Genomic DNA, 114,685 nt, shown 5'->3' with positions numbered 1-114,685 from the left:
TGAACTTCTTAATAGCTCTTACGATGTGTCGCGGGAGCTGTTTGTCGCCCTGAATGCTCCCTTCGTTAAACAGTGGGATGCCAGCCATCCCGGCGATCCACTGACCATTAAGATGTCGCACGCCGGTTCATCGAAGCAGGCGCTGGCTATCCTGCAGGGACTGCGCGCGGATGTCGTCACGTACAATCAGGTTACGGATGTGCAGGTGCTGCACGATAAAGGCAACCTGATTGCCGCAGACTGGAAAAGCCGTCTGCCGAATAACAGCTCGCCTTTCTACTCCACCATGGCGTTTCTGGTGCGTAAAGGGAATCCAAAACAGATTCACGACTGGTCAGATTTGACCCGCAGTGATGTGAAGCTGATTTTCCCGAATCCGAAAACCTCCGGGAATGGTCGCTATACCTATCTGGCCGCCTGGGGCGCAGCGGATAAAGCGGACGGGGGCGATCAGCCCAAAACCCGTGCCTTTATGACGCAATTCCTGAAAAACGTTGAAGTGTTCGACACCGGCGGTCGCGGTGCGACCACGACCTTTGCTGAGCGTGGCCTGGGCGACGTATTAATTAGCTTTGAGTCCGAAGTGAATAACATCCGCAACCAGTACGGCAAAGATGAGTATGAAGTGGTGGTGCCGAAAACCAACATTCTGGCGGAGTTTCCGGTGGCATGTGTGGATAAAAACGTCGCCACCAATAAAACCGCTGATGCGGCCAGCGCTTATCTGAACTATCTCTATACACCTGAAGCGCAGAATATTATTACTCACTACTACTATCGCGTGAACAATGCACAGTTGATGGCGGAGCAGAAAGATCGCTTCCCGCAGACCAACCTGTTCCGGGTGGAAGAGGCGTTTGGCGGCTGGGATAAGGTGATGAAGACGCACTTCGTCAGCGGCGGTGAGCTCGATAAGTTGTTAGCGGCGGGGCGCGGATAATGTTTGCAGCCAGCCAGAAACGCGTGTTGCCCGGCTTTGGTCTCAGCCTCGGCACCAGCCTGCTCTTTACCTGTCTGATTCTGCTGCTGCCTATCAGCGCGGTGATCATGCAACTGTCGCAGATGACGCTGCAACAGTACTGGGATGTGGTGACCAATCCGCAGCTGATTGCCGCCTATAAAGTAACGCTGCTCTCTGCAGGCGTCGCCTCACTGTTTAATGCGGTGTTCGGCATGCTGATGGCATGGATCCTGACCCGTTACCGTTTTCCGGGCCGGACGCTGCTGGATGGCCTGATGGATCTGCCGTTTGCACTGCCTACGGCGGTGGCGGGTCTGACCCTGGCCGGACTCTTTTCGGTCAACGGCTGGTATGGACAGTGGTTCGCTCAGTTCGACATCAAAATCTCTTACACCTGGATTGGTATCGCCATCGCCATGGCCTTTACCAGCATTCCGTTTGTGGTGCGTACCGTACAGCCGGTGCTGGAAGAGTTAGGCCCGGAGTATGAAGAGGCGGCCGAAACGCTGGGTGCCACGCCGTGGCAGAGCTTCCGCCGCGTCGTGTTGCCGGAAGTGGCACCGGCGCTGTTGGCCGGAACGGCGCTCTCCTTTACCCGCAGCCTGGGTGAATTTGGTGCGGTGATCTTTATTGCCGGTAACATCGCCTGGAAAACGGAAGTCACCTCGCTGATGATTTTTGTCCGGCTGCAGGAGTTCGACTATCCGGCGGCCAGCGCCATCGCCTCGGTGATCCTGGCGGCATCGCTGATTCTGTTATTTGCGATTAACACATTACAGAGCCGCTTTGGCCGTCGTCTGGGAGGTCACTAATGGCTGAGGTTTCACAAATTAATCACGCTGCTCGTCAGCCAGTGAACTGGGGCAAGTGGCTGCTGATTAGTATCGGCGCGCTGATCTCGATTCTGCTGCTGGTGGTGCCGATGGCCTCCATCTTCTGGGAAGCGCTGAATCAGGGGCTCATTGTCGCCCTCAGCAATCTGGCGGATCCGGACATGCTGCACGCCATCTGGCTGACCGTAATGGTGGCGTTGATCACCGTACCGGTTAACCTGGTGTTCGGCACGCTGCTCGCCTGGCTGGTGACGCGCTTTACCTTTCCGGGGCGTCAGTTGCTGCTGACCCTGTTTGATATTCCTTTTGCCGTGTCGCCGGTCGTGGCCGGTCTGATGTATCTGCTGTTCTGGGGCGTTAATGGCCCGGCAGGCGGCTGGCTGGATGCGCATAACATCCAGATTATGTTTGCCTGGCCTGGCATGGTGCTGGCGACGGTGTTTGTGACCTGTCCGTTTGTGGTGCGCGAACTGGTGCCGGTGATGCTGAGTCAGGGCAGTCACGAAGATGAAGCGGCGGTGCTGCTGGGCGCCTCTGGCTGGCAGATGTTCCGCCGCGTAACGCTGCCGAACATTCGCTGGGCGCTGCTGTATGGCATCGTGCTGACCAACGCCCGTGCGATTGGTGAATTTGGTGCGGTCTCGGTGGTATCGGGATCGATTCGCGGTGAGACCTACACGTTACCGCTTCAGGTTGAATTATTGCATCAGGATTACAACACCGTTGGCGCGTTCACCGCGGCCGCCCTGTTAACCCTGATGGCAATTGTGACGCTGTTTCTGAAAAGTATTGTGCAGTGGCGTTTAGAGCAACAGCACAAACGCCTGCAACAGGAGGGAAATCATGAGCATTGAGATTAACAAGATCAACAAATCCTTTGGTCGCACATCGGTGCTGAACGATATCTCTCTGGATATTGCCTCGGGTGAAATGGTGGCGCTGCTTGGCCCATCAGGCTCGGGTAAAACCACGCTGCTGCGCATCATTGCCGGGCTGGAGCATCAGAACAGCGGTCACATCCGTTTTCATGGCAACGATGTCAGCCGCCTGCATGCGCGCGATCGTCAGGTCGGTTTTGTCTTCCAGCACTACGCGCTGTTCCGTCATATGACGGTATTCGACAACATCGCCTTTGGCCTGACCGTGCTGCCACGTCGTGAGCGTCCTTCAACGGCGGAGATCAAACAGCGTGTTACCCGTCTGCTGGAGATGGTGCAGCTGGCTCATCTGGCGAATCGCTTCCCGGCACAGCTGTCGGGCGGCCAGAAACAGCGTGTGGCGCTGGCGCGTGCGTTAGCGGTTGAACCGCAGATTCTGCTGCTGGATGAACCCTTTGGTGCGCTGGATGCTCAGGTGCGTAAAGAGCTGCGCCGCTGGCTGCGTCAGCTGCATGAAGAGCTGAAATTCACCAGCGTGTTTGTCACCCATGACCAGGAAGAGGCGATGGAAGTGGCGGATCGCGTGGTGGTGATGAGCCAGGGCAACATTGAACAGGTCGGCACGCCAGATGATGTGTGGCGCGATCCGGCGACCCGTTTTGTGCTGGAATTCCTGGGTGAAGTGAACCGCTTTGATGGTGAGATTCAGGGATCACAGTTCCATGTTGGCGCGCACCACTGGCCGCTGGGCTATACCTCGGCACATCAGGGTGCGGTTGAGCTGTTCCTGCGTCCGTGGGAAATCGACGTGTCACGCCGCAGCAGTCTGGAAACCCCGCTGCCGGTACAGGTACTGGAAGTGAGCCCGCGTGGACACTTCTGGCAGCTGGTCGTCCAGCCTGTCGGCTGGCAGAGCGAGCCGGTTTCGGTGGTGTTTGAAGGTGAGCAGACAGCGCCGATTCGCGGCGAGCGTCTGTTTGTTGGCTTACAGCAGGCGCGTCTCTATAAGGGCGATACGCCACTGCGCGCAGTTGCCTTTGCACAAAGCGCCTGATATTTTCTCTTCAACACCGGGCGGGAGTGTCACTCCCGCCTTTTTTTCGCATCTGGTTTGTAAGATGCCAGGAACCGCACCGTGACGACTCTCGAAAATACCATCGGCAATACCCCGCTGATCAAGTTGCAGCGCCTGACGCCCGCCAACGGCAGCGAGGTCTGGCTCAAGCTGGAAGGCAATAATCCGGCAGGTTCGGTAAAAGATCGCGCGGCCTGGTCGATGATCAATCAGGCGGAGCTGCGTGGTGATATTGCACCTGGCGATCAGCTGATTGAAGCTACCAGCGGCAACACCGGGATTGCGCTGGCGATGATCGCGGCGATGAAAGGCTACCGACTTCGCCTGCTGATGCCCGACAACATGAGTCAGGAGCGGCAGGACGCGATGCGCGCCTATGGCGCAGAGTTAATTCTGGTGCCCCGTGAACAGGGCATGGAGGGCGCACGCGATCTGGCGCAGGCGATGGCGGCGCGCGGTGAAGGCCGGGTGCTGGACCAGTTTAATAATCCCGATAATCCGCTGGGCCACTATCAGACCACTGGCCCGGAATTGTGGCAGCAGTCGAACCAGCGCATGACTCATTTTGTCTCCAGCATGGGCACCACCGGCACCATTACCGGCGTGGGGCGTTATCTAAAAGAGCTTAATACGGGCGTGCAGGTGATCGGTTTGCAGCCCAGCGAAGGCAGCAGTATTCCGGGTATTCGTCGCTGGCCGCTGGCCTATCTGCCGGGGATCTATCGTCCCGATCTGGTGGATGATGTGATGGATATGACGCAAAAGGAAGCGGAAGAGACGATGCGCGCGCTGGCACGCCGTGAAGGCATTTTCTGTGGCGTCAGTTCAGGCGGCGCGGTGGCGGGTGCGCTGCGCATTGCGCAGGCTAATCCTGGCAGCGTGGTGGTGGCGATCGCCTGCGATCGCGGTGATCGTTATCTCTCTACCGGACTCTACCATCAGTAACCTCTGCCGATGCGGAATCAGGCCTGTGCGAGCATTTACTGCCCACAGGCCTTTTTTTTAACCCCAATTTTCGGTGCCAGATAGACTGAATCTGTAAGGATCGCGTAAATCAGGCTGCGCGAATGTTCAGCACAGGACAAAATAGCGGCAATTCTCCAGAGAGATAACCATGAAAATTTTGCTTGTTGATGATGATGTTGAATTAGGCACGATGTTAAGCCAGTACCTGATCGGGGAAGGGTTTGATGCTCAGCTGGTTCTGACCGGCAGCGCCGGCGTGCAGGGCGCGTTATCGGGAGAGTTCACCGCCATGATTCTGGACATTATGCTGCCCGACATGAGCGGCATTGATGTGTTGCGTCAGGTGCGCCAGAACAGCCGGATACCGGTGATTATGCTGACCGCCAAAGGCGATAATATTGATCGCGTGATCGGTCTGGAGATGGGCGCGGATGACTATATGCCCAAGCCCTGCTATCCCCGTGAACTGGTGGCGCGTCTGCGCGCCGTATTGCGCCGTTTCGAAGAGCAGGCGCCACAGCCAGACGCCAGAGAGCCGCTGCGCTGGGGAGAGCTGATGCTTAATCCCGCCACCCGCATCAGCGAATGGCAGGGTAAAACCTTTGATCTGACGGCGTCGGAATTTAATCTGCTGGATCTGCTGCTGCGTGCGCCGGACAGAGTGGTGTCAAAAGATGAGCTCTCCGAAAAGGGACTCGGTCGTCCGCGTGAAGCCTATGACCGCAGCGTCGATGTGCATATCAGTAACATTCGTCAGAAGCTCAGTGCATTAACCGCTGACAGCATCAACATCGAAACCGTTCGCAGCATCGGCTACCGTATTCGATGAAGCAGAGTTACCGTGGACGCATGTTCTGGAAGATCTTTATCGGCTTCTGGATCGTTTTCGTCATTATGAGCCAGCTTATCTGGCTCGGCTTTACGCTCTCCGGTAAACGGCATGAACCGCCTGAACTCGTGGCTATCCGTCGTATTGTGGATCTGCAGATGACCTCCGCCGCGTCAGTGCTGGAGCGGGGCGGGCCTGATGCGCTGAATGCGATGCTCTCGGACTGGGATAACAGCGACCGGCAGTTCTTCCACGTCACCCAACAGACAAAACCGTCACAATCAGAAAACAGCGGCAACCTGGATATCAGAGGGCGCTTTCCTGAAGAGGTGGTGCGCTGGGTACGCGGTGCGGATGGCAAAGCCTATCAGCTGCGCTATGACCTGGATGGCATGCGTAAAGACAGCACGCTGAACATGATGCCGCGCAAATTTCTGAATATTCCTGAGCCGATGTTCGTCTTCGCCGGCTCGGTGGGATTGCTGTTCAGTCTGCTGCTGGCCTGGAATCTGACGCGACCTATGCGTCAGCTGCGGGAAGGATTTTCCCGCGTGGCTGAGGGCGATTTAAGCGTGCGGCTGTTTCCGATCATGCGTAAGCGCCACGACGAGATCTCAAACGTCGCTGAAGCCTTTGACGCCATGGTCGAGCGGCTCGATACCCTGGTGCGCGCCCGTGAAGAACTGTTGCATGATATCTCACATGAGCTCCGTTCACCGCTGGCCCGACTGCAGCTGGCGACCGGGCTGGCCAGACAGACGCCAGAAAGTGTGAACAGTTCGCTTGATCGCATTGATGAAGAGGCGCGTCGGCTGGACAAGATGATCGGTGAACTGCTGACACTGTCGCGGGCTGAGCATGAAAGCATCCCGGATGAGCAATATTTTGATCTGACCGGCTTACTTCAGGCGGTTATTACCGATGTCCGTTATGAAGCGCAGATCCCAGGCGTGCAGGTAGAGTTGCAGGTCGATGAGCGGGCCGATTACACCGTGCGGGGCAATGCAGAGCTGATACGGCGCGGAGCAGAGAATGTATTACGCAATGCGCTGCGCTTCTCTCAGCCAGGGCAGCGGATTGATGTTCATCTGCGCGCAGAACAGCAGTGGCTGGTGATTCAGGTGTGCGATCAGGGGCCGGGTGTCGATGAGGATAAACTCTCCAGCATCTTTGACCCGTTTGTGCGGGTGAATTCGCCGCTGATGGGCAAAGGTTATGGGCTGGGACTGGCTATCGTGCGCAAGGTGGTGCTGGCGCATCATGGTGAGGTCGAGGCAAGAAACCGGCCAGAAGGCGGACTGGAACTGACGCTGCGTCTGCCGCACTGGCAGCCCTGAACAGGCATACAGCAGAAACGATAACGGCACCCGCGGGTGCCGTTATGTTATGAACGAATGCTTACTTTCTGATGCGAATCACCGGCGTTTCGCCGACGGTGACCTGGCCAGTCAGCTTAATCAATTCCTTGATTTCATCCATGTTGGAGATGACAACTGGTGTCAGGGTTGATTTCGCTTTCTCTTCCAGCAACGGCAGGTCAAACTCGATAACCACGTCGCCTTTTTTGACCTTCTGGCCTTCTTCAGCGATGCGTTTGAAGCCTTCACCTTTCAGTTCTACCGTATCGATACCGAAGTGGACGAACAGCTCAATGCCATTGTCTGATTCGATCGAAAAAGCGTGATTGGTTTCAAAAATCTTACCGATAGTGCCATCAACAGGAGCAACCATTTTGTTGCCGCTGGGCTTGATCGCAATACCGTCGCCCACGATTTTTTCTGCAAACACCACATCTGGTACGTCTTCAATGTTCACGATTTCGCCTGACAGAGGCGCTACGATGTCAATTGTCCCAGCGCTATCCGTTTTTTCGCCAAAAAGTTTAGAAAACAAACCCATGATCTTCTCCTAAGCAGTAATTTGGGGCCAGCATCATGCGGATTAGCAGAGCGTTTTTTCCTTAATGAACTTGTTTACCAGGTTCATTAAATCTTCCGCTGTCGGTTGAGCCAGTGCCTGCTCCGCCAATGCCTTCGCATCTTCAAAATTAGTATTACGAATGATTTTCTTGATGCCAGGGATAGAAATGGCACTCATGCTGAACTCGTCCAGCCCCATTCCCAGTAACAGTAGTGTAGCACGTTCATCACCTGCCAGCTCACCACACATGCCGGTCCATTTACCTTCAGCGTGAGATGCATCAATGACTTGCTTGATTAAGTTAAGCACAGACGGCGCCATTGGGTTGTACAGGTGCGAGATCAAATCATTACCACGATCGACCGCCAGAGTATACTGCGTCAGATCGTTTGTCCCAATACTGAAGAAGTCGACTTCCTTCGCCAGATGATGAGCAATCACGGCTGAAGCCGGGGTTTCCACCATGATGCCGACTTCGATGCTCTCATCAAAGGCTTTACCTTCTTCACGCAACTGCGCTTTCAGCAGTTCCAGTTCCGCTTTCAGGCTGCGTACTTCTTCAACCGAAATAATCATCGGGAACATGATGCGCAGTTTACCGAAAGAGGAGGCGCGCAGAATGGCACGCAGCTGCGCATGCAGAATCTCTTTGCGGTCCATGGCGATACGGATAGCGCGCCAGCCGAGGAACGGGTTCTCTTCTTTTGGCAGGTTCATGTAAGGCAGGTCTTTGTCGCCGCCGATGTCCATGGTACGCACGATAACGGCCTGTGAACCCATAGCTTCAGCGACGGCTTTATACGCCTGGAACTGCTCTTCTTCGCTTGGCAGTGAGTCACGATCCATAAACAGGAATTCGGTGCGGTAGAGACCCACGCCTTCAGCGCCGTTACGTTCAGCACCGGCGATATCGCGCACAGTACCGATGTTGGCGCAGACTTCAACCTGATGACCATCCAGCGTAACGGCTGGCAGATCTTTCAGCTTAGCTAATTCATGTTTTTCCGACAGATACTGGTTCTGTACGGCTTTCAGCTCTTCCTGAATCGCTTCTGAAGGATTGACGTGAATCGCATTGTTAACGCCATCCAGAATCAGGAAATCGCCATTTTTAACCGTGACGGTCACATTGCCGGTACCGACAATGGCTGGGATCTCCAGCGAGCGCGCCATGATTGAGGTATGTGAGGTACGGCCACCCAGATCGGTGATAAAGCCCAGCACCTTCTTCAGGTTCAGCTGTGCGGTTTCTGACGGCGTTAAATCTTTTGCCACCAGAATGGATTCGTCCGGAATAGCGCTCAGGTCAACGATATGCAGACCGAGGATGTTTTGCAGCAGACGCTTACCGATGTCACGTACGTCAGCCGCACGCTCTTTCAGATATTCGTCATCTAACTCCTCCAGTGCTTTCGCCTGGCCATCGATGACCGAGTAAGCAGCAGCATCGGCAGAAGCGTGATCTTTTTTGATCAGGTCGATGATTTCCTGCTCCAGCTCTTCATCTTCCAGCAACATAATGTGGCCTTCGAAGATTGCTGCTTTCTCTTCACCGAGGGTTTCACCCGCTTTGACGCGAATCGCTTCCAGTTGTAATGCCGCTTTGCTGCGGCCATCGAGGAAGCGCTGAACTTCCTGCTCAACCTGGTCATCAGAAATTTTCTTGCGGTTGATGACGATCTCGTCTTCTTTCAGCAGCAGTGCTTTGCCGAAAGCGATACCTGGTGATGCTAAAATGCCTGAAATCATAACGCTACCTTTTAATCACGATGGCTGATGGGACTCTGTGCGGTGCCATTGTCGCGGGACACGTACTCTACGAAAGCAATAACGCGGACAGGTTGTCCGCGATCAAGATGTTTGCACTCAATGGCGCAGAGGAGTCGATTTGCTGGAGAGCTGAGCGGAGATTACTCCAGTTCAGCCATCAGTTTGACCAGATGCTCAACTGCTTTCTGCTCGTCTTCACCTTCCGCGGAAAGGGTCACAACCGTTCCCTGGGTTAAACCCAGTGTCTGCAGCTTGAACAGGCTCTTCGCGCTCGCTGATTTACCGTTAGAGGTCACGGTAATTTCTGACTGGAAAGCTTTGGCTTCTTTAACGAATTGCGCAGCTGGGCGAGTGTGCAGACCGTTTGGTGCAGTAATGGTAACTTCTTGCTGGAACATTCTATTTCCCCAACGTTATCAGGATGAGTGTTATGGATCTAAAGTCTAGCCTGGAGCCTTTACTTTAGCCTGTGTAGGTGCGCGGGTATAGCTTCATGCTGACCAAAGACGCGCATGCGTCAAATCTACAGTCCGTTGCGTCTCAAAACCGATTCTACACGTCACCGGTTAATTATGCCGTGATTCGCCGTTTCACTGAATCCGTAAATCGATTCAGCTTGATCCACTTCAAACGCGGATTAATTTCAGGCATCGAAATAATTGGCAGTCTAAATACCAGAGCGGCGTCACTGAAATCAATCTGCCGGGTGATGAAAGTGAGATCTGCACCACAAAAAAGCACCCGATTGGGTGCTTTTTTCTCCATTTTCGGACTATCGGCCTCTGCTACTGAAGCTCTTTTTCAGTGAAGAGATCGGCAAACAAGGCGGTACTCAGATAGCGTTCACCGGAGGAGGGGAGGATCACCACAATATTTTTGTTGGCGAAGGCTTCATCTTCCTGCAGCTTCAGCGCCGCGGCAACGGCAGCACCGGATGAGATACCGGCCAGAATACCTTCCTCTTCCATCAGCCGACGCGCCGTACTGATCGCCTCTTCATTGGTGATGGCCACGACGCGGTCCACCAGATTCAGCTCAAGGTTGCCCGGGATAAAGCCTGCGCCGATACCCTGAATTTTGTGTGGGCCGGGCTTGATCTCATCGCCCGCCAGCGCCTGAGCAATCACCGGGGAATCGGTCGGCTCAACCGCGACGGTAATCAGATCTTTTTTGCCTTTGGTGTTTTTGATGTAGCGGCTGACGCCGGTCAGCGTACCGCCAGTGCCGACACCGGCAATAAAGACATCCACTTCGCCGTCCGTGTCTTCCCAGATTTCCGGGCCGGTGGTCTTTTCATGGATTTCCGGGTTGGCCGGGTTGCTGAACTGCTGCAGCAGCACATATTTATCCGGATTGCTGGCAACAACCTCTTCAGCTTTGCTGATGGCACCTTTCATGCCTTTGGTGCCTTCGGTCAGTATCAGCGTCGCGCCCAGCGCCTTCAGCAATTTACGGCGCTCAACTGACATGGTTTCTGGCATCGTCAGCGTTAATTTATAACCGCGCGCTGCGGCGACATAGGCCAGAGCAATACCGGTGTTGCCGCTGGTCGGTTCAACCAGTTCAACACCCGGTTTCAGAATACCGCGTTTTTCTGCGTCCCAAATCATATTGGCACCGATACGGCATTTTACGCTGAAGCTCGGGTTACGGGATTCAACTTTCGCAAGGATGCGGCCGTTACCGATGCGGTTCAGTCGAACCAATGGCGTATGACCAATTGTCAAAGAGTTGTCTTCATAGATCTTACTCATAGCCTGTCCTTAACTGTATGAATTATTGGGAACCCTATGAGCATACCTTTTCTGCCTGGTGGCGGAAGGAAAGAAATCGTATATCTATATGTCGCCCGGCAATAAGCCCTGCTAAAAAGAGCATAAGGCGCGCTGATGAATTTAACGCAACTCATGACGTGCCAGCGTTGACCGGTAGCGATCGACCCACATGGCGGTGGCACCGCAGACGGCAACCGGCATGATCACCAGGTTCAGAACCGGGATCATGGTGAACAGACTGATTAGCGCGCCAAACTGCATATTGGCCGTTTTGTGCTGACGCAGGGCGTTGCGCATCTGCTGAAACGGCACTTTGTGGTTATCGAACGGATAGTCGCAATACTGGATGGACAACATCCAGGCGCTGAACAGGAACCACAGCACCGGCGCAACGGTCTGGCCAAAGCCAGGAATAAAGTAGAGCAGCAGCAGTCCCAGCGCGCGGGGCAGGTAATAACCCAGTTTTTGCAGCTCGCGCTTCATAATGCGCGACACATCCTTGATCATTCCAGCCCAGCCGCTGTCCGGCAGGGGCTTGCCTGTCAGGCGGCCTTCCAGTTGCTCGGCCAGCAGGCCGCAAAACGGAGCGGCAATTAAGTTTGCCAGGGTCGAAAAGAAGTAGCTAAACACCAGCACAATCGCAATCACTGACAGCGGCCATAACAGATAGCTCAGCCACTGCAGCCAGTCCGGAATATGGGCCATCAGCCGCGGGATCCAGTCACCGAGACGATAGAACAGCCAGATGAAAGCGCCACCCAGCATCACGATATTGATCAGCAACGGCATCACTACAAAGCGGCGAATGCCAGGCAGACGTACCAGTTTCCAGCCCTGGCTAAAGTAGTGCATGCCGTTAAAATTTGAGACGGAATTCTCAATGGCCATAAAGCCAGTTCTCCTGATGATGTTAAGGCGCGCCCACTATAACCTGGCTTTTTCTCCAGGCCAGGTGCCGTTTGGGTAAAAAAACAGCGAAAAAGCGTGGGTTGCCTATCTTATTTGTCAGAAAATAGTGCACAGACTTGCACTTGTGTAGCAGGGCAAATACAGTTAGAGGATAAAGTTTGCCGCGGTGGCAAGGTATTGGAACAACAGAGAATACAATGATGCAGGATTTGCGTCTGATATTAATCGTTGTTGGCGCGATCGCCATTATAGCGCTCCTTCTTCACGGGCTGTGGACCAGCCGTAAAGAGCGTTCGTCAGTGTTCCGCGATCGCCCGCACAAACGTCTAAAACAACGTGATGAAAATGATGAGCAGGACCTGATTGACGACGAGGATGATGGCGTCGGCGAGGTTCGCGTTCGTTCTGATCGCAACGTACATCAGGAACCGCGTTTCGATGAGATTCGCGAGCCACAGCCAGAAGCGCCGCGTAAGCCTGCGCCCGCTGAGCCTGTGCGTCAGCCTGCGCCACGACCCGCACCGCAACCCGAACCTGAAAGCGACCCGCTTTTTAACACGGCACCGCAGCCTGCTCCGCAGTCGCGCCCTGAACCGGTTCGTCAGCAGCCCGCACCCACCTTTGTCGCGCCGCCCGTTCAGGCCGACCCACTGCTGGATCTCGACCCGCTGGAATCTGTACAGCCAGCACCGCAGTACCAGGCAGAACCTGAGCCGCAGCCTGAAGTGACACCGGCGCCCGCGCCAGCACAGCCTGCTGCTAAAGCGCCAGCGGAAAAACCGAAAGAAGCGGTACTGGTGCTGCATGTTGCCGCACACTCGGGCGGTGAACTGAACGGTGAGGCACTACTGCAGGGTATTCTCCAGGCGGGCTTCCAGTTTGGTGAAATGAACATTTTCCATCGTCATCTCAGTCCGGCTGGCAGCGGCCCGGTATTGTTCAGTCTGGCCAATATGGTTAAGCCGGGCTCATTCAATCCTGACCTGATGACCGATTTCAGCACGCCTGGCATCTCTATCTTTATGATGGTGCCTTCTTATGGCGATGCGAATCAGAACTTCAAGCTGATGCTGCAGTCGGCTCAGCGTATCGCTGATGATGTAGGTGGCGTGGTGCTGGATGATGAGCGTCGCATGATGACGCCACAGAAGCTGGAAACTTACAAAGCGCGTATCCGCGATGTGGTTGGCGTCTGAGACCTGCGCTAAACGCTATCTGAATTGTTAAAAACAAACCCCCGCCTGTCGGGGGTTTTTTATCTGATGGGGCTTTATGAAATCCGTCCAGGATCACATCACCGAACTGCGCACCACGTTGCGCCATCATGAATATCTCTATCACGTTATGGATGCGCCGGAAGTGCCGGATGCTGAATACGATCGTCTGATGCGTGAACTGCGTCAGCTGGAGGAGGAGCACCCGGATCTCATTACGCCAGACTCGCCGACACAACGCGTGGGTGCCGCGCCGCTGACGGTCTTCGAGCAGGTGCGCCATGAAGTCCCGATGCTGTCGCTTGATAACGCCTTTGATGAAGCCACGTTTATGGCTTTCAACAAGCGGGTGCAGGATCGCCTGAAAAGCAGTGACGACATAACCTACTGCTGTGAACTCAAGTTCGATGGCGCTGCGGTCAGCCTGATGTATGAAAATGGTCTGCTGGTCCAGGCCGCAACGCGCGGTGACGGCACAACCGGCGAGAACATTACCGCCAATGTCCGCACCATTCGCGCTATCCCGCTGCGGCTTAAAGGCGACAACATTCCGGCACGGCTGGAAGTGCGTGGCGAAATATTTATGACGCAGCGCGGCTTTGAAAAGCTGAATGAGGAAGCACGCCGGACTGATGGCAAAGTCTTTGCTAATCCGCGCAATGCAGCAGCCGGTTCTCTGCGTCAGCTGGATCCGCGCATTACCGCCAAACGTCCGCTGACCTTCTTCTGCTACGGTTTTGGCCTGCTGGAAGGCGGTGAGATGCCGCACAGTCACATGGAGCGTCTGCAACAGTTTAAAGCCTGGGGCCTGCCGGTCAGCGACCGCATTAAGCTGGTGCACAACGCAGAAGAAGCCCTGGCCTTCTATCGTGATATTGAGCAACAGCGTCCGAATCTGGGTTTTGATATTGATGGCGTGGTGATCAAAGTCGATTCACAGGAACTGCAGGAAAAACTGGGCTTTGTGGCGCGCGCGCCGCGCTGGGCGATTGCCTTTAAATTCCCGGCACAGGAACAACTGACCTGGGTGCGGGACGTCGAATTTCAGGTTGGCCGCACCGGGGCTATCACACCGGTGGCTCGCCTTGAGCCGGTGCAGGTCGCGGGCGTTATCGTCAGCAATGCCACGCTGCATAACGCGGATGAAATCGAGCGGCTGGGATTACGCATCGGGGATCGGGTCGTTATTCGCCGCGCCGGTGATGTGATCCCGCAGGTGGTCAACGTGGTGCTCGCCGAGCGCCCTGAACAGACGCGTGAAGTCCTGTTCCCGGCACACTGTCCGGTTTGTGGTTCCGAGGTTGAACGGGTCGAAGGGGAATCGGTCACGCGCTGCACGGGCGGTTTAATCTGCGGTGCTCAGCGCAAAGAGGCGCTGAAGCATTTTGTCTCGCGCCGGGCACTGGATGTTGATGGCATGGGCGATAAGATTATCGACCAGCTGGTGGAGAAAGAGTACGTCAACACACCTGCGGATCTGTTCCGTCTCACGGCGGGCAAACTGACCGGACTGGATCGCATGGGGCCGAAATCGGCGCAAAACGTTGTCGACGCGCTGGAGAAAGCGAAATCGACTACGCTGGCGCGTTTCCTCTATGCACTGGGCATTCGTGAAGTGGGTGAAGCCACCGCTGCCAATCTGGCTAACCATTTTGGTGAGTTGCAGAAGGTCATGGATGCCGATCTTGAGGCGCTGATTGCAGTGCCGGATGTCGGCAAAGTCGTTGCGGCACACGTGCGCAACTTCATGGAAGAGGAGAGCAACCGTGAGGTTATCCGCCAGCTGGTCGAGGATATCGGTATTCACTGGCCGCAGGTGGTGGTGGTGAGAGCCGAAGAGATCGACAGTCCGTTCGCGGGTAAAACGGTGGTGCTGACTGGCTCACTGTCGCAGATGAACCGCGATGATGCCAAAGCGCAGCTGATCGCGCTGGGCGCAAAAGTCAGCGGCAGTGTCTCGAAGAAAACTGATTTGCTGATTGCCGGTGAAGCGGCCGGTTCAAAGCTGGCGAAAGCAGCGGAGCTTGGCATTGAAGTGATTGATGAAGCGGAAATGATCCGCCTGCTGGGAGCCTCAGATGGATGAACATCAGCTGGTGGCGATAGCCAATACGCCTATGCCGTTTGGCAAATATAAGGGGCGGATGCTGATCGATCTGCCTGAGCCTTATCTGCTGTGGTTTGCCCGCAGTGGGGACTTTCCGTCTGGTCTGCTGGGTGATCTCATGCAACTCACCCTGACAATAAAAATTGAGGGTCTGGAAGGGTTAGTTAAACCGCTTCAGACCCGTAAGTAACGCTGCCCGCACTGGCGGGCAGCCGATCTATTTCTGAGACTCCATTACCGAATCCTTGACCTGCACAGCCTGCTGCTGCTTCTCATTGGTCTTCTTATAACGTCCGGCAATAAATGAGCAGACCATCAGCTGTACCTGATGGAAAATCATCAGCGGCAGCACAATAATCCCCACGGTACTGGCCGGGAACAGGATATTCGCCATCGGCACGCCATTCGCCAGACTCTTCTTCGAACCACAAAACAGCACCACAATCTCATCGGCGCGTTTAAAGCGGAACAGACGCGAGGCCAGCAGGTTGATAATCAGCACGGCGGTCAGCAGAATGATTGAGCCTGCCACAATCCACAGCAGCGTAATCAACCCAACGCGATGCCAGATGCCATTAACCACCGCTTCACTGAAGGCGGAGTAGACCACCAGCAGAATCGAGGTCTGGTCGGTTTTGCCAATCAGGCTGCGGTGCTTCTCAACCCAGCCACCGATCCAGCGCCGTGAGAGGTGTCCCAGTACGAAAGGCACCATCAGTTGCAGCATAATCTTCCCGATCTGCTCCAGTCCATCGCTGGGCGCGCTGCTGTGAATATCCATCACCAGGTTCACCAGCAACGGCGAAATAAACACACCCAGCAGGCTTGATGCAGAGGCGCTGCATACCGCTGCCGCAACGTTACCGCCCGCCATGGAGGTAAACGCGATAGCGGATTGCACGGTCGCAGGCAGGATACAGAGGTAGATAAAGCCGGTATAAATTTCCGGGCCGACATTAACCGGATGCCACCAGACCAGCAACAGACCCAGCACCGGAAACAGCACAAAGGTGCTGAACATAATCCACAGATGCAACCGCCAGTGACTGCTGCCTGAGATGATCTTTTCACGCGACAGCTTGGCACCATGCATAAAGAACAGCAGTGCTATCGCTGCCGTCGCGAGATAGCTGAATATATCAACGTAGATCCCTCTGGCTGGCAGAAAAGAGGCCAGCAGCACGGTGATGATGAGTTTAATCATCATCGGATCGAGTTTTAAAAATCCCATTGTTAAATTCCGGTAAATTTTTCAATAGCGCGATTGTGCGTGAAACCTGTTTAGAAATAAAATTGATTTATTGAATTAATCTATGAGCAGAATCGATGAATTACACCCTGCGTCAGTTACGAACCTTTATTGCGGTGGCTCACTATGGCGGATTCAGCCAGGCGGGGCAGGCGATAGGTCTGAGTCAGTCGGCGGTCAGCCACAGTATTAAAGAGCTGGAAGCGGAAACCGGCGTGCGATTGCTGGATCGAACCACCCGGGAGGTGATGCTGACTGAAGCGGGAAAACAGCTGGCGTCACGCATGGAGCGCCTGCTGGAGGAGATTCATACCACGCTGCTGGATATCCGCAGTTTTGGCGAACAGCGCAGTGGTACCGTCAGGGTGGCAGCCAGCCAGACCATTTCCGCTCATCTGATGCCGCAATGTCTGGCTGCCAGCCAGCAACACTTTCCTGACATCAAAGTGATACTGCACGATCGCGCCCAGCAGTGGGTGCTGCAAAGTGTGCGTAACGCCGAAGTCGATTTCGGGATTGTGATTGGGCCACTCAGCGACAGCGATTTTGACAGCATCGCGATTCTTGATGAGCCTTTCCTGCTGCTATGCCGTGATGATGATCCGCTGGCGCAGGTGGAAAGGGCAGAATGGTCAATGCTGGATGGCCGCACCATGGTGCTTCAGGACTACGCTTCGGGCAGTCGGGTCCTCATTGATGCGGCGATGCAGCAGCAGAATATCAGGGCTGAAGTCGTTCAGGAGATTGGTCATCCCGCTACGCTGTTTCCGATGGTACAGGTGGGGATCGGCATCAGTATTCTGCCCGCGCTGGCGTTACCGTTGCCGGCGGATCGCGCATTAACCGTGCGGCGTCTATATCCGGAAATCAATCGCAGCCTTACGCTGATCAAGCGTAAAAACCGTTCGCTGACGCCTGCTTCCGAAGCAATCTGGCAAGAGGTGCGCCAGCAGGCGACGCTGCTGGCGCAACAACGCGAGGCCAGGCCCGCATTTTAGATGTAGACATCAATTTTATTGGTGTCGGTAGGGCGGTTAATCCCGTCTGCTTTGCTCTCACTGACGGACGAGCTGTCACTCTTTGGCTGATCCTGCTCGGCCTGCTTCTGTTCCAGCTGAGCAATCTGTGCCTGCAGCATGGTGATTTGTGACTGATACATCTGCTGCATTTCAGACTTCTGTTCGTCAGTCAGTTCTTTGTTGTCGGCCAGCTCTTTGACTTGCGTTAAGACGTTCTGAATCTGTTTATTCAGCGCCGCGACCTGAGAGGCAACACTGCCGCCACCGCTGTCACCGCCACTGACTGCACTGCTTAGAATTCCGGAAATTGAAGACATCATTTTTCTCCCTGTAAGTTGTCAAATACGTTATCGGCACGCTGTGAAACGACTTGAGAGCTGAAATTGTTAAGGTTGCGAAAAGGTGAGAGCTTATCTGTTAAGCCAATGTCAGTGCAGCAGAAAAAAAACAGGCACCAAAAAGGGCTAAAAGACAGCAGATAAACTTAAAGCGAGGGGATCACAGGCCTGTAGCAAAGCATCGCGGGACAGGGACAAAAACGCCGGGAGCGTTTTTGAACAACGCAAAGCGTTGGCCCGTCTGCGGGCGCACCTCAGGGATGAGGTGCGTAATCGCCCGCGCTGAGCCTGCCATGGATGGCGATTTTGCGTCTTTGCGAAAGGCCTGTGCTCCCTGAGCCAGCACTTTGTTTAAAGTCTGAAATAGCTGGAAAAAGCAGTTCCACTCTGAAGCGCAGGAAATCTCTCAATAGCAGAAACGAAAAAAGCGCCTTAAAGGCGCTTTATTCTGAATTGGTGGGTCGTGCAGGATAGCCTCGGCCCGTCGTGGGCCTCGCCCTGCGGGTGATGCTGTCGCATCAGCCTGACTCGCTCCCTGCGATTCAGTCGAACCTGCAGCAGGTTCTCATCCTGCACGGTAAAGTCCGTGCCCCGGAAACGAAAAAAGCGCCTTAAAGGCGCTTTATTCTGAATTGGTGGGTCGTGCAGGATTCGAACCTGCGACCAATTGATTAAAAGTCAACTGCTCTACCAACTGAGCTAACGACCCGAAGTGGTGGGTGATGACGGGTTCGAACCGCCGACCCCCTCCTTGTAAGGGAGATGCTCTACCAACTGAGCTAATCACCCACTTCGTACTTCAGTACTACTAACAGGCAAGATATGGTGGGTGATGACGGGTTCGAACCGCCGACCCCCTCCTTGTAAGGGAGATGCTCTACCAACTGAGCTAATCACCCATATCTTCATACCTGTTCACTGCGGGCCACGCTGTTAAGAGTGGTGGGTGATGACGGGTTCGAACCGCCGACCCCCTCCTTGTAAGGGAGATGCTCTACCAACTGAGCTAATCACCCCCGCTGTGTGGAGTCGCATTATAGGGATAGTTGATTTTGAGTCAACGCTTTTTAAAACATAAATGTGCGTTCGGTTTATTTTTAAACACCCTGTCGCGCTTTTAGCCAATGTGCTGGTTTTACTGGCAGAAAAGCCCCTTTTCCCGGGCGGCAACTGGCGGGCATGCATTGAGGATTCACCGTCAGATGCTAGAATGTGCCCACTGTTTTTTCGCGTCTAACCTGTTTTTTGTCATCCAGACAGAGAACCCGCGCATCTAAGGCAATACTCAATGAAAATCAAAACACGCTTCGCGCCCAGCCCGACTGGCTATCTGCATGTAGGTGGCGCCCGTACCGCACTTTACTCCTGGCTCTTTGCCCGTCACAACCAGGGCGAGTTCGTGCTGCGCATTGAAGATACCGATCTGGAGCGCTCCACGCCGGAAGCTATCGAAGCCATCATGGATGGCATGAACTGGCTGAGCCTCGACTGGAATGAAGGCCCTTACTACCAGACAAAACGTTTTGATCGTTACAACGCGGTCATTGATGAAATGCTGGAAGCGGGTACAGCCTATAAATGCTACTGCTCTAAAGAACGTCTGGAAGCGCTGCGTGAAGAGCAGATGGCCAACAACGAAAAGCCGCGTTACGACGGCCGCTGCCGTGACAGCCATGAACATCATGCAGATGATGAGCCGTGCGTTGTGCGTTTCCGCAATCCGCAGGAAGGTTCGGTCATCTTTGACGACCAGATCCGTGGCCCGATTGAGTTCAGCAACCAGGAGCTGGATGATCTGATCATCCGCCGCACCGATGGTTCGCCAACCTACAACTTCTGCGTCGTCGTGGATGACTGGGATATGGGCATCACCCATGTGATTCGCGGTGAAGACCACATTAACAACACGCCACGTCAGATCAACATTCTCAAAGCAATTGGCGCGCAGGTTCCGGTGTATGCCCACGTCTCAATGATCCTGGGCGATGACGGCAAAAAGCTCTCCAAGCGTCATGGCGCGGTAGGGGTGATGCAGTATCGTGATGATGGCTACCTGCCAGAAGCGCTGCTCAACTACCTGGTTCGTCTGGGCTGGTCACATGGCGATCAGGAAATCTTCAGCGTGGCCGAAATGGCTGAGCTCTTTACCCTGGATGCGGTCAGTAAGTCTGCCAGTGCGTTCAACACTGAGAAACTGCAGTGGCTGAACCATCACTACATCAATACGCTGCCGCCAGAATATGTGGCGACACACCTGCAGTGGCATATTGAAGAGCAGAAAATTGATACCCGCACGGGGCCGGAACTGGCGAAGCTGGTTGGTCTGTTAGGCGAGCGCTGCAAAACATTGAAAGAGATGGCTGCATCCTGCCGCTACTTCTATGAAGACTTTGCAGAATTTGATGCCGATGCCGCGAAGAAACATCTTCGTCCGGTAGCGCGTCAGCCGCTGGAAGTGGTACGCGATAAGCTGGCCGCGATCGAAGAGTGGACGGCTGAAAACGTACATCAGGCTATTCAGAGCACCGCAGATGAGCTGGAAGTCGGGATGGGGAAAGTGGGCATGCCGCTGCGCGTGGCCGTAACCGGTGCCGGTCAGTCACCCGGACTGGATGTCACCGTGGAAGCGATAGGCCGCAGCCGCAGCGTTGCACGTATTGAGCAGGCGCTGGCCTTTATCAGTGAGCGGGAAGCGCAGGCTTAATAAACAGAACCGGAAGCTTCGCGCTTCCGGTTTTTACTCTTCAGTAATATCCAGACGCTGCAACATGCCTTTAATACCTATCCGTAATATCAGCGCTGACAGCTGCTCCTGTTCAGCCTGACTCATTTGTGGAACCGCATTCACCAACAGTGCCGTCAGTGAATCTGCCGGAACCCTGTACATTGCGGCGGGTTCGTGCAGGCTACGCGTCGAATGGATAAATTTTTCTACGCGATCATCGACATGAATCAATCGCGCCTTGCCGCCCTGAATGCCGGGTCTGGGCAGGGTGGTCCAGTTTTCGCGCTTAATCCATTTGTTCACTGTCTGTCGGCTCAGGCCCGTCTCTGAGGCGAGTTCTTCGGGTGTTAACCATTCCTTTTTCATCATACCTTCCCTGATAAATACACCTTACTCTTCGCTGATTCCCAGTCGCTGCAAAACGCCCTTGATACCTTCGCGTAAGATTAGTGCAGTGAATTGATCCTGCTCGTCCTGAGTCATTTGCTGGACGGAACTTATTAATAACGCAGGTAATGAATTAGACGGAGTGCCATAAGTTGCCGTCGGCTCGTTAAGGTTACGGGTCGACTGAATAAAACTTTTCACGCGCTCATCAATGTGAATCAATCGGGCTTTACCGCCTTGCACACCGGGCTTCGGCGTGGTCGTCCAGTTTTCCCGCTTGATCCATTTATTCACCGTTTGCCGACTGTAACCCGTCTCTGCAGCCAGCTCTTCGGGGGTAAGCCATTCCTTTTTCACGATGCAGTCCCTGATTAATACATTAGCAGGACATATTACAGCAAAACGTAACGGGTGAAAGTAACTGAAGCTGAAATTGCCTTTTGTCTCTCGACAAAAGGCAAAACATCATTACTGAGGATTACTGGCGGGTTCAGCGGCAGGGCGGAATGCAAGGAAATAGGCCAGACCAACGAACACGGCACCACCCACGGCATTGCCTGAGAAGACGGCAATAAAATTAGGGAAGTACTCTGCCCAGCTCATCTGACCGGCAAAAATGGCGGCCGGAATAATAAACATGTTAGCGACAACGTGCTGGAAGCCAATGGCCACAAATGCCATCACCGGGAACCACATGCCGAAGATCTTGCCGACCACATCTTTACTGGCAAAGGCCAGCCATACCGCCAGGCAAACCAGCCAGTTACAGCCGATACCGGAAATAAAGGCGTGCAGGAAATCAGCGTGGACTTTTGCAGAAGCGATAGCAACGGTCTTCTTCAGGTAATCGCCCTCGGTCATACCCAGCATGTGACCAAAGAACCAGGCGACAGCCACGCTGCCGAGAAAGTTAGCCAGGGTAACCCAGAACCAGTTGCGCGCCACGCTCATAAAGCTGATGCGACGGGCGAACCAGGCCACCGGTAATGTCATCATATTACCGGTCAGCAGTTCACCACCCGCCAGCACGGTCATGATGATCCCCACCGGGAAGACCGCGGCACCTAACAGGCCACCAAAAGAGCCCCATTCAGCGGGAAGGGTGTTGATCACGTGAAGATCCAGCAGGAAGCCGGTCGCAATAAATGCGCCCGCCATAAAGCCGAGAATCAGAAGGATGCTGACAGGTGCACGGCTTTTAGCCACGCCTGACTGGATCGCCAGTTGTGCGATTTCTTTAGGTGTATGCAGCGACATAGTATCTCAGTAGTTTTTTTATGATTAATGGGACGATAACGCCTGGTGGACGCGTGGTGCGCGGGAGAGGGTCCCGGGTACCACTAAATTAGCGGGCTAAGTTTTGCATGCGAAAAAGCCGAAGACAAGAAAATTCCTATAACATATTTAACCGTGAATTAACCTGACGGCAGACTGAATAACAGTTAAAAAACGGTCCTGTGTGAACAGACACGATTTTCCCCTGCAGCATGCTGCTGAAACTTCGCAGGTTGCCGCCTTTTTCAGCGATCAAACAGAGAATGTCATTTTGCCGTTGACACCCCGGAGGGGGTTTCATATTATGCCGTCCGTCGCTTAACGCGACAGTTTTTCGGTTCGGGGCTATAGCTCAGCTGGGAGAGCGCCTGCATGGCATGCAGGAGGTCAGCGGTTCGATCCCGCTTAGCTCCACCAAACTTCTTCCCAAAAGTTTGGCACTGAAAAACGATTCCAGATGTGGGGGTATAGCTCAGCTGGGAGAGCGCTTGCATGGCATGCAAGAGGTCAGCGGTTCGATCCCGCTTATCTCCACCATTTTCTGACACGCCGTTGTCAAAATCCTTTCTGATTAATCTCTTATTCGCCAGTTGCTGCGGATCCCAACGCTATTGCTTTGCCATTCACGCTGCTGCGCACGCTTAATTGCGTTATTAACCGGCATAACCTGTCATGACATCCGATGCTGTTTGCAGGACGTTGTGCCGCCTCTCGTGCACGATCTGAATGCAGATGTGACATGTGCAATGAAAGAGGTAACGCGGGAAAGGGGAATCAGCGGGAAGCAGAGCAAGGATAGAGCAGAAAGAGAAGGGCGAGACCTGCTCGCCCTTTGATGCTTAGAGTAGTGCGCAGAACCGTGCTTAGAACGCCAGAACCAGACCGGCGATAGCGGCGGAAAGCACGCTGACCAGCGTAGAGCCGTACAGCAGCTTCAGACCAAAGCGGGAAACCACGTTACCCTGTTCTTCGTTCAGACCTTTAATCGCACCGGCCACGATGCCGATAGAAGAGAAGTTAGCGAACGAGACCAGGAACACAGAAAGAATACCTTCTGAATGTGGCGACAGCTGACCCGCGATTTTCTGCAGATCCATCATGGCAACAAACTCATTCGACACCAGCTTGGTCGCCATAATACTGCCGACCTGCAACGCTTCGCCAGCAGGCACGCCCATCACCCAGGCAAACGGATAGAAGACAAAGCCGAGAACGCCCTGGAAGGAGATGCCGAAGATCAGATCAAACAGCGCATTCAGACCTGAAATCAGCGCGATAAAACCAATCAGCATGGCGGCAACGATAATCGCGACGCGGAAACCGGCCAGGATATACTCGCCCAGCATCTCAAAGAAGCTCTGGCCTTTGTGCAGATCCTGCAACTGCAGATCTTCTTCGTTCTCAACGCGATAAGGGTTGATCAGCGACAGCACGATAAAGGTGCTGAACATGTTGAGCACCAGCGCGGCGACCACATATTTCGGCTGCAGCATGGTCATGTAGGCGCCGACGATCGACATCGATACGGTCGACATCGCGGTCGCGGCCATGGTGTACATGCGGCGCTGTGACATTTGGCCCAGGATATCTTTATAGGCGATGAAGTTTTCTGATTGTCCCAGTATCAGAGAACTTACGGCGTTGAAAGATTCCAGTTTTCCCATGCCATTCACTTTCGACAGTACGGTACCAATACCGCGAATCACCCATGGCAGGATACGGAAATGCTGCAGAATACCGATCAGCGCAGAGATAAAGACGATAGGGCACAATACGTTAAGGAAGAAGAAGGCCAGACCTTTGTCGCTCATGTTGCCAAAGACGAAGTTAGTACCCTCAGCGGCATACTTCAGCAGATGGTCAAAGAAGCCCGCGAATCCTTTGACGAAACCGAGTCCCGCTTCTGAGTTCAGGAAGAACCAGGCGAGCACAATTTCAATCACCAGTAGCTGTATAATGTAGCGAATGCGAATGCTTTTACGATCGTGACTAACCAGCAAGGCGAGTATCCCGACCACCACCAGTGCTAAAAGAAATTGCAAAATATGGGACATGGTTGCTCCAAATTTGAGGAGGGTTGTATTTTGTTGCGTATTCTATGTAACGCGTTACTTAAAAACGAGATCTGAACCACAATATAAGTATTCGCTATCGTTATATTTTCCAGAAAAGTTCCAGAGATCACGTCCTGTTTACAAATACTTCACTTCAGATAACCACATAATTATTGTCTGAATTTTACACCGGGCGTAAAGTGACACTATTGCTCACATTTTTAGCAATCACATCCTTTACTGTAATGTATAGCAATGGCTATACTTTATAGCAGCATCTATTACACCGATAACAACAAACGAATTTCACTTGCACCTGCTAACCCCTAAGCTGCCGGGGCAGGCAAATGTTCAGACAGGGTACCGGATATGTTTGAAAGTCGTACCGCCGAGCGCGCCGCTCGCGGAGTCAGAAAAGTCAAACTCGCACTACTGGGGCCCGCTTTTATCGCCGCTATCGGCTATATCGATCCGGGCAACTTTGCGACCAACATTCAGGCGGGCGCTGCTTACGGCTACAAATTGCTGTGGGTGGTGGTATGGGCCAACATCATGGCCATGCTGATTCAGCTGATGTCAGCCAAGCTGGGTATCGCTACCGGCAAAAACCTCGCTGAACACATCCGCGATCGTTTTCCCCGGCCTGCCGTCTGGTTTTACTGGGTGCAGGCGGAAATTATCGCCATGGCCACTGACCTGGCGGAATTTATCGGTGCCGCGCTGGGGTTCAAACTGCTGCTCGGCATTTCATTGATGCAGGGCGCGGTGCTGACAGGCATCGCCACGTTCCTGATATTGATGTTACAGAGCCGGGGGCAAAAGCCGCTGGAGCTGGTGATTGGCGGACTTCTGCTGTTTGTGGCGGCGGCCTATATCGTCGAACTCTTTTTCTCCCAGCCCAGTGTCAAAGAGCTGGTGATCGGCATGGCGCTGCCCGCGTTACCAACGTCGGATGCCGTATTCCTGGCGGCGGGTGTGCTGGGTGCGACCATTATGCCGCACGTGATTTACCTGCACTCCGCGCTGACGCAGGGCAAAAGTGAGGACAGCAAAGGTCAGCGGTACTCCTCAACTAAACTGGATGTGGCGATTGCCATGACCATCGCCGGATTTGTTAACCTGGCGATGATGGCGACTGCCGCAGCGGCGTTTCACTTCAGCGGCCACAGTAAAATCGCTGAACTCGATCAGGCCTATCTGACGCTGCAACCGCTGTTAGGTCAGGCGGCGGCGACGGTGTTTGGTCTGAGCCTGGTGGCCGCCGGATTATCTTCAACGGTGGTCGGTACGCTGGCGGGGCAGGTGGTGATGCAGGGCTTTATCCACTTCCATATTCCCCTGTGGGTGCGCCGAACCGTCACCATGCTGCCCTCCTTTATTGTCATCTGGGCAGGCTGGGACCCGACAAGGGTGCTGGTGATGAGTCAGGTGCTGCTGAGTTTTGGTATTGCGCTGGCGTTGATTCCGCTGCTCTCCTTTACCGGCAACCGCGAGCTGATGGGCGATGATATGGTTAACTCGCGTCTGATGCAGAATACCGGGCGACTGATCGTGCTGCTGGTGATTACGCTGAATCTTTACCTGCTGGTGGGTGAAGCGCTGGGGCTGTAGCGGTTATGGTAAACAAGAAAACGCCCGGTTCTGCCGGGCGTTTTCTTGTTGGCAACGTCTGGCCAGGTTCGCAGTGATACCGAGCCAGCGCAGGAAACACGGTCAGATCAGAAAGACGCAAAATCCGTCATCCATGACATGCTCGGCCCGCGCGATTACGCACCTCATCCCTGAGGTGCGCCCGTAGCCGGGCCAACGCGTTGCGTTGTTCAAAAACGCTCCCGGCGTTTTTGTCCATGGCGCGGGACGCTTTCCTCTTCTGACCGTGTTCCCTGCGCGTTGAGTTTATGCGTTGCGGCCAGAATCACACTGATTGAAGTCTTTGTGTTGTCTGAAACGCCCGGTTCTGCCGGGCGTTTTTATTAATGGCGATCGTGTCCGTGATGGTCTGGACCGCGATGGTCAGGACCACGACGGTCATGATGATCCCAGCCACGATCACGATCGCGGCGATACTGATGTTCCCAGCGACGCTCACGGTCGCGCTCATGCCAGCGGCGTTCGCGCTCCCACTGCTGCTGACGACGCCACTCTTCGTGTCGCCACCAGCGGCGTTCGTTGTAAGAATAGCGGTCGTTCCACCAGCGCGGTTCACGCCAGCGGCCACCATCCCAGTAATAGCCACGGCGATCGCGATCGCCAAGATTCAGGGTGACGCCGGGGGCCAGAGTAATAGAGGCACTGGAGGCCTGGGCTGTGTGGTGTGCCAGCGGCGACAACAGGGCCAGCAGGGCAGCAAAAATAAGGGCTCTTTTCATTTTCTTCTCCTCATCAACAGTCTGACGCTGTTGCGGCGCAGCGATTATGCCTGCGTATTACTGTTGTTACCGCATCATTGTGTCGGAAGATTGTGAGGAAATTGGGGAGAGAAAGGGGTTTGAGACTATTCTGGCGCAGAAAACGCCCGGCCTCAGCCGGGCGCTAAAACCGTTACAGCAGCGCCGCGTCAATCGCAGCTAACTCGCTGTCGCTGAACTGACGGCGAGCGAGCATCGCCACCGCGTCATCGATCTGGGCTGTTTTGCTGGCTCCGATCAGTACTGAAGTCACACGCTCATCGCGCAGCACCCACGCCAGCGCCATCTGCGCCAGCTTCTGTTCGCGCTGCTGCGCAATAGCATTAAGCTTGCGGACTTTCTCCATCTTCTCATCCGTCAGCTGGTTCTCATTCAGGAACTTGCTGCCGCTGGCCGCGCGCGAATCTTCAGGAATGCCCTGCAGATAGCGATCGGTGAGCACGCCGCCTGCCAGCGGAGAGAAGGCGATACAGCCGACGCCCGCATCGCCCAGCGTCTGAATCAATCCCTGCTCAGGTGTGCGTTCAAACATCGAATAGCGCGGCTGGTGAATCAGACAAGGGGTGCCGAGATCGCGCAGGATAGCTATCGCTTCGGCGGCGAGATCGGCCGGATAGTTAGAAAGGGCAGCGTAAAGCGCTTTGCCCTGGCGCACCACATGATCCAGCGCGCGCATCGTCTCTTCCAGCGGGGTTTCCGGATCGGGACGGTGATGATAGAAAATATCCACATACTCCAGCCCCATTCGCTTCAGGCTCTGATCCAGACTGGCGACCAGATATTTACGCGAACCCCAATCCCCATAAGGCCCCTGCCACATGGTATAGCCCGCTTTAGTGGAGATGATCAGCTCATCACGATGGGCACGAAAATCTTCCCGCAGAATACGCCCGAAGTTCTCTTCGGATGAGCCAGGGGGTGGACCGTAATTGTTGGCTAAGTCGAAGTGCGTGATGCCAAGGTCAAACGCATGACGCAGCAGCTCACGGCTGTTATCGACCCGGGTACTGTCACCAAAGTTATGCCACAGTCCCAGCGAAATGGCGGGCAGTTTAATGCCGCTGCGGCCGCTGCGGCGATATTCCATCTGTTGATAGCGATCGGGGTGAGGGAAAAGGGACATTCAGCGCTCCTGGGTAAAAACGGGGATATGTGCCAAAAGTCTATCAGTGTATACGGTTACACTTAGTGACAGCGCGCTGCAATTCGCATTTTTACAGAATATTCCGCCAGCGTAACGTCGCCTTTCCAGCCATTGCGGCTGGCTAAAATAGCGGCACGCCTCGCTAATTTCATCCTGTGTCAGATACTTAACCCGACTCTTCCCTGAAAGGAATGCGCGATGTCCACGTTCACTGTTGGAGATTACCTGCTGACCCGTCTGCAGGAGATTGGTGTAAAGCATCTGTTTGGCGTGCCGGGCGACTATAACCTGCAATTTCTTGACCACGTCATCGCCCATCCGGCCATCAGCTGGGTAGGCTGCGCTAATGAGCTTAACGCAGCCTATGCGGCAGACGGTTATGCACGCTGCAACGGCGCAGGAGCGCTATTGACCACGTTTGGTGTGGGCGAGCTCAGCGCGATTAATGGCATTGCAGGCAGTTATGCCGAGTATCTGCCGGTGATCCATATCGTTGGCGCGCCTGCGACGCAGGCCCAGTTGCAGGGGGATTGTGTTCATCATTCGCTGGGCGATGGCGATTTCCAGCATTTTATTCGCATGGCCACAGAAGTCAGTGCGGCAACGGCACAGCTTACCGCCGACAACGCCACGGCTGAGATTGATCGGGTGATCGTCTGTGCGCTGCAGGCCCGCCGTCCCGGCTATTTATCGCTGGCCGTCGACGTGGCGGCCATGGAGGTGCAGCCACCCGCGCAGCCCCTGAACAGTCATCAATCCTCTTCGCCCGCTGCGCGTCGCGCTTTCAGCGACGCGGCGGAACGTTTGCTGGCACCGGCGCAGCGGGTTTCACTCCTGGCCGATTTTCTTGCGCTGCGCTGGCAGCAGCAGTCCGCACTGGCCGCGCTGCGTGAACAGTGTGCGATTCCCTGTGCCAGCCTGCTGATGGGCAAGGGGGTTCTGGATGAACAGCAGCCGGGTTACGTCGGTACCTATGCCGGTGAGGCCAGTGCAGGGCAGGTGTGCGAACAGATCGAGCAGGTGGATGTGGCGATCTGCGTCGGGGTGCGATTTACCGACACCATTACTGCAGGCTTCACGCAGCAGTTTAACCCTGAGCGACTGATTGATCTGCAGCCCTCCAGCGCCAGCGTGGGCGGTGAAAATTTTGCGCCGCTGTCGATGGCGGATGCGCTGAGCGAACTGCTGCCGCTGTTTAAACGCTATGGCCAGCAGTGGCAACCCGCCGCCGCACCGCCCGCCGCGCAATCTGCAGAACCGGCGGCGGTAATCAGCCAGCAGGCGTTCTGGCAGGCGATGCAGGCATTCCTGAAACCCGGTGACCTTATTCTGGCCGAGCAGGGGACAGCTGCCTTTGGGGCCGCCGCGTTAAGATTGCCCTCGCAGGCGCAGCTGGTGGTTCAGCCATTATGGGGATCAATCGGCTATACTCTTCCGGCAGCATTTGGCGCGCAGACTGCCGATCCTGATCGCCGGGTTATCCTGATCATCGGGGACGGTTCGGCGCAGCTGACAATTCAGGAACTGGGTTCGATGCTGCGTGACCAGCAGCGACTGATACTCTTTTTGCTGAATAATGAAGGCTATACCGTCGAACGGGCGATTCACGGCGCAACACAACGTTACAATGATATTGCCCAGTGGAACTGGACGGCCTTACCGCACGCCCTTAGCCTGCAGGGCCAGGCGCAGAGCTGGCGTATCAGTGAAACGGTGCAGTTAGAGGAAGTGATGGCGCGACTCTCAGAGCCGAAGTGGCTCTCTCTGGTTGAAGTCGTCATGCAGAAAGAGGATTTGCCGCCACTGCTACGAAAAGTCACCGCCTGCCTGAATCAACGCAACGGCGGCTAAGATTCAGATAGTTGCCGCTGTGCAGGGTGGACTATCGCGGTTAGGCTGTAGCACACCTGAGTAAGACGCTCACCAATCGCACCGGTGAGCGTTGTTGTTTTATGGGCAGAATTTTATAGTGTCCTCCAACTCTTAAGACCCCAAGCGGAGCAACAGAAGAATGACAACCTATGCCTTGGTCGGCGATGTCGGCGGTACTAACGCACGCCTCGCCCTGTGTGAGGTGGAAAGCGGCAGCATCACCCAGGCCAAAACATTCTCAACATCAGAATACGACAGCCTCGAAGCCGTCATCCGCCACTATCTTGATGAACAACAGCAGGACGTTAAAGATGGCTGTATTGCCATTGCCTGCCCGATTACCGATGACTGGGTTGAAATGACCAACCATGACTGGGCGTTTTCCACGCGCAAGCTCAAAGAGAACATCGGTTTTGAACACCTGGAAATCATTAACGACTTCACTGCGGTATCTATGGCGATCCCGATGCTGACCGCCGAAAACGTGATTCAGTTTGGCGGTACAGAGCCAGTCAAAGATAAACCTATCGCGATTTATGGTGCCGGCACCGGATTAGGCGTCAGCCATCTGGTGCATGTGGACAAGCGCTGGGTCAGCCTGCCAGGTGAGGGCGGTCATGTCGACTTCGCTGCCAACAGCGAAGAAGAAGATCAGATCCTGGAAGTGCTGCGCGAAGAGCTGGGCCATGTTTCAGCGGAACGTGTGCTGTCAGGTGCCGGTCTGGTTAACCTCTATCGTGCGATTGTTAAAGTGGATAATCGCGTGCCGGAAAACCTGAAGCCGAAAGATGTCAGCCAGCGTGCGCTGGATGACAGCTGCACCGACTGCCGTCGCGCGCTGTCAATGTTCTGCGTCATCATGGGCCGTTTCGGCGGCAACCTGGCGCTGAATCTTGGCACCTTTGGTGGTGTCTATATTGCCGGTGGCATCGTGCCACGCTTCCTGGAGTTCTTTAAGTCGTCGGGTTTCCGTGCGGCGTTTGAAGATAAAGGCCGCTTCCGCGACTATGTTGCCAGCATCCCGGTTTATATGATTACGCACGACCAGCCTGGCCTGCTGGGCGCGGGCGCGCATCTGCGCCAGACGCTGGGTCGCGAAATCTGATTCTGCTTTACCTCGCGCGCGTACTGCCATTCTGCGCGCGAGCGATTTTCCCGATCGGCCTGCTTCAGCGGGGCAGGATCGGGAAAACCCCCCGGATTTTTTGCTGCTGCTCTCCTGCTTCGCCACCCCCCTTTCTTAACAGGCCTTTAACCCTCCTGCGCTACAGGCGCATCAGCTGTCGAAACTGCTTCACCTTACTGCGGCTGACCGGCACCTGAAACTCCAGATCGCGTAGCTTCAGCAGATAGGTATTGTTAAACCACGGCTCGATTTCACGAATCTTGCTGAGGCTGACGCAGAAAGAGCGGTGGCAGCGGAAAAATTGCTGTTCCGGCAGGCGTGAACAGAACTCGGTAATATTCATCGACATCACGTAGGATTCGCGCCGGGTATAAACAAAGGTCAGCTTCTCATGCGCCTCAACGTAGTAAATATCATTCACGTCAGTGACGATAATGCGCTCATCTTTGATCAGGTTGACCGTCTGCGGCGCGGGCGTGGCGCTGAGATGGCTGACCGCCTGCTGCGCCTGCGCTGTGGCTTCGAGCTTGTTCAGCATGGTGACAATCCGCGACTCCTGATAGGGCTTGAGAATGTAGTCAAACGCCTCCAGCTCAAACGCTTCCACCGCATGCTCTTTCCACGCGGTAATAAAGACAATCAGTGGCTTATGGGCAAACTGATGGATATTCTGTGCCAGCAGCATGCCATCCAGTGAGGGGATGTTGATATCGAGAAAAATCACATCAACCCGATGCTGTTGCAGATACTTCAGCACGTCCAGACCATCGTCAAAACAGGCTTCAATCTCGATTTTGCTGTGATGCTGAATCATCCAGCTCAGCTCCTGCTGCGCCAGGAATTCATCTTCCACAATAATGGCTTTCATAACAGATTCTCCGCCAGGCGCTGGCCATTCTTACTCAGCGTAAAGGAAATCTCGGTGCCCGGCTGATGCCGCACGATATTCAATCCCTGACCCGACAAAAGTTTTACCCGATGATGCACATTGAGCAGGCCGATTTTATTACCGGGCATTTCGTTACGCGCCACCCGTGCTATCACTTCGTCACTGATGCCCTGACCGGTGTCCCGCACCGAGATCCGCACCTGATCGCCCAGATCCCGGACGCTCAGCGTCACCACGCCTTTGCCTTTACAGGGCTGGATGCCATGGACAATGGCATTCTCCACCAGAGGCTGGATCAGCAGACTCGGCAGCAGAAAATGGAGATCCTCATCGACGTCATAGATCATCGTCAGCTTATCGCCAAACCGGGCCTGCTCGATGGCGATGTAATCTTTCACCTGCCACAGCTCTTTACGGATGTCGATTAGCTCATCGTCGTTCAGTTCCAGGTTGTAGCGCAGATAGCGTGACAGGTTTATCACCAGCTGACGGGCGGTATCGGGATTGAGCCGGATAGAAGAGGAGATAGCATTCAGGGCGTTGAACAGGAAATGAGGATTTATTTTACTTTGCAGCGCACGCAGTTCCGCTTTATTAGCCATCTCGCGCAACTGCTCGGCACGCGATACTTCAAGCTGGGTTGAGATGATTTGTGACAGGCCGATCGCCATCTCCTTCAGCGAGCCGGTAATACGGTGTGCGCGGCGATAGTAGATTTTCAGCGTGCCGGTGACTTTGCCTTTCTCCCACAGCGGGATCACGATCATGGAGTGAATATCTTTGGTGCGATGCGCTTCATCGTTGTTCTTAATGATAATTTTACCGCTGGCGATCGACTGCGCCGTGGTGGGGCTGATGCCATCATCCCCATGTTTATAATTGTGTTCGCCATAGCCGACGTAGGCCAGAATCTGTTTTTTATCGGTCATCGCCACCGCATCGGCTTTGATCTCCCGTCGGATAATGTCACAGATGTTGCGCAGCGAGTCACTGTTCACCTGACGGAACAGCGGCAGAGTTTTATTGGCGATCTCCAGCGCCAGCTTGGCCTGGCGGGCGGCAATCGCCTCTTTCTCCCCCTCGACGCTCTGCACCAGCAGCACAATGATGCCGATACTGGAGGCACCGAGGATCATCGGCAGGGCAATTTCCGACACAATCGCCAGTCCGAGTGAGGTGGGGCGAGCCCACACAACAATCAACAACATCGTCAGGGCTTCACAGAGCATGCCGCCGACGATACCGGCACGCCAGCGGTGCTCTTTCAGTACCCGGCGATTAATACCGCCCGCAACGATACCGGCAATGATGCTGGTAATCAGGCAGGGCACGGAGGTTACGCCGTGAATATCGATCAGAAAACGGTGCAGACCGGCAATAACCCCGGTGGCGATCCCGACCCAGGGACCAAACAGAATGCCACCCGCCATCACGGCGATGACCCGCACATTCAGCAGTGAACCATCGACATCGACACCCGACCAGGTACTGAACAGCGCAAACAGGGAAAAGATGGCAGTAACGGCTACTTTCTCCGCACGGGTGTGTTCATCTTTTTGCAGCAGCTGACGAAACGGGCGGGTGCGTGTCAGGAAGAACAGGCAGATCAGCATCAGGGCGGCGCGGTCAAATACTGCCAGTAACATCGTGAAGTGGGAGGACACAGGCGACTCGTCGGCAATGGAAAGTGCCTCTATGATAAAAAATGTGATCGCGAACCGCTAGCGTCCCGATCAATCACGGTGGGAGTTAGTGCTTCAGATCAATTTTTACGGCATATGGGCAAAAAGAGGAAAGGTTGAGTGCATTAAAGGGGAACAGTTTTTTCGCCCTGCAGAGGCTGGTCGCTAAGGTGCCGTTTTGCTATGTTGCGCGATGAGGCGCGCCAGTGACCGCTGGAAAACCGCGCCCATCGGGAGCAGCAGATGCAACTTGTCACCGCCAGATTAACCCTGAGTAAATTACAGCCAGAAGACTGGCAACTGTTTCGTGCCGTCCATGAAGATCGCGACACCATGACCTGGGTGAGCGAAGTCCCTGATGAAGCGGATATCCGCCAGCGCTTCACCGAGCGTCTGGCCCCCTGGCAGGCGAGCAGTTTTCATATGCTCTGCCTGGTTGCGCGACGTCGTGACAACGGTGAGCCGATTGGCCTGTTTGGCTGCAGCCCCGAATGGGAGCCATACCGTCAGGCGGAGGTGGGCTATATGCTGCTGCATCGCCACTGCGGTCAGGGATATGGCAGCGAAGCCCTGGCGGCGCTGTGTCAGTTTTTGCTTGAAGCCGATTTCCACAAACTCAAAGCGATGGTGATTGAAGGGAACTGGGCGTCACGCCGTATTCTGGAGAAAAACGGCTTTCAGCTGGAGGGCACGCTACGGGATAATTATCTGCTGAACGGCTGCTGGGTGAACGATTGGCTGCTGGGGCGGCTGAATCCGCAAAAATAAAAATATTTTCCGCCACCCTCGACAAAATGATCCTCGCCACGTTATGTTCGTAACGGGTCACCACAGTGACCCGCGTCGCTCGGACGGTCCGGGCGCTTACGTAATCCAGAGGACATCATGGCTGATAACAGCACACCCCGTCGTTTCTCGCGTATCGAACGCTTACCCCCTTACGTTTTTAATATCACCGCTGAACTGAAGATGGCTGCGCGTCGGCGCGGCGAAGATATCATCGACTTTTCGATGGGCAACCCGGATGGCCCGACTCCGCCGCACATCGTCGAAAAGTTATGCCAGGTGGCGCAGCGTGACGATACCCACGGTTATTCCACTTCTCGCGGTATTCCGCGCCTGCGCCGGGCGATCTCGCGCTGGTACGCCGATCGCTATCAGGTTGAGATCGATCCTGAATCAGAGGCGATTGTCACCATCGGTTCCAAAGAGGGGCTGGCGCACCTGATGCTGGCGACGCTGGATCACGGTGATACCGTGCTGGTGCCCAATCCCAGCTATCCGATCCATATCTACGGTGCGGTGATTGCCGGGGCGCAGGTACGCTCGGTGCCGCTGGTGGCGGGTGTCGACTTCTTCAATGAGCTGGAACGCGCCATTCGCGAGAGCTATCCCAAGCCAAAAATGATGATCCTCGGCTTCCCGTCCAACCCCACCGCACAGTGTGTGGAGCTCGACTTTTTCGAACGGGTGATTGCGCTGGCGAAGCAGTACAACGTGCTGGTGATCCACGATCTGGCCTATGCCGACATCGTCTACGATGGCTGGAAAGCGCCATCGATTATGCAGGTGCCGGGCGCGCGTGATGTCGCCGTCGAATTCTTTACCCTGTCAAAAAGCTACAACATGGCGGGCTGGCGTATCGGTTTCATGGTGGGCAACAAAGAGCTGGTCGCCGCGCTGGCGCGAATCAAAAGTTATCATGACTACGGCACCTTTACGCCACTGCAGGTGGCGGCGATTGCGGCGCTGGAAGGGGATCAACAGTGCGTGCGCGACATCGCAGAGCAGTACAAACGCCGCCGTGATGTGCTGGTCAAAGGATTGCATGAAGCGGGCTGGATGGTGGATAACCCGAAAGCCTCAATGTACGTCTGGGCAAAAATACCGGATCATTACGCACATCTTGGGTCGCTGGAGTTCGCTAAGCAACTGCTGCAGGAGGCGAAAGTCTGTGTCTCGCCCGGTATTGGGTTTGGCGACTATGGCGACACGCACGTGCGTTTTGCGCTGATAGAGAACAGCGATCGTATTCGTCAGGCGGTACGGGGAATTAAAGCGATGTTTCGTGCCGATGGCATATTGCCAGGCAGCATAAAAATGGAAGAAGAACGCTGACAGCCAGCAGGGGCGACTCAAGGGTCGCCCCGTGGCGGCACTGTCACGCCATTACTTCAGCAGCAGAACAAAGGTTCCGAACCAAAGTAACGCGAAAAAAGATATTCCCATCAAGGCATATTTCACAAAGCAACTCCTCTGAGCGGTTACGATGATGGCGATCCCAAACCAGTGCAACGCGAACAGATGTGGAAAAGAGATCGCCATTTACAGTCATGGTCTGCTCTTTTCCGGGTTGATCTGAATAACTCAGAACAGGATCGAGCGCTAATTTACGCGTAATCCTCCCCAAATGAAATAGGTCCGTTCTGAGATATTGCTCACAATTTTACGGCACTTCGATTTCAGGGATTGCCGACATGCCTACACGTAACTGAGCCAGATGCTGTTGGTCGCCATCCAGCACAATTTTCACCGGCAGACGTTGAACGACTTTAGTGTAGTTGCCGGTAGCGTTATCGGGAGAGATCGCCGAAAAAGTTGCGCCGGTGGCCGGTGCGATGCTGTCCACATGACCTGTAAAGGTCTCGCCCGGCAGGGCGTCCACCCGGATCCGCACCCGCTGACCGGGACGCACATCGCTTAACTGCGTCTCAAGATAGTTAGCGGTAATGTAGGTTTGCTGCAGTGGCACCACCGCCAGCAGACGGGTGCCGGCTGATACGTACGCGCCGGTCCGCACCGAGCGCTGACCTACCATGCCGTCAACGGGCGCAGTAATGCGGGTGTAGGAGAGATTCAGCCTGGCCTGATCGACGCTGGCCTTCGCCGCTGCAACGTCTGCTTCTGCTGAACGCACCGCCGCCTGTAGCACTCCCACCTGTTTTACTGCTGATGCCAGCGCGGCCTGACTCTGATGCACGGCTGCCAGCGCCGAGCGCTGGTTGGAGCTGGCTTTCTGCTGATCGTCGGCTGCCACGGTACCGCTTTTATAGAGGCGGTTATAACGATCGGCGCTCTGACCGGCATACTGTGCAGAGGCTTCACTGGCCGCCACGCTGGCTTTCTGCTGATCAATCACCGACTGCTGCTGCTCCAGCTGTGCCTGGCTGCTCAGCAGTTTCGCCTGGCTCACCTGCAGGTCAGCCTCCGCACTCTCAAGCGCCACACGATAGTCACGATCGTCCAGCGTCGCCAGCAGCTGACCCGCTTTGACCTGCTGATTATCCTGCACCTGCACATGGCTGATGTAGCCCGAGACTTTCGGTGCCACCAGGGTGTAGTCCGCATTGACGTACGCGTCGTTGGTGCGGTGATCGTTGCCGGTCATCAGTGACCAGACCACAAAAGCGATGGCCAGTAACACCAGCAGCAACAGACTCAGCAGCAGGGTTCTTTTCATTTCGAAAGCACGCATATTCAGTTATTCCGGGAAGGGTTTTGAATCAAAGTTTGAGGCGGCCACACCCGTTTTGGCAGGATGGCGGTAAGCAATAACAGGCAGGCGGCAAAGCCGGTCAGCATCAGCCAGCTGTCGCTCAGGCCGAGGATCGTGGCCTGATGCCTGACCAGGGAAGCGAATCCGCTGAGATTATCGGCGGCGCTGATGCTGCCATCCGGCAACAGCGGCAAGCTGCTGCTGGCCTGACTGGCCGTCGGCGCTGTCATCAGCCAGCTGCGACTGGCCGCCTGATTAATCAGCACACTGGAGTGAAACTGCTCACGATGCGAAAGGAAAACCTCAACCAGCGTAGAGGCAGCGATGCTGGAAAAGCCGCGCACCGTATTAAACATTGCCGAGGCAAACGGGCCTTCTGGCGGGGCCACAACGCTGGTGGCGCTCATCAGTATCGGCAAAATGATCATCGGTTGTCCGAACGCCTGCAGGATCTGCAGCAGCCAGAAATTCTGTCTTGCCCAGTCACTGGTGATCTGTGTGCCCAGCAGACAGGAGGTCACCAGCAAGCCGACGCCCGCCGTCAGCATCCAGCGGCAGTCGATCCAGCGGATATTCAGCAGGGCTGCAATCAGCGGTGCGATCAGCAGTTGCGGCAGACCCACCGCCAGCGCCAGCGGGGCAAACTCAAGGGTGCGAAAGCCGCTGACCTGAGCAAAATAGGCCGAAGGCAGCGCGGAGCCAGAAAGCCCAAGGATGAGCACGCAGGCCAGGCCCAGCAAGCCATGCGCCAGATTTGGCCGTCGGAGCATCTGCAATTTAAACAGCGGCAGCGGGTGAAACCACTCATTAATCAGGAAAACCAGCAGCAGCGGCAGCGCGGTGAGCAACATACCGGTAATCAGTGGCGAGTTCAGCCAGTCGAGGCGCTCACCCTGGGTCAGCACCAGAATCAGCAGCGCAACACCACTGCAGCCGGTCACCATGCCGAACAGATCGATCTGCTGAAAGCGTTCCGGTCGCAGCGGATCCTGGGGCAATCCCCATCCTGTCAGCAGCATAGCGATCAGCATCAACGGCACGACCTGCCAGAACACCATCATCCAGCTGACGTGATCGGTCCACAACGAGGCCAGCGAGGCCGCCATATTGGGACCAAACGTTGCGGTCAGGGCATAGCCCGCCAGGCCAAAAAGTTTAAAGGGCGGCGGCAGAAAGCGCAGGGCGACCGTCATCAGCATTGGCGGTAAGGCGCCGCCAAACAGGCCCTGCAATACGCGCAGGCTGATAAATAGCGTCGGATCCCGCACCAGCGGCAGCAGAATGCCAGTCAGCATAAATCCCGCCGACACGCCTAACGTAAAACGCCGCAGCGACAGGGTGACGGCAAACCAGGGCGCAATCATCATGGCGGCCACTTCTGCCGCCTGATAGCCAGAGATAATCCAGCTACCCTGATCGTAACTGATGCCGATCGCGGCACGGATATCGGCCAGCGCGATATCACTGACGCGATCGTTCAGCCCGGAGGTCAGGGCGGCGATGAGCACGCCGACTAATCCCAGTGCCAGTTGCAGTGTAAAAGGATGAGGGGCCGGCGCGGCGGCAGGCTTAGCGTTCATTGCAGGCGATCTCGTTATTATGATGCAGTGTACTGCGATGTGATACAGGTCGTAATATTACATCCCGGTATACTGTATTGCAATGTGGTACAGGCTGTAAAAAGTGCGGCATTCGCGCTACAGTAAGGCAGCTCAAACAGGACGACGCTATGGCACATCAACCCTCCAGCCGCGAGGATGAAAAAACGGGCGGTATACAGGTCATCGCCCGTGCGGCAAAAATTCTTAATGCGCTTGGCGAACAGCCCGGCGGCATGAGCCTCGGTGAGATCGCTCAGGCGGTCGAACTGCCGCGCTCAACGGTGCAGCGTATTGTTGCCGCGCTCGACAGTGCAGAGCTGGTGCGCAGCAGCGGGGCGGGCGGACTGCGTCTGGGGCCAGCGCTGTTAAAACTGATCTCCAGCGTACATACCGATGTGGTTGATCTGGTCAGTCCGCTGCTGGAAAAACTCTCTTCCGACACCAATGAAACCGTCTCGCTGGCGCGCGCCAGCGGCAGTCAGCTGGCGATTATTCACCACGTGGTGGCGTCGCGTGAGCTTCGGGTGGTTCCGCATATGGGACTCAATCTGCCGCTCTACAGCACCTCCGGTGGACGGGCGTTGCTGGCGCTGGAGTGTGAAAAAGATGTACGGACGATCGTTGGCGACGCCTGGCAGGAGTTAACCGATATGACGGTGAAAACGCTGCCTCAGTTGCTGCAACTTATCAGGGAAGTGCGCGAAACCGGTATCGCCGTGGATCGCGGTGAAACGCTGGAAGGTATCTCTACCATGGCGTTTGCGCTGGATACGCTGTTTGGTCGCTTTTCTGTCTCTTTGCTGGTGCCTTCTGCACGTTTTCTGCGACACGAAGCCCGTTTTCGTGACGAGATGCTGAAGTGTAAAGAGGCACTGGTGCGTGAAATCGGCAAAGTCGCCGCGATAGAAGGATAAGCATTCGATGAAAACCCTGCTGATGGCCATTGATCACTCTCCGGTAGCGGAAAAAGTGGTCGCCTTAACCATTGAAGAAGCGCTGGCGCATCGCGCCGAGGTGGTCGTGCTGTGCTGCGTCGATCCCGCTTACTCCTCCTGTAATCAGCCAATGGAAATCGATGCGGGTGAAGATCCGGCCGATTTTGTGGCTGCGCAGGATGAGCAGAATACGGCAGAAATGGTGGTGCGCCATGCACTGGCTCCGTTACTGCGCGCGGGCATTAATGCGCGGGGCATTATTCTGGCGGGTGACGCGGCAGATACTATCGTTGCCCAGTCGCAACAGCTTAAGGCCAGCATGATTATCATGGGACGTCGCCATCTCTCCTCTTTGAATCGGCTGTTAAAAGGCTCGGTCAGCGCATCGGTTATTGAGCGTGCTCACTGTCCTGTGCTGATCGATGTGCGTAAGGATTAATCCCGCCGCATGAATGCTCTGCTTTTTATTACGCTGGCCGCGTTTGCGCTGCTGGCGCTGATTGTTATTGTGCTGATCAAAACCACCCGGCTGCGTTTGTGGCAGGGGCTGATCATCTTTCTGCTGCCCCTGATACTGGCGAATCTGCTCTGGTTCAGCTGGGTTGCGCCGCATCAGTTGCAGGCCAGTCAGCGTGAGCAGGCGGTAAATCAACTGGCAAAGATGCCGGGTTATCGGGTGCTGCAGACTCAGGAACCGGCGTTATGGCTGTTGCTGACCCAGGAGTTGACCCGGCGCATCCGGGCGGGGGAACCAGCTGAGAAGGCGACGGGCGAGCTACGTGGCTGGCTGATTGAGGTGATTAATCAGCGTCTGATGCGCGGAACTGATGCGGCGGTCGTCAACTATATCAGCGTCTCGGTTGAAGAGATGCGGGCGCTGAACCAAATCGATCCGGGCCTCTGCTTCCGTTATCTCTATCCGCAGGTGAGTGGTGGCATCAATCTGCTGATCACGCTGCCGCCGTCGCTGAATCGCAAAGAGGCGGACGCCATGGAGCAGCTGCTGCTGAACAGTCCATTGCCCGATCAGCCACTGGATAAGGCGCTGGCGCAGGATGATCTGCAAAAAATTGTCGCCCGGCTCTATCAGCAGTGGGGGGATAAGCTGCAGCAGCTGAATATGCCTGCCGACACGGCGGTTGATCGCTCATCGCTGTGTGCCATGTCGATTGATCTCTACAGCGCGATTCTGGCATTACCTGACAAGCGCGCCGCTAACCTGTTACGTAGAATGATTGCACTTACTGGCCAGTAAGCGGCAGCGGAATAGCGGAATAGCGGGCGAAAAAAAGCCCGCTAAGCGCGGGCAGGGAAGAGAGGAACAGATTTTTATTTTTGGCATTTCCTGGTGTGGTGCAGTCTTCGTTTTGTCTGAATGCATCTTGTCACGCCGTGAATGATAGTGATAGCCGTTTAATCGTATTACATTAATCGGTAAAAGCTTCTCAAGTTTTGAACTTTCGCGCATTAATCCTATGGATGCGCGGCATGCTGCGTCATAAACTGCGCGGCAACGTGAGGATAACTTAATGAAAAAACTAATAACCGGCGCACTGGCGCTGATTTTGCTGAGTGGATGTACTGCCAGCAAACCCGGGGCATTTGAACGTGTAGATGAAGATCCAGGCTCAAATACCGTGCAGTACCGTTTTGACCCGGTAAAGGTCAATCGTGATGCAATGAATATTGATCTGGCGAATTACTGCAGCAATAAAGGCTTTGATAAAGTCGAGGCGTTACCTGTGCAGGAGAGTCATATTCCGGGACTGCAGAAAGCGTGGTTCCAGTGTAATTATGCTGTAAAAAGCTAAATAAAACGGGCGGGATAATTATCCCGCCCTTAAAGTTTAATGCTTTTATTTTATGCTGTGTGACATCTTTGCCCGTTAGCGGCGATGGTGACCGCCATGATACCCACCGTGATAACCTCCATAGTAGCCTCCATGATATCCGCCGCCACCCCCGCGGTGCCAGCCATTGTCGTGTCTGGGGCTGATGATACAACCACTTAATAAGGTCATCAGCGCAACCACCGAAGCGACTTTAATTAATCTCTTCATCGGAAGCTTCTCCTCTTTTCCAATGACTATGACACTACGCTGGAAAAGTGGAGTGAAGATGCAGGCTTTGTAGAGTTATTTAAGAAGGTATGACGGAATATTTCAGAGTGCTGCGTTTTGCAGCGGAGAATAATAAAGAAATAAGAATGAACTGAATAGTAAATACTATCAAAGAGAATAGTCTCAAAATCAAGCGAAAATAATTCTCATTTGAAAGTTTTTACAACTACATTATTAGCATGTCAGTTCAATGGGAGAGAAACATGGCGCATGACGTTAAAAATATTCTGGCTTTACAGGCTGAACTGGGCGAATGCCCGCTCTGGTCAGTGGAAGAACAGGTGCTGTACTGTGTCGATATTCTGGCACCCGCCATTCACCGTTTTGATCCGGTCAGCGGTGAACTGCAAACCTTCCCGCAGGCGGAAGAGGTGGGATGCATCGGTCTGCGTGAGCAGGGCGGCCTGATAGCTGCATTGCGTGGCGGTGTCTGGCTGCTGGATGCGCAGGGCAAGCCAGAGAAAAAGATCGCAGAAAATCCCGGTGAGGCTGCGCAAAGCCGATTTAATGATGGCCGCGTTGATCCCTGGGGGAATTTCTGGTGCGGCAGCCTGTGGGAACCGCAGGACAAAAATGGCGGGCTGCTGTGCCGCGTGACGCCTGACCTGAAGCTGGAGGTCAAAGCGCGTGACATTAAAATTTCCAACGGGCTGGCCTTCTCTCCCGACCGGCGCTGGATGTATCACAGTGACACGCCGAATGAAGCGCTCTATCGCTATCCATTAAATGCGCAGGGCGAACCGGGCGAACGCACCCTGTTCCGCCGTTTCGACGCTAAAGGTGGATTGCCGGATGGTGCCGCAGTGGATAGCGAAGGATTTTACTGGTCCGCACAGTTTGATGGCGGACGCGTAGTACGCATCGATCCCCAGAGCAGCGAAATCGTCGATGAGATCCTGCTGCCGGTGAAGTGGCCAACCATGGTGGCCTTTGGTGGCGCCGATCTTAAAACGCTGTTTATTACCAGTTCACGGGAAGATCGCACCGAAGAGGAGCTGGCACGCTATCCGCAGTCAGGCGATATTTTTGCGGTGAACGTCTCTGTGGCGGGCATGGCAGAGCCGCGATTCCGCGGCTAAACGTGAACGGGCCGCTCTGGCGCGGCCCGTCGTGATGGTTAATGACGTTGCAATACAGGTGTTGCTGTAACAGAACTCTGTGGTAAGCGGATGGTGAGTGACAGGAACAGGGAGATGACCAGCAGCGTCATAATCAGGCTGAAGGTGACGGTGAACCCGCCAAACAGCGAGGCGACCAGTGAGCCCAGCACGCTTCCGATACCAAATCCGAGATAGAGCAGACCATAGTTTTTTGTCAGGTTGTTAAGGCCGAAAAAGTCACTGACCAGCGACGGGAATACCGTGATGGTACCGCCAAAGCTGAAGGCTACACAGGCGAGTGACAGGAAGAAGGTGATCTCATTCATTCGGGTAAACAGCAGCACGCTCATCCCGATCAGCGACACGATTTGCGCCAGTGAAATAACCCGGATGCGCATCATTTTGTCAGACAGTATGCCCAGCACCAGACGGCCACTCAGGTTGGCAATCGCAATCACCGTTACCGCACTGGCAGCGGTCTGCGTAGTCAGATGCACCAGCCCTTCGCCGATATCTTTGGCAACGCCTATCACATAGAGACCGCTCATGCAGGCTGTCAGGAACATCAGCGCCAGCATCCAGTACTGAGGCAGACGCACCGACTGTGCCAGCGTGTAATCCCGCGCATGTTGCTGACCATTCGTGCTGCTCCCGGTATCCTGAAGGGGGGCATCACGCATCAGAAGTGCACCGAGGATAATCATCGACATCGCGAGCACGCCCCAGATCATAAAGGTCTGCTCCAGACCCACTGTTGCCAGCAGCGCCCCGCAGATAAATTTGAATCCCAGACTGCCAAGACCGTAAGCGCCAATCGCACAGGCAGAGATCATCCCTTTGCGCTCCGGAAACCACTTCACGCAGTTTGAGAGCGTCATCAGGTAACCTGCGCCATCCGCCAGACCCACCAGCAGTCCGGCGCTGAAATAGAGCATCATCAGGTTATTAGCATGCGCGGTAAGCCAGAAACCCAGCGCCATCAGCACACCCGCCCCGATAGTGACGCGGCGTACGCCAAAACGTTCCTGTAATTTACCGGCCAGCGAGGAGGCAATAGCCAGCCCCAGACTCAGCAGACCAAACGAAAAAGCGACCTGACTGACCGTCGCATCCAGCTTCTGTGACAGCTGGCCGTTAAACAAACTCCATGTGTAGACTGACCCCAGCGCGAACTGAGTGATTACCGTTCCGAACAATGTAAGCCAGCGAGCACGCTGGTAAGAAGCCTGTTGAGTCTGGTTCATAATTTTTCTCTCCCGTCCGGGAATCTGGAAACTGCGGTCAGAATAAAGCAGTGATTCGCGCGCGTGAGCAGTAAAGGCATGAACGGAACGGATTGGGGAATGAAATGCCATTCAGGCGGTATGAATGGTATCGGGAGGGGTTGGCAACGTCGCGTCAAAAGTAAGCTAAACGGCAGCTTAATGATTAAGCGTAATTAGCCGTAAGATAATGTTTCAATCAGATGATTCTGTGAGCAGGTTTACAGATTATTTGCCAGGCTAAGAGTTCACTTATCAGGAGGAAATATGAAAGACCGGACATATGAATCCAGCACCAGTGAGGATGAAGTTTGCTGCATCATCGGTCAGGCGGTGATTGAACTCAGTACAGAACAACAGCCTGTGACCAAATCGACGCTGGCATTAAAACTGCTGTCGATGGCCGATCGTGATAGTGACGATGAGCGTGTTCTGCTCTACTGGATTGCGCGTAAAGCGATCAATAAACCACAGAAACTCCTTCAGCAGCAGTGGGCATAACGCCCATCCGGACGCGGGCCTCAGCCCGCCTCCGCGTCAGATGATTATCCGGCGACGACTTGCCGGCCAACGGGCAAACATCACGATATTGCCCAGTAAAATCATGACAAGGCCAGGGATGGCGCTGGCATGCCACTCATATCCTTCATAACGGGTAGAGAGTGCCAGCGCCACCAGCGGAAACAGCACCGTTGTATAGGCAGCCCGACTGGGTCCGATACGTCCCACCAGCGTAAAATAGGCCCCGAATCCCATCACCGATCCCACGATAGCCAGATAGATCAATGCCCCAAACCACTGTGTATTCCATGTCGGCTGCAGCGAAACACCCTGCAGCAGCGAGACCAGTGCCATGATCAGCGCACCGTATAACATGCCGTAACTGTTGGTTGTCAGCACGTCACGTTGCAGACGCTGATGCCGCTGACTGATCATATTGCCGAATGAAAATCCCAGGGTGCCCAGCGCACTTAACCCAATGCCCCACACCAAGCCGGCCGAGGCCTGAGTGCTGCGCAGATCGTGCCAGAACAACGCAACAATGCCCGCCATGCCGAGCACTATCGCCGGAATCAGACGTGCGGAAGGGCGCTGACGGAAAAATATCCAGCTATTAATGGCGTTATACATCACCGCCATAGAGAAAATGACCGACTCCAGTCCGCTGCTGATATAGCCAGAGGCGTAATAGAAGCAGACAAAGTTGAAGCCAAAAACGCAACAGCCCTGCAGCACACAGAAGAGGTGATCCTGCAGCGTCAGCCTGTGCAGACGCTTTATCAGCTTAAGCAGCAATAACATGACCAGCGAGGCCAGCAAAAAACGCCAGAAGACAGCGACAGTTACGGCGCTGATGCCTGCAGACTGTTGCGCATAAATCGCAATCCAGGTCGTGCCCCAGATCAGCACGACTGAGAGATACAAAAACAGGTTCATTACCAGATTCTCCACCGAAAAAAACGCCGAGTCTGCACCCGCAACGCTCCCTGGTCTTGCAGCGGATTGCGCAGGGTTTGCAAAATCTTGCGCATTTTTACTCTCTGTCCCGATGTGCTCTGTTTTCTGTCCCGCGCAATCCGTAAACTGGCACTCTGTTTATCTGAACTGATACCCCGATGAGTCGCTTCCAGACCTTTGACATGCTGCAACGACACAAAGCACAACTGCGCGATCAGGTGCAGCTTCACAGCGGCATTCAGCTGGCAGCCTGGTTTAATAGTGGCGATCGCGTGACAAACCTCAGCGATCATCACACGCTAAGCCTTTATGTGGCGGGCGGCTACGATACCTGGCATAAAACCCCTAATGGCTGGCGTAACGGTGGCGCACCGGACCGCTTTTGTCTGATGCCGGCTGGCACGGAATCGACCTGGGATCTGCGTGCCGATCTCGCCTTTGTTCATCTTTATTGCAGCGAAAACCAGCTGCGGCAACTAGCCGAACAGGTCTGGGACCGCAGTCCGGCGCAGTTAAACCTGCATGAGAAAATCTTCTCTGTTGATGACCGCATTACCCAGCTCTATCGACACTTTCTGCTGAGCAGCGACTGGCAACAGCCCGCCAGCCAGCTGACGCTGAGCAGCGCATCAACATTACTGCTGACCCATCTGTTGCAGCACTACAGCGAAGTTAAGTGGCAACTGCCCCAGGTGCGGGGTGGACTGGCTCCCGCGGTATTACGGCGGGTTCTGGAATTTATTGAAACCCATCTCGATCAGCCTTTAACCCTGTCTGTGCTGGCGCAGGAAGCGGCATTGAGTGAGTTTCACTTTGCCCGCATGTTCCGTCACACCACTGGCGAAGCGCCGCACCAGTTCGTGATGCGCCGTCGTATGGATCGTGCAAGGATGTTGCTTGAGCGGCCCGATCTTACGCTGACCGATATTGCCCTTCAGTGTGGTTACCACTCTTCAGCCCACTTCAGCCATCGTTTCCGGCAGGTTTATGGTATGACGCCCTCGGCGTGTCGTCGGGAAAGTCGATGAACTTCTTAGCGGCAACAGGCACATTAGCAGCGTATAACAGTGCCACAAATCATTAACATAACTTATTATAAAAACTAACCCGTTTGGGCTGGTTCTCGTTTTCACTTTCTGCCGCTATCCTGTAAAAAAAGCATGAACCGCACTTTTTAGCATTTGGTAATTTCTCTGCTCAATCCCGCAATGAACTATTCACTGAAACATTTTTTAGTCCCAGCTATCATGCGCCTCACAGCCGAAATCTTAAGAAAAATCTTATATATCAGATCAGTATAAGATATTTTCTGGCAAGATTACTTTGTTACATATGGTTACATATTATCATTTCCTTTAGCTGACCCACTATTTCTAAACTCGCGCCATGGGTGTTTATCTGAAAAATAAATTCAGGATTTACGCTCTTTCATCGCGTCATATCGCCAGTAAATGGAATGTACTCGCTTCTGACCGCAGGTCCTGCTTTTCACTGAATGTTTAATAGCAGGAATGTTTTATGGCAGGGTAAGCCATTCTTAATATTTGACACTGGCTGTGGCGGTTTCTATCACTCCATAGAACAGGGACAGCCATGTCTAACTCTTCCTTTCAGTCCGAAATACCCAAGGCACGTATCAATTTAAAACTTGATTTGCATACGGGCGGGGCGAGCAAGAAAACCGAACTCCCCCTGAAATTACTGGTGGCGGGCGACTTCAGTAATGGTCAGGAGTCCGCGCCACTCTCTGAACGCAAAAAAGTTAATCTGAACAAAAATAACTTTGACTCAGTACTTTCCGAATATTCCCCAAAAGTAAATCTCACCGTTAAAAACACGCTTGCCGGTGACGGTAGCGAAGACAATATCAATCTGACATTCCAGAGCATGAAGGATTTCACCCCTGAGCAGGTTTCCCGGCAGATCCCTCAGCTGAAGGCGATGCTTTCCATGCGTAATCTGCTTCGCGATTTAAAAGCTAACCTGCTGGACAATCAGGCTTTCCGGAAAGAGCTTGAAAAAATTCTGCTCGACCCGGCATTAAGCGCAGAACTCAGATCTGAGTTGTCTGCTCTGGCCCCTAAACAGCCATAACGGTCAGGATGTTTTAACGGATTAATAAGGAAGATGTTGATGTCTGTAAAAAATGAGAATGCCGCGGGTGGCGAGAGTGTGGTGCTGGAACGTCCGGCCGCTGGTGGGGTTTATGCGTCTCTGTTTAAAAAAATCAATCTGAACCCGGTCTCCGAACTCAGTGCACTGGATATCTGGCAGGATGCGCAGGCGATGTCGGATGCGACTGCGGATGAACGTTTAACGGCCGGGATGCAGGTGTTCCTGGAGTGCCTGACAAAAGCGGGCTCAAAAGTTGAAAAACTCGACAAAAACCTGATTGACCATCATATCGCTGAGCTGGACTACCAGATTAGTCGTCAGCTTGATGCTGTCATGCACCATGAGGACTTCCAGGCGGTAGAAAGTCTGTGGCGCGGCGTGAAATCGCTTGTCGACAAAACCGATTTCCGTCAGAACGTGAAGGTTGAACTGCTGGATATGTCCAAAGAAGACCTGCGACAGGACTTCGAAGACTGCCCGGAAATTATCCAGAGCGGACTGTATAAGCATACCTATATTGATGAGTATGACACCCCGGGTGGCGAGCCGATTGCCGCGCTGATTTCCGCCTACGAGTTTGATGCTTCCGCTCAGGATGTAACGCTTCTGCGCAACATATCTAAAGTCTCTGCTGCTGCGCATATGCCGTTTATCGGCTCCGCTGGCCCTAAATTTTTCCTCAAGGATTCGATGGAGGAAGTGGCGGCTATAAAAGATATCGGTAACTACTTTGACCGTGCCGAGTACATCAAGTGGAAATCGTTTCGTGAGACGGATGATTCCCGCTATATCGGTCTGGTGATGCCGCGTGTGCTGGGCCGCCTGCCGTATGGCCCGGATACCGTACCCGTGCGCAGCTTCAACTATGTTGAAGAAGTGAAAGGCCCGGATCACGACAAATACCTCTGGGCCAACGCATCCTTCGCCTTTGCATCCAACATGGTGCGCAGCTTTATCAATAACGGCTGGTGTGTGCAAATCCGTGGCCCGCAGGCCGGTGGTGCCGTTCAGGATCTGCCTATCCACCTGTATGACCTCGGCACCGGCAATCAGGTGAAAATCCCCTCTGAAGTGATGATCCCGGAAACCCGCGAATTTGAGTTCGCCAATCTCGGCTTTATTCCGCTCTTCTACTACAAGAACCGCGACTACGCGTGCTTCTTCTCGGCGAACTCGACCCAGAAACCAGCCCTGTATGACACCGCAGATGCGACAGCCAACAGCCGCATCAATGCGCGTCTGCCGTACATCTTCCTGCTGTCGCGTATTGCCCACTACCTGAAGCTTATACAGCGGGAAAATATCGGGACTACCAAAGACCGTCGTCTGCTGGAGCTTGAGCTGAACACCTGGGTTCGTAGTCTGGTGACTGAAATGACCGATCCGGGCGACGAGCTGCAGGCTTCTCACCCGCTGCGCGACGCGAAAGTGACGGTGGAGGATATCGAGGACAACCCGGGTTTCTTCCGTGTGAAGCTCTATGCCGTGCCGCATTTCCAGGTGGAAGGGATGGACGTCAATCTGTCGCTGGTTTCCCAGATGCCGAAAGCCAAGTCATAAGCTAAGGCAGGAAGCCAATGAAAACGGAACAACCATTATGGGGCAGGGGCGTTATGGTCTCTCCCCAGCACTTCCAGCAACAGGCCGCGTACGTGGCCTGGTCTGCGGAATGCATTGCCCGACTGGGTCTCTCCCATCCCTGGGGAATGATTGAGGCCACTTTCGAACCGGATGCACTGAAACTGGGCCGCCTGCAGGCCCGTCATCTGCACATCCGTTTCCCCGATGGCACGCTTATCGACACGCATAATGCTGACGACTTGCCGCCAGTGCTGGCGCTTGAGGGCGAATCACAGGAAGTGGTGGTGGTTCTGGCGCTTCCGCTACTGCGGGCAAATGGCGGAAACTGCCTTAAACCCGATGAGTTGGCCGAGCGTCCTGTGCGTTATCGCCAGCGCTGGCGGGATGTCCGCAACACCTTTGGGGACGATACCCGCCAGATTGCAGTGATGCAACCAGAGCTGACGCTGCGTTTCGCCCATCAGAACAACAGTGATTATCTGACCTGTCCAGTCGCCCGTCTGCAGCAGGATTCACAGGGGAGCTGGGCACTCGATGAAACCTTTCTTCCGCCGCTGCTGGCTCTGCAGGGCAGCCGCTGGCTGGTGACCCAGCTGGAACAGCTGATGACGCAACTGCGTGCCCGTCTGAGTCGCCTGATGGATATGCGTCGTGAAAGTAACGAGCGCATGGCCGATTTTGCCGTGGCGGATGTGTCTCTGTTCTGGCTACTCAATGCCCTGAACAGCGCAGAACCCGTGCTCGGACAGTTTCAGCGCCACCCACAAAGTCCACCGGAACGTCTGTATCCTGAACTGGCACGCCTTGCGGGCAGCCTGCTGACCTTCTCGCTGGAACACCAGGTCAGTGCTATCCCGGCCTGGCAGCATGAGCAGCTGAATAACGTCTTCCCGCCGCTCTTTGACTTACTGGGCGACCTGCTGGAAGCCAGCCTGCCGTCGCGGGTGGTGGCGATTGAGCTTGATCATGATGCCCGGCTTCACTTCTGGCAAGCCCGTCTGCATGACCCACGCCTTCGCGAAGGGGCTGATTACTACCTCTCCGTGCGTTCACCGATGCCGGTGGCACAGCTGCAGGAACAGTTCCCGCGCCAGTGCAAGGTCGGCAGTCCCGATCATGTCAGAGGTATCGTCAATTCATCACGGGTGGGCGTCCCTCTGATGCCACTGCGTCATGTGCCGGCCGCCATTCCGCTGCGTCTGGAAAACCAGTATTTCAGCCTCGATGTCTCTCATCCTCTGGCCAGCGAGATGCTTCAGGGCGGCACCTGTATGTTTTACGTTCCGGGCATGCTCGGCGAGCCTGAACTTGAACTCTTTGCGGTACTGAGAACATGAGTGAGCCTAAACGCAGCACAGCTGCGTCGATTGATATTGATTCCCTGCTGCAGGAGACCTGGCTGCAGGTAATCAGCCTGCGTCACGGTCCAGCATTTCAGGATGGAGAAGGGCGCACGTTGTGGGAGCGCTGCATTGCTGATGTTGAGCGTGTGCAGCGTGAGCTGAAAGCGAGCGAACTCGATGAGGCCAGCTGTCAGCATATTCTCACTGCACAGTGTGCGCTGCTTGATGAAGCCGTAAAAGGTCGCGGTGTGGAGGATGATGCCTGCGTGCAGTGGTATGACATTCCCCTGCAGGGGCACTTCCTCGGCACCATGGACGCCGGTGATACGCTGTGCGATCGGATGCGCGACGTGCTGCGTGAACCGGCGCCTGACCATGCTGTCGTGACCTGCTTCCAGCGGGTCATGATGCTGGGGTTCCTCGGCAGTTTCCGCTCGCTGAATGATCCGGAGCGCCAGAAACTCGTCAACGCGCTCAGTGAACATGTCACGCCGTTCAGCTATCCGCAGACTCACCCGATACTGGCAGAAAGCCGTACCGGACGAGGAATGGGTGGTTGGCTAACGTCATGGCCCGTGTGTATCGGCCTGAGCGTGGTGGTGGTCACCGCACTCTGGTGGGGACTGGATCACTGGCTGGATCAGATGCTGGCGACCCTGTTACCGGGGGCCGTGAAATGAGTCCTGCACAGCAGCGCGGGCTTGCGCTGTGGGCCGCCCTGCTGAGTGCAGTGGTCTGCCTGGGCTTCCTGCCGCTATCCAGTCTGGTTTCTGTACTTGTTCTGCTTACCGTTCTGGGGCTTATCCTGGCGTTCCGGACTGTCGCCAGTCGTCGTGCGGAGCATGACGTCACCCTGCGTCTGGATGACCTTCCGGAAGCCACTTACCGTCAGCCCGTGGTGCTGGTCTGTGGCGATCTGCCGCTGGAATGTATGCAGCAGTCACCGGTGCTTACGGTTACGCAGGGTTGCTGGATCCGAGTGGAAGATCATCAGGATCTGGAGCAGGCAGCCCGCCAGGTACTGGGGTTGCGACCTGACTGGGGTCGACAGCTGTCGGTGATGGTCAGCGTCTGTCCGCAGACACACGCCGACAGCGAAACGCTTACCAGCCGTCTGCTGGCCCTGCGATGGCAAATCAGCCAGTTGCGTAAAGAGACGGGCCATTCTGTGCCGCTGGTTCTGAATGGTCAGGTTGGCAGCGCGATGATGAATGATCTGCTCTGGCAAGCGGCTATCCCGGGTGAAGGGGTGAGGGTCTGGCGTGAATCTTCAGCGCCGGGTTCAATCGCTGCATGGGTTACCACCAATGGGCCGCCTGCGATGCAGCAACAGGTGCTGATGAACAGCCTGATAAGCTGGTTCCATCAGCACGTCCAGGCTGTCTTTATGGATGAGAATCCCGACGTTCCTGTTATTGCGCCTGCCGCGGTGCTGTGGGGAATGGGACCGATCCTTGCCGGAAGTCTGGCCACATCTGCCTGGACTGCATGGCTTTCCCGTCAAACTGCGATGCAGCAGGTAGCGGGCTGGCAGCCGTCAGGAACGGACAGTACGGTTATCTCCCCCTTCCCGGATTTTATCCTGCCGCTGCTGCCCGAAGGGCGAGGCGTCACGCCGCGTGGGCGAGCCTTCTGCTGTGCGCTCGGTATTTTCACGCTGGCGGCCATTGCTGCGCTGCTCAGTAGTGGCTGGAACAATCGTCAGTTGCTGAAGCGTGTGAGTTTCGACATTGCCCGCTATGACCGTATCCCGATGCATGATTTCGGCCCAAAAGCCGACGCCGTTGCCGTCCTGCGTGACGATGCGGCAGAGCTGGATGGCTGGGCGCGCAATGGCGTACCGATGCGGATGAGCCTCGGTCTGTATCAGGGGGAACGTCTGCGAATGCCTGTGCTGGATGCGATCCGCTCTTATGTGCCACCGCCTCCGCCGCCTGAACCACAGCCGAAACCCAAACCGGTACCGAAAATTGTCCGCCTCGACAGTATGTCGCTGTTCGATTCCGGCAAATCCATGCTGAAGGCTGGCTCCACCAAAATGCTGGTGAACTCACTGGTCGGTATCAAGGCGAAGCCAGGCTGGCTGATTGTGGTCGCTGGCCACACCGATAACACCGGCAATCCGCAACTGAACCAGACGCTTTCTCAGAAACGTGCCGAAGCGGTGCGCGACTGGATGCGTGACACCGGTGACGTGCCGGAAAGCTGTTTTGCGGTGCAGGGTTATGGCGCAAGCCGTCCTATCGCAACCAATGACACCCCGGAAGGCCGTGCGCTCAACCGCCGTGTCGAAATCAGTCTGGTACCGCAGGCAAATGCCTGTCAGATACCGGGCCACACCCAGGCGTCATCGCAGGATGATGACGCATCACAACACAATGGAGAGTAATTCCATGGCAATTCCTGTTTATCTTTGGCTGAAAGACGACGGCGGCGCGGACATTAAAGGTTCTGTGGACGTTCAGGATCGTGAAGGCAGCATCGAAGTTGTCGCTCAGGAACATAACCTGTACATCCCGACGGACAACAACACCGGCAAGCTGACCGGTACCCGTATCCACACCCCGTTCCTTTTCACCAAGGAAATCGACTCGTCCAGCCCGTACCTGTACAAGGCTGTGACCACCGGTCAGACCCTCAAGTCTGCGGAATTCAGGTGGTACAAAATCAACGACGCGGGCCAGGAAGTCGAGTACTTCAACACCAAACTGGAAAACGTGAAAGTGGTGAAAGTGAATCCTGAAATGTATGACATCAAGGATCCTTCTAAAGAGAAGCACAACCACCTTGAGCGCATTGAACTGCGTTACGAAAAAATCACCTGGACCTACAAAGACGGCAACATCATTCATTCCGATAGCTGGAACGAACGCGCCACCGCCTGATTACGCGTCATATTTCGCGCCACAGGTGCGTTGGCTGCGTTCGCTCGCTCCGGTCACATAGTTATCTATGTTCCCGGAGACTTAAGAACTTGCCGCCTTCCTGCGACACGAACTCTTTAGCGTAATCCTCGTTTTTAAGCGGAGGGGGATGACCTTTCCGCTGTTTTGCTGAACGTCTGCAGCTCGCGGGCTTTCAGCAAAGAAAACCACAAACTGCCAGCCTGACCGTATGCGCTTTGGTCCCCTTAACGGGAACAGCGATGGGCGGTAGCGTGTCCAGGAACCGACAAAGAGAGAGATTCATGGAAAACCCAGCCATCCTGTTGCGACGTCTGAACCCTTACTGTGCCCGTGCGATGGAAGGGGCGGCGTCGCTCTGCCAGACCCGCGCCCATGCGGAAATTTTGCCGGAGCACTGGCTGCTGAAGCTGCTCGAACAGGGGGAAGGTGACCTGACGGTGCTGGCCCGCCGCTATGAGTGGGATATGGACCAGCTTTGGCAGGATTTGCTTGCCTGGCTGGATAAACAGCCGCGTTCAGTACGTCAACGTCCACAGTTGTCTGATGCCATTCAGACGCTGATGCAGGAAGCCTGGCTGATTGCTTCTCTTAACGGCGAGGAACAAATCCGCAGCATCCATCTACTGATGGCGCTGATTTACAAACAGAAACTGGTTCGCTGTGACGGGCTGTGGCCGCTGCTGACGCTGGGCCAGGGTCAGCTGGAACGTCTGCGTCCGCTGCTTGATGCCCAGTCGGACGAACGCGCGGAACTGCAGCAGGAAGCGGAACTTGCGCAGAATCACGGTGGTGAGGTGGAGTTTGTTGGCCGCCCGGTTGGTGCAGAGCTGAAAGAGGGTGAACTGAACCCGGCGCTACAGAACGCGCTGGATAAATTCACCCTCGATGTCACCGCCAAAGCGAAGGAGGGCAGGATTGACCCCGTGTTCGGCCGTGACACCGAAATCCGCCAGATGGTCGACATTCTCTCGCGCCGTCGTAAGAACAACCCGATTCTGGTCGGTGAACCAGGCGTCGGTAAAACGGCTCTGGTCGAAGGTCTGGCGCTGCGTATTGCCGAGGGCAACGTACCTGAATCCCTCAAACCGGTCATCCTGCGCACCCTTGACCTCGGTCTGTTGCAGGCGGGCGCAGGCGTGAAAGGTGAATTTGAACAGCGCCTGAAAAACGTCATCGATGCTGTACAGCAGTCGCCCACCCCGATTTTACTGTTTATTGATGAAGCACACACCATCATTGGCGCGGGCAACCAGGCAGGTGGCGCGGATGCCGCCAATCTGCTGAAACCCGCACTCGCCCGCGGCGAACTGCGCACCATTGCCGCCACGACCTGGAGCGAGTACAAACAGTACTTCGAGCGTGATGCTGCGCTGGAACGTCGCTTCCAGCGGGTGTTGGTGGACGAGCCAGATGATGACACTGCGTGTCTGATGCTGCGCGGCCTGAAATCCCGCTATGCCGACCACCATAATGTGCACATTACCGACGACGCGGTTCGTGCCGCGGTCACTTTGTCCCGCCGCTACCTGACTGGCCGCCAGTTGCCGGACAAGGCCGTTGACCTGCTGGATACCGCCGCTGCGCGCGTGCGCATGAGCCTCGACACCGTGCCGGAACAGCTGACCCGCATTCGCTCGCAGATTACCTCTCTTGAAATGGAGAAGCAGGCGCTGCTGGAAGATATCGCCGTCGGTACTCAGAGTCATGGTGAACGCCTGACCGCCATTGAGCAGGAAGAGAACGATCTCATCGTTGCACTCGACGAGCTTCAAACCCAGTACGGTCAGGAGCTGAAACTCACCGGACAACTGCTGGAAAGCCGCCATGACATCTCCCGTCGGAACGAGACGCACAGGCTGCAACAGGAGCTGAAGGGCATGCAGCACAGCAACCCGCTGCTTTCGGTTGATGTGGACGTGCGCACCGTTGCCACCGTGATTGCCGACTGGACCGGTGTACCGCTGTCTTCCCTGATGAAGGACGAGCAGACCGAGCTGCTGACCCTGGAAAACGAAATGGGTAAACGCGTGGTCGGTCAGGATGTTTCTCTTAATGCTATTGCCCAGCGTCTGCGTGCCGCCAAAACGGGCCTGACGTCCGAGAACGGTCCGCAGGGCGTGTTCCTGCTGGTTGGCCCGAGCGGCGTCGGCAAGACCGAAACCGCGCTGGCGCTGGCGGATGTACTGTACGGCGGTGAAAAATCGCTGATTACCATCAACCTGTCGGAGTACCAGGAGCCGCACACCGTATCCCAGTTGAAAGGTTCGCCTCCGGGCTACGTCGGTTATGGTCAGGGCGGCATCCTCACCGAAGCGGTGCGCAAGCGCCCGTACAGCGTGGTACTGCTCGATGAAGTGGAGAAAGCGCACCGCGACGTGATGAACCTGTTCTATCAGGTCTTCGACCGCGGCTTTATGCGCGACGGTGAAGGCCGAGAAATCGACTTCCGTAATACCGTTATCCTGATGACCTCGAATCTTGGTAGCGATCACCTGATGCAGCTGCTGGACGAACAGCCGGAGGCCACCGAAGCCGACCTGCACGAACTGCTAAGCCCGATTTTACGCGACCACTTCCAGCCAGCACTGCTGGCCCGTTTCCAGACCGTGATTTACCGCCCTCTTGCCGAAACGGCCATGCGTACCATAGTGGAAATGAAGCTCGCACAGGTCAGCAAGCGCTTACATCGTCACTACGGTTTGACCACGCAGATTGATGAGAGCCTGTATGACGCGCTGACCGCCGCCTGCCTGCTGCCGGATACCGGCGCACGCAACGTCGACAGTCTGCTCAATCAACAAATTCTGCCGGTGCTGAGTCAGCAGTTGCTGACCCACATGGCTGCGAAACAGAAACCACAGTCGCTATGCCTTAGCTGGAGTGAGGAAGATGGTATCGGGCTGGAGTTTGACCATACACAAGGAGTGCACGCATGAGCAGTAATCCCCCGATCAGATTCAGCCACAACCATCACCAGCTGTCGGTGAAGGGATGTGAAGCAGAACTCGATGTGCTGGCGTTTGAAGGCGATGAAGCCCTGAGCACACCGTTCCGCTACCGTATTGAATTTACAAGCTCTGACCATGCCATCAGCAAAGAAATGATGTTGATGAAAACGGGCTCCTTGACGCTGCAGGCCCCGGTTGATCAGGGTTACGGCACCAAAATGCAGCAGGTCGTGCGAACCCTTCAGGGGGTGGTGAGCGGCTTTGAACGTCTCAATACCTCAAAGGATGAAACCCACTATGCCCTGACGCTCCAGCCACGCATGGCGCTGCTTGACCGTTCGCATCAGAACGCCATTTATCAGGACATGTCGGTCCCACAAATCGTGGAAAAAATTCTGCGCGAGCGTCACAACATGCGCGGTCAGGATTTCCTGTTTTCGCTTGCAAAAGAGTACCCGCGCCGTGAGCAGGTGATGCAGTACGGTGAGGACGACCTGCACTTTATCACCCGCCTGCTGGGTGAGGTGGGTATCTGGTTCCGCTTTACCACTGATACGCGCCTGAACATCGACGTCGTGGAGTTTTACGACGGTCAGCAGGGATATGAAAAAGGCCTGACGCTGCCGTCGGTGCCGCCATCCGGTCAGCATTCTGATGGTGTGGACTCTGTCTGGGGCATGGAGAGCCACCATAACGTGGTGCAGAAACTGGTCAGCACCCGCGACTACAACTACCGCCAGGCCACGGATGACATGAACACCCGGGTCGATGCGACCCGCGGGGATGCCACCACCTGTGGGGAGGCTTACCACTGGGGAGATAACTACCTGATGGCGGGGAATCCCCATGACCGCAATTCGGCCCCGGAGTCCGGGGCGTTTTATGCCCGCATTCGTCATGAGCGTTATCTGAATGGCCAGACGCAGACTCATGCCATCACCAGCTGCCCGACCCTCTCTCCGGGTCAGGTACTGAAAGTCACCGGCGGGTACGAAGTGGCAGACGTGTTCGCGCAGGGCGTGGTCGTCACGGCGATGCACAGCCATGCGCGCCGTGATGAAGACTTTGGTGTCAACTTCGACGGCATCCCGGACAGCACTGATTTTAGTTTCCGCCCTGAACCCGGCGCCCGCCCGGTGATGGCCGGCACGCTGCCGGCGCGCGTCACCAGCACCACCGAAAATGACACCTACGGACATATCGACAAAGACGGCCGCTACCGCGTCAGCATGCTGTTTGACCGGGACAGCTGGGATACGGGCTTTGAGAGTCTGTGGGTACGGCAGTCCCGCCCGTACGCCGGGGACACTTACGGCCTGCACCTGCCGCTGCTGGCGGGCACTGAAGTGGCGATTGGCTTTGAGGACGGTAACCCGGACCGGCCGTATATTTCCGGCGTACTTCACGACTCGGCGCACGGTGATCATGTCACTATCCAAAACTACAAACGTAACGTCCTGCGGACGCCTGCGAACAACAAAATCCGCCTCGATGACGAGCGCGGGAAAGAGCATATCAAGGTCAGCACGGAGTACGGCGGCAAAAGCCAGCTCAATCTCGGGCACCTGGTCGACAGTGAGAAACAGCAGCGCGGCGAGGGGTTTGAGCTCCGGACGGACAGTTGGGGTGCCATCCGGGCGCAGAAAGGGATATTTATCAGTACTGATGGGCAGGCAAAGGCGCAGGGGCCGATGCTGGACATGAAGCCAGCCATTACTCTACTTAAAGGGGCGCTGAATCAGGTAACTGGATGGGGAACTATTACGCAGACTCACCACAACATTACGCCTGACTCTGAGCCATTAAGAGCATTGGTTTCAGGTGCCAGTGAGCTTAAAGAGCCTGCGCTGTTGCTGTCTTCACCGACAGGTATTGCCTCCGTTACGCCGGAAACAGCCCTGATGTACAGCGGGAAAGGGTTGTACCTGCAGAGCCTGGGGGAAGTCAATATCACTGCAGCACAGTGTTATTCGGTGAACGCGAGCCAGGCGGTCTCACTGCTGGCCCAACAGGAAGGTATGCGGCTGGTATCAGCTAAAGGTTCACTGGAGATTGAGTCACATAGTGATGCGCTGTCGCTGACTTCCCTGAAAGATGCCACCGTCCAGTCAACACAGGGACACCTGCAGTTGACGGCTAAAAATGGCATTACTCTGGGCTGTGGCGGGGCTTATATTCGTCTTACGCCAAAGGGAGAGGTGCATATTCACGGGCCGGGATTAATCAGTCTTAAAGGCCTGCACGATTTGCAGGGGCCTGCCAGCGAGGATTTTCCTCTGCCAGAACTGCCGGCATCAGTATGCAAAGAGTGCCTTAAAAAAGCTCAGCAACTGGCGCAGGGTTTTGTACCCAGGGAGGCATAAATGACTGCGCAATGGATTGAAGAAGTCGCTGTTACCTGCCGGACTTCCAGAACTGATTATCTTGATTTTATCGTTGATCAGGCAGGGCTGGATTTCAGCGTTATTCCTGCACTGAATGCACTGTCGGTGGAGTGGCAGTCACTTTATCACGGGCTTCCGGAAGCGTTTATCGTCGATGATGCTCCGCTGGTTGCACGCATTAGACTTGACGATCTTCAGCAGTTGCAGTGGCTCAAGGACATGAGTCAGCAGGTTGCCGTTCAGGCTCCATTGCTGCTGTTGTGCTCACACTGGCGTTTTTCTGCCCTGGCTGGCTGGCTCACACAGTGCATGGATATTTTGCAGGAAGGACGGGGCGGGATTTTACGGTTTTACGATACGCGGATTTTCCCTGTGCTTTTTACGGACGTTCTCAGTAAGGAACAGCAAAAGCCTTTATTGCGCCCTGTGCTGTTCTGGGCATGGCAGGATATGGATGGTAATGCCAGAGGTATAAAAGGTAGCGGTACGCCCCAGACCCGCGACGAGAAACCTAACAAAATCGACCTAAGCGATCGCCAGCTTGAGCATCTGATGTGCGTATGTGATGTCATGACCCTTCTGTCGCACTGTGCACCCCCAGCAGGCAGCTATGCATCGCAACAGGCACTTTTTTCTGATTGTTACCAGGGCATGGTGGAGGCAACAAACCAGGGCATTATTCTGGATGAAGCACGCGAGGCCTGGGTCATGAAAAAGTGGCTTCCCACATAAGTAATTACCTGATAATGAAAATAAACCGTTTTACCCGCCGTCAAATCCTCCTCCCTTTGTAGATGTTCTTTTCATACAAGGAAAGTCAGATGAAACATTCACTGTTAAGCCCGCTGCTGGCGGGCCTGCTGCTGTTAACCGGTTGCTCGCAGCCTGCTGCTCAGGCCGGGGGCGGTGGTGGTGGAACCATTAAAGCCATCAACCACACCAAATGGGCGATTAACCACTTCAGCGTCGATAACCAGTCGGGTATCGACATTATTGGTCCGTTCCAGGGGGGCGGTGGAGGCTGCTGTTACAGCGTGCCCGCCCGCTGGACGCCGGGTATGACGGTGCGTATTGACTGGGAAAGTGGGGAGGGCGGGTCAAAAGGCTTTCCCGGGTTTGCTGATACAGAAAAATATCTTGCCTGGGAAAAAAAAATGAAGGCCCAGAATCGGCAGCACAGCAAAACCGTCCCGCTTCCCGACTATAACGGCCAGGATGTCTGCGGCATCACCGTGCACTTTTTACCCTGCGATGACGTGAAGGTGACGACCAGTTGCTGGTCACCGAGAAATGCCAACTACCCGATAAAAGAGCCCATCAGGATGAAGGAGCCCAAAGTATGTCCGAGATAAAGGAAACCGATTTAGCCTGGGTGCCGCCGCCATTTCCGGCCCAGGGACGCCTGCCGACCCAGGCGCTGCAGGTCGGGCAGAGCTGCCATCAGCAGAACAGCGCCGAGCGGCTCTATCGCCAGGAATTGTGTCTGGCGGCCGGACGACGCGTGGAGCCGCCGTGCTGCAAGACGCTTCATATCAGTCTGTTTTTCGACGGTACGGGGAATAACCTGAACAATGACCTGCTGCTGTCTGATCCGAAGCATCAGACCAATATCGCTCGGTTGTTTCGTGCCACTATTGGAACCGGTACGGCTGGCGGGGTACCGACTGGCGGGCAGGCAACACTGTTAGATGGTGCTGAAGACGGTGATGGGAAATATTTTAAGTTCTACATGCCCGGTGTGGGCACCCCGTTCACGGAAGTGAACGACCCGGACTATTCAACCATGGGGCTGGTGGGCGCAACTAAGGGTGAAGAGCGTATTAACTGGGCGCTGCTGCGCATTATTGATGTACTGAAATTTTCCGCTACTGAAAAATGGTTAACCACCGCAGAGAGTCGGCAGTCTATTAGCAAAATGGGTACCAGCATGAACCGGCTGTGGTTTGGTGGCAGCCACAATCGTTACGAAGAGTTCAGTCGTTTACTGAATGCGTTAGCCCCGCAACTGAAACCGCTGCTCACACAGCCGGAACCGGGGAAGCCTAAGGTGTTAGGCATCAAACTGTACGTTTACGGGTTTTCCCGCGGTGCTGCCGCTGCGCGTACGTTTGTACGCTGGCTGAGCGAGCTGCTTCCCCCGCCAAAGGCGGAAGGCGAAAAACCCCCGCAGTGCCTGCAGATTGGCGAGATGCAGCTGCCTATCAGCGTGGAGTTTCTCGGGCTGCTGGATACCGTGGCCTCCGTTGGGGTGGCGCACGTAGTACCGATTGCCGAGGGGCATATGTCCTGGGCGGATGACACGATGGAGCTGCCGGACGATAAAACCTATGGCGGTCTGATAAAAAAATGCGTGCATCTGGTGTCCGGGCATGAGCAGCGTCTCTGCTTCCCACTGGATTCGGTACGGCGGAGTAACGGCAAATATCCGCCCTATGCCACTGAGGTGGTTTACCCGGGGATGCACTCGGATCTGGGTGGCGGTTATCCGCCGGGGGATCAGGGGAAGGCGAATGCTGAGCATGATGGATTGTTACTATCTCAGATAATTTTACAGGATCTATATTCCTCTGCTTTCGAGGTTGGAGCCCCTTTAAAAGTACCACAGGATGTATTACCAGAATCATCTACAGAAAAATGGCGAATCATGCCTATTGATGTGATTTCTCAATTTTTAGTTTCTGATGTGCTTATCAAACGCTTCAATGCCTGGCGCGAACTCACCCTGAATCTGTCCACACCAGAAAAAATCTCGCCCGAAGAGGCCTGCGAATACGAATCACAGCGTGCCAGCGGCAGTCTGGAAACTGTCGTTGAAAACCAGATTGCGTGGATCACCGCCTGGCGTATCGAGCGCTATGCCAGAGGTTCGATGCTGAAAACGCCATTCTACCAGCGTGCCACGAATACCGAAGCGCTGCCCGCCGCGCGCGAGGCGGCAGAAGAAGCACGTGATGAGAAACAGCAAGAGGTGCTCAAAACGCGTCAGGACCAGATAGCAAAACAGTCTGCCGACAAGATGGACGCTCTGGTGCTCTATCCGGGCGTCAAAGATTTCGACCCGGATATGGCGCAGACCCAGCTGTTTGAAGCGGCGAAGGAGTTTGGTAAGGATTACCACGACGGCTACCGAATTCCGGAGAACCTGGCACAGGCGGTGCTGGATACCGTGCTGCAGCCGATGATTTTCGTTCTCAATACCGATGATGAACCCCAGGAATACCGGCGAATAAAGGCTGGCGGAGACGCGCGGGTGACAGTCCTGTTCCCTGCTGCCGGTGAGGCCAGTAATGCGGAACGGCCCGCCGGGCTGGTCAGGGCAATATTCGACGACCAGGTGCACGACTCGCGCGCCTGGTTTATGCACGCTGCGCTGGGTACGCGCGAGATCTGGGGCGGCTACTTCCGCTACCGCATGATTTATTTTGGCGACAAATGTAATAAGTCCCTGTCACCGCTGGTGATCGCTGGGGATCTGGTGGGGTTTGCCACCCTCACCACGGGGGTCGTGCTGAGCTTCAAACAAAAGAGCCTGACCGGAAAGCTGGCGGGGCTGGCCGCGACAGGCGCTGTACGATCGCTGCAGGTTGACGTGCTGGACAGGATCACCCATGAACCCGTGCCGGAACTGCCGGGCGGGGAACAGCTGCGGGCATTTACCCGGGAGCCGGGAGTGATGGTTGCACAGCGAAAAGCGCTGGTGGCTGAACAACAGCTGGCGCGGGCGCAGGCTGCGATCCCGGTCAGCTGGCTTGAGGATGTCCTGGCGGTGACTGGATAAAGCTGAGTAAGGAGGGCCGATGAGTAAAGTCATCCGCAAAGGAGATAGTCTGCGGGAGTATGGTGGCAAGGTATTGGGAGGGCACTACCAGTGTTTTGGTCAGGGATTTGCCTGTAAGGCAGACCCGGTTCGCTGTAACAAACACGGCATGACGACCATCGCGGAAGGTAGCACATTGACAACGGTTGATGGACAGCCCGTCGCGCTGCATGGTCACCACTGTGCCTGCGGCTGTACGCTGGTCAGCTCGTTTCCTGACTGCGGTGTTGACCAGTGAGGTCCGTTCCTGATTATCCGGCGTACAAAACGGCACGTCCACCTGGTACCGCAAGGTGGCTGTCGGCCACGGCTCTGCTGGTGTTGATCGGCGGCGGTGCTGGCGGTCTGTTGCCCTCTGCCGAGGGTAACAGCTCTCTGGTGGCCGCCGTTATCCTGGTGACGCTGCTGCTGTCGGTCACTGGCTGGCTTGTGCGGCTTCTGTACTACCGTGTCAGCGTGCATAACGCCGCTTTCTACTATCAGCTGGTGGCATATGAACAGCAGCAGTGGTGGGCGGCGCACCGGCAGCCGCTCTGGTTAAAAGAAGGCCTTTTGCTGGGGCCAGCAGGTACGCGTTCAGTTGACTGGCTGCGTGTGCTTAACCGTGAACAACGCCCGCCGGAGGAAAAAAAAGAGGGCGGCGGCAGTGCGCTGAGACTGCCACAAATTTCAGTTATGGATCCCACCGTTCGTGAAAAGCGGCTGGCAGAACTGCTGGTTATTGAGTGGCAAAAGCAGCGTAGTGAAGAAAACCTCACTCCACCGCTACGTTGCTACTGGCAGGGTGCCGACATCGCCTGGCAGGCATTTCGCGCACAGATGGCGATCGCTTTTCCGGACATTGCACTGCCAGCCCGACCTGAGCCCTGGCAAGGTGAAGCCAGCCTGGCTGAAATAGCGGGTGAGCTTGCCGTTGCTAAACCTGATGACACGATACTGATCGCCGGGTGTCAGGTCATCGCGCCGCAGTCAGGCACAGAACGTCCCGCCGGAGAATCTGCGGCACTGTGGCTGGCCGGACTTAATGGCCCGGTACAACTGACGGGTGGTGAAACTTTTTCATCAGAACAAGGCGATATATTGCTCACCGTGTTCGCCCGTGCACTGGAACAGAGCGAGATGAAAGACCCACCGGAGGCCTGTACGCTGTTTTCCCTACCCGGCCTTGAGGAGCTGGCGAGTACCGGATGGGATGTCAGCCAGCATCTGCAGGATGCCAACTGGGGGGAAGTTGGCGATATGGAAACTCTGATTGTTTTATCCCTGGCGGCAATCTATGCCGCGCACCACCAACAACCGTGCGGCTGGATTGCCCGCGACCCGATGAACACCCTCGCAACTGGAATAGTAAAACCTGATGGACAACATCAATAAGCCTGCTGCCATTTCTGTGGCAGCCACGGCAACTGTCTGTATTGCTGTGACCACTTTACTGGTACTACTGGGCGGAGTGGCATGGTGGCTGTGGGCGACCGAACGGTCAACGGAATGGGACACGCTGCGTCCGCTTATTGTCTCTGGCTTTATTGTCTGGGGAGTTGCGCTCAGCATGCTAGTACTGGGGTTTATGGCCTTCCGGTTATTGATTAAGGATAAGGTTAGCCCGTCGTCATCCCGCAAACGTGCGCCTGCAAAGGTTACGGGCCACGAAGTGACTTACCGACTGCTGAAGACACACCTCCGATCGCGCCATAGCCTCTTCTGGCGCAACAAGGTCCGCCTGTTGTTGATTACCGGTGACGACGCTGCAATCGAACAACTGATCCCCGGCCTGAAACACCACCAGTGGCTTGAAGCTAACCGTACCGTTCTGATTTACGGCGGCAGACTGACTGCTGAGCCTGATATGGAAAAATACACCGCGCTACGAAAACTGCGTCGAGGGCGCCCGCTGGACGGTATTGTTCGCGTATTGTCGCAGTCGCTTACTCTGACCCCACGTATCAGCGATAACGATTTACGCGGGCTGGAAAAAATCAGTGAGCTGCTGCGCTATTCCGCTCCGGTCTGGCTGTGGCAGCTGTGCGACAGCAAGTGGTCGCAGGCAAAGCGCCCTGAACAGACGGTAGGGGCCACTTTCCCGCTTCGTGCTAAGCCTGACGATATTACCCGCCAGCTTGAACTGATGCTGCCGATCCTACGAACGCAGGGGGTGAGTCAGGTAGCTGAGAACAACGGTCACGATTTCCTGCTGCGCCTGGGTCAGTACCTCAAAGATGGGGGTATCGTCCGCTGGACTGAACAACTGGTGCCATGGTTATCAGGTTCTCAGCAGCGCGTTCCGTTGCGTGGTCTGATTTTCAGCCTGCCGGAGAATAAACCCGCTGAAACGCCTGAGGTTGAAGCGGCTGCATCTGCTAACCCTGAGAAATATATCCCCGAATCACAACGCCATGCGCTGACCCTGCCGGTAACCTGGCAGGGCATTATTGATGACTGCACCCGTGTACGAGGCCGCCGTGTCGGTATGGCCTGGGAGCAGACGCTCGCCTGGACACTGATGGCCATAATCGGTATCTGGGGCGCGGGAACACTGTTGTCGTTCGTGGTCAACCGCCTGCAGATAGTTTCTGTTGCTGAGCAGGCTCATGCCCTGGTGGAGCATCCTTCTGTATCGGATTACCAGCTGACGGCCCTGCATACCCTGCGTAATGATGCCGGACGTCTGCAGCACAGTATTCATGAAGGTGCGCCCTGGTACCAGCGCTTCGGTCTGGACCATAACCAGCAACTGCTCGATGCGTTGCTGCCCTGGTACGGCGTGGCAAACAACCGCCTGATACGTGACCCGGCAAATGAAGCGCTTACGCAGAAACTCAGCGCGCTTGCAAGCTCCGCCCCCAACAGCGACCAGCGTGCACAGTTGGCGAAGCCGGGCTATGACCAGCTGAAAGCCTGGCTGATGATGGCTCGTCCGGATAAAACCGATGGTGCGTTTTATGCCCAGACCATGAAAGCCGTACAGCCGACGTGCATTGGCATCTCAACCGGCCTGTGGCAAAGCCTGTCGCCGGATTTATGGGCGTTCTATATCTCCGAATTACCCAAACAGCCGCAGTGGAAAATCACACCGGATGCGCAGCTGGTCAGCCAGAGTCGTCAGGTGCTGTTGCAGCAAATTGGCCGCCGTAATGCGGAAAGTACGCTGTATGAAAACATGCTCAAATCGGTGCGCCGTAACTTTGCCGATGTATCTCTGGATAACATGACCAGCGGTACCGATGCGAGGCGACTGTTCACCACTGATGAAGTGGTACCAGGCATGTTTACCCGCCAGGCGTGGGAAGGGGGCATTCAGCAGGCTATTGAAAAGGCCGCAAATTCCCGCCGGGATGAAATTGACTGGGTGCTGAGTGACAGCCGGAAAGCGGTTTCCTCAGACCTGTCACCGGAAGCTCTGAAAGCACGTCTTACGCAACGTTACTTCACCGACTTTGCCGGCAGCTGGCTGAGCTTCCTCAACAGCCTGCGACTTAATCCTGCGAACAACATTGCTGACGTTACCGACCAGTTGACGCTGATGAGCGATGTCCGCCAGTCGCCGCTAATTGCCCTGATGAACACCATCGCGTGGCAGGGGCAGACCGGCCAGCAAAGCGAAGGCCTTTCGGACTCCATCATCAAATCGGCTAAAGATCTCGTAGGCGGAAAAGATAAACCTGCGATTGACCAGTCTGCGTCAGGGCCGCAGGGGCCGCTCGATGAAACCTTTGGCCCGCTGCTTCAGCTTCTGGGTAAAAACACAGGCAGTAACGTTATGTCGGCTGACACTTCACTGAGCCTGCAGACGTATCTGACCCGCATCACCCGCGTGCGTCTACGACTGCAACAGGTGGCCAGTGCCTCTGATCCGCAGGAGATGATGCAGACTCTGGCGCAGACCGTATTCCAGGGCAAAAGCGTGGATCTGACCGACACCCAGCAGTACGGCAGTCTGATTTCGGCAAGCCTTGGCGAAGAGTGGAGCGGATTTGGCAGCACGATGTTCGTCCAGCCGCTGACTCAGGCCTGGGAAACGGTGCTGCAGCCGTCGGCGGCGAGCCTCAATGACAAATGGAACCGCTCGTTGGTCGCGAACTGGCAAACTGCCTTTGACGGACGTTTCCCGTTTGCCGCCAGCAAAAGTGATGCCTCTTTACCGATGCTGGCTGAATTTGTGCGTAAGGACAGCGGACGTATAGAGCGCTTCCTGACGACAGAACTCAACGGTGTGCTGCACAAAGAGGGCAGCCAGTGGGTGGCGGATAAGGTCAACAGCCAGGGGCTGAGCTTTAATCCGGGCTTTCTGCGGGCGATAAATCAGCTGAGCCAGTTGTCAGACATTTTGTTCACCGATGAAAGTCAGGGCATCAGCTTTGAGCTACAGGCGCGCCCAGTACCGCAGGTGGTGGAAACCCAACTGACCATTGATGGGCAAATGCTGCACTACTTCAACCAGATGGCGGAGTGGCAGAGCTTTCGCTGGCCGGGAGACACTTTCAAGCCGGGGGCAATGCTGACCTGGTCCACCGTCAACGCCGGTGCGCGCCTGTTCGGGGATTACAGCGGGACCTGGGGCTTTATTCGCTGGCTGGACCAGAGCAAGCGCCAGCAGCTTGACCGCAGCCAGTGGATGATGAGCTTCACCGCACCGGATGGTCGCACCCTGCAGTGGGCGCTGCGCTCACAACTCGGAAAAGGTCCGCTGGCGCTGCTGGATCTGCGCGGTTTCACGCTGCCGGATCAGATATTCAGTGTCGACAGCGCGGCCACCGCTCAGGCGCTGATGGCTAACACAGGAAACAGTGACATGGATGGTGTCGAATAATGAGCATACTGCAGAATCTGGTTGCCGCCTGTCAGGCTGACGAAATTCAGCTGCGACAACAGGCGCAGGCACGCACAGAAAATTGGCAGCCCTGGCTTGCCCCGGTAAGCGTTGCCAGTCCGACCGGGGAAGACCCAGGATATGACGATGATTTTCAGCGTATTCGTGAGGAAGTCAACAAGCTCTCTGGCATTGATACCGGTCTGATTTGCACGCTTGCTGAAAAACTGCTGACCACCACGGCCAAAGATATCCGGATTGCCACCTATTACTGTTGGGCACGTCTGCACCAGGATGGCGAAGCTGGCTTTGCCGAAGGACTTGAACTGCTGGTGGGATTGCTTCAGCACTATGGAGCACAGCTTCACCCGCAGCGCGAGCGGAGCCGTAAACCGGCGCTGGAATGGCTCGCCGGAGCCCGAGTACTCGACAGTCTGTCGCTTTACCCGGAAGTTGTACGTGATGACGCACAGCGTACCGCCGGAGTGCTGCTGCTCATCAGTGACAGTCTGGAGACAGAGCCGGAGGCGTCACGGCCAGAACTCAATGCGCTATACAGTGCTCTGGAGTCCCGTCTGATTAAAGGCGGGGGCGTGGATGCGGTGGTACCGCAGAACGCCGGTAATAAGGCCCAGTCACAGCCCTCCACGCACACGGTCGAGTCAGGCGCGCCGGTTCTGAACCGCATTACCTCCGGCCAGGATTTGCTGGCCCAGGCCCGTACACTGACCGGATATCTGCGTGAGCAACCTGATGGCTGGCTTGCCGCTCACCGGCTGATGAAAAGCCTGCGTCATGACACGCTGCACAGTATTCCTGCTCCGGATGCACAAGGGAAAACCCGAATCGAACCGCCGCGTGCAGACCAGCTGGCCATGCTTAAGCGCCTGTATCTGCAGCAGAGCTGGTCCGAAATTATGGAGCAGGCCGACAGCGCTTTTTCACGCGGCGCCAACCACCTCTGGCTGGATTTGCAGTGGTATATCCATCAGGCCCTGGTGAAATCGGGGCAGGATGTGCTGGCTGATATCATCGCCGCCGACCTGAAAGGGCTGCTGCGCCGCCTTAACGGGCTTGAAACCCTGGCCTTTAATGACGGTACGCCGTTTGCCGATGAGGTCACGCTGAACTGGATAAATCAGAGCGTGCTGGACGATATATCAGGCTGGAGGGATGAGCCGGTCAGTGCTGTCAGTGAGACGGATAACGATATCCTGGCCCTCGAGCCTGAAGCGCTGGAGAAAGCGGACACTGACGGTCTGGATGCCACACTACACTGGCTGCAGACCCGCCCTGGTGCGGATTCCGTGAAAGACAAATGGCTGCTGCGTCTGCTGATGGCTCGTGTCGCCGAGCAGAAGGGCAAAAATGAACTGGCCCTGCATCTGCTGGGAGAGCTCGACAATGCCGCACAGTCGATCACCCTCACGCAGTGGACACCAGCACTGTTGTTTGAAGTGAAATCACGTCGCCTCAGACTGCTGCGCATGAAAGCCACACGCAGTGAAACTGATAAATCACGGCTTCAGCCCGAGATGGATTTGCTTCTGTCCGGTCTGATTGCGCTCGATCCGGCCGGCAGTGCAGTGCTTTGCGGGTAAAACGTCCGGCATACCTTTAAAACACACATATTCAGGTTTTTATGGATGACTTAACCCTGCGTTATTACGACGCTGAAATGCGCTATCTGCTGGAAGCCGGTGAAGAGTTTGCCCGTGCTCACCCCGAGCAGGCGGCAATGCTCAATCTCGATAAAGCGGGGGCGCGCGACCCTTACGTGGAGCGGCTTTTCGAGGGCTTTGCCTTCCTGATGGGCCGTCTTCGTGAAAAGCTCGACGATGACTTACCGGAGCTGACCGAAGGGCTGGTCAGCCTGTTGTGGCCGCATTACCTGCGAACCATTCCGTCAATGTCGGTGGTGGAGTTCACCCCTGACTGGCGTGAGATGAAAGAGCCGATGCGCATCGTCAAAGGCTTTGAGGTGAACTCACGACCGATCGGTGAGAAGGGCACGCGTTGCCGGTACACTACAACCAAAGAGATTACCCTTCAGCCGTTGTCGCTTGAGAGTGCCCGACTGGCGACCGATCCGGATGGCCGTTCGGTCATCACGCTGCGCTTTAACTGCAGCCATCTGGCCGACTGGAGCCGTGTCGATCTCAGCCAGCTCCCGTTCTACTTCAACGCTGATGCACCGCTGGCCTGTGCGATGCATGAAGCCTTTACCATGAACACAGCGCGCCTCTGGCTGCGGATGCCGGGCGACATGGACAGAAGAACGCTCGACGGGTATTTCACCGCACTGGGCTTTGGCGACGACCTGTGGCCGAAGGGGAGCAGCAGCTTTAGTGGTTATCAGTTGCTGCTGGAGTACTTCACCTTCCGTGAGAAATTCATGTTCACAGGGCTGCGTGGGCTGGAGACCGTGGCTTTTCCGGCTGAGCTCCCATGGTTTGAAATCGACGTGGTACTGGCGGAACGCTGGGAGCATGATTTCAGCTTTACCGAAAAGCATCTGCGCCTGAACTGTGTGCCGGTGATTAACCTGTTCCCGCTGGAATCCGACCCGCTGACGCTCAACTCCCTGCAGACCGAATACATGCTGCGCCCAATGCGCGTGCAGGATGGCCATACCGAGATATACGCGGTGAATTCGGTGATGTCATCGAGCCAGCACACCTACGTGCCGTTTTCGAGTTTCCGCCACAAAGGCGGAATGATGCGTCATGAAGCGCCGGAATATTACTACCACACTCGTATACGTCGCGGCCCGTCAGGTCTGCATAACACCTGGCTTATCCTCGGCGGTGAAGCGTTTGATAACCACACCGTTCCGGAAGACGAGAGCCTGTCGCTGACGCTTACCGGCACCAACGGCCAGCTGCCACGACGAGCACTGCAGAGCACGGTGCTTGATACGGTGATGAAAACCACCTCGGCTAGTATCGGCGTGCGTAACCTGTGTGCGCCAACGTTACCCTGTTATCCCCCGGCACAGGATCGTTTCCACTGGCGTGTGCTGAGTCATCTTGGCAGCGGCTTCCTGTCGATGATGGACAACGCTGACGTGCTGCGTGGCACCCTGGCGCTGTACGAGTGGACTGACAGCGAGATGAACCGCCGCCGCCTGGAAGCCATCATTGACGTGAAGCACAGCGAAACCGAGCGCTTTGAGCAGGGCTACCTGGTACGCGGCGTGCAGATTGAGGTGACGCTCGACAGCCACGGCTTTGCCGGGCGGGGTGATATTTGCCTGTTTGGCGAGATGCTGAGTCGCTTCTTCGCGCTCTACACGGATATCTATCTGTTTAACCGCCTGATTATCATCCTGCAACCAACCGGAGAGCGCCTGGAATGGGAAGAGAAGCACTACCGCCGCATTCCCGGCTGACCCCGCGGCTGGAGGCCGATCTTCACCGCATCAACTTTTATCGTTTATGCCAGCTACTGGAGAAGCGCCATCCGGACAGGCCGCTGATGGGCTCTACCAGCCATCCGGCAGATGACCCGGTACGGTTTGCGCCGCATCCGGGGATGGGTTTCCCTGCCAGTGAACTGAAGGCTGTCGAATATGACGAGGATGATGACAGCAGGCCACCGCTCATCCGCACGACCTTTATGGGGATGTACGGCGTCGACTCACCACTGCCGACGGCGTATCTCGATGACATCACCCAGTGTAGGGAAGGGCATGAGGCGCTGCAGGGCTTTCTGGATATCTTCAGCCACCGCATCCTGACGCAGTTTTACCGCATCTGGCGTAAATACTCTTACCCGGCCACGTTTGAGCCCGGCGGCACCGACAGTATTTCGCAGTCGCTGCTGGGCCTGGTGGGGCTGGGCATTCCGGGCACTGCAGAGCATATCGCCACCCCGGTATCCCGTTTTCTGTCACTGCTGGGCGTACTGCAACAGCCCGGTAAAACCCAGGAGGGAATGCAGGCGCTGGTGACGCTGCTGGCCCCGGATACCACTGTGAAGGTCAGCCCCTACTGTCTGCGCCCGGTAGAGGTCAGCCAGCCACTGGGCTTTTACGGTGATGACGATTTTCTTCTGGATGGCAACACGCCGCTGGGTGAAGAAGCCATGGATGCTAATAGTCAGTTGCTGATTGCGCTCACCACCGATAACGAGCAGGAGTCACAGGGCTGGAAGCCGGATGGTCTGCTGTACCAAGACTTCCTGGTGATGCTGCGGGTGTACCTTGGCTGGCGATTCAAGGCCAAAATTACCCTGACCACCCGCACTCGGCTGCTGGCCGCTCCACCGCTCGGTGAAGGCCCCTTCTGGCTCGGCATGAACGGCGTGCTGGGCGCAGAAGACGAAGGCCTCCCGGAGGATATTCCACACACCTTTACGACCGAATTGGGTTACTACACCGGCCTACAGCCCGCGACACCACAACAAGGAAATCGACGTGTTACGTACAAGTTTAACTAAAACAAGGCGCTGGCTGTTACCCCTGCTGGCATTCAGTCTTGTGGGTTGCGGGGTGACGCAGGGCATCACCGATGGCACCAAATCGGCTTTTAATGCCGTGTTCTACAAAAAAATTAAGGTGCTGCACCTGGATTTCACCGCCCGTGAGGCGCTTAACACCGATTCGCGCGAGAGTAATTCGCTGTCTGAGCCGGTGATTATCCGTGTCTACCAGTTAAAAGACCGTAAAACCTTCGACAAAATGGTCTACCAGCAGTTGCTGAAAGATGGGGAGACCATCCTGAAAGCTGACCTGCTGGCAAGCCGTGATGTGGTGGTGAAGCCGGGTGGAGATGCGAACCTGAATATGCCGATGGAAGCCGATGCACAGTTTGTGGCGGTGGTGGGTCTGTTCCGTCACCCGGATATGGTCAACAACACCTGGAAGCTGGTGACAGAGCGTGAAGACCTTGACCCGGATAAACCGCGTATTCTGGAAGCGGGGAATAACCATCTGACACTGCAACCGCTCAAGGACGATTAATGCCTCAGGGACACAACACGCCATCGCTGTATGAAATGCTGAGCGGGAATTTTTCTGGTGGCCTGAGCCTCCATAAGGTCAGTAAACAAAATCAGGTCATCCTGTCGGTGCTGGATAACATGCAGCGCATCCTCAACTGTCGCGCCGGCACGCTGGCGCATCTGCCGGACTATGGCCTGCCCGATATGACAAAAATACTGCAGGGCATGCCGGGTACCGCCCATGAGCTGATGGGCACCCTGTCTGCTGTCCTGCTCAAATATGAGCCACGTCTGAAAAAAATTACTGTCGTCCTGCTGGAGCAGAACGTCCCCGGCGAGTTGCGTTATGCCATTGATGCTGAGCTTAAGGGGATTGGCCTCGTGCGTTACGGCACCGAGTTTATGCCCGAGGGACGAGTGATGCTCAGACACCTGAAGCAACAGCAGTATATCGAGACCACAACCCGTCTGTAAGGCCAGATAATACCATGTCAGTAAAATCACATTTCCTCGAAAAACTACAGGCCAGAAAACCAGCCCCGATCTTGTTTACCAGCAAGAGTCAGGCCGATATTGCGGAGTTTCGCCTGCGAATGGTGCAGCTTCAGGAGCAGATGGATGCGTGGCTGGTGGGTACCGGATTGAATGTGGAAACATTTATCGTCTCTGTTACGGACCTGCTGGCGGCGGACGGGACTTTTGAGCTTGTCGCTATCACCCTGCGTTACGACGACCGGTCTGTAAAATTTATCCCGGTATTTTTGTACGGTCAGGGCGTGACAGGATGCGTGGAAGTGACCCTTTATGCAGAAGGCAGTGTGACGTCTGTGGGGCGCCTTTTCATGCGGGCAGATCATTTCAGTGACTGGTCCTTTACTCCGCCGGGAGCATTATCCCGTCCCGGACAGAGTTTTGATGAAAACACCTTTTTTAGTCTGATTCTGGCGCTTCTGCCATAACTGCTGGTATTGCAGTACCCGTTCCTCTGAATATGCCCGCATAAGCGTTAATCCTCAATTTTTCCGTACGCGTCAAAATGGACAACTGGTCATGGATCACATCCCCCCACATAAAATCAAAACCGGTGGTGACCCGCGCACGCTACCGGATTATGCCGCCCTGCGTGATGAACTGAGTAAGCTGACACATCCGGCTCGCCCGGATGTGAACTGGCGTTATGCCGAAAAACGCTGTCTCTCACTGTTTGAGCAGAATGGTGTGGAGCTACAGACGCTGTCCTGGTACACGCTGGCCCGAACGCAACTGGCTGGTTTATTGGGGCTCAATGAAGGTCTGGCGATACTCGAGGCACTGATAAGCCATCAGTGGGGCGCACTCTGGCCGCAGCCTGTCCATGCCCGCATGAAAATCCTCAGCAGTCTGAGTCAGCGTTTACAGCAACTGATTCGCTCGCTCCCGCTAAATCACAGCGACCTCAGCCAGCTGTATCGGGCGGAGCAACAGCTTACCGCTCTGGGTGAGGTGCTGCAGGGCCTGGAGCTTAAGCATCTGAGCCAGCTCGATACGTTACGTACCTTGATGCACAACAGTGCTGCCAGGCTGGAACACAGCGATGGCATAACCAGCACCAGGCCGGACATTCAGCCAGGTATCAGGTTGCCTGCCACCGCGATGAATAGTGCCGCAGCATCCACGAGGGACCTTGCTGGTAGTCCGCCTGAAGATACGTCAGCAAGCGTAGTGAAGTGGGTTTATGCGGCGCTGCCGGAACACCAGGCGAATGCAGAAGCAATGGCGGCAATGCCCAATCAGGTAAAAAAATGGAAATTCTTCGCTGCCGGGATGTGTACCATGCTGGTGGTAAGCACAGTCACACTATGGAGCTGGCAGTTTCTTAATCGGCCAGTCCCGTTGCAGACTCAGCTTGCAGCCTCACTGGCTCCATTGCCTGCATCTCTCACGCCTGAACAACTGGATATGTGGCGTCAGCAAGCTCCGTTACCACAGGTTTTAATAACACAAACACAGCAGCAGCTTGCCCGGCTGGGTAAATTGCCTCCTGACTGGAATATTGACTACAGTCGACAGTTGCTGGAACAGGTCCGGGTAATTTGGCCGCAGCAGGCTAAGCCACTAATCCAGCAGTGGCAGCAACAGCTTAATGCTGCCGCATTGCCAACAGAACAGCTGAATGGCTGGTCTCAGGGAATGGCGACACTACAAAAACTGAGTGACAGGCTGAACGCACTGGATGGGCAGAAAGGAAAATACCTGACGGTCAGTGAGCTGAAATCAGTCGTTTTTTCCGCTATGCAATCCTTTAATCAATCCATACCGGCTGAAGAGCAGCTAAGGGTATTGTCACAAAATCCGGCAGACGAACCTTTGCCTTCGGCTGCCAGAGCTCAGCTGGAGATGCATCTGAAGCAACTGATAGCCCGTTATGCAGAAATAAAACAGGATGCATTAAAATAAAAAAGATATTTAAAGCACAGGTATCCAGCTAATAACCCAAACCTGGCAGGTCATAATCACAACTCATTCACTGGTGTTCATTGATTTGTCCAAAGAACATAGCCAGGGCCGGCAGATGATTATTGATTCTGAGAAGAAAAAGGGCAAAGGGGGATAGCCGTCAGTAATGGCTTGTTATTGATTATTAAGAGTTTTAATTGATAGGGCGGGTTTAAGTTCAGGGCAGGCCTGGTGTCCCCTGCAGGAATCGAACCTGCAACTAGCCCTTAGGAGGGGCTCGTTATATCCATTTAACTAAGAGGACAGCGGCGCGCAGTATAGCGCAAACAGGCCGTGAGATTCACTACGTCGCCGTCCGTTTGCTCATTCCGCCAGCAATTCCGGTTTTCTGCACGCGCTAACGTTACGTGCAGAAAGCGGAAACAGCTGTACTGAAGTCCGGGATGTCATCCAGACTGAAGCGGCACCCCGACTCTTAAATCTTCACTCCCTCTTTACAGCAGCCACTTCCAGTAAACGTTTTTCAGACGCCCGCCTGGCAAATCGCCTTCAGCAAACAGACCAGAAAGGCAGACAGAGCGGTTCAATCTGCTCTGCCTGCCCTGGATTTACTCAGCCTTTTCCTGCTCTTCGCGCTGGCGACGTTTCTCCTGCTTCTTCTTCTCAGCCTTGGCTTTAGCCACGGCCGCTTCGCTCATGTCGTTGCGGATCTGCGCGTGGCTGATCAGGGCAAAAATCAGCGTGCCGCCGGTAATGTTGCCGAGCAGCGTCGGCAGGGCAAACGGCCAGAAGAATTCATACCAGCTGATGCTGCCATTAAAGACCAGATAGAGCACTTCCACCGATCCCACCACGATATGCGCCAGATCACCCAGCGCAACCAGCCAGGTCATCATCACAATCACCAGCAGTTTGGCACCCCCCGCCGAGGGGAACATCCAGACCATGGTGGCGATAATCCAGCCGGAGATCACTGCATTGGCAAACATCTCGCCGGGCGTATTTTCCATCACCTTCATACTGATGTTGGTAAACGCCTGACGGGTAGCTTCGTCAAATATCGGCATCTCATTAAACGCCAGCGCACCCAGTGCCGTCCCGATCAGGTTACCCAGCAAGACGATGCCCCATAAACGTAATAGCAGAGCGCCGTTACTCCAGGTCGGTTTGTGCATCACCGGCAGGACTGCCGTGACGGTATTTTCGGTAAACAGCTGCTGACGCGCCATGATGACGATAACAAAACCAAAGGTATAACCCAGGTTTTCAAGCAGGAATGCCCCTGGTACGCCATCCAGATGCACCTGAAATATCCCCTTCGCCATCAGCGAGGCGCCCATGGATAAGCCCGCCGCAATGGCTGACCAGAGCAGCGCCATACCGTCGCGCTCCAGCTCTTTTTCCCCATCCTGGCGTATCTCTTCATGGATGGCGGCGGCGCGGGAGGGTAAAGCCTCCTCATCGACTTCGATGTCAGTGCCCTTATCCTTCTCTTCACTCTCGACGTCGTTAGGACCCTGTTCATTACCTGATGAAGGCTTCATATTTTCTCCTGGTGATAGTGCTGTCGCGTAATAAGCGTAGCCGTTTTTTATTTGCCGATAATGTAACGATCGATGCGAATAAGCGTAACAACGTTTTTCGGAACTGCATTTTTATTCAGACTGCGGGCGATACCGCACGAATAAACCCATGGCATCGAAACTGAGCGGTGGCTCACACTTCGGCCCACAGCAACATTGTGGTAATATCCCGGCCACTTTTAGTTGGTGCGATTCCCCCCTCGATGTTGGAAATCATTACGCTCACTTGTGCATACGACGAACGTGCGCTGTTCCGGCAGCTCTCATTTCGCGTCTCTGCAGGCGACATTGTGCAGATTGAAGGTCCCAATGGTGCCGGTAAGACCTCACTCCTGCGCCTGCTGGCTGGCCTGAGCCGTCCTGAACAGGGTGAAATACGCTGGCAGCAGCGGCCAATCCTGCGGCAGCGCGAAGCCTGGCATCAGGCGATGCTCTATCTGGGCCATCATCCCGGTGTCAAAGGCGTGCTTACACCGCTGGAAAATCTGCGTTTCTACCATCCTGATTGCAGTGATGCGCAGATCTTTGCTGCGCTGGAAAGCGTCGATCTCACGGGCGACGAAGAGGTGCCGGTTAGCCGGTTATCGGCGGGCCAGCAGCGTCGGGTAGCGCTGGCGCGGCTGTGGCTCAGCCAGGCCCGCATATGGATTCTCGACGAGCCGCTGACCGCCATCGACAAAGCGGGTGTTAAAAAATTAATGGCGAAATTCGCCCGGCATGCCGATAACGGTGGCGCAGTGATCCTGACAACCCATCAGGATTTGCCCGCGGATGCTGCGCGGGTGCGTAAAATTCGCCTCGGCGACGGGGAGGCAGGCTGATGCTGTTTCGCCTCATCCAGCGTGAATTGCGCATCGCTTTTCGCGGCGGGGCTGATGTGGTCAATCCGCTCTGGTTTTTCCTGATTGTTATTACCCTGTTTCCGCTGGGCATCGGACCTGACCCGCAACAGCTGGCGCGTATTGCACCGGGTGTAGCCTGGGTTGCCGCGCTGCTGGCGTCGCTGCTGGCGCTGGAGCGTCTGTTTCGCGATGACTTCAGCGATGGTTCGCTGGAGCAACTGGTACTGCTGCCGACGCCGCTCCCGGTAACGGTTATCGGTAAAGTAGTGGCGCACTGGCTGGTCACAGGCGTGCCGCTGATAATCCTGTCGCCGCTGGCCGCGCTGCTGCTGTCACTGGATTTTAATGGCTGGCGGGCGATGGCCCTGACGCTGCTGCTCGGCACGCCAACCCTGAGTTTTCTCGGTGCCATTGGTGTAGGTCTCACGGTGGGTTTACGGCGCGGTGGCGTACTGCTTAGCCTGCTGGTGCTGCCGCTGGCTATTCCGGTCTTGATCTTCGCCAGTGCGGCGATGGAGGCGGCCAGTCAGGGGTTGCCGATTAATGGCTATCTGGCGATTCTCGGCGCGATGCTGCTGGGCAGCGCCACGCTCTCCCCGTTTGCCACGGCGGCAGCGCTAAGAATTACTTTGCAATAACAGCCGTTGAAATAACCGCGCGTAAAAGACGCGGCAACACTCTTTTATCGTTAATGTGAGCATTTGATATGTGGAAAGCGTTACATCAGCTGGCCAGGCCCGAACGGCTCTATCAGTTTTCGGGGCGACTGGTGCCGTGGTTCGCCATCTCAGGGCTGGCGGCGTTGCTGCTGGGCTGGGCCTGGGGCTTTGGATTTGCTCCCGCTGACTATCAGCAGGGCGACAGTTTCCGCATCATGTACATTCATGTGCCCGCCGCGATGTGGTCGATGGGCATTTATGCCTCGATGGCCATCGCCGCCTTTATCGGCCTGGTGTGGCAGATGAAAATGGCCGATCTGGTTTCCGCCGCCATGGCACCGGTGGGCGCGGTCTTTACCTTTATTGCGCTGGTCACCGGATCCGCATGGGGTAAGCCGATGTGGGGGACCTGGTGGATCTGGGATGCGCGCCTCACTTCGGAGCTGGTGCTGCTGTTCCTCTATATGGGCGTGATTGCGCTCTGGCACGCTTTTGATGACCGCCGCACTGCAGGGCGGGCCGCGGGTGTTCTCATTCTGGTCGGCGTAGTTAATCTGCCGATCATTCACTTCTCAGTGCAGTGGTGGAATACCCTGCATCAGGGTTCGTCGGGCATTCTCCAGCAGGCGATTGCGCCGGTGATGCGAACGCCGCTGCGCTGGGCAATCATCGGTTATCTGCTGGTATTTATCACGCTGACCCTGATGCGGCTGCGCAACCTGATTCTGTTAACCGAACGTCACCGTCCCTGGGCGATTGATGTGGCGAAGCGGGGAGAGCAGGCATGACACCCGCCTTTTCCTCCTGGCACGCTTTCTTTGAGATGGGGGGCTACGCCTTCTATGTCTGGCTGGCGGTTGCCTGCACGCTGATTCCGCTTGTCGGGCTGACGCTGCATACCCTGTTGCTGCGCCGCCGCCTGCTGGCTGAGATCCGCCAGCACGACGCGCGGGAACGCCGCATCCGGGCAGCGAAATCTAAAAAAGCCGCGGCTGAAGCGGCAGGAGAGACATTGTGAATACCCGTCGACGCAACCGCCTCTATGCGGCAGTGGCGATTCTGCTCGGCCTCGGCCTGGCCACCGCGCTGGTGATGTATGCGCTGCGCTCAAACATCGATCTGTTCTATACCCCAGGTGAAATCCTTTACGGCAAAGGCGAGGCGCACGAGAAGCCCGAAGCGGGCCAGCGGCTGCGCGTCGGCGGCATGGTGATGCCCGGCAGCGTCCGGCGCGATCCGAATACGCTTGCCGTGTCGTTCAAACTTTATGATGCCCGCGGCGTGGTCAGCGTCAGTTTTGAAGGCATCCTGCCGGATCTGTTCCGTGAAGGGCAGGGCGTCGTCGCGCAGGGCGTGCTGGCGGCGGGCAACCAGGTGATCGCCAAAGAAGTCCTGGCGAAACATGATGAGAAATATACGCCGCCGGAGATTGAAGACGCGATGAAGAGTAATCACACCGGCCCGCAGTCGCTGTATCAGGCGGGAAATAAATCATCATGATGCCCGAGATTGGTACTTTTCTGCTCTGCCTGGCGCTGGGGCTCTCCCTGCTGCTGAGCAGCTATCCACTGTGGGGCGCAGTGCGCCAGGATGCCCGCCTGATGGCGATGGCGCGTCCGCTGGCCTGCGGTCTGTTTATCTGCATCGCGGCGGCTTTTGCGCTGCTGGTCTGGGCCTTTATCAGCAACGATTTCACCGTTGCCTATGTCGTTACAAACTCCAACAGCCTGCTGCCGGTTTACTATCGCATTGCTGCCACCTGGGGCGCGCATGAAGGATCGCTGCTGCTGTGGGTGTTGCTGCTCAGCACCTGGACATTAGCGGTGGCGATATTCAGTCGCGGTATGCCGCAGGATGCGCTGGCACGCGTGCTGGCGGTCATGGGCATGATCAATCTCGGCTTCCTGCTGTTTATCCTGCTGACCTCGAATCCATTTGGCCGCACGCTGCCGGACTTTCCGATAGACGGGCACGACCTGAATCCGATGCTGCAGGATATCGGCCTGATCTTCCATCCGCCGCTGCTCTATATGGGCTATGTCGGCTTTTCGGTGGCGTTTGCCTTTGCTATCGCCTCGCTGATGGCCGGACGGCTGGATACGGCCTGGGCGCGCTGGTCGCGTCCCTGGACCACGGCGGCCTGGGTCTTTCTGACGATTGGTATTGTCCTTGGCTCGGCCTGGGCCTATTACGAGCTGGGCTGGGGCGGCTGGTGGTTCTGGGACCCGGTTGAAAATGCGTCGTTTATGCCGTGGCTGGCAGGTACCGCCCTGATGCACTCGCTGGCGGTCACGGAAAAGCGAGGCACCTTTAAGGCCTGGACCGTGCTGCTGGCGATTACCGCGTTTTCGCTGAGCCTGCTGGGGACGTTCCTGGTGCGATCCGGGGTGCTGGTGTCGGTGCATTCCTTCGCCTCGGATCCGGCACGCGGGATGTTTATCCTCGCGTTTCTGGTGATTGTTATCGGCAGTTCGCTCCTTCTCTACGCAATTAAAGGCGGGCAGGTACGTGGCCGGGTGCAGAATGAAACCTGGTCGCGCGAATCGTTTTTGCTGGGTAATAACGTGCTGCTGATTGCCGCGATGCTGGTGGTTCTGCTCGGCACGTTGTTGCCGCTGGTGCACAAGCAACTGGGCCTGGGCAGCATTTCGGTCGGTGAGCCGTTCTTCAACACCATGTTCAGCTGGCTGATGGCGCCGTTTGCGCTGCTGATGGGGATCGGGCCACTGGTGCGCTGGCGTCGCGATGAGCCGCAGAAGCTGGCAAAGCGGCTGGCGCTGGCGCTGATCGTGACCCTGGCCTGTTCCGTCATCATTCCCTGGTGGCTGCAGGATCGCATTGAGGCGATGACCGTGGTTGGCCTGCTGATGTCACTCTGGATTATCGTGCTGACGCTGCTGGAACTGCATGAGCGCGCCACTCACCGTCATCCGTTCTTTGCCGGTTTACGTCACCTGTCGCGCAGTCACTGGGGCATGGTACTGGGCCATCTTGGGGTAGGGGTGACGGTGATCGGTATTGCATTCAGCACCCAGTACAGCGTGGAACGCGATGTGCGGATGAAGGCGGGTGATAGCATCGATATTCATCACTATCACTTTGTCTTCCGCGGCGTGCAGAATCTGCAGGGGCCTAACTACAGCGGTGGCATGGGCATCATCGATGTCACGCGCAACGGCAAACATGAAGCAACGCTGCAGGCAGAGAAACGCTTTTATACGGCCGCCCGCACCATGATGACCGAAGCGGCGATTGATGGGGGTTTCAGCCGCGATCTCTATGCGGCGCTGGGCGAAGAGCTGGAGGATGGCGGCTGGGCCGTGCGCATCTATTACAAACCCTTTGTCCGCTGGATCTGGTTCGGTGGCGCGCTGATGGCGCTGGGTGGGCTGTTCTGCCTGTTTGATCCCCGTTATCGTTCGCGCAAAAAAGCGGGAATTGAGGAGCGGACATGAACAAGAAAATCCTGTTTATTCCCCTGATGCTGTTTCTGTTGCTGGCGGCGGCGCTGCTGTGGCAGCTGACACGTAATGCCGATGGCGACGATCCGACCCGTCTCGAATCCGCTCTGATCGGCAAGCCGGTGCCGCTGTTCCGGCTGGAAGCACTCGATCAGCCAGGCAAAACCTACGACCAGCGCGTGCTGACGGATGGCAAACCGATATTGCTGAACGTCTGGGCGACCTGGTGTCCGACCTGTCGCGCCGAGCATCAGTATCTGAATACGCTGGCGGAGCAGGGCATTCGCGTCGTCGGGCTGAACTACAAAGACGATCGTCACAAGGCGGTTAACTGGCTGAATACGCTGGGCAACCCCTACGCACTAAGCCTCTATGATGGCAACGGCATGCTGGGACTGGATCTCGGCGTCTATGGCGCGCCGGAAACCTTTCTGATCGACGGTAAAGGGATCATCCGTTATCGCCACGCGGGCGATCTCAATGCGCGCGTCTGGGAGCAGGAAGTGAAACCCTTGTGGATGAAATACAGCGCGGAGGCGGGATCATGAGAACGCTGTTACTGCTCTGCGGCCTGCTGTTCAGCATCAACCTGTGGGCAAGCATCGACACGCTGCAATTTGACTCGGTGGCCCAGGAAGAACAATACCGCGACCTGACCGCTTCACTGCGCTGTCCGAAGTGCCAGAACAACAGCATCGCCGACTCAAATGCCATGATTGCCGCCGATATGCGGCTGAAAGTCTATCAGCTGATGAAGCAGGGCCAGAGTCGCCAGCAGATCATCGACTATATGGTGGCGCGTTACGGCAATTTCGTCAGCTATTCGCCACCGGTGACGCCCTCAACCCTGGTTTTGTGGGCTGGTCCGGCGCTGTTTGCGCTGCTGGGCGGCGCGGTGATTATCCTGCGCAGCCGTCAGCGCAAAACCCGCAGTGAGCTGGATGAAGATGAGCAACAGCGTCTTAATGCGCTACTGAAGTCAGACAGGAAGCCGTAATGAGTGCATTTTGGATCCCCCTTTTTCTGTTACTGCTGGCGGCCTGTACGCTGTTTATGGCGGCGGGCTGGCGGCAACGTCAGGCCAGCACAGGCGATCGCGATCGCCTTAATCAGCGCTTCTACCATCAGCGGATAGATGAGCTGGCACAGGATGAAGATCAGGGCGTCGTCGCTGAGCGTCCACTGATGGAGCGGGAGTTACAGCAGACACTGCTGGCGGATATTCCACCGGCACAGACGATGAAATCACACAGCAGCAGCCGCTGGATTTTGCTGCCGGGCCTGATCGTGCTGATTGGGGTATCGCTGGGAACTTACCTGAAAACCGGTGGCCTGGCACAGCTCACGGGCTGGAAGCAGGTGCAGCAGGCGTATCCTGAGCTGCGTGCCCGACTGATGGACCCTGGCGCTAAACCGCTGAGCATGGAGGAGCTGGCGCGTTTACAGCTCGGATTGCGTACCGCGTTGCAAAGGGAACCGGATAATCTGGCTGACTGGACGATGCTGGGACGGCTCGGCATGGTGCTGAATAATGCCGACATCGCCAGCCAGGCATTTGAGCATGCGCTACAGCTTGCTCCCAACGATCTGGCGCTAAAACAGGATTATGCCGAAGTCCTGACGCGATCCCCCGACCCGCAGGATAACCGTCAGGCGTCACTGCTGCTGCAGGCATTGCTTAAAGCGGATCCGCAAAACCTGCGTACGCTGAGCCTGCTGGCATTTAATGCTTACGGACAGCAGCAATATGATCAGGCTATCGACGCATGGCAGACCCTGCTGGGTCTGTTGCCGGCCGGTGATTCGCGACACGCGATGATCGCCCGCAGCATCGAAAAGGCCAGAAGTGCCGCCGGGCAACAGAGTCGTCAACTGGCACTGACCGTGACGCTGACACCTAAGGCAGAAAAAATGTTACCGCAGGACGGAGTGTTGTATATTTCGGTTTCTGACGGTGCTTCACCGGTGCCGGTGGCTGTTAAGCGGATGCCGCTCAGTCACTTCCCGCTGTCGCTGACGCTGGATGACAGCAACGCCATGATGCCGGATCGCCTGCTTTCGGCGCAGCATCAGGTCGAGGTCCGGGTGCGTATCTCCCGCGACGGCAGCGCCAATCCCCGGCCGGGTGACTGGCTGGGCCTGAGCGCAGTGACGCCCTGGGATGGGCATCAGCCGATCGCGGTAGAGATTAATCAGCAGCTTCCCTGAACGCATCAACTGACCGCGTTCAGGATGATGCGTGCCATTGCCTGCTGCCTCTGGCACAAAGTCAGCTATGCTCATCGGGTAAGTCGATACGATACCGGGCTGTGACCTGAACGATGGGTAGACCTTTTTCATCCGCACAGGGAGATTGGAATGAATTATCGCCTGACCAGCCTGGCTGTCGCCAGCGTCCTTCTGGTAGGTTGTGCCAGTTCAAAGCCGGCGAATAGCGATCCTGCTCAGCGCAGCGATCCGTTCGAAGGCTTTAACCGCACGATGTTTAACTTTAACTACAACGTGCTGGATCCGTATGTATTGCGTCCGGTCGCTGTGGCCTGGCGTGATTATGTGCCGGTGCCGGCACGTACCGGCCTGAGCAACTTCCTCGGCAACCTGGAAGAACCTGCCAGCATGGTCAACGCCATCCTGGTCGGCAACGGGCGCGATGCGGGTGTGCACTTTACCCGTTTCTTCCTGAACAGCGTGCTGGGACTGGGCGGTTTCATTGACGTTGCCGGTAAGGCGAATCCGGAACTGGCGCGTGAAGAGCCGCACCGATTCGGTACCACGCTCGGTCACTATGGTGTCGGCTACGGGCCTTACGTTGAGTTGCCTGCTTACGGCAGCTTCACGGTGCGTCAGGATGGCGGCGACTACGTTGATACGCTTTATCCGATACTTGGCTGGCTGACCTGGCCAATGTCGATTGGTAAATGGACGCTTGAAGGGATTGAGACCCGCGCGCAGTTGCTGGACTCTGATGCAATCCTGAAACAGCAGAGCGATCCGTACGCCTTTATCCGTAACGCTTATTTCCAGCGTCACGACTTCCTGGCACGTGGCGGCAAGCTCAAGCCGGAAGATAATCCTAACGCGGCTGCGATTCAGGATGACCTGAAGGATATTGACGCCGAGTAATCGCCCGTGCGGAGCCGCCAGGAATGGCGGTTTTGCGTCTTTGCGCAGGGCGTATGCTCCCTGAGCCATTAAGCGATCCACGGCCACAAAAAAGGGCGACTCACCAGAGTCGCCCTTTTTGATCGTAACATCCGGTCAGAACTTATAGTTAAAGTTCGCGCCGTAGAGCCAGGCCTTGCCTTCAGAGGTAAAGGTATAAGGACCTTCTTTCACCGTCACTTTCTGTCCGTGCATATAAGAGATGCCTAAATCCACCGAGGCATCATCGTTAAAGGCGTACGAAGTACCGGCACTCAGCCATAAACGATCCTGGTCCGGGATGGAGATAGAGCGCTTATCGGCCGGAACCGGGCTGTCATCAAATGCAATACCGGTACGGAACGTCCAGTTCTTGTCGTAGGAATAGGTCGTACCCAGTGCAATGCGGTAGGCATCGTGGAAGCTTTCATCTTTATAGAACAGCGTCTGGCCGTTAGAGCCAGTGGCTTTCAGCTCCTGGAACTGGCTCCAGCTGGTGTAAGCCATGCTGTAGTGAACCGCCCACTGCGGTGCCACTTTATGCCAGCCCGACACTTCCCACATCTCTGGCAGATTCAGCGTTAACGCGCCTGGAACGGTGGTGCCGTTGGTGCCAAAAGGTACGCCTGACACTTCCGGATTATTCACCGCATTCAGCCGGGATGAGAGATTACTTTTGTAATCGCCATCAAAATCAACTTTCACTTCTGAACGATAGGTAAAGCCGAAGCGGTTATTTTCATCCACTTCATACAGGATGCCAGCATTCCAGCCGTAGCCCCACTCATCGCCTTTCAGATGGGCAACCTGCGTATCAGCCGGAACCCCCAGACGCGCGCCTGACTCACCGGCATAACGCTCAATTTTGGCTTTAGCGTAAACCGCATCAAAACCGATGCCTGCACTAAAATGTTCATTAAACCGATAAGCGGTGCTGAGATTTAAATTGCCGGTCATCAGGTCAGTTTTACCGCCGTAACCGCCAGCGGTGTAGCCATTATTAAACTCTGTTGCTAAGCCGTAGTTTGAGGTTGCAGATGCGCCAATCCACCACTGATCGTTGATGGGCTGGACGTAATGAATATTGGGTACCCACTGATTAGGGGCAATATTATTCGCATCCAGGCTGCGGCCACTGGGACTGCGACCACTGATATTTACATCCGGCGCAATATAGACAGCCCCGATAGAAAATTCCGGGCGATCCATTAACGCCATTGTCGCCGGGTTACGGCTGGCAGACGCCGCGGTATCACCCATTGCCCCTTCGCCTGAATATGCGCGACCTAAACCAATCGAAGAGAATTCATTTAACTGAAACCCAGCAGCGTAAACGTGGGAAGAGACAAGCGCCACTGCAGCCGCCACGGCTGACTTTGCAAACAGGTTTTTATGGTTCATGACCACAACCTCATGTGAATTATTATTTAACGCTATAACGTCGCGTAACAAAGGACGGCGGATTGTAGGGACTGATGTAAAGCGCACATATCAGACCAGTGCGGAGAGTATAGGTCCGACCTGTGTGCATGTTGCAATATTGTTTTTAAAATATTTCAGGTTTGATCGCTTAAAATTCGATCTGCATAACAAAAAGCCCCTGATCCTGGACAGCATAACCATTCCAGTTTGTTCTGGATCAATTTTTATTGTGATATTCGTCACTTAGCAACAGGTGCGTGGCGCATCTTTCAGCGAGCAGGTAAGATTTCGTCCATAAAATCGCTCAACCTATGCAATTGCTGGTCTGGAGAATGAAATGACTGATGCCATTAAAAAATGCAGTGCGACCGAAACCGCAGCCTGTTGTTGTGTTGATGTCGGCACGGTAATGGATAACACCGATTGCACCGCCAGCTGGTCAGAATGGTTTGCTCAGCGTGCCGATGCGGAAGCGAAATTAGCGCAACTGACCGAACGTGCCCGCGAGGTTGAATCAGAACCCTGTCTGATTGAATCGCGCTTCAGCGAAGTGGATCAGGGAGTGCAGCTGGATATCGATTTCACCTTCAGTTGCCAGGCTGAAACCATGATTTTTCAGCTCGGTTTGCGTTAAGTCCCATTACGCCGCGTCACTGCGGCGTTTTTCATTTTCGTGTTTCCCTTCGCACTTTTTCCCTTCCGATATTGGCGGCTCACCCGCTTGTGGTTAACACTGATCAGGTCAGACCTCTTCAGGCAATGATGCCACAGTCCCAGCCACAGGTGAGAACAATGAGCAAAGCGCAGCCGCTGCTGACGCGTGATGGTGAACGCATCGCAATAACCCACGGATTACGCACCCCTTTCTTACGCCAGGCGACCGGCTTCCATGGCATTCCCGCCATTGAGCTGGGACGTATGGTGGTCAGCGAATTAATGGCGCGCAGTGAACTGCCGGCTGAGGTGATCGAGCAACTGGTCTTTGGGCAGGTGGTGCAGATGCCGGAAGCGCCGAACATTGCGCGTGAAATTGTATTAAGCAGCGGGTTGAGTGTGCATACCGATGCCTACAGCGTCAGCCGTGCCTGCGCCACCAGCTTTCAGGCGGTAGCGAATGTGGCAGAAAGTCTGCTGGCGGGCACCATCTCTGCCGGTATCGCCGGTGGCGCAGACTCTTCGTCGGTGTTGCCGATTGGGGTCAGTAAAACGCTGGCCCGCGCGCTGGTGGATCTCAATAAAGCCCGTAGCTTCGGTCAAAAACTGCACATCCTGCGGCGTCTGCGTCCGCGTGATCTGCTGCCGGTCCCGCCCGCAGTGGCGGAGTATTCGACCGGCCTGCGCATGGGCGACACTGCGGAGCAGATGGCTAAGAGTCACGGCATCACGCGCGAAGCACAGGATGCGCTGGCGCTGCGATCCCATCAGCATGCCGCCAGAGCCTGGCAATCCGGGGTACTGAATCAGGAAGTCATGGCAGCCTTTGTGCCGCCGTGGAAAAGCGCCATCGATCAGGACAATAACGTGCGGATGAATGCCAAAGCGGAGGATTACGCCCGACTGCGTCCGGCATTTGATCGCCAGCACGGCAGCGTCACCGCGGCCAACAGCACGCCTCTCACCGACGGCGCGGCGGCAGTGATTCTGATGCGCGAGGGCCGCGCCCGTGAACTGGGCATCAGGCCGCTGGGCTATCTGCGCAGCTACGCCTTTACCGCTATTGGTGTGCAGCAGGATATGCTGCTGGGCCCGGCTTACGCTTCACCACTGGCACTGGATCGCGCCGGCATAACCCTGGCCGATCTGACGCTGATCGATATGCATGAAGCTTTTGCTGCCCAGACGCTGAGCAACCTGCACATGTTTCGCGACGAGCGCTTTGCCCGTGAGGTGCTGAATCGGCCACATGCGCTAGGCGAAGTGAATGAAGAGCGCTTTAACGTGCTGGGCGGATCGATCGCCTATGGTCATCCTTTTGCCGCCACGGGTGCGCGCATGATCACCCAGACGCTGAATGAATTACGCCGTCGCGGTGGCGGGTTAGGACTGGTCACGGCCTGCGCGGCAGGCGGCCTGGGTGCGGCAATGATTCTGGAGGCCGAATAATGGAGCAGAATGCGTTTCATCTGAAGATGCGACTGGATCACGTCGGCATCATTACGATCGATGTCCCTGGTGAGAAGATGAACACCCTGAAAGCGGAATTTGCCGGGCAGATCACCGCCATCATTGCGGAAGCGCGACGCGATCCGCAACTGGCTGGCCTGGTGCTGATTTCCGGCAAAGCGGACAACTTCATCGCGGGCGCAGACATCAGCATGATTGACCGCTGTAAGAGCGCGCAGGAAGCCGAAGCGCTGGCAAAACAGGGCCAGGAAGTAATGGCTGCGCTCGACGCGCTGCCGTTCCCGGTGGTCGCGGCAATCCACGGCACCTGCCTCGGTGGCGGGCTGGAACTGGCGCTGGCCTGTGATGCCCGTATCTGCTCGCTGGATGATAAAACCCGCCTCGGTTTGCCGGAAGTGCAACTCGGCTTACTGCCAGGCTCTGGCGGCACTCAGCGGCTGCCACGCTTAATCGGCGTGCAGCAGGCGCTGCCACTGATTCTGACCGGCAAAGCTCTGCGGGCGAAACAGGCCCGTAAGCTGGGCGTGGTCGATGACGCGGTGCCGCAGGCGATTCTGCTGGAGACCGCCATTGCCCGGGTGAAAAAGGGCAAGGTTAGTGGACGAACGCTGCCGCTGCGCGATCGCCTGCTACATGGGCCGGTTGGCCGTCAGGCGCTGTTTGCGCTGGCGACCCGAAAGACCGCAGCCAAAACGCAGGGTAACTATCCGGCAGCAAAACGCATTATTGAGGTGGTGCGCATCGGGCTGGAGCAGGGCAGTCGGGCCGGACATGAGGCTGAAGCGCGCGCTTTTGGTGAGCTGGCGATGACGCCAGAATCTGTTGCGCTGCGCGGGATCTTTTTCGCGACTACGGCTATGAAAAAGGAGCGGGGCGGTGAAGCGGAACCCGGCACCGTTAAGCGTGTTGGTATCCTCGGCGGCGGCCTGATGGGCGGCGGCATCGCCAGCGTCACTGCAATCAACGCCGGGTTGCCGGTACGCATTAAAGATATCAGCCTGGAAGGGGTGAACCATGCGCTGAAAACCAGCTGGGAACTGCTGAGCAAAAAGGTTAAACGCCGCCAGCTCACTCCGGCACAGCGTCAGCAGCAGATGGCACGTATCACGGGCGGCATCGATTATCAGGGCTTCTCACAGCGCGACGTGGTAATTGAAGCCGTATTCGAAGATTTAGCCCTGAAGCAGCAGATGGTCAGCGAAGTGGAGGCACACTGTCAGCCGCATACGCTGTTTGCCTCAAATACCTCTTCGCTGCCGATTGAGGCGATCGCCGCCGGCGCCCAGCGTCCTGAGAACGTCATCGGGCTGCACTATTTCAGTCCGGTAGAGAAAATGCCGCTGGTGGAGGTGATTCCTCATCTGAATACCTCTACCGCGACGCTGGTGACGATTGTGGCGCTGGCGCGCAGCCAGGGTAAAACTCCGATTGTGGTGGCGGACAAGCCTGGCTTCTATGTTAACCGCATCCTGACGCCCTATATAAATGAAGCGATGCGCTGCCTGCTGGAGGGCGAACCGATTGACCATATTGATCGGGCGCTGGTGAAGTTTGGTTTCCCGGTCGGCCCGATTCAGCTGCTGGATGAGGTCGGTATCGACGTTGGCAGCAAAATCAGCCCCATCCTGTATCAGGCTTATGGTGAACGCTTTGCCGCCCCCGCTGCTTTTGATGCGGTGCTGAAAGATGGCCGCAAGGGGCGTAAAAACAGTAAAGGCTTTTATCGCTATGACCAGCCGCGCTGGCAGCGTAAAAAACCGGACGCTTCGCTGTATACGTTGCTGAAAGTCTCGCCGCAGGCCAGGCAGAGTGAAGCGCAGATTGCTGAACGCTGCGTGATGATGATGCTGAACGAAGCGGCTCGCTGTCTTGATGAGCAGGTGGTTCGCTGCGCCCGCGATGGGGATATCGGTGCGGTGTTTGGCATCGGCTTTCCGCCTTTCTTAGGCGGCCCGTTCCACTACATGGACAAACTGGGCGCGGCGGACGTGGTCAACAGATTAACCCGGCTTGCGCAGCAGCATGGCGAACGATTCACACCCTGTGAGGCGCTCATTCAGGCGGCTGCAAAATAGACGAAATTTTACATTTCTGCTGAAAATGGAATAACCAATCCGATTCAGCGGCTTAGAAAAGCGCCGCCAGAGTGTGCGACGCAGCATGATTCTGAGAAGTGCTTATTTAATAAACAACCGGTTGACTATACTAAAGCCATTAGGGTAAAACACAGCGTTCATTCGCAGAGTGAAGAGTCAGGCGCTACGCGTCGGGCGATGTCGACAAACAACAGCGGTGCTTTATGCAAGTTTTTATCATGCGTCACGGCGATGCGGCTCTGGAAGCAGCCAGTGATTCAGTCAGGCCTTTAACCTTATGTGGCTGCAATGAATCACGTCAGATGGCCAACTGGCTTAACAGCCAGACGCCGGACATTGAGCGTGTCCTGGTGAGTCCCTATTTACGCGCGCAGCAAACGCTCGCGACCGTGCGTGAAGCCTTTCCCCTGCCGGAAAGCCAGGACGTTCTGCCGGAATTAACGCCGGGCGGCGATCCGGAGATGGTCGGGTGCTATCTGCAGGCCCTGGCGAATGAAGGGGTGAAATCGGCTCTGGTGATCTCACATTTACCGTTGGTGGGGTATTTAGTCTCTGAACTGTGCCCGCAGGAAGCACCGCCAATGTTTGCCACTTCCGCTATTGCCTGCGTGGAATTCGATCCCGCGGCGAGTGCCGGTAAACTGCTGTGGCAGGTCAGTCCCAAAAAGCTGGCTAAAGCAATCTGACGTCTGTGGGCCGATCATTCCGGCCCCTCTCAGGGCAATTCAGGCGGTTGCCACTCCTCAATCTCAATCAAAACCAGCAGCGCGGCGTCACCGCCGAACATTTTGGGTGCCTGATGAAAAGCCATCACCCACGGATGCTGGGCCAGCCACAGCGGCGTCTGCTGCTTCAGGATATGCTTTCCATGACCGGTCATGACGCTGGCGCAGAACAGATGTTCACGGCGGCAGGCGGCGATCAGTGCCCCCAGTTCCTGCTTGGCCTGCTGCTGCGTTAAGCCGTGCAGATCGAGGAAAATCTCTGGCGTATAGTCGCCACGACGTAATTTTTTCAGCTCAAAATGGCTGACATCGGCGCGCACATAACGGGTGGCACCTTCCGTTGAGAGCAGTGGCTGAAACTCATCCGAAAAGTAATGACTGTTGTCCGCCTGCTCTGAAAGCAGACGCTTTACCGGGATGTGGCGGGTTTTAACCGGCGCTTTGTGGACAAACGTGTCCTGTTTTAACTGGCGTGTACCCGTCATCAACTGGCGAAACAGCGCCTGGTCATCCGGGCTTAGTGGTGTTTTTTTACTCATGGCAGGTCAGTCATATCAGAAAAGGCTGTCACACAGCAGAGCCGATACCTTACCGTTAAGCGTCATTAAATGTCAGCTTTTTCACCTCGCTGCGCTGAATTCTCCCCGGCTTCATGGCACACTACTGGCCGATTTAGCAAAAGGCCTGCGGAGGGCTACGTGGACAAAATTTTCGTCGATGAGGCAGTGAACGAGCTGCACACCATTCAGGACATGCTGCGCTGGGCGGTAAGCCGCTTTTCCGCTGCCGGAATCTGGTACGGACATGGCACAGACAATCCCTGGGACGAAGCCGTTCAACTGGTCCTGCCGTCACTCTGGCTGCCGCTGGATATTCCTGAAGATATGCGCAATGCGCGTCTGACCGCCAGCGAACGTCTTCTGATCGTTGAGCGCGTCATTCGTCGCGTTAACGAGCGCATTCCGGTCGCCTATCTGACCAATAAAGCCTGGTTCTGCGGCCACGAGTTCTTTGTTGATGAGCGCGTGCTGGTGCCGCGTTCACCGATTGGCGAACTGATTGAGAACCGCTTTGCCGGTCTGGTCAGCACGCCACCTCATCATATTCTGGATATGTGTACCGGCAGCGGCTGCATCGCGATTGCCTGCGCCTATGCCTTCCCGGAAGCGGAAGTGGACGCGGTGGATATCTCTACCGGTGCGCTGGCGGTTGCCGAGCAGAACATTGAAGAACATGGTCTGATTCATCAGGTTACGCCGATTCGCGCTGACCTGTTCCGCGAATTGCCACCGCTGAAATATGATCTGATCGTCACCAATCCGCCGTATGTTGATGCGGAAGATATGGATGATCTGCCGAACGAATATCGCCACGAACCGGAGCTGGGGCTGGCGGCAGGCAGCGACGGCCTGAAGCTGGTACGCCGCATTCTGGCCTGTGCACCAGATTATCTCAGCGAGCAGGGCGTCCTGGTCTGCGAAGTGGGCAACAGCATGGTGCACATGATCGAGCAGTATCCCGACGTGCCCTTTACCTGGCTGGAATTCGACAACGGCGGTGACGGCGTCTTTACGCTGACGCGCCAGCAGATTGTCGACGCAAAACACCATTTCTCTTTTTACAAAGACTAAAAGTGGGGCGAAGCATCGCCCTCCGAACCCTGAGAAGGAAACAGCATGGCCGGAAACAGCATCGGGCAATTTTTTCGAGTAACGACCTTTGGCGAGTCCCATGGGCTTGCGCTGGGCTGTATCGTTGACGGCGTGCCGCCAGGCATCCCGCTGACCGAAGCGGATATTCAGCATGACCTCGATCGCCGTCGTCCTGGCACATCGCGCTATACCACGCAGCGCCGCGAGCCGGATCAGGTGAAAATTTTGTCCGGCGTCTTTGAGGGTGTGACCACCGGTACTTCGATTGGCCTGCTGATTGAAAATACCGATCAGCGTTCGCAGGATTACGGCGCTATCAAAGATCTCTTCCGTCCGGGCCATGCTGATTACACCTACGAGCAGAAATATGGTCAGCGCGACTACCGTGGCGGTGGACGCTCGTCGGCGCGCGAAACCGCGATGCGCGTGGCGGCCGGTGCGATTGCCAAGAAATACCTGCAGATGAAACACGGTGTTGTGGTGCGCGGCTATCTGTCACAGATTGGTGACATCGCCTGTGAGCTGAAAGACTGGAGCATCGTGGAAGAGAATCCGTTCTTCTGCCCGGATGCGGACAAGCTGGAGGCGCTGGATGAACTGATGCGCGGCCTGAAAAAAGAGGGCGACTCCATTGGCGCTAAAGTCACGGTCATGGCAGATCACGTGCCGCCAGGCCTGGGCGAGCCGGTATTTGACCGGCTGGATGCCGATCTGGCACATGCGCTGATGAGCATCAATGCCGTTAAAGGCGTTGAAATCGGCGACGGCTTTGCGGTGGTTAACCAGCGCGGCAGCCAGCATCGCGACGAGATCCGCCACGATGGTTTCCAGAGCAACCACGCCGGGGGGATTCTGGGCGGCATCAGCAGCGGCCAGACCATCAGCGCCAATCTGGCGATGAAACCAACCTCCAGCATCACCGTGCCGGGTAAAACTATTACCCGCGACGGCGAAGAAGTGGAGATGATCACCAAAGGCCGCCACGATCCCTGCGTCGGGATCCGCGCAGTGCCGATCGCCGAGGCGATGATGGCGATCGTCCTGATGGATCATCTGCTGCGCCAGCGGGCGCAGAACGGTGACGTTAACAGCTCCGTACCGCGCTGGTGATGCCATGAAGGCTCTTCTGCTTACCCTGAGTGCGCTGTTGATCAGCGCCTCCAGCCTGGCGGCGACGCCGTGGCAACGCATCCAGCAGCCGATCACTGGCGCACCGCAGTCAATCGGTGGCTTTGCCAACGGCTGTATTGTTGGCGCCGAGGCGCTGCCGCTGAATTCACCGCACTATCAGGTGATGCGTCAGGATCAGCGGCGCTACTTTGGTCATCCCGATCTGATTCAGTTTATTCAGCGTCTCAGTACGCAGGTGCATAACCTGCAACTGGGCAACGTGCTGATTGGTGACATGGGCATGGCAGCAGGCGGACGTTTCAGCAGTGGTCACGCCAGCCATCAGACCGGACTGGATGTCGATATCTGGCTGCAACTGCCGAAAACCCGCTGGAGCGCCCAGCAACTGCTGAAGCCGCAACCGCTCGATCTGGTCGGGCCGGGTGACAAAAATGTGATTGCGCGTCACTGGCAGCCAGAAATTGATAGCCTGATTAAACTGGCCGCCAAAGATGATGATGTGACACGGATCTTCGTCAATCCGGCGATTAAAAAGCAGCTTTGTGCCGATGCAGGTAACGATCGTGACTGGCTGCGTAAAGTGCGCCCGTGGTTTGCTCACCGTGCCCATATGCATGTGCGCCTGCGCTGCCCGGCGGGCAGTATCGGCTGTGAAGATCAGCCTGCACCGCCTGCTGGCGATGGCTGTGGCGCAGAGCTGCAGAGCTGGTTCCTGCCAAAACAGCCTGGCTCGGGCGCGCCGGTGAAACGTGAGCCGCCGCCATTACCGCCTGCCTGTCAGGCCCTGCTGGATAAACATCTACTGTAAGGGATTCCATGGATTGGTTTGTGGTCAGCCCGCTGCTCGTCGGGCTGCTATTTTTAATCGCCATGCTCGCCGGTTTTATTGATTCAATCGCGGGTGGCGGGGGATTACTTACGGTACCTTCGTTGCTGGCGGCGGGCCTCTCTCCGGCCCAGGCGCTGGCGACCAATAAACTGCAATCGGTCGGCGGATCGTTTTCCGCCAGTCTCTACTTTATCCGGCGTGGTGCGGTCAATCTGAATGAACAGTGGCTGAACATTGCCATGACGCTGCTGGGTTCCGTGCTGGGCGCGATACTGATTCAGCGCCTGCAGGCGGATTTCCTGCGCCAGATGCTGCCGCTGTTTTTAATCGCTATCGGTCTGTGGTTCCTGCTGATGCCGCGACTCGGCGAAGTGGATCGCGCGCGCCGTCTGCAGGGTCTGGCCTTTGCCCTGGTCGGCGGCGGGGCTGTGGGGTTCTATGACGGATTTTTCGGACCGGGTGCAGGATCTTTTTATGCGCTGGCTTTCGTCACGCTCTGCGGCTACAACCTTGCCAAAGCGACCGCCCATGCCAAGGTCCTCAACTTCACCTCGAACCTCGGCAGCCTGCTGTTCTTTATGTTCGGCGGCAAAGTAGTGTGGGGAACCGGCCTGATCATGATGCTCGGCGCTTTCTGCGGCGCGCGTCTGGGCGCAAGACTGGTGCTGAGCCGCGGACAGAAGCTGATCCGTCCGATGGTGGTGATTGTGTCTGCCGTCATGAGCATTAAATTACTGTGGGACAGCCATGGCAGCGCCGTTATGGCCTGGCTTGCCACGCTGCAATCGTAACCTAAAACCTGATACCGTCATGAACCCGACTCATCATTATGAACAGCTGATCACGCTGTTTGATCGCTGTTTCAGCGATGAATTTCAGACCCGTCTAATTAAAGGCGATGATGAACCGATCTATCTTCCTGCTGATGCTGAATCGCCGTGGAATCGTGTGGTCTTTGCTCACGGCTTCTACGCCAGCGCCCTGCATGAGATCTCTCACTGGTGCATCGCCGGTGAAGCGCGCCGCAAACTGGTCGATTTTGGCTACTGGTACTGTCCGGATGGCCGCGATGCGCTGACCCAGAGTCAGTTTGAAGCGGTGGAAGTGAAGCCACAGGCGCTGGAGTGGATGTTTTGTACGGCGGCAGGCTTTCCCTTCAACGTGAGTTGTGACAATCTCGACGGGGATTGTGAGCCGGATCGCATTGCGTTCCAGCGTAAAGTGCATGCTCAGGTCATGAGCTATCTGACGTCGGGCATTCCCGACCGTCCCGCGCGTTTTATTACCGCCCTGGCGGAATTTTATGGCAGGCCTTCATTAACAGCATCGCAGTTTCCCTGGCCGGACGATCTGTGATGCAGAAAGGCATTATTAAAAGAGGAATTGAGATGATCGCAGAATTTGAAGCGCGTATTCTGGCCCTGATTGACGACATGGTCGAGCATGCCAGTGACGATGAGCTGTTCGCCAGCGGTTATCTGCGCGGGCATCTGACACTGGCCGTCGCTGAAGTGGAGCAACTGGGCGAACATACGCCAGAAGCGCTGCAGATTCAGGTGACCCGCAGTCTGCAAAATGCCATTGCTGCCGGAGAACTCTCGCCGCGCGATCAGGCATTAGTGGTCGGGATGTGGGATAACCTGTTTGTTCAGGCACGCCAGCTCTCCGCGTAGTGGTGCAGGGCGGCGTGCCGCCCTTAGCGTCCGCTAAACGGCTTTTCCCTTCAGTAATTTCCTCACCCAGTAACGATTCGGATTGAGTGCTGCCAGGGTACTGGCATCCAGAGGCTGCGGCTCGCCCGCCAGCTGAGCTGCCAGTACTTCGGCCGCCAGCGGCGCACTGCACAGGCCGCGCGATCCCAGCGCCCCAAACAGATACAAGCCCGCAAGATCGGGTGCGTCAGCGATATCGCTGCCTGCCGCCTGCTGTGCCGGTAAATCAGCATACTGCGCCAGCGTAGCAGCATAATCCGGCACGCCGCCCACCATCGGCAGGTGATCCCGGGTGGCGCAGCGCACCCCCATTCTTGCCTCTCCGTCACTGACATCCACCGTTTCGGCCCAGCTGCTGTCAGGCAGGCAATGCAGCAGGCGGCTGCGGTTCTCCTGCTGATCCTCCTCCCGATACGCGGTTGCGGTATCGCCACGGTGATAGCTGGCCCCGATACAGTGCGTACCAAACTGCGGGCTGACAGGCGTCAGATAGCCGTCGTAACAGAGCACCGTTTGCAGCGCGTTGAGGCCGGGCGTAGAGGGAACATGGCTTACCTGACCGGCTACCGGATAGGTCGGCAGCGGGGCGCTTTGCGCAAAGTCAGCAATCGCATGACCGTTTGCCAGTACGACGGTCGGATGACGTACCGCCGGACGATCGCTGAACGTCAGCATCCAGTGATCATCCTCCCGGGAAAGCGCGCTCACCCGGTGCAGCCAGTGAATGCGCAATCCCTGGGTTTCGCCATGCGCCAGCATCGCGGTGGTCAGCTCTGCCGGTGAGAGCCAGCCGCCTTGCGGATAGAAAATGCCGCCACAGCCATGTTCAACATTTGCCCGTTTTTCAGCTTCTGCCACATCGACGCCACAGGCGATGATTTCAGGCAGGTCCATCGCCAGCATCTGATCGATCTTCTTACGGCTTTTCTCATCCCAGCCCAGCTGCAGCACACCGCTCCAGTCATGCTCATAGGTGACGGTTAATTGATCATAGAGCCGCCGCGCAAAGCTGAAGGCTGAGGGGAAAAAAGTGGCAAGTGCCGGGTCGTGCTGATTGAGCAGCGGATAGAGCGCTCCCTGACGGTTGCCGGATGCGCCCAGCGCGGGCGCCTCATCGGCGCAATAAAGCGTAACCCGCCAGCCGCGACGCAGCAGCGCCAGCGCCAAGGTGGCACTGGCGACGCCGCCGCCAATCAGTGCCACATCACGCTGCTCCGCAGCCTGACGATGATACCAGGGCTGCGCGGCGGGCAGCGGAGGCGCATCCTGCAACGGCCCGCATAGCATTTCGCGCTTCGGACCAAATCCTTTGCGGCGGATGACCGCGAAGCCCGCCTGCTGCAGACCGCGCCGGACAATACCTGCGGCCGTAAAGGTCGCGAAGGTCCCCTGCGGCCGCGCCAGTTTTGCCATCATGCCGAACAGCTCCGGCGTCCACATATCCGGGTTCTTTGAGGGCGCGAACCCATCCAGGAACCAGGCATCCACCTGACGATTCAGGCTCTCATCCAGCTGACCCATCAGCAGGTTAATATCGCCCAGCCACAGGTCGAGCGTGATGCGGCCGCCATCAAACAGCAGACGCTGACAGCCGGGCAGGGCAGCGGGCCACTGCGCCTGCAGCGCCTCCGCCCAGGGGGCCAGTTCGGGCCAGTGCTGCTGCGCTGCGGTTAAATCTTTACGGGTTAACGGAAATTTCTCAAAGCTGATGAAATGCAGACGTTTTAAAGTGGCGTCGGGCTGTTCGCGCTGAAACGCATCGAACGCCTGCCACAGCGTCAGGAAATTAAGACCGGTGCCAAAACCGCTCTCCGCCACGATCAGCAGATCGCGCGGATGCTCAGCAAAACGCTGGGGAAAACCGTTGCCGCCAAGGAAGACATAGCGTGTCTCTTCCAGACCGTTGTCATTAGAGAAATAGACATCGCCAAACGCTCGGGAAACAGGTGTACCCTGTTCATTCCAGTTTAGCTTTGCATGTTCAACCGGGGTCAATTTCACGGTAAAGGCTCGTTTTTCAGGCAGTGGCGCGATTCTAACGACCCGCGTGACATGACGCAAATTTACAAAAGGAAATAGCTGATCGGACTTGTTCGGCGTACAAGTGTACGCTAGAGTGCATGCCAATTAAGAAGAAGTGGATGAGGAAGATTGAATGAAACGTGCTGTGATTACTGGCTTAGGGATCGTTTCCAGTATTGGTAATAACCAGCAGGAGGTGCTGTCATCTCTGCGTGAAGGACGCTCTGGCATCACCTTTTCTGAAGAGATGAAAGATTCCGGCATGCGTAGTCACGTCTGGGGTAACGTTAAATTAGATACCACCGGCCTCATCGATCGCAAAGTTGTGCGCTTTATGAGTGATGCGTCCATCTATGCTTATCTTTCCATGGAAGAAGCGATTAAAGATTCTGGCCTCAGCGCTGAAGCGTATCAGAGCAACCCACGTGTGGGTCTGATTGCGGGTTCAGGCGGCGGCTCCCCACGTTTCCAGGTATTTGGTGCTGACGCAATGCGCAGCCCACGCGGCCTGAAAGCGGTTGGCCCTTATGTGGTCACCAAAGCGATGGCCTCTGGGGTCTCTGCCTGCCTCGCAACGCCATTCAAAATTCATGGCGTAAATTACTCGATTAGCTCCGCCTGTGCCACCTCTGCGCACTGTATCGGTAACGCCGTTGAGCAGATCCAGCTTGGCAAACAGGATATCGTTTTTGCGGGCGGCGGCGAAGAGCTGTGCTGGGAAATGGCCTGTGAGTTCGACGCCATGGGCGCGCTCTCTACCCGTTACAACGACACGCCAGAAAAAGCGTCACGCACTTATGACAATGAGCGCGACGGCTTTGTTATCGCCGGTGGCGGTGGCATGGTCGTCGTTGAAGAGCTGGAGCATGCGCTGGCACGTGGTGCGCATATCTATGCCGAAATCGTCGGTTATGGTGCCACTTCAGACGGTGCAGACATGGTTGCTCCATCAGGTGAAGGCGCAGTGCGCTGCATGAAGATGGCGATGCACGGTGTCGATACCCCAATTGACTATCTGAACAGCCACGGAACCTCTACCCCGGTGGGTGATGTGAAAGAGCTGGGTGCGATTCGTGAAGTGTTTGGCGATAACACGCCATACATCTCAGCAACGAAAGCGATGACCGGCCACTCTCTGGGTGCGGCTGGCGTGCAGGAAGCGATCTACTCGCTGCTGATGCTGGAGCATGGCTTTATCGCGCCAAGCATCAACATCACCTCGCTTGATGCGGCAGCAACCGGTATGAACATCGTCACTGAGCCGATGGAAAAAGAGCTGACTACCGTGATGTCTAACAGCTTTGGTTTTGGCGGCACAAACGCCACGCTGACCATGCGTAAATATCAGGCGTAATTATTACGTCAGCACTCTGAAGGGCCGGCTTGCCGGCCCTTTTTGTTTTACAGCCCATCCGCTTTACCTCGTTCAACCCTCCGTTTTAGCCCTCCCGCTGCAGCAGCCGCAGCAATGTATCGCATCCCGCCACAATCTCGTCAGGCGTCAGTGCGGCAAAGCCCAGCATCCAGCCTTGCTGAGACGAAGGCCCGGCATAAAGCGGACTCAGACGCGGCAGCAGCAAACCCTGTTGAGCCGCCAGTGCGCTTAATCGCGCTTCATCCTGTTGCAGTCTGACAGTTACCTGCAATCCTCCGCTGCTGACAATCGGCGTGATCCACGGCGACAGTTGCTGAGCGATTAGCGTCAGCAGCAGATCGCGACGGCTGCGATAGAGCTGACGCATCAGCCGCAGATGGCTGGCGAAATGTCCCTGTTGCAGAAAGGCGGCGGTGACAGCCTGCGGCAGCAGTGCGCTGTGTCCATCCAGCACGCTGCGTGCCTGGCCTATTGGGGTAATCAGCGCGGGCGGGACCACCATCCAGGCCAGCCGCAGGGAGGGAAACAGCGACTTCGAGAAGGTGCCCAGCGTAATCACCCGCTGATGGCGATCCAGTCCCTGTAGCGCAGGGATAGGACGTTCGTCGTAGTGAAATTCGCTGTCATAATCGTCTTCGATCAGCCAGCACCGGTTGCGCTGCGCCCAGTCCAGCCACGCCAGGCGTCGCGTCAGGCTCAGCGTCACGCCGGTAGGATAATGATGCGATGGCGTCAGATACATCAGTTTTGCACTGCCGCTGGCGGGGATGGCACCTTCGGCATCGACCTCAATCCCGCGCACCTGTGCGCCGGCAGCCAGAAAGGCGTTACGCGCACCAGGATAGCCCGGCTCCTCCATCCATACCTCATCACCGGGATCGACGAACATCATAGCCAGTAACTGTAGTGCCTGTTGTGAACTGGTCAGAATGATCACCTGTTCCGGCTGGCATGCCACGCCCCTGGAAAGCGCCAGATAATCCGCGAGTGCGCTGCGTAACGGCAGGTAGCCGCAGGGATCGCCATATCCCATTGCGGCGCTGCCCAGTGAACGCTGCACGCTGCTGCCGAGGCGTCGCCACGTGTCATGGGGAAAAGCGCGTAACTCCGGTGAACCGGCGGCGAATGCATGGGGAAAAGGGGGATCCTGACAGCCACCGGTTGTCAGTACCTGCTGGCCCCGCGCCGAGAAACGGACGGGCTGAGACCGGGCTGGAAATGATGATGAGTGGGTGGGGATGATGATGGCAACAAAAGTACCGCGACCGATCTCGCGTCGCAGATAGCCTTCACTTTCCAGCTGTCCGTAGGCCGCTTCCACCGTCACACGTGACAGACGCAGATCCTGCGCCAGCTGACGACTGGACGGCAACTGCTGACCAGCATGCAGATGGTGCCGGTTGATCGCCAGTCTCAGGGTAGAGCAGAGCCGCTCGCGCACGCCGCCACTGGTCTGATGCTGGAAAAGTTGTAATAACGGTGAAGACATATGGGTCTTATACCTGATGGGGAATGGGTATCAGTAAGCAGTCCACTTTGCCGTAAACTGCAGACTCACCACAACAGGAGAATCGCTATGTCATCGGTTTTACGAATTCCGGCTGCCACCCCGCAGCAAAGCCTCGACTATCTGCAGGCAAAACTCGCTTTTTACACCGACGCCTGGGATCTGGCGGAAGATCTGGGGCGGCAAATCCCGGATATCGTGGTAATCGATGCTCGCGCGCCGGAGGCTTATCGCGCAGGGCATATTTGCGGCGCGATCAACTTTCCGCATCGCGAGATGGATGCCACTACCACGGCCCGGCTCGATCGCAGCAAAGTTTATGTCACGTATTGTGACGGCATTGGCTGTAACGGCTCGACGAAAGCGGCCTGGAAACTGGCCTCGCTGGGATTTCAGGTGAAGGAGTTGATTGGCGGGCTGGATTTCTGGAAACGTGACGGTCATCCGCTGACCTGGGGTGATGCACCGGGCGAATGGCCAGTCGCCGCGCCCAAAGCATTCTGTGGCTGTTAACTCAGAGGACCACCCAGAGTAAAAGGGTGATGACAACCAGAGCGACAAAGAAGCCTAGCAAGGGGCGCTCTGCCAGAGGCTGAATCGCGGGCGGCAGCGACGCAACAAAGGGCGACCAGATCGGCTGCGGTTTAATCTCGCTGGCAGCCAGCGGCTGTTCGAGAAGTTTTTCTGCCCGGTCGGCGCGCCGGCTGAACAGGAAGTTCAGCAGATCCTGGGTCTGCGTTACGGTGAGCACCGTCTGCGGTGTCGCCTGAAAACGCTGCTGGCTGTAGTCCTCCAGTTGCTGCCGCTCCTGCTGATCAAGCGGCTGTTTCAGGGACGCTTCCAGCAATTGCAGCGTCGGTGCACTGTGCTGACTCAGCGTCTGGCGCACCTGCAGATACTGGGTCAGCAGCGGGAAGTGGCGCGACGGGATGGGATCACCGCTGGTGAGGTTGACCAGTTTCAGCGCAGCCGTCCACAGCTTACCGGTGGATTCGCCAGTGGCAGCGGCCAGGCGTACCACCTGCTGATTCAGCGTATGGTGCTCGGCAGGCAGCAGCGTGCGATCGCTGACGCGGATCTGCTGCGGCTGAGGAATCGTCATCTGCCCGTTCTGCAGCATCGTCAGCACCTGGCGCAGCTGATCCTGGCTCAGCGCGCTCAGTACGGTCTGACCAAATTGCTGACGTATAAAGTCGCTGACGGCCTGACGGTTATTCCCTTTCGGCAGCAGATCGGTGAGCTGGGTCATCAGCTGGCGTGTGGCATGCCCATTTTGCGTCTGCGTAAGGCGGCCATTAAGGTACTGTTCCGCTGCCGGAAAATGACGCGACTGCAACTCCGCTTCACTTTTTACGCCCACTTCATGGCGTACGCCCGCCCACAGTTCAGGCGCTTTAAGATTACTGAGCGATGAGATACGCACGATCAGGCGTTCTAACGTCGTGCGCTGCGCAGGGGAGAGGGGCTGTTCACCGGCCACTGAACCGTGACGCGTTACGCCAGTTTGCGGATTGACAGATGAACGATCGCCGACCGGCACACCGGGGCCGCTGAGTGGTTGCATGGCGGATTCCTTGGGAAAACAGAACAGCGTGGGGTGCGCCGGAAAATGAATAGGCCATGATAGCAAAAGCCCCCGGGAAATCCCACGGGGGACATGCGTTTCGGCGCGAGATTTACGCTTCAGCTGTAGCCTTTCTTCACTGCCATCCTCAACAGCACCCTCACTCGCCACAGCCGCGCTATTCAGGCCTGTGGGTGGCTCACCGGTTTACGGCGGGATAAGGGGGTACGCAGCCGCTGCGCCAGTATCACACCGCCAAGCGTCAGACCGCCGCCAATCCAGTGGTAACTGTGTAGTTGCTCATGCAGGAAAATCACCGCGATCACCGCGGTAAATACCGGGATCAGATTCATAAAGATACTGGTGGTGCTGGCACCCAGACGCTGCACACCGTGGATCCACAGGAACGGCGCGATGATCGAAGCAAACAGACCGGCAAAGGCCACCAGCGGCAGGTTGTGCCGGTTAAGCGCCACCTCGGGGGCCAGCAGAAAACCAGGCAACAGCAGCACGACACCGAATAAAATCTGCACATACAGGCTTTGCCAGATCGGCAGCGGCAGCGCCCAGCGCCGTGTCAGCACGCCATACAGCGCATAGGCGGCGGAGGCGGCCAGCATCAGCAGTTCACCTTTGCCCAGGCCATGATTCATCAGCTGCATCACGTTACCCTCACTGACCAGCCACACCAGACCGGTAAAGGAGATGATGCTGCCGAGCAGGATGCCGAGCGTCGGCGCAATCCGCAGGATCACCACGCTCAGCAGCACGGTGAGCAGGGGGATGAGGGCGCCGATAATGCCCATAAAGAGTGCGCTGACACTTTGTGCTGCGTAGTAGGCGAGACTCTGATAGAGCACCATGCCGAGCAGGCCAAGGATCGCCAGCCGCCAGAGGTGCGGTTTAATGACCTGACGCGTGCGCCACACGCCGGGCAGCACAAAGGGCGTCAGCACCAGCAGCGCCAGTAACCAGCGGTAGAATGAGATCGCCGCCGGATCGATCGCATCCGCCGAGAGTTTGCTGACAATTGAGTTGATCGACCAGATTATTACCGCAAAGAGCGGGTACAGGAAAAACATGCTGACTCTCCACACGCCATAATGAGGCGCAGTGTACGCTTGTCCGGATTTATTCAGATAGTTAATATCGGACAAAATTAGTTGTGGAGCGGACATAATGACCCTGAAAGTGATCTACCAGCCGCCCCTTGACGCGCCGCAACTGCGCTACTTTATGCGTTATGAGCAGGCCAATGCCCGCACCGAATATCTGCCGCATGCGCATGCCTGGGGTCAGCTCATTATGGTGAAAAGCCACGTACTGGAGATGCAGGTCGAGGGTGAGCGATTGCTGACACCGGCAGATATTCCGGTCTGGATCCCACCGGGTCAGCTTCACAGTAGCTATAACCATCGTCAGGCACAGTTCCGTACTTTTAATCTGGCGGCTCCGTTATGCGCCGATCTGCCCCGGCGCGCCTGCCTGCTGCTGGTCGATCCCATTGCACATGCCATTATGGATGAGTTTGCTGAGCAGCAAATCGAGCAACCCGAAACGGATGCGCAGTGGCGGCTGTGCGAGGTGCTGCGCGATCGCCTGCAGCTGGCGCAGGTACAGGAGAGTTATCTGCCCACCTCTGACGATAAATTTCTGGCGCCGGTGTTACATGCGCTGGAAGCGCATCCGGGCGATAACACCACGCTGGCAGGCTGGGCGGCGCGGGTCTTTACCACCGAACGGACGCTGGCGCGGCGCTGCCAGCAGCAGCTTCATATGACCTTTGGCGAGTGGCGGCAGCGGCTGCGGTTTCTGCGCGCCATTGTGCTGCTGGAGCAGGGGGAAAGCGTGCAGAGCATCGCCCATGAGCTGGGATACAGTTCAGCTTCGGCACTGATTGTGATGTTCCAGCAACAGGCGGGAACCACGCCCGAACGCTACCGTGCACGGTTAGGCTAACGCGTCGCTTTGTGCCAGAATAATTGCCTGATATGTAACTGACAGGAAAGCCGTGGTGAAAATTCTGGTCGATGAAAATATGCCTTATGCCCGTGAGCTATTCAGCCTTACCGGCGACGTGGTCGCGGTGCCGGGGCGTCCGCTGCCGGTGGCTGAACTGGCCGATGCCGATGGCCTGATGGTGCGCTCAGTCACCCAGGTTAATGAGGCCCTGCTGGCAGGAAAGCCGGTGAAATTTGTCGGAACCGCCACGGCGGGCACCGATCATATCGACGAGAACTGGCTGCAGCAGGCGGGCATTGCGTTCTCTGCCGCACCCGGCTGTAACGCCATTGCGGTGGTGGAGTATGTTTTTTCTGCGCTGTTGCTGCTGGCGGAACGCGATGGTTTCCAGCTGCGTGACCGCACTGTCGGCATCGTTGGCGTCGGTAACGTCGGTGGGCGACTGCAAAAGCGTCTTGAGGCCTGGGGCATCAAAACCCTGCTGTGCGATCCGCCGCGCGCCGATCGCGGTGATGAGGGGGATTTCCTGTCGCTGGAGGCTGTGACAGAGCAGGCTGATATTCTGACGTTCCATACGCCGCTGTTTAAAGAGGGCCCGTATAAAAGCTGGCATCTGGCGGATGCGGCGCTGCTGATGGCGCTAAAGCCTAATACTATTCTGATCAACGCCTGTCGCGGCCCGGTGGTGGACAACAGCGCGCTGCTGGAGGTGCTGAAAATGCGGCACGATCTTAGCGTCGTGCTGGATGTCTGGGAGCCGGAGCCGGATCTGTCGCTGGCGCTGCTGGATAAGGTCGATATCGCCACGCCGCACATCGCGGGCTACACGCTGGAAGGCAAAGCGCGCGGCACCACCCAGGTGTTTGAAGCCTGGTGCGACTTTATTGGTCAGCCGCAGCAGGTGCCGCTCAGCACCTTACTGCCGGTGCCGGAATTCAGTGAAATCACCCTGAATGGCCCGCTGGATCAGCCAACGCTGAAACGCCTGGCGCATCTGGTGTATGATGTGCGCCGCGATGATGCCCCCCTGCGTAAAGTGGCGGCGAAACCCGGCGAGTTTGATCGCCTGCGCAAGCAGTATCAGGAGCGCCGCGAGTGGTCATCGCTGCAGGTGAACTGCGATGACGCCACAACCGCTGAGCTGCTGAACCAGCTGGGCTTTAACGCAATCATCTCCCCGGAATAGCGGGCGCTACAGGTCAGGCGCCCTGGCGCGGTTTCCGCACTGAATTAATCAGTGAACGGAAGGCGGGCGCTGCTGGCATGTCTGCATGACGGCGGGTTCTGGGGGGATATACCCAATGGATTTCGGGTTGCATTGAGGCGGCAAGAGAACGAATCCCGATGCGCTTACTCAGGTAAGTGATTCGGGTGAGTGAACGCAGCCAACAAAGATGCAACGTGAAAGACGACGGGGATAAATCTGAATCCCTGGGCGGTGAATATCACCGCCTTCTGTTTTTATGTCATTGTCTGGAGTAAACCAACATGTCTGACGGCTGGAATATTGCGCTACTTGGCGCGACAGGCGCAGTAGGGAACGCTGTACTGGAACTGCTGGCGGAACGCCAGTTCCCGGTTGGTGAATTATATTTGCTGGCCAGCGAAAACAGCGCGGGCGAAATCAAACGTTTCGAAGGCCGCTCGGTGCGGGTCGAAAATGCGGAGACGTTCGACTGGTCACAGGCGCAGCTGGCCTTTTTCGTGGCGGGACGTGACGCCTCGGCGCGCTTTGCCGATGAAGCGGCCAATGCCGGTTGTCTGGTGATCGACAGCAGCGAGCTGTTTGCGCTGGAACCCGATGTGCCGCTGGTGGTGCCAGATGTGAATCCGCAGGTGCTGGCAGATTATCGCAATCGCAACATCATCAGCGTGGCGGATAACCTGGTAAGCCAGCTGCTGACCGCAATTAAACCGCTGGTGGATGCGGCCGGATTGAGTCGTTTACAGGTGACTAACCTGATCTCAGTCTCCAGCTACGGCAAAGTGGCTGTTGATGCGCTGGCCGGGGAAAGTGCCCGCCTGCTGAACGGTCTTCCGGCCGATGAACACCATTTTGGTCGTCAGCTGGCTTTTAACCTGATGCCACAACAGGCCGACGCAGAAGGCAGCGTGGAGAGTGAGCGTCGCCTGATTGATCAGGTGCGTAAGGTATTGCAGGACGAAGGCTTACCGATTGCGGTCAGCAGCGTACAGGCTCCGGTGTTCTACGGTAATGCGCAGATTGTGCATATCGAAAACCTGCGCCCGCTCTCTGCTGAAGAAGCGCGTGCCGAACTGGCGCTGGCGTCAGATATTCATCTGAGCGAAGAGGATGAAGTGCCGACGCCGGTCACGGATGCCTCAGGCAACGGCGAACTGAGCATCGGCGCTGTGCGCAACGACTACGGTATCCCGGAGCTGCTGCAGTTCTGGTCAGTAGCGGACAACATTCGTTTTGGCGGCGCGCTGATGGCGGTGAAAACCGCTGAGAAACTGGTTCAGGAGTATCTGTAACCATGTCCGATGGTCAGACGCAAAAACTGGCGCTCGGCATCGAGTATGACGGTAGCCGTTACTACGGCTGGCAGCGTCAGAATGAAGTCCGCAGCGTGCAGGAGAAGGTAGAACGCGCGCTGTCGAAAGTCGCCGATCATCCGGTCAGCATTTTTTGTGCTGGCCGCACCGATGCAGGCGTACACGGGACGGGGCAGGTGGTCCATTTCGAGACCACCTCGCAGCGGCCTGATGGCGCCTGGACGCTGGGCGTCAACGCTAATCTGCCGCCGGATATTGCGGTGCGCTGGGTGAAAGCGGTGCCGGATGAATTTCATGCCCGCTTCAGCGCCACGGCCCGACGCTATCGCTACCTGATCTACAATCAGCGTCTGCGTCCGGCGGTGCTGGCGCAGGGCGTGACGCACTTTTACCATCCTCTGGATGCAGAGAAGATGCAGCGCGCCGGGCAGTGTTTGTTAGGCGAGAATGATTTCACCTCATTCCGAGCCGTGCAGTGCCAGTCGCGTACACCGTGGCGCAACGTGATTCACCTCAACGTGACGCGTCAGGGTCCCTACGTGATTGTGGATATCAAAGCCAATGCCTTTGTGCATCACATGGTGCGCAATATCGTGGGCAGCCTGATGGAGATAGGCTGCGGCAATAAGCCGGAGTCATGGATGGCAACGCTGCTGGCGGCGAAGGATCGGACATTAGCCGCAGCCACAGCCCGGGCAGAGGGGTTGTATCTGGTGGCGGTGGATTACCCATCCCACTTTGCGTTACCACAGCCGTCGATGGGACCGTTGTTCCTCGCGGATTAATTCACTTTCAGGACTTAAAAGGGCGCGCCATGGAGTTTCTCCATTTTCTGGTTGATTTTATTCTGCACATTGATGTGCATCTTGCCGAACTGGTTGCACAGTACGGTATCTGGATTTACGCTATTTTGTTCCTGATTTTGTTCTGCGAAACCGGTCTGGTGGTGACGCCCTTCCTGCCGGGTGACTCGTTGCTGTTTGTGGCGGGCGCACTGGCGGCGTTGCCGGGTAACGATCTTAATGTGCATGTGATGGTGGCATTATTAGTGGTGGCCGCGGTTCTGGGCGATGCGGTGAACTACACCATTGGCCGCCTGTTTGGCGAACGGTTGTTCAGTAACCCGAACTCGAAGATTTTCCGTCGCAGCCATCTGGATAAAACCCATGCGTTTTATGCCCGTCATGGCGGAAAAACCATTATCCTGGCGCGCTTCGTGCCGATCGTGCGAACCTTTGCGCCGTTTGTTGCCGGTATGGGCCATATGTCCTATCGCCACTTCGCGCTGTTCAACGTAACGGGTGCGCTGCTCTGGGTGCTGCTGTTCTCCTATGCCGGCTACCTGTTTGGCGATCTGCCGGTGGTGCAGGAAAACCTGAAGCTGCTGATTGTGGGCATTATCCTGGTCTCGATTCTGCCAGGTGTGATTGAAGTCTGGCGTCATCGCCGTCAGGCTAAGCAGCAGAAGCAGCCGTAAGGCTGCGCTAAGGGTAAGACCAGATTTTTATCCACAGTCTGAACAGGTTGTGGTTTAATGAGCGACATTTACCGTCTGCTGAAGCGGTTTTCAGCAGTATCAAGACGACTGGACCAGGTCAGTTTTAAACAGAAAGGTCATCAATGAGCTGGATTGAACGCATTCTTAATAAAAGCACCGGAACGCCTGTGCGCAAAGCCAGTATCCCGGAAGGGGTCTGGACCAAGTGTGACAGCTGTGGTCAGGTGCTCTACCGCGCCGAGCTGGAGCGTAATCTTGAGGTCTGCCCGAAGTGTGACCATCACATGCGGATGCACGCACGTGAGCGCCTAGGCAGTGTCCTCGATCAGGGCACGATGGTTGAGCTGGGTAGTGAACTTGAACCTAAAGATCTGCTCAAGTTCCGTGACTCCAAAAAGTACAAAGATCGTCTGATCGCGGCCCAGAAAGACACCGGTGAGAAAGATGCGCTGGTGGTCATGAAAGGTCAGCTGCACAGCATGCCGGTTGTTGCGGCGGCCTTTGAATTTGCCTTTATGGGCGGTTCAATGGGCTCTGTGGTCGGTGCGCGTTTTGTACGTGCGGTTGAGCAGGCGTTAGAAGATAACTGCCCGCTGATCTGCTTCTCCGCCAGCGGCGGGGCGCGTATGCAGGAAGCGCTGCAGTCGCTGATGCAGATGGCGAAAACCAGTGCGGCACTGGCAAAAATGCGTGAGCGCGGTCTGCCTTATATTTCCGTGCTGACTGACCCGACTATGGGTGGTGTTTCGGCCAGTTTTGCCATGCTGGGCGACCTCAATATCGCGGAACCTAAAGCACTGATCGGCTTTGCCGGCCCACGCGTTATTGAGCAGACCGTGCGTGAAAAACTGCCGCCGGGCTTCCAGCGCAGTGAGTTTCTGATTGAAAAGGGCGCGATTGATATGATCATTCGCCGTCCGGAAATGCGCTACAAACTGGCAAGCCTGCTGGCAAAAATGATGAACCTGCCGGCACCGCTGCATGATGGTGAACAGTCCGCTCCGGCGACGACTGAATCGGAAAGCAACGAGGCCTGACAGGAGATAGAGAGGTGCGTCCAAAGCACCTCTTACCAATGCACCGTATACCGCAGCAGCAGCCTGCCAGGTATAAATAAGCAAAACGGGACATATGGACAATCTTCACCTTCCCCAAGCCACGTCGCCTTTGGCCACGTGGCTTTATTATCTTGAGCACCTGCATACTCAGGCCATTGAACTGGGTCTGGACCGTATTCGTCAGGTAGCGCTTCGTCTCGACCTGCTGAAACCCGCTCCTTTTGTCTTTACCGTGGCCGGTACCAATGGCAAAGGCACCACCTGTCGTACCCTGGAAACGCTGCTGATCGCCGCGGGCTACCGCGTGGGCGTGTACAGCTCACCGCATCTGGTGCGCTATACCGAGCGCGTTCGGGTTCAGGGAGAAGAGCTGAGTGAAGCGCAGCACTGTGCCAGCTTTGCGGAGATTGAAGCCGGACGAGCAGATATTTCGCTGACCTATTTTGAATTTGGCACGCTCTCCGCGTTGAATCTGTTCCGCCAGGCGCAGCTGGATGTCGTGATCCTCGAAGTCGGCCTCGGCGGACGGCTGGATGCGACAAACATCGTGGATGCCGATGTCGCGGTGGTCACCAGCATTGCGCTCGATCACACCGACTGGCTTGGCCCGGATCGCGAAAGCATCGGGCGTGAAAAAGCCGGTGTGTTCCGGGCGGGGAAACCTGCGGTAGTGGGTGAACCGGATATGCCGCAGAGTATTGCCCTGGTCGCACAGGAAAAAGGTGCGCAGCTGTTGCAGCGCAACCGTGACTGGTCGTGGCATGCGCAGGCAGAAAGCTGGTCACTGCGTGATGCGACAGGTGAGCTGAACGATCTGCCGCTGCCACAGGTGCCGCTGCCTAACGCGGCGACCGCGCTGGTGGCGCTGCGGGTCTCCGGGCTTGAGGTCAGTGAGGCGCAGATTCGCGCCAGCCTGCCGCTGGCGATGCTGCCAGGCCGTTTTCAGACCCTCAGCGAATCACCGCGCGTTATTCTGGATGTCGCCCATAACCCGCATGCGGCAGCATATCTGGCGTCGCGGCTGGCTGCACTGCCGAAACGCGGCAAAGTGCATGCCGTGGTGGGCATGCTGCATGATAAAGATATCGCCGGAACGCTGGCGGCGCTGGCACCGGTGGTCGATGCCTGGTACTGCGCGCCCCTCGAGGGTCCGCGCGGCGCCAGTGCTGAGCAACTGCTGAACAACCTGCCGCAGGGCGAGGCTTTTAGTTCGGTTGAGCTCGCCTGGCAGCAGGCACGCCAGCGGGCAGCGCCGCAGGACATTGTGCTGGTCTGTGGTTCATTCCACACCGTTGCACAGGTCATGGAATCGATTGAAACGGAGAAAGGACGTGGCAAGTAAGTTTCAGAACCGTTTAGTCGGCACCGTTATTCTGGTCGCCGTTGGCGTGATTGTGCTGCCAGGGCTGCTGGATGGTCAGAAAAAGCATTACAAAGAGGAGTTCGCCGCCATTCCGCTGGTGCCGAAACCTGACGATCAGCAGGACAGCGAAATGGTGCCGCCGGTAACCCAGTCGCTGCCGGCACAGCCGCCGGAAGGCGCGGGCAATGCGGTCAGCAGCAGCAATGGCAATGGCAACGGTAAAACCAACGCTACGGCAGAGCAGGGTCGGACTCAACCGGAAGACGAGAGCGATCCGGTAGTGGTCTCGCCGCCGCCGGTTCATCAGTCTGTGCCCGCACAGACGGTGACGAAGCCGAAGGTCGTTGAGCAGCAGAAACCGAAAGTAACAGAGCAGCCTAAGCAGAAGCCGGTCGAACAGCAGAAGCCAAAAGTCGTGGAGCAGCCTAAACCTAAACCGGTTGAACAGCCTAAAGTGGTCGAACAGCCGAAGCAGGAAGAGGCGCCAAAATCAGCAGAGACGACAGCGCCGGCAGGGCAGGCTTATGTGGTGCAGTTAGGTGCGCTGAAAAACGCCAGCAAAGTGAATGAGATTGTCGCGCAGCTGCGGCTGTCGGGCTATCGCGCCTTTACCGTGCCTTCAACGCCGGTACAGGGTCAGATCACCCGCATTTACGTTGGGCCTGATGCGTCGAAAGCCAAAATGCAGAGTGCGGTTGGCGAGCTGAAAAGTATCTCAGGACTGGGCGGTGTCGTGAAACCCTACAGCGCCCGCTAAAACGGGCGATTGGCGCTGCCGATAGCAGTAACAGGCAGCGTCTTTTACCCCTCAGGCAGCGCGTTTAATGCGCGCTGCCGCGAAAAAAATTGACGATTTTCAACGGCCTGTCCGGCTGAGAATCACCCGGGCGATAGCGTTTTTTTTCATCGCCTTTTTTATGGATGCAGAAAAAGAAAACCGCTACGCAAACGTTTTCTTTTTCTGTTAGAATGCGCCCCGAACTGGATGCAGGGGTGCAATTGCACTGGCGCTGGAAGAGTTCATGATCTGGATTGATTACGTCATTATTGCGGTAGTTGGTTTTTCGGCTCTGGTCAGCCTGGTCCGTGGGTTTGTCCGGGAAGCCTTATCTCTTGTTACCTGGGGATGCGCGTTTTTTGTCGCCAGTCATTACTACGCCTACCTTGCAGTCTGGTTTACAGGTTTTGACGACGAACTGGTTCGTAACGGTATCGCCATCGGTGTGCTGTTTGTGGCAACCCTGATTGTGGGGGCCATTGTGAACTACGTTATCGGCACGCTGGTGGAAAAAACCGGCCTGTCGGGAACCGACCGGGTGTTGGGCGTCTGTTTCGGGGCATTGCGTGGTGTGCTGATCGTAGCCGCTTTGCTGTTCTTCCTCGATACATTCACTGGGTTTTCCAAAAGTCCGGACTGGCAACAGTCTCAACTCATTCCCGAGTTCAGTTATATAATCAGGTGGTTTTTTGATTACCTGAAAAGCACGTCGAGTTTTTTACCCCGGTGATGTGACCGGGAGTGCGGCTTAATGAGGAAATGACAACATGTGCGGTATTGTCGGTATCACCGGTTTCATGCCGGTCAACCAGTCGATCTATGACGCGTTAACGGTGCTCCAGCACCGCGGGCAGGATGCCGCAGGCATTTGTACTATCGATGCGCTGAAATGTTTTCGCCTGCGAAAGGCAAACGGCCTGGTCAGCGACGTTTTCGAAGCACGCCACATGCAGCGTCTGCAGGGCAATATGGGGATCGGTCACGCGCGTTATCCAACCGCGGGAAGCTCCAGTGCCTCTGAAGCGCAGCCATTCTATGTAAACTCCCCGTATGGCATCACCCTGGCGCACAACGGTAACCTGACCAACGCCCACGTGCTGCGTAAGCACCTGTTTGAAAAGGGCCGCCGTCACGTTAATACCACCTCAGATTCTGAAATCCTGCTGAACATCTTTGCGCAGGAGTTAGATCGTTTTCAAAACGATCCGCTGACAGCCGACAACATCTTTGCTGCGGTTGCTGCCGTGCATCAGCAGGTGCGCGGTGCCTATGCGGTGGTGTCGATGATTATCGGCCACGGTATGGTCGCCTTCCGTGATCCTAACGGTATCCGTCCGCTGGTGCTGGGCAAGCGCGTTATCGCTGATGGCCGCACCGAATATATGGTCGCCTCCGAGAGCGTGGCGCTGGATACGCTGGGCTTTGAGTTCATCCGTGACGTTGCACCGGGTGAAGCGGTCTATGTGACTGAAGCGGGCCAGCTGTCTACCCGTCAGTGCGCTGAAAATCCGAAAAGCAATCCGTGCCTGTTCGAGTATGTCTATTTTGCGCGTCCCGACTCCTTCCTCGACAAAATCTCGGTCTACAGCGCCCGTGTCCGTATGGGTACCAAACTGGGTGAGAAAATTGCGCGCGAGTGGGAAGATCTCGATATCGACGTCGTGATTCCGATTCCTGAAACCTCCACCGATATCGCGCTGGAAATTGCACGTATTCTCGACAAACCCTATCGCCAGGGTTTCGTGAAGAACCGGTACGTTGGCCGTACTTTTATCATGCCGGGCCAGCAGTTACGCCGCAGCGCGGTGCGCCGCAAGCTCAACGCTAACCGCGCCGAATTCCGTGATAAAAATGTGCTGCTGGTGGATGACTCTATTGTTCGCGGTACCACCTCAGAGCAGATCATTGAGATGGCGCGTGAAGCGGGCGCAAAAAGGGTTTATCTGGCATCAGCGGCGCCGGAAATTCGTTTCCCGAACGTCTACGGTATCGATATGCCCAGCGCCACGGAACTGATTGCGCATGGCCGTGAAGTGGAAGAGATTCGCCAGCTGATTAAAGCCGATGCGCTGATCTTCCAGGATCTGGACGATCTGATCGAAGCGGTTCGCGAAGAGAATCCGGACATTGCACAATTTGAGTGCTCGGTGTTCAACGGCATTTACGTGACGAAAGATGTCGATCAGCAATATCTGGAGTATCTTGAGTCGCTGCGTAATGATGATGCCAAAGCGCTTCAGCGGCAGAACGAAGTCGAAAACCTCGAGCTGCATAACGAAGGCTGATACCTTCAGCAGGCGGGCAGCATAAAACAGGGCGGGAGCAATCCCGCCCTGTTTGTTTTCAGAAACCCGCAGGCCGCGTATGATGGCCCATTGGCTGACATAAGGTTGGAATATGAAACGACTCATCATTGGCATCTCTGGCGCAAGCGGGGTGATCTATGGCGTGCGCATGCTGCAGGTGTTGCAGCAGGTGGAAGAAGTAGAAACGCATCTGGTCATGAGTCAGGCGGCGCGTCAGACGCTGGGACTGGAGAGCGATTATTCGCTGCGTGACGTGCAGGCGCTGGCCGATGTGGTGCATGACGTGCGCGATATTGCAGCAAATATCTCATCTGGATCGTTTAAAACGCTGGGCATGGCGATTTTACCCTGCTCAATGAAAACGCTCTCTGGCATCGTCCACAGTTACAGTGACTCGTTGCTGACCCGTGCGGCTGACGTGGTGTTAAAAGAGCAGCGTAAGCTGGTGCTGTGCGTGCGCGAAACCCCGCTGCATGTTGGGCATCTGCGAATGATGACCACCGCCGCAGAGCTGGGTGCCATTATCATGCCACCCGTGCCGGCATTTTATCATCGGCCTGAAACGATCGATCAGCTGATCGATCAGACCGTTAACCGGGTTATCGACCAGTTTGATATCGAATTATCGGAAGATCTCTTCACGCGCTGGCAGGGTGCATAAAGTTCCGCTGGCGCACTTATTTAGTGCATAAGCGCGCCT

The 114,685-nt window shown here is 56.1% G+C and carries 105 protein-coding genes, 7 tRNA genes and 1 other RNA gene (1 of these 113 running past the window's edge); 80 read left to right on the top strand and 33 right to left on the bottom strand.

The genetic code is table 11. The features are described 5' to 3' along the window. The 7 genes from HFD87_RS12305 to HFD87_RS12275 all read left to right on the top strand — a co-directional run. Positions 1–940 carry the 3' portion of a sulfate ABC transporter substrate-binding protein gene (locus HFD87_RS12305; protein ID WP_167423497.1) on the top strand. Its footprint begins 77 nt before the window's first position, so only the last 940 of its 1,017 coding nucleotides appear in the window; its start codon lies off the left edge, out of view; its stop codon occupies positions 938–940. Then, entirely contained in the window at positions 940–1,773 is an 834-nt protein-coding gene (gene cysT / locus HFD87_RS12300; protein ID WP_010259932.1) for a sulfate/thiosulfate ABC transporter permease CysT, read from the top strand. Before HFD87_RS12305 ends, cysT begins: the two co-directional genes overlap by 1 nt. Continuing rightward, a complete protein-coding gene (gene cysW, locus HFD87_RS12295) occupies positions 1,773–2,648 on the top strand; it encodes a sulfate/thiosulfate ABC transporter permease CysW (RefSeq protein WP_010259929.1) in 876 nt (291 codons plus the stop codon). The genes cysT and cysW overlap by 1 nt, the downstream gene beginning before the upstream one ends. Then, entirely contained in the window at positions 2,638–3,726 is a 1,089-nt protein-coding gene (gene cysA / locus HFD87_RS12290; protein ID WP_111534420.1) for a sulfate/thiosulfate ABC transporter ATP-binding protein CysA, read from the top strand. Before cysW ends, cysA begins: the two co-directional genes overlap by 11 nt. An 81-nt stretch (positions 3,727–3,807) precedes the next feature. Next, entirely contained in the window at positions 3,808–4,692 is an 885-nt protein-coding gene (gene cysM / locus HFD87_RS12285; protein WP_010259921.1) for a cysteine synthase CysM, read from the top strand. Between the two features lie 169 nt (positions 4,693–4,861). Next, the gene (locus HFD87_RS12280) at positions 4,862–5,542 is read left to right on the top strand and encodes a response regulator transcription factor (RefSeq protein ID WP_010671364.1); all 681 of its coding nucleotides are present in this window, start codon (positions 4,862–4,864) and stop codon (positions 5,540–5,542) included. Continuing rightward, on the top strand, positions 5,539–6,879 hold the full coding sequence (locus tag HFD87_RS12275; protein ID WP_167423496.1) for an ATP-binding protein: 1,341 nt from the start codon (positions 5,539–5,541) through the stop codon (positions 6,877–6,879). The genes HFD87_RS12280 and HFD87_RS12275 overlap by 4 nt, the downstream gene beginning before the upstream one ends. A 61-nt stretch (positions 6,880–6,940) precedes the next feature. Here HFD87_RS12275 and crr read toward each other — a convergent pair whose 3' ends face one another. From crr to cysZ, 5 genes are all read right to left on the bottom strand, one after another. After that, positions 6,941–7,441 (bottom strand): PTS glucose transporter subunit IIA, encoded by a 501-nt coding sequence (crr, locus tag HFD87_RS12270; protein ID WP_010259911.1) that lies wholly within the window; start codon positions 7,439–7,441, stop codon positions 6,941–6,943. A gap of 42 nt (positions 7,442–7,483) precedes the next feature. After that, a complete protein-coding gene (ptsI, locus tag HFD87_RS12265) occupies positions 7,484–9,211 on the bottom strand; it encodes a phosphoenolpyruvate-protein phosphotransferase PtsI (protein ID WP_010259908.1) in 1,728 nt (575 codons plus the stop codon). A gap of 161 nt (positions 9,212–9,372) precedes the next feature. Then, on the bottom strand, positions 9,373–9,630 hold the full coding sequence (gene ptsH, locus HFD87_RS12260) for a phosphocarrier protein Hpr (protein ID WP_003848868.1): 258 nt from the start codon (positions 9,628–9,630) through the stop codon (positions 9,373–9,375). Positions 9,631–10,017: 387 nt separating this feature from the next. Beyond that, on the bottom strand, positions 10,018–10,986 hold the full coding sequence (cysK, locus tag HFD87_RS12255) for a cysteine synthase A (RefSeq protein WP_010671366.1): 969 nt from the start codon (positions 10,984–10,986) through the stop codon (positions 10,018–10,020). Positions 10,987–11,127: 141 nt separating this feature from the next. Further along, on the bottom strand, positions 11,128–11,895 hold the full coding sequence (cysZ, locus tag HFD87_RS12250; RefSeq protein ID WP_167423495.1) for a sulfate transporter CysZ: 768 nt from the start codon (positions 11,893–11,895) through the stop codon (positions 11,128–11,130). Positions 11,896–12,113: 218 nt separating this feature from the next. On the opposite strand from cysZ, the gene zipA reads away from it, so the two are divergent. The 3 genes from zipA to HFD87_RS12235 all read left to right on the top strand — a co-directional run bounded on the left by zipA (position 12,114) and on the right by HFD87_RS12235 (position 15,427). Continuing rightward, positions 12,114–13,112 (top strand): cell division protein ZipA, encoded by a 999-nt coding sequence (gene zipA / locus HFD87_RS12245; protein WP_022624162.1) that lies wholly within the window; start codon positions 12,114–12,116, stop codon positions 13,110–13,112. 76 nt (positions 13,113–13,188) lie between these two features. After that, positions 13,189–15,216 (top strand): NAD-dependent DNA ligase LigA, encoded by a 2,028-nt coding sequence (ligA, locus tag HFD87_RS12240; protein WP_167423494.1) that lies wholly within the window; start codon positions 13,189–13,191, stop codon positions 15,214–15,216. Continuing rightward, on the top strand, positions 15,209–15,427 hold the full coding sequence (locus HFD87_RS12235) for a DUF3820 family protein (RefSeq protein WP_003848878.1): 219 nt from the start codon (positions 15,209–15,211) through the stop codon (positions 15,425–15,427). The genes ligA and HFD87_RS12235 overlap by 8 nt, the downstream gene beginning before the upstream one ends. Before the next feature lie 27 nt (positions 15,428–15,454). Here the strand turns inward: HFD87_RS12235 and HFD87_RS12230 are convergent, their stop codons facing one another. After that, positions 15,455–16,468 carry a bile acid:sodium symporter family protein gene (locus tag HFD87_RS12230; protein WP_124890186.1) on the bottom strand — a complete coding sequence of 338 codons (1,014 nt, stop codon included), beginning with the start codon at positions 16,466–16,468 and terminating at the stop codon, positions 15,455–15,457. A gap of 95 nt (positions 16,469–16,563) precedes the next feature. Here HFD87_RS12230 and HFD87_RS12225 point away from each other — a divergent pair, with 95 nt between their 5' ends. Next, entirely contained in the window at positions 16,564–17,484 is a 921-nt protein-coding gene (locus tag HFD87_RS12225) for a LysR family transcriptional regulator (RefSeq protein WP_167423493.1), read from the top strand. Here HFD87_RS12225 and HFD87_RS12220 read toward each other — a convergent pair. The 6 genes from HFD87_RS12220 to HFD87_RS12195 all read right to left on the bottom strand — a co-directional run bounded on the left by HFD87_RS12220 (position 17,481) and on the right by HFD87_RS12195 (position 18,859). Beyond that, positions 17,481–17,822, bottom strand: coding sequence for a FlxA-like family protein (locus HFD87_RS12220; RefSeq protein WP_010259880.1), 342 nt, complete (start codon positions 17,820–17,822; stop codon positions 17,481–17,483). The genes HFD87_RS12225 and HFD87_RS12220 overlap by 4 nt on opposite strands. Before the next feature lie 475 nt (positions 17,823–18,297). Further along, a non-coding RNA gene (locus HFD87_RS12215) (RtT sRNA) lies at positions 18,298–18,433 on the bottom strand. 43 nt (positions 18,434–18,476) lie between these two features. Beyond that, positions 18,477–18,552 (bottom strand) — tRNA-Lys (locus HFD87_RS12210). 4 nt (positions 18,553–18,556) lie between these two features. After that, positions 18,557–18,632 (bottom strand) — tRNA-Val (locus tag HFD87_RS12205). Positions 18,633–18,666: 34 nt separating this feature from the next. Continuing rightward, positions 18,667–18,742: transfer RNA gene (locus HFD87_RS12200), tRNA-Val, on the bottom strand. A gap of 41 nt (positions 18,743–18,783) precedes the next feature. Beyond that, a tRNA-Val gene (locus tag HFD87_RS12195) sits at positions 18,784–18,859 on the bottom strand. A gap of 272 nt (positions 18,860–19,131) precedes the next feature. On the opposite strand from HFD87_RS12195, the gene gltX reads away from it, so the two are divergent. After that, entirely contained in the window at positions 19,132–20,547 is a 1,416-nt protein-coding gene (gltX, locus tag HFD87_RS12190) for a glutamate--tRNA ligase (RefSeq protein ID WP_010257834.1), read from the top strand. A gap of 33 nt (positions 20,548–20,580) precedes the next feature. Here the strand turns inward: gltX and HFD87_RS12185 are convergent, their stop codons facing one another. The 3 genes from HFD87_RS12185 to HFD87_RS12175 all read right to left on the bottom strand — a co-directional run bounded on the left by HFD87_RS12185 (position 20,581) and on the right by HFD87_RS12175 (position 22,212). Beyond that, positions 20,581–20,934 carry a YfeC-like transcriptional regulator gene (locus HFD87_RS12185; RefSeq protein ID WP_010257835.1) on the bottom strand — a complete coding sequence of 118 codons (354 nt, stop codon included), beginning with the start codon at positions 20,932–20,934 and terminating at the stop codon, positions 20,581–20,583. Between the two features lie 24 nt (positions 20,935–20,958). Next, entirely contained in the window at positions 20,959–21,312 is a 354-nt protein-coding gene (locus HFD87_RS12180; protein WP_010257838.1) for a YfeC-like transcriptional regulator, read from the bottom strand. 111 nt (positions 21,313–21,423) lie between these two features. Continuing rightward, complete coding sequence (locus tag HFD87_RS12175; RefSeq protein WP_010257841.1) at positions 21,424–22,212, bottom strand: formate/nitrite transporter family protein; 789 nt, start codon at positions 22,210–22,212, stop codon at positions 21,424–21,426. A gap of 359 nt (positions 22,213–22,571) precedes the next feature. Between HFD87_RS12175 and HFD87_RS12170 the strand changes: the two genes are divergently transcribed. Beyond that, positions 22,572–22,647, top strand: a tRNA-Ala gene (locus HFD87_RS12170). A 44-nt stretch (positions 22,648–22,691) separates the two neighbouring features. After that, positions 22,692–22,767: transfer RNA gene (locus HFD87_RS12165), tRNA-Ala, on the top strand. 326 nt (positions 22,768–23,093) lie between these two features. On the opposite strand, the gene HFD87_RS12160 is transcribed toward HFD87_RS12165, so the two are convergent. Then, positions 23,094–24,284, bottom strand: a complete 1,191-nt coding sequence (locus HFD87_RS12160) for a NupC/NupG family nucleoside CNT transporter (RefSeq protein ID WP_010671371.1) — start codon at positions 24,282–24,284, stop codon at positions 23,094–23,096. A 369-nt stretch (positions 24,285–24,653) separates the two neighbouring features. Here HFD87_RS12160 and HFD87_RS12155 point away from each other — a divergent pair, with 369 nt between their 5' ends. Then, positions 24,654–25,895, top strand: a complete 1,242-nt coding sequence (locus HFD87_RS12155) for an Nramp family divalent metal transporter (protein ID WP_010257845.1) — start codon at positions 24,654–24,656, stop codon at positions 25,893–25,895. A 362-nt stretch (positions 25,896–26,257) separates the two neighbouring features. Here the strand turns inward: HFD87_RS12155 and HFD87_RS12150 are convergent, their stop codons facing one another. Both HFD87_RS12150 and mgrA read right to left on the bottom strand, forming a co-directional pair. Further along, complete coding sequence (locus HFD87_RS12150) at positions 26,258–26,653, bottom strand: DUF2502 domain-containing protein (protein WP_010257849.1); 396 nt, start codon at positions 26,651–26,653, stop codon at positions 26,258–26,260. 172 nt (positions 26,654–26,825) lie between these two features. Beyond that, the gene (mgrA, locus tag HFD87_RS12145) at positions 26,826–27,815 is read right to left on the bottom strand and encodes an L-glyceraldehyde 3-phosphate reductase (protein WP_167423492.1); all 990 of its coding nucleotides are present in this window, start codon (positions 27,813–27,815) and stop codon (positions 26,826–26,828) included. A 219-nt stretch (positions 27,816–28,034) separates the two neighbouring features. Between mgrA and ipdC the strand changes: the two genes are divergently transcribed. Together ipdC and glk are read left to right on the top strand one after the other, a co-directional pair. Beyond that, positions 28,035–29,687, top strand: a complete 1,653-nt coding sequence (ipdC, locus tag HFD87_RS12140; RefSeq protein WP_163762473.1) for an indolepyruvate decarboxylase — start codon at positions 28,035–28,037, stop codon at positions 29,685–29,687. 160 nt (positions 29,688–29,847) lie between these two features. Next, the gene (glk, locus tag HFD87_RS12135; RefSeq protein WP_010257856.1) at positions 29,848–30,813 is read left to right on the top strand and encodes a glucokinase; all 966 of its coding nucleotides are present in this window, start codon (positions 29,848–29,850) and stop codon (positions 30,811–30,813) included. A gap of 160 nt (positions 30,814–30,973) precedes the next feature. Here the strand turns inward: glk and HFD87_RS12130 are convergent, their stop codons facing one another. Both HFD87_RS12130 and HFD87_RS12125 read right to left on the bottom strand, forming a co-directional pair. Then, the gene (locus HFD87_RS12130; protein ID WP_033769736.1) at positions 30,974–31,702 is read right to left on the bottom strand and encodes a LytTR family DNA-binding domain-containing protein; all 729 of its coding nucleotides are present in this window, start codon (positions 31,700–31,702) and stop codon (positions 30,974–30,976) included. After that, the gene (locus tag HFD87_RS12125; RefSeq protein ID WP_010257859.1) at positions 31,699–33,369 is read right to left on the bottom strand and encodes a sensor histidine kinase; all 1,671 of its coding nucleotides are present in this window, start codon (positions 33,367–33,369) and stop codon (positions 31,699–31,701) included. Before HFD87_RS12125 ends, HFD87_RS12130 begins: the two co-directional genes overlap by 4 nt. A gap of 279 nt (positions 33,370–33,648) precedes the next feature. On the opposite strand from HFD87_RS12125, the gene HFD87_RS12120 reads away from it, so the two are divergent. Both HFD87_RS12120 and alaC read left to right on the top strand, forming a co-directional pair. Then, on the top strand, positions 33,649–34,173 hold the full coding sequence (locus HFD87_RS12120; protein ID WP_031590544.1) for a GNAT family N-acetyltransferase: 525 nt from the start codon (positions 33,649–33,651) through the stop codon (positions 34,171–34,173). A gap of 117 nt (positions 34,174–34,290) precedes the next feature. After that, positions 34,291–35,523 carry an alanine transaminase gene (gene alaC, locus HFD87_RS12115; protein ID WP_033758563.1) on the top strand — a complete coding sequence of 411 codons (1,233 nt, stop codon included), beginning with the start codon at positions 34,291–34,293 and terminating at the stop codon, positions 35,521–35,523. A 51-nt stretch (positions 35,524–35,574) separates the two neighbouring features. On the opposite strand, the gene ypdK is transcribed toward alaC, so the two are convergent. The 3 genes from ypdK to HFD87_RS12100 all read right to left on the bottom strand — a co-directional run bounded on the left by ypdK (position 35,575) and on the right by HFD87_RS12100 (position 38,481). Further along, a complete protein-coding gene (ypdK, locus tag HFD87_RS12110; protein ID WP_099257831.1) occupies positions 35,575–35,649 on the bottom strand; it encodes a membrane protein YpdK in 75 nt (24 codons plus the stop codon). A 202-nt stretch (positions 35,650–35,851) separates the two neighbouring features. After that, the gene (locus HFD87_RS12105; RefSeq protein ID WP_010257869.1) at positions 35,852–36,880 is read right to left on the bottom strand and encodes an HlyD family secretion protein; all 1,029 of its coding nucleotides are present in this window, start codon (positions 36,878–36,880) and stop codon (positions 35,852–35,854) included. A 2-nt stretch (positions 36,881–36,882) separates the two neighbouring features. Continuing rightward, on the bottom strand, positions 36,883–38,481 hold the full coding sequence (locus tag HFD87_RS12100) for an MFS transporter (RefSeq protein ID WP_089415058.1): 1,599 nt from the start codon (positions 38,479–38,481) through the stop codon (positions 36,883–36,885). 149 nt (positions 38,482–38,630) lie between these two features. On the opposite strand from HFD87_RS12100, the gene HFD87_RS12095 reads away from it, so the two are divergent. From HFD87_RS12095 to HFD87_RS12075, 5 genes are all read left to right on the top strand, one after another. Continuing rightward, the gene (locus HFD87_RS12095) at positions 38,631–39,416 is read left to right on the top strand and encodes an IclR family transcriptional regulator (protein ID WP_010257875.1); all 786 of its coding nucleotides are present in this window, start codon (positions 38,631–38,633) and stop codon (positions 39,414–39,416) included. Positions 39,417–39,423: 7 nt separating this feature from the next. Beyond that, positions 39,424–39,876, top strand: a complete 453-nt coding sequence (locus HFD87_RS12090; protein WP_163762475.1) for a universal stress protein — start codon at positions 39,424–39,426, stop codon at positions 39,874–39,876. A 9-nt stretch (positions 39,877–39,885) separates the two neighbouring features. Further along, complete coding sequence (locus tag HFD87_RS12085; protein ID WP_167423490.1) at positions 39,886–40,692, top strand: hypothetical protein; 807 nt, start codon at positions 39,886–39,888, stop codon at positions 40,690–40,692. 274 nt (positions 40,693–40,966) lie between these two features. After that, complete coding sequence (locus HFD87_RS12080; protein ID WP_010671379.1) at positions 40,967–41,248, top strand: lipoprotein; 282 nt, start codon at positions 40,967–40,969, stop codon at positions 41,246–41,248. Between the two features lie 512 nt (positions 41,249–41,760). Then, positions 41,761–42,636 carry an SMP-30/gluconolactonase/LRE family protein gene (locus HFD87_RS12075; protein ID WP_167423489.1) on the top strand — a complete coding sequence of 292 codons (876 nt, stop codon included), beginning with the start codon at positions 41,761–41,763 and terminating at the stop codon, positions 42,634–42,636. Between the two features lie 38 nt (positions 42,637–42,674). Here HFD87_RS12075 and HFD87_RS12070 read toward each other — a convergent pair whose 3' ends face one another. Next, a complete protein-coding gene (locus tag HFD87_RS12070; protein WP_022624176.1) occupies positions 42,675–43,901 on the bottom strand; it encodes an OFA family MFS transporter in 1,227 nt (408 codons plus the stop codon). Positions 43,902–44,186: 285 nt separating this feature from the next. Here HFD87_RS12070 and HFD87_RS12065 point away from each other — a divergent pair, with 285 nt between their 5' ends. Beyond that, the gene (locus tag HFD87_RS12065) at positions 44,187–44,420 is read left to right on the top strand and encodes a hypothetical protein (RefSeq protein ID WP_010257893.1); all 234 of its coding nucleotides are present in this window, start codon (positions 44,187–44,189) and stop codon (positions 44,418–44,420) included. A 36-nt stretch (positions 44,421–44,456) separates the two neighbouring features. On the opposite strand, the gene HFD87_RS12060 is transcribed toward HFD87_RS12065, so the two are convergent. Next, positions 44,457–45,356, bottom strand: coding sequence for a DMT family transporter (locus HFD87_RS12060; RefSeq protein ID WP_167423488.1), 900 nt, complete (start codon positions 45,354–45,356; stop codon positions 44,457–44,459). Between the two features lie 179 nt (positions 45,357–45,535). Here HFD87_RS12060 and HFD87_RS12055 point away from each other — a divergent pair, with 179 nt between their 5' ends. The 22 genes from HFD87_RS12055 to HFD87_RS11950 all read left to right on the top strand — a co-directional run bounded on the left by HFD87_RS12055 (position 45,536) and on the right by HFD87_RS11950 (position 74,658). Beyond that, on the top strand, positions 45,536–46,405 hold the full coding sequence (locus HFD87_RS12055; RefSeq protein WP_167423487.1) for a helix-turn-helix domain-containing protein: 870 nt from the start codon (positions 45,536–45,538) through the stop codon (positions 46,403–46,405). 565 nt (positions 46,406–46,970) lie between these two features. Then, positions 46,971–47,471, top strand: a complete 501-nt coding sequence (tssB, locus tag HFD87_RS12050) for a type VI secretion system contractile sheath small subunit (RefSeq protein ID WP_010671384.1) — start codon at positions 46,971–46,973, stop codon at positions 47,469–47,471. 33 nt (positions 47,472–47,504) lie between these two features. Then, a complete protein-coding gene (gene tssC / locus HFD87_RS12045) occupies positions 47,505–49,052 on the top strand; it encodes a type VI secretion system contractile sheath large subunit (protein ID WP_167423486.1) in 1,548 nt (515 codons plus the stop codon). A gap of 17 nt (positions 49,053–49,069) precedes the next feature. After that, positions 49,070–50,410, top strand: coding sequence for a type VI secretion system baseplate subunit TssK (gene tssK, locus HFD87_RS12040; RefSeq protein ID WP_167423485.1), 1,341 nt, complete (start codon positions 49,070–49,072; stop codon positions 50,408–50,410). Further along, positions 50,407–51,096: a type VI secretion system protein TssL, short form gene (tssL, locus tag HFD87_RS12035; RefSeq protein ID WP_167423484.1), complete on the top strand. Its 690-nt coding sequence runs from the start codon at positions 50,407–50,409 to the stop codon at positions 51,094–51,096. Before tssK ends, tssL begins: the two co-directional genes overlap by 4 nt. Beyond that, positions 51,093–52,805: an OmpA family protein gene (locus HFD87_RS12030; protein ID WP_167423483.1), complete on the top strand. Its 1,713-nt coding sequence runs from the start codon at positions 51,093–51,095 to the stop codon at positions 52,803–52,805. The genes tssL and HFD87_RS12030 overlap by 4 nt, the downstream gene beginning before the upstream one ends. A gap of 4 nt (positions 52,806–52,809) precedes the next feature. Continuing rightward, positions 52,810–53,301 (top strand): type VI secretion system effector Hcp, encoded by a 492-nt coding sequence (gene hcp / locus HFD87_RS12025; RefSeq protein ID WP_033758542.1) that lies wholly within the window; start codon positions 52,810–52,812, stop codon positions 53,299–53,301. Between the two features lie 302 nt (positions 53,302–53,603). Beyond that, the gene (gene tssH, locus HFD87_RS12020) at positions 53,604–56,258 is read left to right on the top strand and encodes a type VI secretion system ATPase TssH (RefSeq protein WP_167423482.1); all 2,655 of its coding nucleotides are present in this window, start codon (positions 53,604–53,606) and stop codon (positions 56,256–56,258) included. Then, positions 56,255–58,633 (top strand): type VI secretion system Vgr family protein, encoded by a 2,379-nt coding sequence (locus HFD87_RS12015; RefSeq protein WP_167423481.1) that lies wholly within the window; start codon positions 56,255–56,257, stop codon positions 58,631–58,633. Before tssH ends, HFD87_RS12015 begins: the two co-directional genes overlap by 4 nt. After that, positions 58,634–59,386 (top strand): DUF4123 domain-containing protein, encoded by a 753-nt coding sequence (locus HFD87_RS12010; RefSeq protein WP_163798838.1) that lies wholly within the window; start codon positions 58,634–58,636, stop codon positions 59,384–59,386. A gap of 89 nt (positions 59,387–59,475) precedes the next feature. Next, positions 59,476–60,006 carry a T6SS immunity phospholipase A1-binding lipoprotein Tli1-KP gene (tli1, locus tag HFD87_RS12005; protein WP_163798836.1) on the top strand — a complete coding sequence of 177 codons (531 nt, stop codon included), beginning with the start codon at positions 59,476–59,478 and terminating at the stop codon, positions 60,004–60,006. Beyond that, a complete protein-coding gene (locus HFD87_RS12000) occupies positions 59,994–62,432 on the top strand; it encodes a DUF2235 domain-containing protein (RefSeq protein ID WP_167423480.1) in 2,439 nt (812 codons plus the stop codon). The genes tli1 and HFD87_RS12000 overlap by 13 nt, the downstream gene beginning before the upstream one ends. Before the next feature lie 19 nt (positions 62,433–62,451). Continuing rightward, positions 62,452–62,709: a PAAR domain-containing protein gene (locus HFD87_RS11995; protein ID WP_163798832.1), complete on the top strand. Its 258-nt coding sequence runs from the start codon at positions 62,452–62,454 to the stop codon at positions 62,707–62,709. After that, on the top strand, positions 62,706–63,845 hold the full coding sequence (locus HFD87_RS11990) for a hypothetical protein (RefSeq protein ID WP_167423479.1): 1,140 nt from the start codon (positions 62,706–62,708) through the stop codon (positions 63,843–63,845). The genes HFD87_RS11995 and HFD87_RS11990 overlap by 4 nt, the downstream gene beginning before the upstream one ends. Continuing rightward, on the top strand, positions 63,829–67,278 hold the full coding sequence (locus HFD87_RS11985) for an ImcF-related family protein (RefSeq protein ID WP_167423478.1): 3,450 nt from the start codon (positions 63,829–63,831) through the stop codon (positions 67,276–67,278). The genes HFD87_RS11990 and HFD87_RS11985 overlap by 17 nt, the downstream gene beginning before the upstream one ends. Next, positions 67,278–68,879 carry a type VI secretion system protein TssA gene (gene tssA, locus HFD87_RS11980; RefSeq protein WP_167423477.1) on the top strand — a complete coding sequence of 534 codons (1,602 nt, stop codon included), beginning with the start codon at positions 67,278–67,280 and terminating at the stop codon, positions 68,877–68,879. Before HFD87_RS11985 ends, tssA begins: the two co-directional genes overlap by 1 nt. A 41-nt stretch (positions 68,880–68,920) precedes the next feature. Beyond that, a complete protein-coding gene (tssF, locus tag HFD87_RS11975) occupies positions 68,921–70,669 on the top strand; it encodes a type VI secretion system baseplate subunit TssF (RefSeq protein ID WP_167423476.1) in 1,749 nt (582 codons plus the stop codon). Further along, complete coding sequence (tssG, locus tag HFD87_RS11970; protein ID WP_167423475.1) at positions 70,633–71,718, top strand: type VI secretion system baseplate subunit TssG; 1,086 nt, start codon at positions 70,633–70,635, stop codon at positions 71,716–71,718. The genes tssF and tssG overlap by 37 nt, the downstream gene beginning before the upstream one ends. Continuing rightward, on the top strand, positions 71,696–72,241 hold the full coding sequence (gene tssJ, locus HFD87_RS11965) for a type VI secretion system lipoprotein TssJ (protein WP_089413967.1): 546 nt from the start codon (positions 71,696–71,698) through the stop codon (positions 72,239–72,241). The genes tssG and tssJ overlap by 23 nt, the downstream gene beginning before the upstream one ends. Continuing rightward, the gene (gene tssE, locus HFD87_RS11960; protein WP_167423474.1) at positions 72,241–72,696 is read left to right on the top strand and encodes a type VI secretion system baseplate subunit TssE; all 456 of its coding nucleotides are present in this window, start codon (positions 72,241–72,243) and stop codon (positions 72,694–72,696) included. Before tssJ ends, tssE begins: the two co-directional genes overlap by 1 nt. Positions 72,697–72,710: 14 nt before the next feature. Next, positions 72,711–73,181 carry a hypothetical protein gene (locus HFD87_RS11955; protein ID WP_167423473.1) on the top strand — a complete coding sequence of 157 codons (471 nt, stop codon included), beginning with the start codon at positions 72,711–72,713 and terminating at the stop codon, positions 73,179–73,181. A gap of 91 nt (positions 73,182–73,272) precedes the next feature. Next, a complete protein-coding gene (locus HFD87_RS11950) occupies positions 73,273–74,658 on the top strand; it encodes a VasL domain-containing protein (protein WP_167423472.1) in 1,386 nt (461 codons plus the stop codon). A 229-nt stretch (positions 74,659–74,887) separates the two neighbouring features. Here the strand turns inward: HFD87_RS11950 and HFD87_RS11945 are convergent. Beyond that, positions 74,888–74,962, bottom strand: a tRNA-Arg gene (locus tag HFD87_RS11945). A 304-nt stretch (positions 74,963–75,266) separates the two neighbouring features. Next, complete coding sequence (locus HFD87_RS11940; RefSeq protein WP_010671426.1) at positions 75,267–76,202, bottom strand: formate/nitrite transporter family protein; 936 nt, start codon at positions 76,200–76,202, stop codon at positions 75,267–75,269. Positions 76,203–76,444: 242 nt separating this feature from the next. Between HFD87_RS11940 and ccmA the strand changes: the two genes are divergently transcribed. The 10 genes from ccmA to mlaA all read left to right on the top strand — a co-directional run bounded on the left by ccmA (position 76,445) and on the right by mlaA (position 84,326). Beyond that, a complete protein-coding gene (ccmA, locus tag HFD87_RS11935; protein ID WP_022625094.1) occupies positions 76,445–77,062 on the top strand; it encodes a cytochrome c biogenesis heme-transporting ATPase CcmA in 618 nt (205 codons plus the stop codon). Beyond that, entirely contained in the window at positions 77,062–77,721 is a 660-nt protein-coding gene (gene ccmB / locus HFD87_RS11930) for a heme exporter protein CcmB (RefSeq protein WP_010671428.1), read from the top strand. The genes ccmA and ccmB overlap by 1 nt, the downstream gene beginning before the upstream one ends. A gap of 68 nt (positions 77,722–77,789) precedes the next feature. Further along, on the top strand, positions 77,790–78,530 hold the full coding sequence (locus tag HFD87_RS11925) for a heme ABC transporter permease (protein ID WP_010257913.1): 741 nt from the start codon (positions 77,790–77,792) through the stop codon (positions 78,528–78,530). Continuing rightward, positions 78,527–78,760, top strand: coding sequence for a heme exporter protein CcmD (gene ccmD / locus HFD87_RS11920; protein WP_050679683.1), 234 nt, complete (start codon positions 78,527–78,529; stop codon positions 78,758–78,760). Before HFD87_RS11925 ends, ccmD begins: the two co-directional genes overlap by 4 nt. Beyond that, positions 78,757–79,242: a cytochrome c maturation protein CcmE gene (gene ccmE / locus HFD87_RS11915; protein WP_010671430.1), complete on the top strand. Its 486-nt coding sequence runs from the start codon at positions 78,757–78,759 to the stop codon at positions 79,240–79,242. The genes ccmD and ccmE overlap by 4 nt, the downstream gene beginning before the upstream one ends. Beyond that, complete coding sequence (locus HFD87_RS11910) at positions 79,239–81,197, top strand: heme lyase CcmF/NrfE family subunit (protein ID WP_010257919.1); 1,959 nt, start codon at positions 79,239–79,241, stop codon at positions 81,195–81,197. Before ccmE ends, HFD87_RS11910 begins: the two co-directional genes overlap by 4 nt. Then, complete coding sequence (locus tag HFD87_RS11905; protein WP_033758516.1) at positions 81,194–81,751, top strand: DsbE family thiol:disulfide interchange protein; 558 nt, start codon at positions 81,194–81,196, stop codon at positions 81,749–81,751. The genes HFD87_RS11910 and HFD87_RS11905 overlap by 4 nt, the downstream gene beginning before the upstream one ends. Further along, positions 81,748–82,200, top strand: a complete 453-nt coding sequence (locus tag HFD87_RS11900; RefSeq protein ID WP_022625093.1) for a cytochrome c-type biogenesis protein — start codon at positions 81,748–81,750, stop codon at positions 82,198–82,200. The genes HFD87_RS11905 and HFD87_RS11900 overlap by 4 nt, the downstream gene beginning before the upstream one ends. Further along, entirely contained in the window at positions 82,200–83,411 is a 1,212-nt protein-coding gene (gene ccmI, locus HFD87_RS11895; protein ID WP_167423471.1) for a c-type cytochrome biogenesis protein CcmI, read from the top strand. The genes HFD87_RS11900 and ccmI overlap by 1 nt, the downstream gene beginning before the upstream one ends. A 150-nt stretch (positions 83,412–83,561) precedes the next feature. Next, positions 83,562–84,326: a phospholipid-binding lipoprotein MlaA gene (mlaA, locus tag HFD87_RS11890; protein ID WP_022625091.1), complete on the top strand. Its 765-nt coding sequence runs from the start codon at positions 83,562–83,564 to the stop codon at positions 84,324–84,326. Positions 84,327–84,461: 135 nt separating this feature from the next. Here mlaA and fadL read toward each other — a convergent pair whose 3' ends face one another. Next, a complete protein-coding gene (gene fadL / locus HFD87_RS11885) occupies positions 84,462–85,745 on the bottom strand; it encodes a long-chain fatty acid transporter FadL (protein ID WP_010671434.1) in 1,284 nt (427 codons plus the stop codon). Positions 85,746–86,103: 358 nt separating this feature from the next. On the opposite strand from fadL, the gene HFD87_RS11880 reads away from it, so the two are divergent. The 4 genes from HFD87_RS11880 to sixA all read left to right on the top strand — a co-directional run bounded on the left by HFD87_RS11880 (position 86,104) and on the right by sixA (position 90,672). Continuing rightward, positions 86,104–86,400 carry a YfcZ/YiiS family protein gene (locus tag HFD87_RS11880; RefSeq protein ID WP_010671435.1) on the top strand — a complete coding sequence of 99 codons (297 nt, stop codon included), beginning with the start codon at positions 86,104–86,106 and terminating at the stop codon, positions 86,398–86,400. A gap of 158 nt (positions 86,401–86,558) precedes the next feature. Beyond that, on the top strand, positions 86,559–87,869 hold the full coding sequence (gene fadI / locus HFD87_RS11875; RefSeq protein ID WP_033767497.1) for an acetyl-CoA C-acyltransferase FadI: 1,311 nt from the start codon (positions 86,559–86,561) through the stop codon (positions 87,867–87,869). Further along, on the top strand, positions 87,869–89,965 hold the full coding sequence (fadJ, locus tag HFD87_RS11870; protein WP_167423470.1) for a fatty acid oxidation complex subunit alpha FadJ: 2,097 nt from the start codon (positions 87,869–87,871) through the stop codon (positions 89,963–89,965). Before fadI ends, fadJ begins: the two co-directional genes overlap by 1 nt. A 224-nt stretch (positions 89,966–90,189) precedes the next feature. Then, positions 90,190–90,672 (top strand): phosphohistidine phosphatase SixA, encoded by a 483-nt coding sequence (gene sixA, locus HFD87_RS11865; RefSeq protein ID WP_010257941.1) that lies wholly within the window; start codon positions 90,190–90,192, stop codon positions 90,670–90,672. Between the two features lie 29 nt (positions 90,673–90,701). Here sixA and smrB read toward each other — a convergent pair whose 3' ends face one another. Further along, a complete protein-coding gene (smrB, locus tag HFD87_RS11860; protein ID WP_010257944.1) occupies positions 90,702–91,250 on the bottom strand; it encodes an endonuclease SmrB in 549 nt (182 codons plus the stop codon). Positions 91,251–91,409: 159 nt separating this feature from the next. Here smrB and prmB point away from each other — a divergent pair, with 159 nt between their 5' ends. The 6 genes from prmB to HFD87_RS11830 are packed head-to-tail and all read left to right on the top strand — an operon-like array spanning position 91,410 to position 95,996. Then, on the top strand, positions 91,410–92,342 hold the full coding sequence (prmB, locus tag HFD87_RS11855) for a 50S ribosomal protein L3 N(5)-glutamine methyltransferase (protein WP_010257947.1): 933 nt from the start codon (positions 91,410–91,412) through the stop codon (positions 92,340–92,342). A gap of 45 nt (positions 92,343–92,387) precedes the next feature. Continuing rightward, on the top strand, positions 92,388–93,473 hold the full coding sequence (gene aroC, locus HFD87_RS11850) for a chorismate synthase (protein WP_010257950.1): 1,086 nt from the start codon (positions 92,388–92,390) through the stop codon (positions 93,471–93,473). A 4-nt stretch (positions 93,474–93,477) separates the two neighbouring features. Further along, positions 93,478–94,302, top strand: coding sequence for a penicillin-insensitive murein endopeptidase (gene mepA, locus HFD87_RS11845; RefSeq protein WP_010257953.1), 825 nt, complete (start codon positions 93,478–93,480; stop codon positions 94,300–94,302). Positions 94,303–94,310: 8 nt separating this feature from the next. After that, positions 94,311–95,114 carry a sulfite exporter TauE/SafE family protein gene (locus HFD87_RS11840; RefSeq protein ID WP_010671439.1) on the top strand — a complete coding sequence of 268 codons (804 nt, stop codon included), beginning with the start codon at positions 94,311–94,313 and terminating at the stop codon, positions 95,112–95,114. A gap of 19 nt (positions 95,115–95,133) precedes the next feature. Further along, the gene (locus HFD87_RS11835; protein WP_003854284.1) at positions 95,134–95,679 is read left to right on the top strand and encodes an elongation factor P hydroxylase; all 546 of its coding nucleotides are present in this window, start codon (positions 95,134–95,136) and stop codon (positions 95,677–95,679) included. Between the two features lie 32 nt (positions 95,680–95,711). Then, positions 95,712–95,996: a YfcL family protein gene (locus HFD87_RS11830; RefSeq protein WP_010257960.1), complete on the top strand. Its 285-nt coding sequence runs from the start codon at positions 95,712–95,714 to the stop codon at positions 95,994–95,996. A gap of 33 nt (positions 95,997–96,029) precedes the next feature. Here the strand turns inward: HFD87_RS11830 and mnmC are convergent, their stop codons facing one another. Next, positions 96,030–98,036, bottom strand: a complete 2,007-nt coding sequence (mnmC, locus tag HFD87_RS11825; protein ID WP_167423469.1) for a bifunctional tRNA (5-methylaminomethyl-2-thiouridine)(34)-methyltransferase MnmD/FAD-dependent 5-carboxymethylaminomethyl-2-thiouridine(34) oxidoreductase MnmC — start codon at positions 98,034–98,036, stop codon at positions 96,030–96,032. A 154-nt stretch (positions 98,037–98,190) separates the two neighbouring features. Between mnmC and fabB the strand changes: the two genes are divergently transcribed. Continuing rightward, positions 98,191–99,411 carry a beta-ketoacyl-ACP synthase I gene (gene fabB / locus HFD87_RS11820; protein WP_010257968.1) on the top strand — a complete coding sequence of 407 codons (1,221 nt, stop codon included), beginning with the start codon at positions 98,191–98,193 and terminating at the stop codon, positions 99,409–99,411. Between the two features lie 85 nt (positions 99,412–99,496). On the opposite strand, the gene HFD87_RS11815 is transcribed toward fabB, so the two are convergent. Next, complete coding sequence (locus tag HFD87_RS11815; RefSeq protein WP_061901244.1) at positions 99,497–100,921, bottom strand: PLP-dependent aminotransferase family protein; 1,425 nt, start codon at positions 100,919–100,921, stop codon at positions 99,497–99,499. A gap of 87 nt (positions 100,922–101,008) precedes the next feature. Between HFD87_RS11815 and HFD87_RS11810 the strand changes: the two genes are divergently transcribed. Beyond that, entirely contained in the window at positions 101,009–101,452 is a 444-nt protein-coding gene (locus tag HFD87_RS11810; RefSeq protein WP_010671442.1) for a rhodanese-like domain-containing protein, read from the top strand. Position 101,453: 1 nt separating this feature from the next. On the opposite strand, the gene flk is transcribed toward HFD87_RS11810, so the two are convergent. Both flk and HFD87_RS11800 read right to left on the bottom strand, forming a co-directional pair. Beyond that, entirely contained in the window at positions 101,454–102,503 is a 1,050-nt protein-coding gene (gene flk, locus HFD87_RS11805) for a flagella biosynthesis regulator Flk (RefSeq protein ID WP_010257977.1), read from the bottom strand. A 182-nt stretch (positions 102,504–102,685) separates the two neighbouring features. Next, on the bottom strand, positions 102,686–103,585 hold the full coding sequence (locus HFD87_RS11800; RefSeq protein WP_061901245.1) for a DMT family transporter: 900 nt from the start codon (positions 103,583–103,585) through the stop codon (positions 102,686–102,688). Between the two features lie 97 nt (positions 103,586–103,682). Between HFD87_RS11800 and HFD87_RS11795 the strand changes: the two genes are divergently transcribed. From HFD87_RS11795 to HFD87_RS11745, 11 genes are all read left to right on the top strand, one after another. Continuing rightward, complete coding sequence (locus tag HFD87_RS11795; RefSeq protein ID WP_010257982.1) at positions 103,683–104,462, top strand: helix-turn-helix domain-containing protein; 780 nt, start codon at positions 103,683–103,685, stop codon at positions 104,460–104,462. Positions 104,463–104,517: 55 nt separating this feature from the next. After that, positions 104,518–105,651 (top strand): 4-phosphoerythronate dehydrogenase PdxB, encoded by a 1,134-nt coding sequence (gene pdxB, locus HFD87_RS11790; protein WP_010671445.1) that lies wholly within the window; start codon positions 104,518–104,520, stop codon positions 105,649–105,651. Positions 105,652–105,953: 302 nt separating this feature from the next. Then, a complete protein-coding gene (locus HFD87_RS11785) occupies positions 105,954–106,961 on the top strand; it encodes an aspartate-semialdehyde dehydrogenase (protein ID WP_167423468.1) in 1,008 nt (335 codons plus the stop codon). A gap of 2 nt (positions 106,962–106,963) precedes the next feature. Continuing rightward, positions 106,964–107,767: a tRNA pseudouridine(38-40) synthase TruA gene (gene truA / locus HFD87_RS11780; protein ID WP_008926481.1), complete on the top strand. Its 804-nt coding sequence runs from the start codon at positions 106,964–106,966 to the stop codon at positions 107,765–107,767. Between the two features lie 29 nt (positions 107,768–107,796). Next, the gene (locus HFD87_RS11775) at positions 107,797–108,459 is read left to right on the top strand and encodes a DedA family protein (protein WP_010257990.1); all 663 of its coding nucleotides are present in this window, start codon (positions 107,797–107,799) and stop codon (positions 108,457–108,459) included. Between the two features lie 143 nt (positions 108,460–108,602). Continuing rightward, the gene (gene accD / locus HFD87_RS11770) at positions 108,603–109,517 is read left to right on the top strand and encodes an acetyl-CoA carboxylase, carboxyltransferase subunit beta (RefSeq protein WP_064690256.1); all 915 of its coding nucleotides are present in this window, start codon (positions 108,603–108,605) and stop codon (positions 109,515–109,517) included. 94 nt (positions 109,518–109,611) lie between these two features. Continuing rightward, positions 109,612–110,880 carry a bifunctional tetrahydrofolate synthase/dihydrofolate synthase gene (gene folC / locus HFD87_RS11765; protein ID WP_159227096.1) on the top strand — a complete coding sequence of 423 codons (1,269 nt, stop codon included), beginning with the start codon at positions 109,612–109,614 and terminating at the stop codon, positions 110,878–110,880. After that, positions 110,870–111,658 (top strand): cell division protein DedD, encoded by a 789-nt coding sequence (gene dedD / locus HFD87_RS11760; protein ID WP_167423467.1) that lies wholly within the window; start codon positions 110,870–110,872, stop codon positions 111,656–111,658. Before folC ends, dedD begins: the two co-directional genes overlap by 11 nt. Before the next feature lie 265 nt (positions 111,659–111,923). Continuing rightward, positions 111,924–112,409: a colicin V production protein gene (cvpA, locus tag HFD87_RS11755; RefSeq protein ID WP_003854265.1), complete on the top strand. Its 486-nt coding sequence runs from the start codon at positions 111,924–111,926 to the stop codon at positions 112,407–112,409. A 37-nt stretch (positions 112,410–112,446) separates the two neighbouring features. After that, positions 112,447–113,964, top strand: a complete 1,518-nt coding sequence (gene purF / locus HFD87_RS11750; protein WP_010258001.1) for an amidophosphoribosyltransferase — start codon at positions 112,447–112,449, stop codon at positions 113,962–113,964. A 112-nt stretch (positions 113,965–114,076) separates the two neighbouring features. Beyond that, positions 114,077–114,646 (top strand): UbiX family flavin prenyltransferase, encoded by a 570-nt coding sequence (locus HFD87_RS11745; protein WP_010258003.1) that lies wholly within the window; start codon positions 114,077–114,079, stop codon positions 114,644–114,646. Positions 114,647–114,685: the final 39 nt, after the last annotated feature.

It is taken from the genome of Pantoea sp. EKM21T (assembly GCF_011800405.1).
Classification (GTDB): domain Bacteria; phylum Pseudomonadota; class Gammaproteobacteria; order Enterobacterales; family Enterobacteriaceae; genus Pantoea; species Pantoea agglomerans.
This window is presented reverse-complemented; position numbering and strand designations above follow the sequence as displayed.

Excerpts from the sequence above, each read along its gene's own strand:
- cysT (WP_010259932.1), top strand. The coding sequence starts at position 940 with ATGTTTGCAGCCAGCCAGAAACGCGTGTTGCCCGGCTTTGGTCTCAGC.
- cysW (WP_010259929.1), top strand. The coding sequence starts at position 1,773 with ATGGCTGAGGTTTCACAAATTAATCACGCTGCTCGTCAGCCAGTGAAC.
- cysA (WP_111534420.1), top strand. The coding sequence starts at position 2,638 with ATGAGCATTGAGATTAACAAGATCAACAAATCCTTTGGTCGCACATCG.
- HFD87_RS12280 (WP_010671364.1), top strand. The coding sequence starts at position 4,862 with ATGAAAATTTTGCTTGTTGATGATGATGTTGAATTAGGCACGATGTTA.
- HFD87_RS12275 (WP_167423496.1), top strand. The coding sequence starts at position 5,539 with ATGAAGCAGAGTTACCGTGGACGCATGTTCTGGAAGATCTTTATCGGC.
- crr (WP_010259911.1), bottom strand. The coding sequence starts at position 7,441 with ATGGGTTTGTTTTCTAAACTTTTTGGCGAAAAAACGGATAGCGCTGGG.
- ptsI (WP_010259908.1), bottom strand. The coding sequence starts at position 9,211 with ATGATTTCAGGCATTTTAGCATCACCAGGTATCGCTTTCGGCAAAGCA.
- ptsH (WP_003848868.1), bottom strand. The coding sequence starts at position 9,630 with ATGTTCCAGCAAGAAGTTACCATTACTGCACCAAACGGTCTGCACACT.
- cysK (WP_010671366.1), bottom strand. The coding sequence starts at position 10,986 with ATGAGTAAGATCTATGAAGACAACTCTTTGACAATTGGTCATACGCCA.
- cysZ (WP_167423495.1), bottom strand. The coding sequence starts at position 11,895 with ATGGCCATTGAGAATTCCGTCTCAAATTTTAACGGCATGCACTACTTT.
- zipA (WP_022624162.1), top strand. The coding sequence starts at position 12,114 with ATGATGCAGGATTTGCGTCTGATATTAATCGTTGTTGGCGCGATCGCC.
- ligA (WP_167423494.1), top strand. The coding sequence starts at position 13,189 with ATGAAATCCGTCCAGGATCACATCACCGAACTGCGCACCACGTTGCGC.
- HFD87_RS12235 (WP_003848878.1), top strand. The coding sequence starts at position 15,209 with ATGGATGAACATCAGCTGGTGGCGATAGCCAATACGCCTATGCCGTTT.
- HFD87_RS12230 (WP_124890186.1), bottom strand. The coding sequence starts at position 16,468 with ATGGGATTTTTAAAACTCGATCCGATGATGATTAAACTCATCATCACC.
- HFD87_RS12225 (WP_167423493.1), top strand. The coding sequence starts at position 16,564 with ATGAATTACACCCTGCGTCAGTTACGAACCTTTATTGCGGTGGCTCAC.
- HFD87_RS12220 (WP_010259880.1), bottom strand. The coding sequence starts at position 17,822 with ATGTCTTCAATTTCCGGAATTCTAAGCAGTGCAGTCAGTGGCGGTGAC.
- gltX (WP_010257834.1), top strand. The coding sequence starts at position 19,132 with ATGAAAATCAAAACACGCTTCGCGCCCAGCCCGACTGGCTATCTGCAT.
- HFD87_RS12185 (WP_010257835.1), bottom strand. The coding sequence starts at position 20,934 with ATGAAAAAGGAATGGTTAACACCCGAAGAACTCGCCTCAGAGACGGGC.
- HFD87_RS12175 (WP_010257841.1), bottom strand. The coding sequence starts at position 22,212 with ATGTCGCTGCATACACCTAAAGAAATCGCACAACTGGCGATCCAGTCA.
- HFD87_RS12160 (WP_010671371.1), bottom strand. The coding sequence starts at position 24,284 with ATGTCCCATATTTTGCAATTTCTTTTAGCACTGGTGGTGGTCGGGATA.
- HFD87_RS12155 (WP_010257845.1), top strand. The coding sequence starts at position 24,654 with ATGTTTGAAAGTCGTACCGCCGAGCGCGCCGCTCGCGGAGTCAGAAAA.
- HFD87_RS12150 (WP_010257849.1), bottom strand. The coding sequence starts at position 26,653 with ATGAAAAGAGCCCTTATTTTTGCTGCCCTGCTGGCCCTGTTGTCGCCG.
- mgrA (WP_167423492.1), bottom strand. The coding sequence starts at position 27,815 with ATGTCCCTTTTCCCTCACCCCGATCGCTATCAACAGATGGAATATCGC.
- ipdC (WP_163762473.1), top strand. The coding sequence starts at position 28,035 with ATGTCCACGTTCACTGTTGGAGATTACCTGCTGACCCGTCTGCAGGAG.
- glk (WP_010257856.1), top strand. The coding sequence starts at position 29,848 with ATGACAACCTATGCCTTGGTCGGCGATGTCGGCGGTACTAACGCACGC.
- HFD87_RS12130 (WP_033769736.1), bottom strand. The coding sequence starts at position 31,702 with ATGAAAGCCATTATTGTGGAAGATGAATTCCTGGCGCAGCAGGAGCTG.
- HFD87_RS12125 (WP_010257859.1), bottom strand. The coding sequence starts at position 33,369 with ATGTTACTGGCAGTATTTGACCGCGCCGCCCTGATGCTGATCTGCCTG.
- HFD87_RS12120 (WP_031590544.1), top strand. The coding sequence starts at position 33,649 with ATGCAACTTGTCACCGCCAGATTAACCCTGAGTAAATTACAGCCAGAA.
- alaC (WP_033758563.1), top strand. The coding sequence starts at position 34,291 with ATGGCTGATAACAGCACACCCCGTCGTTTCTCGCGTATCGAACGCTTA.
- HFD87_RS12105 (WP_010257869.1), bottom strand. The coding sequence starts at position 36,880 with ATGCGTGCTTTCGAAATGAAAAGAACCCTGCTGCTGAGTCTGTTGCTG.
- HFD87_RS12100 (WP_089415058.1), bottom strand. The coding sequence starts at position 38,481 with ATGAACGCTAAGCCTGCCGCCGCGCCGGCCCCTCATCCTTTTACACTG.
- HFD87_RS12095 (WP_010257875.1), top strand. The coding sequence starts at position 38,631 with ATGGCACATCAACCCTCCAGCCGCGAGGATGAAAAAACGGGCGGTATA.
- HFD87_RS12090 (WP_163762475.1), top strand. The coding sequence starts at position 39,424 with ATGAAAACCCTGCTGATGGCCATTGATCACTCTCCGGTAGCGGAAAAA.
- HFD87_RS12085 (WP_167423490.1), top strand. The coding sequence starts at position 39,886 with ATGAATGCTCTGCTTTTTATTACGCTGGCCGCGTTTGCGCTGCTGGCG.
- HFD87_RS12080 (WP_010671379.1), top strand. The coding sequence starts at position 40,967 with ATGAAAAAACTAATAACCGGCGCACTGGCGCTGATTTTGCTGAGTGGA.
- HFD87_RS12075 (WP_167423489.1), top strand. The coding sequence starts at position 41,761 with ATGGCGCATGACGTTAAAAATATTCTGGCTTTACAGGCTGAACTGGGC.
- HFD87_RS12070 (WP_022624176.1), bottom strand. The coding sequence starts at position 43,901 with ATGAACCAGACTCAACAGGCTTCTTACCAGCGTGCTCGCTGGCTTACA.
- HFD87_RS12065 (WP_010257893.1), top strand. The coding sequence starts at position 44,187 with ATGAAAGACCGGACATATGAATCCAGCACCAGTGAGGATGAAGTTTGC.
- HFD87_RS12060 (WP_167423488.1), bottom strand. The coding sequence starts at position 45,356 with ATGAACCTGTTTTTGTATCTCTCAGTCGTGCTGATCTGGGGCACGACC.
- HFD87_RS12055 (WP_167423487.1), top strand. The coding sequence starts at position 45,536 with ATGAGTCGCTTCCAGACCTTTGACATGCTGCAACGACACAAAGCACAA.
- tssB (WP_010671384.1), top strand. The coding sequence starts at position 46,971 with ATGTCTAACTCTTCCTTTCAGTCCGAAATACCCAAGGCACGTATCAAT.
- tssC (WP_167423486.1), top strand. The coding sequence starts at position 47,505 with ATGTTGATGTCTGTAAAAAATGAGAATGCCGCGGGTGGCGAGAGTGTG.
- tssK (WP_167423485.1), top strand. The coding sequence starts at position 49,070 with ATGAAAACGGAACAACCATTATGGGGCAGGGGCGTTATGGTCTCTCCC.
- tssL (WP_167423484.1), top strand. The coding sequence starts at position 50,407 with ATGAGTGAGCCTAAACGCAGCACAGCTGCGTCGATTGATATTGATTCC.
- HFD87_RS12030 (WP_167423483.1), top strand. The coding sequence starts at position 51,093 with ATGAGTCCTGCACAGCAGCGCGGGCTTGCGCTGTGGGCCGCCCTGCTG.
- hcp (WP_033758542.1), top strand. The coding sequence starts at position 52,810 with ATGGCAATTCCTGTTTATCTTTGGCTGAAAGACGACGGCGGCGCGGAC.
- tssH (WP_167423482.1), top strand. The coding sequence starts at position 53,604 with ATGGAAAACCCAGCCATCCTGTTGCGACGTCTGAACCCTTACTGTGCC.
- HFD87_RS12015 (WP_167423481.1), top strand. The coding sequence starts at position 56,255 with ATGAGCAGTAATCCCCCGATCAGATTCAGCCACAACCATCACCAGCTG.
- HFD87_RS12010 (WP_163798838.1), top strand. The coding sequence starts at position 58,634 with ATGACTGCGCAATGGATTGAAGAAGTCGCTGTTACCTGCCGGACTTCC.
- tli1 (WP_163798836.1), top strand. The coding sequence starts at position 59,476 with ATGAAACATTCACTGTTAAGCCCGCTGCTGGCGGGCCTGCTGCTGTTA.
- HFD87_RS12000 (WP_167423480.1), top strand. The coding sequence starts at position 59,994 with ATGTCCGAGATAAAGGAAACCGATTTAGCCTGGGTGCCGCCGCCATTT.
- HFD87_RS11995 (WP_163798832.1), top strand. The coding sequence starts at position 62,452 with ATGAGTAAAGTCATCCGCAAAGGAGATAGTCTGCGGGAGTATGGTGGC.
- HFD87_RS11985 (WP_167423478.1), top strand. The coding sequence starts at position 63,829 with ATGGACAACATCAATAAGCCTGCTGCCATTTCTGTGGCAGCCACGGCA.
- tssA (WP_167423477.1), top strand. The coding sequence starts at position 67,278 with ATGAGCATACTGCAGAATCTGGTTGCCGCCTGTCAGGCTGACGAAATT.
- tssF (WP_167423476.1), top strand. The coding sequence starts at position 68,921 with ATGGATGACTTAACCCTGCGTTATTACGACGCTGAAATGCGCTATCTG.
- tssG (WP_167423475.1), top strand. The coding sequence starts at position 70,633 with ATGGGAAGAGAAGCACTACCGCCGCATTCCCGGCTGACCCCGCGGCTG.
- tssE (WP_167423474.1), top strand. The coding sequence starts at position 72,241 with ATGCCTCAGGGACACAACACGCCATCGCTGTATGAAATGCTGAGCGGG.
- HFD87_RS11955 (WP_167423473.1), top strand. The coding sequence starts at position 72,711 with ATGTCAGTAAAATCACATTTCCTCGAAAAACTACAGGCCAGAAAACCA.
- HFD87_RS11950 (WP_167423472.1), top strand. The coding sequence starts at position 73,273 with ATGGATCACATCCCCCCACATAAAATCAAAACCGGTGGTGACCCGCGC.
- HFD87_RS11940 (WP_010671426.1), bottom strand. The coding sequence starts at position 76,202 with ATGAAGCCTTCATCAGGTAATGAACAGGGTCCTAACGACGTCGAGAGT.
- ccmA (WP_022625094.1), top strand. The coding sequence starts at position 76,445 with ATGTTGGAAATCATTACGCTCACTTGTGCATACGACGAACGTGCGCTG.
- ccmB (WP_010671428.1), top strand. The coding sequence starts at position 77,062 with ATGCTGTTTCGCCTCATCCAGCGTGAATTGCGCATCGCTTTTCGCGGC.
- HFD87_RS11925 (WP_010257913.1), top strand. The coding sequence starts at position 77,790 with ATGTGGAAAGCGTTACATCAGCTGGCCAGGCCCGAACGGCTCTATCAG.
- ccmD (WP_050679683.1), top strand. The coding sequence starts at position 78,527 with ATGACACCCGCCTTTTCCTCCTGGCACGCTTTCTTTGAGATGGGGGGC.
- HFD87_RS11910 (WP_010257919.1), top strand. The coding sequence starts at position 79,239 with ATGATGCCCGAGATTGGTACTTTTCTGCTCTGCCTGGCGCTGGGGCTC.
- HFD87_RS11905 (WP_033758516.1), top strand. The coding sequence starts at position 81,194 with ATGAACAAGAAAATCCTGTTTATTCCCCTGATGCTGTTTCTGTTGCTG.
- HFD87_RS11900 (WP_022625093.1), top strand. The coding sequence starts at position 81,748 with ATGAGAACGCTGTTACTGCTCTGCGGCCTGCTGTTCAGCATCAACCTG.
- ccmI (WP_167423471.1), top strand. The coding sequence starts at position 82,200 with ATGAGTGCATTTTGGATCCCCCTTTTTCTGTTACTGCTGGCGGCCTGT.
- mlaA (WP_022625091.1), top strand. The coding sequence starts at position 83,562 with ATGAATTATCGCCTGACCAGCCTGGCTGTCGCCAGCGTCCTTCTGGTA.
- fadL (WP_010671434.1), bottom strand. The coding sequence starts at position 85,745 with ATGAACCATAAAAACCTGTTTGCAAAGTCAGCCGTGGCGGCTGCAGTG.
- HFD87_RS11880 (WP_010671435.1), top strand. The coding sequence starts at position 86,104 with ATGACTGATGCCATTAAAAAATGCAGTGCGACCGAAACCGCAGCCTGT.
- fadI (WP_033767497.1), top strand. The coding sequence starts at position 86,559 with ATGAGCAAAGCGCAGCCGCTGCTGACGCGTGATGGTGAACGCATCGCA.
- fadJ (WP_167423470.1), top strand. The coding sequence starts at position 87,869 with ATGGAGCAGAATGCGTTTCATCTGAAGATGCGACTGGATCACGTCGGC.
- sixA (WP_010257941.1), top strand. The coding sequence starts at position 90,190 with ATGCAAGTTTTTATCATGCGTCACGGCGATGCGGCTCTGGAAGCAGCC.
- smrB (WP_010257944.1), bottom strand. The coding sequence starts at position 91,250 with ATGAGTAAAAAAACACCACTAAGCCCGGATGACCAGGCGCTGTTTCGC.
- aroC (WP_010257950.1), top strand. The coding sequence starts at position 92,388 with ATGGCCGGAAACAGCATCGGGCAATTTTTTCGAGTAACGACCTTTGGC.
- mepA (WP_010257953.1), top strand. The coding sequence starts at position 93,478 with ATGAAGGCTCTTCTGCTTACCCTGAGTGCGCTGTTGATCAGCGCCTCC.
- HFD87_RS11840 (WP_010671439.1), top strand. The coding sequence starts at position 94,311 with ATGGATTGGTTTGTGGTCAGCCCGCTGCTCGTCGGGCTGCTATTTTTA.
- HFD87_RS11835 (WP_003854284.1), top strand. The coding sequence starts at position 95,134 with ATGAACCCGACTCATCATTATGAACAGCTGATCACGCTGTTTGATCGC.
- HFD87_RS11830 (WP_010257960.1), top strand. The coding sequence starts at position 95,712 with ATGATCGCAGAATTTGAAGCGCGTATTCTGGCCCTGATTGACGACATG.
- fabB (WP_010257968.1), top strand. The coding sequence starts at position 98,191 with ATGAAACGTGCTGTGATTACTGGCTTAGGGATCGTTTCCAGTATTGGT.
- HFD87_RS11815 (WP_061901244.1), bottom strand. The coding sequence starts at position 100,921 with ATGTCTTCACCGTTATTACAACTTTTCCAGCATCAGACCAGTGGCGGC.
- HFD87_RS11810 (WP_010671442.1), top strand. The coding sequence starts at position 101,009 with ATGTCATCGGTTTTACGAATTCCGGCTGCCACCCCGCAGCAAAGCCTC.
- flk (WP_010257977.1), bottom strand. The coding sequence starts at position 102,503 with ATGCAACCACTCAGCGGCCCCGGTGTGCCGGTCGGCGATCGTTCATCT.
- HFD87_RS11800 (WP_061901245.1), bottom strand. The coding sequence starts at position 103,585 with ATGTTTTTCCTGTACCCGCTCTTTGCGGTAATAATCTGGTCGATCAAC.
- HFD87_RS11795 (WP_010257982.1), top strand. The coding sequence starts at position 103,683 with ATGACCCTGAAAGTGATCTACCAGCCGCCCCTTGACGCGCCGCAACTG.
- HFD87_RS11785 (WP_167423468.1), top strand. The coding sequence starts at position 105,954 with ATGTCTGACGGCTGGAATATTGCGCTACTTGGCGCGACAGGCGCAGTA.
- truA (WP_008926481.1), top strand. The coding sequence starts at position 106,964 with ATGTCCGATGGTCAGACGCAAAAACTGGCGCTCGGCATCGAGTATGAC.
- HFD87_RS11775 (WP_010257990.1), top strand. The coding sequence starts at position 107,797 with ATGGAGTTTCTCCATTTTCTGGTTGATTTTATTCTGCACATTGATGTG.
- accD (WP_064690256.1), top strand. The coding sequence starts at position 108,603 with ATGAGCTGGATTGAACGCATTCTTAATAAAAGCACCGGAACGCCTGTG.
- folC (WP_159227096.1), top strand. The coding sequence starts at position 109,612 with ATGGACAATCTTCACCTTCCCCAAGCCACGTCGCCTTTGGCCACGTGG.
- cvpA (WP_003854265.1), top strand. The coding sequence starts at position 111,924 with ATGATCTGGATTGATTACGTCATTATTGCGGTAGTTGGTTTTTCGGCT.
- purF (WP_010258001.1), top strand. The coding sequence starts at position 112,447 with ATGTGCGGTATTGTCGGTATCACCGGTTTCATGCCGGTCAACCAGTCG.
- HFD87_RS11745 (WP_010258003.1), top strand. The coding sequence starts at position 114,077 with ATGAAACGACTCATCATTGGCATCTCTGGCGCAAGCGGGGTGATCTAT.